Here is a 112,745-nt window from a genome sequence, read left to right on the forward strand (position 1 = left end):
TCGAGCAGCTCAAGGCCGACGGCAAGGTGACGCGCGGACGCATCGGCGTGCAGATTGGCCAGGTGTCCGAAGACGTGGCCAAGGCGCTTGGCCTGGAAAAGGCGCAGGGCGCGCTGGTCAGCATGGTCGAGCGTGACGGTCCAGCCGCCAAGGCAGGGGTTCAGTCGGGCGACGTCATTACGCATTTCGATGGCAAGCCGATCGCGCAGATGACCGATTTGCCCAGGATGGTGGGAAGCACCAGGCCCGGCACCAAGTCCGCGCTGGAAGTCTGGCGCAAGGGCAAGACAGTCAAGCTGGATGTCGTCGTAGGCGAAATGCCGAACGAAGCACCGGCGGCCGGCAGCGGAAGCCAGGCGCCTGAGGCCATGAAGACGGATGCCCTGGGCCTGCAGGTTGCCGACATCGATGCGGAAACGCGCAAGAATCAGCGTATTTCGGGCGGCGTACAGGTCATGGCGGTCGAGGAGCCCGCGGCGTCCGCTGGGCTGGCGCCGGGCGACATCATCCTGACGGTCAACAATGTCGATATCAAGGATGCGGCGCAGTTCGCCAAGGTGGTTTCCGGCCTGGACAAGTCCCGTGCGTCGGCGCTGCTTGTCATGCGCGGCGACCAGTCGCAGTGGGTGACGGTCGTTCCCAGAAAATAATGGCTGGAAACGGCTAAAATGGCGCCAGCCGCATAAAGGGGGCACCCCGGGTGCCCCCTTTTTTTCCCGCCATATGGTTTGGCCCGCACTGCGCGACAGGCAGTGTCTCTTGATACGTTTTATGGATCACATTCGCAATTTTTCCATCATTGCCCATATTGACCACGGCAAGTCCACGCTTGCCGACCGACTGATCCAACGGTGCGGGGGGCTCGCCGACCGCGAAATGTCGACGCAAGTGCTTGATTCCATGGATATCGAGCGTGAGCGCGGCATCACCATCAAGGCGCAGACGGCTGCGCTCAAGTATACGGCGCGCGATGGCAAGACCTATGCGCTGAATCTCATCGACACCCCGGGGCACGTCGACTTCTCCTACGAGGTCAGCCGCTCTCTCTCGGCCTGCGAAGGCGCGCTGCTCGTCGTCGACGCCACGCAGGGCGTCGAAGCCCAGACGGTGGCCAACTGCTATACGGCAATCGATCTCGGCGTGGAAGTCCTGCCCGTGCTGAACAAGATGGATCTGCCGTCGGCCGATCCCGAAGGCGCGCGACAGGAAGTCGAGGATGTCATCGGCATCGACGCGGGCGAGGCCGTCCTGGCCAGCGCCAAGACAGGCGTCGGCATTGAAGAAATACTGGAAATGGTGGTGGCCAAGGTGCCGCCGCCCAAGGGCGATCCGGAAGCGCCGCTGCAGGCGCTCATCATCGATTCCTGGTTCGACAACTACGTCGGCGTGGTGATGCTGGTGCGCATCGTCAACGGCACATTGCGCGCCAAGGACAAGATTCGCCTGATGGCGACCGGCGCCACGCATTTCAGCGAGCATATCGGCGTGTTCACGCCCAAGTCGGAGCCGCGCGACGTGCTGTCCGCGGGCGAGGTGGGCTTCATCATCGCCGGCATCAAGGAGTTGGCGAACGCCAAGGTAGGGGACACCGTCACCCTGGCGGGCAAGCCCGCCGAAAAGGCGTTGCCGGGATTCAAGGAGGTCAAGCCCCAGGTATTCGCCGGCCTTTACCCGGTGGAAAGCAGCGAATACGATCAGTTGCGCGATTCGCTGGAAAAACTGCGGCTGAACGATTCCTCGCTGATGTTCGAGCCCGAGGTGTCGCAGGCGCTTGGTTTCGGTTTCCGCTGCGGCTTTCTCGGACTGCTGCACATGGAAATCGTGCAGGAGCGCCTAGAGCGCGAGTTCGACATGGACATCATCACCACCGCGCCCTCGGTGGTCTACGAAGTCGAACTGCGAGACGGTACCGTGCTGCCCATCGAAAGCCCTTCGCGCATGCCGGAAGTGGCGCAGATCAATGAAATCCGAGAGCCTGTCGTCAACGTCACGCTGTTCATGCCCCAGGAATACGTCGGCGCCGTCATGTCGCTATGCGTGGCCAAGCGCGGCATCCAGCAGAACATGGCTTATCATGGCCGGCAGGTGCATCTCAGCTACGAGATGCCGCTGGCGGAAATCGTGCTGGACTTCTTCGACAAGCTCAAGTCGGTGTCGCGCGGCTATGCCTCGATGGACTATGAGTTCAAGGAATACCGCGCCGCCGATGTGGTGCGCGTCGATCTGCTGATCAACGGCGACAAGGTCGATGCCTTGTCCATGATCGTGCATCGCTCCAATGCCCGCTATCGCGGCCGCGAGGTCGTGACCAAGATGCGCGGCCTGATTCCCCGCCAGATGTTCGACATTGCCATCCAGGCCGCCATCGGCGCCGAAGTCATTGCGCGTGAAAACGTCAAGGCCCTGCGCAAGAACGTGCTGGCCAAGTGCTATGGCGGGGACATCTCGCGCAAGAAGAAGCTGCTGGAAAAGCAGAAGGCCGGCAAGAAGCGCATGAAGCAGGTCGGCAACGTCGAGATTCCTCAGGAGGCCTTCCTGGCGATCCTTCAGGTGGAAGACAAGTAACAATGTGCAGGCCCCAGGCCTGGCGCTCTAGCAAGGTGTATACATGAGTTGGGATTTTGCCCTCATCCTCTTGATTCTGTTCATCATTACCGGGATCGTCTGGTGCATGGACGTTCTGGTGTTCAGAAAACGCCGCAGGCTGGCGGGCGAGGCGGCAAGCGCGGCGATCGAGCCGTCGCTGGCGGGGCTGTCTCTGGAAGAGCGCACGCAGCGCCGCCAGCAGGCGTACGACGAGGCAGCCAAGGCGCCGTGGTGGGTCGAGTACTGTGCCAGCTTCTTTCCCGTCATCCTGTTCGTCTTCGCGCTGCGTTCGTTTCTGGTCGAGCCCTTCCGTATTCCGTCCGGCTCGATGCTGCCGACGCTGCAGAACGGCGACCTGATCCTGGTCAACAAGTACGAATACGGCATCCGCCTGCCGGTGATCGATCGCAAGATCATCCCGCTTGGCACGCCGGAACGCGGCGATGTCGTGGTCTTCCGCTATCCGGTGGAGCCGGGCATCGACTATATCAAGCGCATCGTGGGGCTTCCGGGTGACGAGATCGTCTATCGCAACAAGACGCTGTTCATCAATGGGCAGGAGGTGCGGCAGGTCCGCGACGGAGACTTCTTCGAGCCGGACAACAGCACCTACATCGGACGCTACAACGAGACGCTGGGCAAGGTGGATCACCAGATCCTGGTGAACAAGCGCGCCAGCCAGGGCCTGATGGCCATTGCCAACTATCCTTTCCGGGAGAATTGTCAGTATGCATCCAACGGGGTGCAGTGCAAGGTGCCTGAAGGCCACTATTTCGTGATGGGCGACAATCGGGACAACAGTCTTGACAGCCGGTTCTGGGGCTTCGTGCCCGATCGCAATATCGTTGGCCGTGCGTTCTTCATCTGGATGAACTTCAGCGAACCAGGACGTATCGGACGATTCCACTGATGACAGCACACGCATCCCTAGAACGCGCACTGGGCTATACCTTTCAATCGGCTGCGCTGCTGGAGCAGGCGCTGACGCATCGCAGCCACAGCGGGCGGCACAACGAGCGCCTGGAGTTCCTGGGCGATGCCGTGTTGAACTTCGTCGTGGCGGCGCTGCTGTTCAAGCGTTTTGCCCGCCTCGACGAGGGCGATCTTTCGCGCCTGCGCGCGAACCTGGTGAAGCAGGCCGCGCTGGCGGACATTGCGTCTCGCCTGACGTTGTCGAACTATCTGCGTCTTGGCGAGGGTGAGCTCAAGAGCGGCGGTTTCCGCAGGCCCTCCATCCTGGCGGATGCGCTGGAGGCGATTTTCGGCGCAATCTATCTGGATGGCGGCTTTGCCGCGGCGGAAGATGTCATCTCCCGGCTGTACGAGCCGGTGCTGCGCAATGTCGATCCACAGACGCTGGGCAAGGATCCCAAGACGCTGTTGCAGGAATTGCTGCAGGGGCGCAAACTGGGTTTGCCGGTATATAACGTGATTGCCACGCATGGTGCGGCCCACAATCAGACGTTCGAGGTCGAGTGTTTCATCGCCGAGCTGGACATCCGTGTCGGGGCAGGAGGCGCCAGCCGCCGTGCCGCCGAGCAGTCGGCTGCCATTCAGGCCATCGCCGCGGTGGAAAGCAAGGCGCCGCAAAAGGGCGGGCGCAAGTCCAAGGCGCGCAAGTCCGCGCAGTTGTCGTTGCCCGTGGCTGTGGCCCAGGAAAGCAAATGAATACAGAAAAACCATTCCGTTGCGGTTTCGTCGCCGTGGTCGGCAGGCCCAATGTCGGCAAGTCCACGCTGACCAATGCCCTGATCGGCGGAAAAATCTCCATTGTGTCGCGCAAGGCGCAAACCACGCGCCATCGGATCAATGGCGTGCTGACAAAGGACGATGCGCAATTCGTGTTCGTGGATACGCCCGGATTCCAGACGCGCCATGGCGGCGCCATGAACCGCATGATGAATCGCGTGGTGACGCAGACGCTGGCCGAGGTCGATGTCGTGGTGCACGTGGTCGAGGCGGGCAAGTGGTCGGCCGGCGACGAGCAGTTGCTGCCGCTGCTGCCCGGGAATCCGGCCAATACGATTCTGGTGGTCAACAAGGTCGACCTGCTGAAGAACAAGAACGATCTGTTCGCCTATGTGCAGAAGCGCATGGAGCAATACGCCTATGGGGCCGTGGTGCCGGTGAGCGCGGTCAAGGACACGCAGCTGGATGTGCTGCTGTCGGAAATCGCGGCCAGGCTGCCGGAAGGCGAGCCCATGTTCGAGCCGGACGCGCTGACGGACCGTCCCATGCGCTTCCTGGTGTCCGAGCTGCTGCGCGAGAAGATCTTCCGCCTGGTCGGCGACGAGCTGCCCTATGGCTGCACGGTGGTGATCGAGCAGTGGGAAGAGGACGACCGCATGGCGCGTATCGCCGCCTGCATCGTGATCGAGCGCGAGAGCCACAGGCCCATCCTGCTGGGCGCCAAGGGCGAGCATATGAAGCGCATCGCTTCCGAGGCCCGCCAGGACATCATGAAGCTCATGGACAAGCCTGTGCACCTGGAGGTGTACATCAAGGTGCGCAAGGGCTGGTCCGATAAAGCCAGCGCGTTGCGCGAACTGGGGTATGAGTAGTCTGCGTTCCGTGCGCATACAGGAGGCCGCGGGCTACCTGCTGCATGCCAGCAGCTGGCGCGAGACGTCTCTGGTCGTGCAGGCGTTCACGCGGGATCACGGGCATGTGGCCCTGGTGGCCAAGGGCGCGAAGCGCCCGCATTCGGAGCTGCGGCCGGCCTTGTCCGTCTTCCAGCCGCTCAGTCTGTCATGGAGCGGCAGGGCCGAGGTGAAGACGCTGACGCGCGCGGAGTGCGCGGGCATACGCGCCATGAACGGCAGGGCGCTGATGTCGGCCTGGTACATGAACGAACTGTTGCTGCGGCTGCTTCCGCGCGAAGACCCGCATCCTGTTCTCTACGACGCCTACGAGGCTGCCCTGGTGCAGTTGTCGCAGGGCGGCGGGGCGGCTGGTGCGCTGCGACGCTTCGAGTGGGTGCTGCTTCAGGAAACGGGTTACGGGACTGACGAAGCGCTGCCGGATTTCGAGGATGCGGGCCTGGAGCCGGAGTTGCGGAGGCAGTTGCGGATGCGGCTGGACGAGCTGCTGGGGCGGCCGCTGGCTACCCGCAAGGTGCTGATGGAGCTGCAGCGCTACTGAGTGACGCCGGCTTCGCGGGCGTAGTCCGGTTGCAAACGCGCCCTTGCCTCTAGCCGCAACGCTTGCCGGTCTATCTTGTTGGTGGCGGCCAGGGGCAAGGCCGGCATCAGCCATATGCGGCGCGGATGCTGATAGGCGGCCGCGTGCTCCAGGGAAAACGCCTTCAGTTCCGCTTCCACCACCGAAGCGCCGGGGCGCGGAACCACAAACGCGATGGGCTTGTATCCCTTGATATCGTCTTCGACAGGCACGACGCAGGCCTGCTGAACCGCTGGATGGCGTTCCAGCACTTTTTCCACCTCGCCCGGATAGATGTTTTCTCCGCCGCAGACGAACATGTCGTCGCAACGGCCCACAAAGGTATAGAAACCTTGTGCATCCCGGCGGAACACATCGCCCGTCACATAAAAGCCATCCGGGGTGAATGGAGATGCCAGGTCAGGGCGGTTATGGTAGCCGGACATCAGACCAGCCCGAGAATCCGCGAGCCTGTTGACCATACAGCCGCAGGCTGCCGGCATCGGGTTCCAGCAGTCCGGACAGAATGTTGAGCAGAGTGCTCTTGCCGCACCCGGACGTTCCCAGCAAGGCAAGGATTTCGCCTTGCGCGACAGTGAGGGATACATCGCGCAGCACTTCCAGGGAGCCGAAGTGCTTGCTGATACCTGTCAGGTCAATTGCCTGCGCTGCCGCCGTCATCCGAACCGTCCCGCAAGCAGTGGCAGAGGAGCACCTGTCTCGCTCAGGCTGGCATAAACTTTCTCCATCGTCATCGACTGAAAGGTTTCTATGTGGCGGCGGGCGATCAGTTCGGCTTTCTTGCTGTCCCCATCTTCGAAAGCGGCGATCATTGCGTTGTGGTCGTGCTTGATTTCCGGTTTGATCCCCTGTGCGTTGAACCCCAGGGCCACCAGGCGGCTCATTTCGTCAAGCAGCCCGGTCAATGTGTGCAACAGCCTTTCGTTGCCGGATGCCCTGGCAATTTCCAGATGAAACGCCTTATTGGCATCCATGAAGCGGTCTATCTGGTCCGGCAGCGGCGCCGGATGCCTGACCCGGCAGGCCGCTTCCAGTTCGCGCAGCCGGGCGATGCTCACCCGGCCGACCGTCAGACGGGCCGCCAGAGGCTCGAGTTGCACGCGCAACGTGAAAATTTCCTCGACATCCTTCACCATGACAGGAGCGATCTGGTAGCCTTTGCGAGGTCTGGAGACAACGAAATTCTCATGCCCGAGGCGGGTCAGGGCGATGAGGCAACTGCTTTTGCCGATGCCGTAGCCTGCCATCAGCTCAGGCTCAGTCACGATCACGCCCGGCAGCAGCCGGCATGCCAGAATATCGCGGCGTATGCGCTGATAGGCTTGTTCTCCCTGGTTCGGGCGGGAGGCATTCTCGGCGGGCAGCGACTCAGGATGCATAGGATGGCAGCATTGGGAAAACCTATGGGCGGCTCACAGAGGTTTTCTGCGAGGCTTAGATGTCCCATAAGTTAGGCCATGCGCATGCAAATGCGAACGAATTCTTTGCGCTAAGAATATGCGCAAAAAAAGATAAGCTGGGCTGCTCAGACGCCGGCCCAGGCATCTCCTTCCCGGCAGGAAGCGGGAGAGAATGGTCTTGGCGTATAGCCTGGGCGGCTCAGTTGATCGTGCGGGAAGCGCCGCCGTGCTGGGCCTGGGCCTGCAGGATCAGGCTCTCGAGGTGTTCGGAGGTTTCCAGCGCCAGCACGGGCGTGCCGCCGTTGTCTTCGTCGCCGGGATCGAGGCGCAGGTGGATGCTCTGGCCTTCGAACGCCTGCGGATTGGCCTGGATCTGGACGTATTGCTTCAGAAGGCGGTCGACCGCCTTCTGGGCTTCGTGCAGGCGAGTGGCCAGGCTGGATTCCGCGTGCAGCTTGAACTGTTCTTCGATGGCGCGGGCAAGATCCCAGCTGAAGAACAGCAGGGCGTTCTGTCCGTGGCATTCGGGGTGCAGAAAGCCCCATGGCTGGGGCGTTTGGCTAGGGATGGATTCGGTCAAGCGTCGCCTCTGGTCAGGGATCGATGGTGCTGTAGCTGATGGTGGAACCGCCATCATAGGAGTAGACGTCTATTTTAGCGGCATCGACTCTGTTTGGTGTTTCGATGTTCAATGTCTCGCCTTCGGCCGACACGCGGATTTTCTCCGAGCATGAGCCGAATTCCGGGGAGATCAGGTGGCTGCCGCGCCTCAGCAGCACCCAGCGATAGCTGAACGGGCACGCGTCGTTGCCCCGGTTGATGGAGACCAGGGCGGCCTGCGCGTCGGGCATCTGGAAGGCGTAGGTGATGTTCAGCAGCCCCCGGATTTCCGGCTGGGTGGGCCGACTGTCGATTTGCAGCGTGGACTCGTGCACATATTCGTTGAGGGCGATGTGCAGCGTGCCGTATTCGGAAGGCAGGATCAGGAGGGAAGGAACGGCCGGCCACGAGGCTTTTCCCGGCGCCTGCGCGACGGCGCAGGCGCACGCAAGCACGCCGGGGATGGCAAGCAGGTGTTTCTTCAGGCTGTGGCGGATGTAGCGCATGGTGCGGAAAGCCCGTTGTGTTCCAGGGAGACTGCTGGGGGGCTGGATAGGTTCCAGCCAAGCCTTTACCGTGATGCGAGAGCCAGGTAGACGAGCGCGCTCAGGGTCAGGACGACATAGACGCCGATGCCGATGGCCAGGCCTTTGACGAAGCCATGAAACCGCAGGGCACTCTTGCGCCGCGTTTCGTCGGGGGTTCGGGTGATCCACCACCATGTGGCGGCAGCCGCCAACAGACTGAGAAGAATGACTCCTGCTTTCATTTCAATATTTTAGCGTTTTTATCTGAGAAATAACATGTAGTTGGGGCCAAACGGATCCGCTGTTGCATTTTCTTTGCAGGAGTTTGCCTGTGTTACGCCATGGTTTTTTCGCGCGCGGCTTATGCGTTAAGCTGGTGGCTGCTGTCCCGCTCACGGAATCACAGAGGAGGGAGCATGGCTTCCAATCCGCAAATGGACAAAAACATGGCTCTGGCGCAAGAAGTTGCCTCTTTCTGGCGCGAGGCCGGCCCGCAACGCTGGTTTGCCAAGGACGAAGCGTTCGACCGGGAATTCTCGAACCGCTTTCTTCAGGCGCACTACGCGGCGGCGCGGCGAGAGTACGAAGACTGGCTGCAGCTTCCGGAAGGCGCGCTGGCCCTGATGGTGCTGCTCGATCAGTTTCCGCGCAACGCATTCCGCGGCACGGCGCATATGTTTGCAACCGATCCGCTGGCGCAGTATTACGCCAGGCAACTGCTGGAACAGGGCATGGATGCCAGGGTGGACGAGACGGTGCGCTTGTTCCTTTATCTGCCGTTCATGCACTCCGAGTCGCTGGAGGACCAGAAGCGCTGCGTGGAACTTTGTAATGCGCTTGGGCAGTCGCAGGACTATGCGCAGGAACATATGGAAATCATCGAGAAATTCGGCCGCTTCCCGCACCGCAACCCGATGCTGGGACGCGTGACGACCACGGATGAATGGGCGTTTCTCGACGCGGGAGGCTTTGCGGGTTGACGGATCTGGCTTCAAAAGCGCGGATGGATGCCGGTATCGAGTTCATCCGTGTCGTTGCTTGTTTCATGGTGGTGCTGTTGCATGTGGCGGCCTCGGGATTCAGCGAGTTCGGCGATGCCTGGTGGCCCAGCAACTTCCTCGATGCGTTCACGCGCGTCTGCGTGCCGCTGTTCCTGATGGTGACGGGGGCGTTGCTGCTGGGGCGGCGAGAGCCGCTGCGGCTGCTGCTGCGCGGGCGCGTGCTGCGCCTGCTGCCGCCCTTGCTGTTCTGGTCGCTGTTCTACGTGGGCTGGCGGGCCTGGCGCAGCGACGAGCCGTTTGTCCTGCCGCAGGCGCTGGCAAGCCTGCCGGCGCAGCCATCGTCCTACCATCTCTGGTATCTGTATGCGCTGGTCGGCATTACCTTGTTCCTGCCGTTCCTGCGCCTGCTGTGGCAGCATGCCGGCGAAACGGAGAAACGCTTCTACCTGGCGATGTGGCTGGCGGTGTCGGGCTTGCCGCTATGGCAGGACATGCTGGGCTGGGAAGCGGATCCGGTCATCGCCTATGAGCTGTCCAACTTCTTCGGCCTGGCGGGCTATCTGTTCCTGGGGGCGTGGCTGCAGGAAATGCGCTGTGGAATCGCCGGCGGGGGCCGGACGGGCAAGGCATATGCAGGCAGCCTGCTGCTGTTCGTGCTGGCAAGCGCCGCCACCATGCTGGCGACAGCATGGCTGTCGCAGTCGCGCGGTTCGCCGGATGTCCTGTTCTACGACTACCTCTCGCCATTCGTCATCGTCGCGGCAGCCGGCTCTTACCTGTTCCTTGCCTGGAGCGCGGACCGGCTGTTCATGCACGGCGCGAGGGAAGGCTTGCGCAAAGGCGTGCTGACGCTGTCCGCATTGACGCTTGGCATCTATTGCATCCATATCAGCTGGCTGGAATGGGTCATGGACCGTGTCGACTGGGACGCGCATGGCATGGCGGCGTGGTGGATGATGCCGGGTCTTGCCCTACTGCTGTTCACCCTGTCCGGCGTATCGATCGCCTTGCTGCGCAAGGTGCGCCCGCTGCGCTATGTGATGTAGCGTGGCCTTACAGCTCAGTGATCAGCATGTGCAGGCCGAGCAGCAGCAGGCTGCCCAGGAACAGGCGCCGGAACAGGGGAGGCGCTATTCTGACGCGCAGCCATTGCCCCAGCTGCATTCCCAGGATGGCGGGAACCAGCATCAGCAGGGACGCGCCCGCGGTAGCCATGGGATAGGCCTGGTTCAGGACGAGCCCGGCCGCCAGGAAAATGGTGGAAACCGTGAAGGAAAGGCCCATGGCCTGGATCAGTTCATCGCGGGACAGTCCAAGGGATTGCAGGTAGGGAACGGACGGCAGGACGAATACGCCTGTCGCGGCGGTGACAAGGCCCGTTGCGCCGCCCGCCGCCAGGCCGAACGAGGTTTCGCGCGCAGCGGGGACATGCCCCTGCCTGCCCATGAGCGTCCACACAGCATAAAGCGCCAGGATCGATCCCAGCGCCATGCGCGCCCACGAGCCCGCGGGGGCGCCGATCAGCCATGCGCCGGTCAGCGTGCCGGCGGCGGTGCTAAGCAGAAGCGGGGCAAGGCGGCGCAGCAGCGGCAGCGCCGTGCGCAGCGGCCCCGCCTGCCATAGGTTCGTCAAAAACGAAGGCAGGATTAGAAGCGCGGCCGCCTGCGCGGGCGTCATGGAAAGCGCAAGCAATGCCATGGCCACCGTGGGAAGGCCCATCCCTATCACTCCCTTCACCAGTCCAGCCAGCAGGAAGATGGCTGCCGGAACAGCCAGCAAATGCAGATTTTCCGGTAAGAGCAACGATAGGTCCGGCATGGCTGTCTTCCTGTTTCAGGGGTTGCGAATGATAGTCGAGATGTCTCGTCTGGCAGTATTCTGTCCGTGAATCATGCTTCCGGCCAGCTGGATCTGCCTTATTCTGGCTATGGATTTTCCTTAGTCATTCATGGTCGAATGAGAATGGCCGGGTTCGATATGTCCCGGCGCAGGCCGGGCGGGGCAGGCCGGCTTCGATGCTTACGGAATGGAGGAACCGCGATGGCGCCGTTCGATCTGGTGGATCTGAAGTTGTTCGTGCATGTCTGCGAAAGCGGCACCATCACTGCGGGGGCGCAGGCGATGCCCATGGCGCTGCCTTCGGCCAGCGAGCGCATACGCGCCATGGAAGCGCGCATGCGGCTGCAATTGCTGGAGCGTGACAGGCGGGGCGTCGCGCCGACTGCGGCCGGGCGCAGCCTGCTGCAGCATGCGCGCCAGATGCTGCGCCAGGTGGACAGTTTGCAGGACGAGCTGAATGCCTTCGGCGCCGGGCTCAAAGGACATGTGCGCCTGTTCTGCAATACCTCCGCCATGAGCGAGCATCTGCCAGACCGCATCGGCGCGTTTCTGCTTGATCATGCCGGCATTTCCGTGAGCCTGGAAGAGCGCCGCAGCGAGGATAGCGTGGCGGCTCTGCGCGACGGCATCGGCGATCTGGCCGTGATATCGGGCAGCGTCGATTGCGATGCCCTGCAGATGATCCGGTTCGTGCCGGATCCTCTCGTCCTGATCGTTCCGCAGGGACATGCGCTGGACGGCGGCGGGCGCCTTTCGCTTTCACTGGGCGACGCCGCCGCATATCCTTTCGTCGGCATGGAGGACGGCAGCGCATTGCAGGCCCATGTCGGGCAGTTTGCCGGCCGGCAGGGCAAGCGGCTGGACTACCGCATACGGCTAGGCAGCTTCGAGGCTGTCTGCCGGCTGGTGGGCAGGGGAGTCGGGATCGCCATCGTGCCACGGGTGGTGGCCGTGCGCCATGCCCGCCGCACCGGCATTCGCCATATTCCCCTTTCGGATGCCTGGGCGCGGCGGGAATTGCTGTTCTGCGCAAGGGACTTCGGGGAATTGCCCAGGCATGCGCAGTTGCTGCTGGCGCATTTGCGGCAGGGCTGAGCATCCGCAGCGGTATCCGCCGTGCCCGGGATGCCGTCGCCGAAGCCTGGTACGGCCTTAGCCCTGGCGGGCCTTGAACCTTGGATTCGATTTGCAGATCACATAGATTCTGCCGCGTCGCCTGACGACCCGGCAGTCCCGGTGGCGGTTCTTGGCATCCTTGAGCGAGGCCAGGACTTTCATGAGGGTTTCTCCTTGTGCTGGTGATGGCGCCCGCGTCATTCAGCCGCGACGGGCGCAGGTACAGGACGGGCGCGTCGTCTCGTGTCCAGGGCAGCATGCGATGCGAAGGCGCAGTATCATGCGAGTGTCTCGTTCTTCATTAAAATGATATGTTATATCATTTCTATAGCGGCTGCCTTCCCTCATGACGAAAATTCCCGTGACGCTGCTGACCGGTTTTCTCGGTAGCGGCAAGACGACCGTGCTCAATACGCTGGTGAAACAGCCCGCCATGTCGGGCGCGCTCGTCATCATCAATGAGTTCGGCGATGTCGGGCTGGACCATCTGCTGGTGGCGCACAGCAGGATCGAGGGCGTCGTCGAACTGAGCAGCGGCTGCCTGTGCTGCACGATACGCGGAGACCTGGCGCGCACGCTGAAGGACGCCGTGTGGCGCTTTTCCCGCAATGGACGGCGGCAGTTCGACCGGGTCATGATCGAAAGCACGGGGCTGGCCGATCCCGCGCCCATTCTGCAGACCTTGCTCGATGACCCAGCTCTGACGAAGCATTATTTCCTGGACGGCATCGTGACGACGGTGGACCTGGCCAATGGCTGGCAGACGCTGGACAGGCACCCGGAAGCGCTCAGGCAGTCCGCGGTCGCGGACGTCCTGCTGCTGACCAAGGCGGACATGGCGGGCGAGGAGAGCAGGCAGGCGCTGGCTGAGCGGCTGCGCAGGATCAATCCCGGCGCCCGGCAGATCGAAGCAAACCCGGGAAGTGTGCGGGCGCGGGATCTGATCGACCTGGGTGTCGCGCAGGCGAATGCCCGCGGTATCGACATACAGGCGTGGCTGCACACGCGGGCGTTTGCCGGAGCGGGCCACGCGCACGAACATGCGCATGCGCACGGCTGCGCCCACGACGAAGATATGCAGGCCTGCTGCGGTTCCGGGGAGCCGGGGCATGAGCACCGGGAGCATGGCCACAGCCATGCGAGCAATCACGACGATGGCATCCGTTCCTGCAGCTTCGTGCTGGACCAGCCGCTGGAGCCGGAAGCGTTCAGGGAGTGGCGCGAGATCCTCATGGCGTTCCTGGGAGACCGCATGCTGCGCCTCAAGGGCATCCTGAACATCCGCGGGGAGTCTCGCCCGCTGGTCATCCATGGCGTTCAGCACGTGTTCCATGAGCCAGTTCATCTCGATGCATGGCCGGGGGAGGATCGCAGTTCCCGCCTGGTGTTCATTGTCCAGGATCTGGATCGCAGCGTGCTGGAGCAGACCCTGGGAATCCTGAAACGCCGCAACGCAAGCGGCGCCAAAACATAGGCCTTCCACTGTCATGTCGTTCATGCCGCAATCGGATTTCCGGGAATCGCCGGTCAATGCCGTCGCCACAGAGCTGGTGGCGGTCCTGGTGTCCGTCACGGACGGGCAGCCGCGCGTACTGACGCGGGAAAACGCCGAGGCTCTGCCCGCCGGGCCTTTCGAGTCGGGGCACAGATCGCTGCAGGCGGGCCTGCGCGCCTGGGTCGAAGCGCAGACGCATCATCCCCTGGGCTATGTGGAGCAGCTCTATACGTTCGCCGACGGCGATCGGGCCAACCAGCAGGGACAGCATGTCATTTCGGTCAGCTATCTCGGATTGACGCGAGAGCTGCAAAGTCCGGAGATCGCCACGGTTGGCTGGCAGGACTGGTATCGCTATTTCCCATGGGAGGACTGGCGCGCAGGGACGCCGGAGATCGTCGATGCATTGATCCGGCCCGAGCTGTTGCGCTGGTGCGCCAAGGGCGATGCCGCGCTGCGGCGCCGGCGGCGCCAGCGCGTCGACTATACCTTCGGCACGGATGAGGGCGGCTGGAACGAGGATATGGTCCTGCAGCGCTACGAGCTGCTGTTCGAGGCCGGTCTTGCGCCAGAGGCCTTGCGCCGGATGGGAAAAGAGACGGAAGCAGTGCTGCCCGGCGCCGCCATGCGGCACGATCATCGCCGTATCCTGGCGACCGCCATGGCCAGGCTGCGCGCAAAGATACGCTACCGGCCCGTCGTATTTGAGCTGATGCCGCCCGCCTTCACTCTGCTGCAATTGCAGCAGGCCTTCGAGGCGGTTGCCGGCCGCCGGCTGCACAAGCAGAATTTCCGCCGCTTCATCGAGCAGCAGGAACTGGTGGAGGAAACCGGCGAGATGACGCATGGCGCAGCCGGCCGTCCCGCCAAGCTGTTCCAGTTCCGCGGCGACGTCATGCTGGAGCGCGCCATCGCGGGGAGCAAGCTGCCCCTGGCCCGATAGGTGGCGCCTGGGGCGGTGGGCCGGGTTTCCCGCGGTTTCCCAGGCGCAAGTCTTGATGTCGTTTTGTATGCGGATGCATAGCGGATACTGTTCCGGCGCCGCTCCGGCTGCCTCCTTGTCTCCCGCAGCGCAAGGGGATGCGGGCCGCATGGTCCCTCGTCACATCCTGAATGATCCGTGTCATGCCGACACACAGACATACATAGGGAAACTTGTCTCCTCCGGGGCGGGTCGTCATCATGGAGGTTCATTGACGTAAAGGAGTATGTCCATGCAGCCATCACTGAAAGCGTTCCTCTCGGCAGCAGCCGTCGCCTTTGGCCTTTCCACGACAGCCGTGTGGGCCCAGGCCGTTCCGACCGAGACCGCGCCCGCGCAGGCTCCCCAGGCCATACAGCCGAGCGAGGCGCAGATACAGCAGTACGTCAGCGCGGCGAGAAAGGTCGAAGCCGTCGTTCAGGATTACCAGCCGCGCCTGCAGGCGGCCCAGGACGAAGTCGCCCGCAAGGCCATCCTCCAGGAGGCGGATGAGAAAATGGTGACAGCAGTGCAGAGCGATGGCCTGACCGTCGATCAGTACAACGGCATCAGCATCGCGGTCCAGCAGGATCCCCAACTGCGTGAGCGCATCACTACGCTGTTCAACAATAGCAAGGGGCAGTGATTCCTGGCGCCAAGCCACTATAATTCCGGCATGAGCGACCACAACCCGACCTTGCTGGAACAGCGCATCACCGACCTGGAAGTCAAGCTTGCCTTCTCGGAGGATCTGCTTGATCAATTGAACCAGACAGTCTTCCGGCAGCAGCAGGCCATCGAGCGCCTGGCCCGCCTGGTGGCCGATCTGCGCGACCAGGCGGCTGCGCAAGGCGTTGCCCGTCCTGTGGGAGATCCGCGGGACGAACAGCCGCCGCATTACTGATAATTGCGCGGTTCATGCGACGAGGCCCTGCTGTGCAAAACAGCAGGGCCTCGTCTTTTCCAGGAGCGGGGGGTGTTCGTTCAGTTCACATACCAGATGGTCTTGGTCTGCTGGTACTGGTCGAATGCCTCCAGGCCGTTGTCCCTGCCGCCGAAGCCGGATTGCTTGTATCCGCCGAACGGCGTGGTGATGTCGCCTTCGGAAAATCCATTGACGGATACGGTTCCCGCGCGCAGGGCGCTGGAGACGCGCTGTGCGCGCTTCAGATTCTGCGTGTAGATGGATGCGGCCAAGCCGTAGACACTGTCGTTGGCCAGGCGGACGGCTTCCTGCTCGTCCTCGAACGTGGTGACGGCGAGCACGGGGCCGAAGACTTCGTTGCGGAACAGGCGCATGTCGGGCGTGACGCCGTCGAAAATGGTGGGCTCCACATACCAGCCGCTGCCCAGCTCGTCATGTATCTTGCCGCCATGCGCCAGGCGCGCGCCGGCCTCCAGAGTGTCGTCGATGAAACTCTTCACCTTGTCGAAATGCGCCTTTTCCACCATGGGACCGATGCTGGTGGCCGGATCGGTGGGCAGGCCGACTTTCCAGTCGGCCAGTCCGGCGCGCAACTGCTCCAGCAGCCGATCCTTGATGGAGGCATGGACGATGAGGCGCGAGCCGCAGCTGCAGTTCTCGCTCATGTTCCAGAAGGCGGCCGCCAGGATGTGCGGCGTGATGCCGTCCAGATCGGCGTCCTCGAAGACGACCTGCGGGCTCTTGCCGCCGCACTCGAGCACGATTTCCTTCAGGTTGCTTTCCGCCGAATAGCGCAGGAACAGGCGGCCCACTTCGGTGGATCCGGTGAACGATACGATGTCCACATCCATGTGCCGGCCCAGCGCTTCGCCGGCCTCTTCGCCCAGGCCCGTGACCAGGGTCAGCGCGCCTTCGGGAACACCCGCCTCATAGGCCAGCTGTGTCATGCGGTAGGCGCTGAGCGAAGTCAGCTCGGCCGGCTTGACGACGACGGCATTGCCGGCAGCCAGCGCGGGAGCGACTTTCCATGCGTACATCTGCGCGGGGAAGTTCCAGGGCAGCACGGCGCCGACCACGCCGATGGGTTCCTTGACGATCAGGCCGAGGGCGTCGCTTCCGGTGGGGGAGATTTTTCCGAACACTTTGTCGATCGCTTCCGCATACCAGCGGAACGTGTCGATGGTAGCGGGCATGTCGGTATTCAGGCATTCGGTGATGGGCTTGCCGGCGTCGATGCAGTCCAGCGCGGCCAGTTCCTCCGTGTGCGCTTCCAGCAGATCGGCCCAGCGCAGCAGGACGGCCTTGCGTTGCGCGGGCGACAGGCCGGACCATTCGCCCGACTCGAAGCTGGCGCGCGCGGCGCGAACCGCCTTGTCGACGTCTTCGGCGTTGCCCGCCTCGATCCAGCCGATAGGCGTGTCGTCGATCGGCGTGCGGTTTTCCAGGCGCCCGGCCTGGGACGGCCGATGCCCAGGGATGAGATGACCGGCGAAAAGCCTGGCTTCGCGGGCCTGTGCAAATACTTGATCGGTCGAAATAGGCATGATGTCTCTCTTCTGTAGGCCTGACGGCCGTTATTCCGGATGTGGGGCATCACCTGTCGCCGGCGGCGCGTCCTGTGTCAGGAGCTTGCCGCCTGGCCCTGTTTTTCCCGCAGATTCCTGAGCAGCTTGTCGCGCGTTGCGTCGATGTGATGGGTCAGCAGCCGGACGGCGGCTTCGATGTCCCCGGCGCGACAGAGCCGGCAGAGCTCCTGGTGTTCTTCGGAGGCCTGGCGGATGTCGTGGTCCAGGACCAGCTGGAGCCGGATGTAGCGGTCCACCTGGTTGTTGAGCTTCTGGATCATGCCGAGCCAAAGGTCTTTTCCCGCGGGCTGGTACAGGCTGAGGTGAAACTCCGTATTCAGAGCGCCCCATTGCTTGATGTCATTGTTTTCGTATGACTGCGTCAACTGTTCCGCAAGCGCCTCCGAGCGCGCCAGGCTGGCGCTGGTCATGTGCGGCATGGCATAGCGCAACAACTCGACCTCCAGCACGGTGCGCAGCCGGAAGACTTCGTCGATCTCATCGATGGAGCAGTCCGTGACCAGTGCGCTGCGCGAAACCTGCATGATGATCAGGCCTTCGGCCTCCAGATTGCGAAGCGCTTCGCGTATCGGCATGCGCGAGACGCCGAACGTCTCGGCAAGGACTTCCTGGCGCAGCAGACTGCCTTTTGGGTAGTCTCCATTCAGGATCCGTTCGCGGATGGCATCCGTGACAGCGGCGGCGATATTCTGGCGCCGGATGATGGAAGTCGGTTGTTTTTGCATTGCGTGAATCGCGGGGAAGAATGAAGTATTCGAACCCTGCAGTATAACAATTAGCAGTCCTATCAATAACTTACTTGCGATGGCTCAGGATGGGGGCGATGGCGCTCTTGAGTTCCGCCATCTGGTCGCCATCCAGCGGCATGACGGGCTTGCGGCAGTCGCCGACATTGCCGGTCAGAATGTTGGTTGCCGCCTTGACCGCCGGGTTGTAAGGGCTGCGCCAGAAAAAGAGATTGGCGGGCAGAATGCGGTTCCACACGGCCAGTGCCTGCGCCAGCTTGCCTTCCTGGACGAGGTTGTACATCTCCACAGCCTCTGGGGCGATGGCGTTGACCGCGCCCCAGAAGCAGCCGTTGCAGCCCGCCAGCAGGGCATGGAATGCGAAGGGATCCGAGCCGTTGAAAACGGTGGCGCCGCTGGCCAGCAGTTCCTGGACGCGGTTGAAATCGCCGCTGGTGTCCTTGATGTACTTGATGTTGTCGATGGCGGACAGGCGCTTGAAGAATTCGGGGGTTATATCGAAGCCCGAGTGCATGGGTACGTTGTAGACCATCATGGGCGTACTGACTTTTTCGGCGATGCGCTCGTAGTGGTAATACACGCCGTCCGGAACCGGACCTTCGAAGTAGGGCGGAAGAACCAGCAGCGCATCGGCGCCGATGCCTTCGGCATGCAGGGAAGCTTCGATGCTGTCCTCCGTGCGGATGGCGGACGTCTGGACGATCAGCTTTGCCCTGCCGTCGATGTGGGAAGCGGCCGTTTCGGCGATCCTGCGCTTTTCTTCGGTGGTCAGGAAAGCGAACTCGCCCGTGCCGCCGTTGACGGCGATGATGTGGACGCCGGCCCCGATCAGGCTGTCCAGGTGGGAACGGAATGCATCGTAGTCGACTGCGCCGTCGTCGCGCATGGGGGTGCATGATGCGGCGCAAATGCCTTTCAGAGTACTCATACAGCTATCCTTTTGAAGGTAATGGAATGATGGGTTGCCTCGGACTGCAAGCCGAGGCTCGCGCTTGAGCGCGTGATCAGTTGGCTGCGGCCCTTGCGGCTTCCAGATTCTTCTGGCCGTCGGGGATGTCTTTCAGCAGGGGGGCGTAGATCTTTTCGGTGGCGGCGCGGAATCCGGCCAGCTCGGGTTCCACGATTTCCACGCTGGCGGCCTGCATGGCTTCTATGCCTTCCTGGTAGTTTTTCTCATAGACTGCGATGGCATGCTTGACTGCAATGTCGGTTGCTTCGCGCAGGATGTCCTGGTGCTCCTTGGACAGCGAGTCGAAGCGGGATTTCGACATGATGATCACCGCGGGCATGTAGTGGATCTTGATCTTGTTGTAGAACTTGGTGACTTCGATGAATTTGTCCTGGATGATCTGGTCGGGAGACGCCTCGCCCGCATCGACGACGCCGGTCTGCAGCGCCATGAAGACCTCGGAATAGGCCATGGGCGTGGGTTGGGCGCCCAGCGATTCATAGGCGCGCACATAGCCGGGGGACTGGATGACGCGGACCTTCGTTCCTTTCATATCATCGACAGTGCTGACTTTCTTGGTGCCGTACAGGTTGCGCTCCAGAGTGGAAATCCATCCGAGGCCGACCAGGCCATAACGGTCCATATAGCCGAGCATGTGCTTGCCGAACGGGCTTTGCAGCGCCTGGTTGGCGTGCTGCAGGTCTTTGAACAGGTAGGGCAGCGAGAACAGGCCGTACTCTTTGATGGTGTTCTCCAGCGGCGGTTCGCCGGTGACGACCAGCGGCAGCGTGCCTGTGCGAGCGGACTGGATCATGCGGACTTCGCCGCCCAGTTGGCCCGAAGGGAAAATATTGATGGTCAGTGTGCCGTTCGATTTCTCCGCCGCGACTTCGGCCAGCTTGACGGCGGCGGCATGATAGTGGCTGTCCGTGGTGAGCACGTGGCCGAGATCCAGCGTGACTTTCTGCTGGGCGTGGGTGTGCAGCGAGGCAAAGGCCAGGGCGGATGCGAGTAGCAGGCGTTTCATGATGTCTCCTCGTTTATCGGGTTTTGCGGTCTATAGAAGCGCCAGGGAAATGGCGGGAACGTAGCTGACGATCATGAGGTTCATGATCAGGACAGCCAGGAAAATCAGCAGCGGACGGATCAGCTGTTCGAGCGACAGGCCGGAAATCTGGCAGGCGATGAAGAGATTCACGCCGACCGGAGGCGTCACCATGCCGATGGCGACGTTGAAAATGATCACCATGCCGAAATGGATGGGATCGATACCGTAGCTGGCGGCAATCGGCGCCAGCATCGGTCCCAGGATGACGATGCAGGCCAGCGCCTCCATGAACATGCCGATGACCAGAAGCAGCACGTTCGCCAGCAGCAGGAACATGAAGGCATTGGACGCGACGCTGCCGATCAGCGCGGACAGGTGCTGCGAGACGTTGTTGATCGCCAGCAGATAGGCGAACAGCGAGGCGAAACCTACGATCAGCATGATGGTGCCGGTCAGGATGGCGGTTTCGGCGAAGATGCGCCTAAGGTCGTGGATCCGGATTTCCTTGTAGACGAACATGCCGACGAGCAGGCCGTATACCACGGCGACCACGGAGGCCTCGGTGGCAGTGAAAATGCCGGAGTAAATGCCGCCCAGGATGATGACGGGCATCATCAGGGCAAAGCCGGAATGCAGGAGCGCTCGCCATACATTGACAATCCAGGCTTTTGGGGTGATGGGCGTGATGTCATCGAAGTTCTTGAGCTTGGCGACGATGGCGATGGTGACGATCAGCGAGACGCCCAGCATCAGGCCGGGGAATATGCCGGCAAGGAACATGCTGCCGACCGAAACGTTGGCGACCAGCGCATAGATGATCATCGGCAGAGAGGGCGGGATGATGGCGCCAAGTTCGCCGGCCACGGCGATGCCGGCCGCCGCGAAATTCCTCGGGTAGCCCTTCTTTTCCATGGCCGGGATCATGATGCCGCCCACGGCGGCCGTCGTTGCGGAGGAAGAGCCGGACATCGTGGAGAAGAACATGGATGTCAGGACCGAGGCCGATCCCAGGCCGCCGCGTATCCATCCGACGATGGCGTTGGCCAGGTCCATCAGGCGGCGGGAGATGCCGCCGTTCTGCATCAGGCTGCCCGCCAGTACGTAGAACGGAATGGCCATCAGGGGAAAGGCATCGAGCGCTTCGAACAGGTTCTGCGGAACGCTCAGCAGGCTGATGTCCTTCTGGACCAGCACCAGTCCGGCAGCGATGCCCAGTGCGGCGAATATGGGTATGCCGATGGCGAAGCAGAGGATCAGGCTTCCGAACAGTAGCAGCATGAGTTGTCTCCGGTAGGGATATTGGTCTTATTGGTGCGATTCCGCTTGTCGGGCGGGCTGGAGGGCGATGCGGATCAGGACGGACAGAAGATTCAGGAGCATGAGGGCGGTGCCGACGGGCATGGCCAGGTACAGCCAGCGCTTCGAAATGGTGAGGACGGGAGATGTCTCCACTGCGCCGAATTCCGACCAGACCCAGCCATACCAGGTCAGGACGGCCAGGAATGCGATGGTGCAGGACAGGGCCAGCAAACGCGTGTATCGGGCGGCATGGGCCGGGAGCGCATCGATCAGGGCGTTGACGGCGATCAGAAGGCCCTTGCTGGCGGCCACGGAGCCGCCCAGGAATATGCTCCAGATCATCAAGTAGCGCGCCGCCTCTTCCGTCCAGGGGGCCGAGACAATGATGCCCAGGGGAGGCAGCGCGAACCGGACGGCGACTTGCCAGAACACGATCGCGACCATGGCGGCCAGCATCAGGAAAAGCAGGGTATAGGTCAGTGAGTTGATGCGATCCAGACCGCGGGCGAGCAAGGAGGCCATGGCTTGTCTTTTAAAATTGGATCCAGGATCCAGGATTATGGATACGAGCAATATTAAGGATGTCGGATAGACGCGTCAATAAAGCTAGGGAAAACACCAACTGCCGGCGCAGGAATGGCGGCAGCCAGCGTAGAGGCAAGGCGGGGGAGGAATGGAAGCGCGGGGAAAGAGAGCGCATCCAGGCCGGGCCGGATGCGCAAGGCTTGCTATTTGTGGAACGCGCAGTGGGGTAGCGCTGGCGTGGCGCCGGGGCGGGCGGACATGAAGGCCGGCGCCGCCTGCTCAGTGACAGCGGAAATCCGGCCCTGGAAAAAGCGCGGTGTCTGGCGCTTGTGCGGGCTTCTTACGTGCCGATGTCGTCCGGCACGTAGACCCAGCCTTCCATCAGCACGCGGGCGCTGCGGCTCATGCTGGCGCTGGCGATGGTCCATCCCTCTTCCTTCCTGACGGCGCGCGCGCCGACGCGCAGCGTACCCGACGGATGGCCGAAGCGGATATCGTCACGCTCGCCGCCTCCGGCCGCCAGGTTGACCAACGTTCCGGGAATGGCTGCGGCAGAGGCGATGGCCACGGCCGCGGTGCCCATCATGGCGTGATGCAGCTTGCCCATGGACAGGGCGCGCACCAGCAGGTCGATGTCGCCGGCGGCGACCGCCTTTCCGCTGGAGGCGGTGTAGCCGGAAGGAGGGGCGACGAATGCCACTTTCGGGGTGTGCTGGCGCGCAGCAGCCTCATCGATGTTTCCGATCAGGCCCATGCGCACGGCGCCCATGGCGCGGATCTGCTCGAACAAGGCAAGCGCGCGCGCATCTCCGTTGATGTCGTCCTGCCGTTCCGTCCCTAGGTATCCCAGTGCGGCCGCCTCGACGAAGACGGTGGGAATGCCCGCGTTGATGAGCGTGGCCTTCAGGCGGCCGATGCCGGGTACGTCCAGTTCGTCCACGACATTGCCGGTGGGGAACATGGCGCCGCCGCCGTCGCCGTCATCCGCCGCGGGATCCATGAATTCCAGCCGGATCTCGGCCGCGGGGAACGTGACGCCGTCCAGTTCGAAGTCCCCGGTTTCCTGCACGGCGCCATTGCACATGGGAACATGTGCGATGATGGTCTTGCCGATGTTGGCCTGCCAGATGCGGACGACGGCGGTGCCGTTTTCTGGAAGGCGCGACGCGTCCACCAGCCCGCTGCGGATGGCGAACGGCCCTACGGCGGCAGAGAGATTGCCGCAGTTGCCGCTCCAGTCCACGAACGGCCGGTCGATGGAGACCTGGCCGAACAGGTAATCGACGTCGTGGCCCTCGCGGGTGCTGGGACTGAGAATGACGGTCTTGCTGGTGCTGGAGGTCGCGCCCCCCATGCCGTCGATCTGCTTGCCGTAGGGATCCGGGCTGCCGATGACGCGCAGCAGCAGGGCATCGCGCGCGGGGCCTGGTTTGCGTGCTGCTTCAGGCAGATCCTGCAGGCGGAAGAAGACCCCTTTGCTGGTGCCGCCGCGCATATAGGTGGCGGGGATGAAGATCTGTGCGGGATGAGTCATGATGTTTGCCAATGCGGCTCTGTATGAGAATTATGTATTCGCCGAAGCTTCGAGGAAGTCCTGTGCGAAACGCTGCAGTACGCCGCCGGCTTCATAGATGGATACCTCTTCAGCCGTGTCCAGCCGGCATGTGACGGGAACCTCCACATGTTCGCCGTTGCGGCGGTGGATGACCAACGTCAGCGTGGCGCGCGGCGTGCGTTCGCCGATGACGTCATAGGTCTCGGTGCCGTCGATGGCCAGCGTCTTGCGGTTCGTGCCGGGCCTGAATTCCAGCGGCAGCACGCCCATGCCGATCAGGTTGGTGCGGTGGATGCGCTCGAAGCCTTCCGCCGCAATGGCTTCGACGCCGGCCAGGCGCACGCCTTTGGCGGCCCAGTCGCGCGACGAGCCCTGGCCGTAGTCGGCCCCGGCGATGATGATGAGCGGCTGGCCGCGTTGCATATAGGTTTCTATCGCTTCCCACATGCGCGTGACCTTGCCTTCGGGCTCGATGCGGGCCAGCGATCCCTGCTTGACCTTGCCGTCCTCCATCACCATTTCGTTCAGCAGCTTGGGGTTGGCGAAGGTGGCGCGCTGCGCGGTCAGGTGGTCGCCGCGGTGCGTGGCATAGGAGTTGAAGTCTTCCTCAGGCAGGCCCATCTTCGCCAGGTATTCTCCGGCGGCGCTGTCGGGCAGGATGGCGTTGGACGGCGACAGATGGTCAGTGGTGATGTTGTCGCCCAGCACGGCCAGCGGACGCATGCCGCGCAGCGTGCGTTCGCCCGCCAGGGCGCCCTCCCAGTACGGAGGACGGCGGATATAGGTGCTTTGAGGCCGCCAGGCATACAGCGGGCTGTCGGACGAGACCCGTCCCTGGCGCGTGGCGAACATGGGCTCGTAGACTTTGCGGAACTGCTCGGGCTTGACGCAGCGCTGGATGATGGCGTCGATTTCCTCGTCGGCGGGCCAGATGTCCTTGAGCGTTACGGGCCTGCCCTGGGCGTCGTATCCCAGCGGATCCTTTTCGATGTCGAAGCGTATGGTGCCGGCGATGGCATAGGCCACGACCAGCGGCGGTGAAGCCAGGAATGCCTGCTTGGCATAGGGGTGGATGCGCCCGTCGAAGTTCCGGTTGCCCGACAGGACTGCGGTCGCGTACAGGTCGCGCTCGACGATTTCCCGCTGGATGGCGGGATCGAGCGCACCGCTCATGCCGTTGCAGGTCGTACAGGCGAAGCCCACGATGCCGAAGCCCAGGGCTTCCAGCTCGGGCAGCAGCCCCGCCTCTTCGAGGTACAGCTGCACGGCCCTGGAGCCGGGGGCCAGCGAGGTCTTGACCCAGGGCTTGCGCGCCAGGCCGAGCGCATTGGCGTTGCGTGCCAGCAGGCCGGCGGCGATGACGTTGCGCGGGTTGCTGGTGTTGGTGCAGCTCGTGATGGCGGCGATGATGACGGCGCCGTCGGGCATCAGGCCGGGAATGCTTTCCACTGTGCCGGCGATATTGCGCGCCTGCAGCTCCGAGGTGGGAACGCGGCGGTGCGGATTGGAAGGACCGGCGATGTTGCGCACTACGGAAGACAGGTCGAATTGCAGCGCGCGTTCGTAGCGCGCCGTCTTCAGGTCGTCGGCCCACAGGCCCGCCTGCCTGGCGTAGGTTTCCACCAGTTGGACCTGCGCTTCGTCGCGCCCTGTGAGCCGCAGGTAATCGATAGTCTGCCGGTCGATGTGGAACATGGCGGCTGTGGCGCCGTATTCCGGAGTCATGTTGGAAATAGTGGCGCGGTCGCCCAGCGTCAGGTGGGGGACGCCGTCGCCGAAGAATTCCAGCCAGGCGGACACCACTTTTTGCTGGCGCAGGAATTCGGTCAGCGCCAGCACCAGGTCGGTGGCGGTGATGCCCGGCCGCAGCTTGCCGGTGAGCTCCACGCCGACGATGTCCGGCAGGCGCATCCACGAAGCGCGGCCCAGCATGACGCTTTCTGCCTCCAGGCCGCCGACGCCGATGGCGATGACGCCCAGCGCATCCACATGCGGCGTGTGGCTGTCCGTGCCGACCAGCGTATCGGGAAAGGCCACGCCGCCGATTGCATGGATGACGGGGGACATGCGTTCCAGGTTGATCTGGTGCATGATGCCGTTGCCGGGGCCGATGACGTCGACATTCTTGAAGGCGGCCTTGGTCCAGTCGATGAAGTGGAAGCGGTCATCGTTGCGCCTGTCTTCGATAGCGCGGTTTTTCTCGAAGGCGCCGGGTTCGAAGCCGGCGTGCTCGACGGCTAGGGAGTGGTCCACGATCAGTTGCGTGGGAACGACGGGATTGACCTGCGAGGGGTCGCCGCCTTTCCCGGCAATGGCGTCGCGCAGTCCGGCCAGGTCGACCAGCGCGGTCTGGCCGAGGATGTCGTGACAGACCACGCGGGCGGGGTACCAGGGAAAGTCCAGGTCCTGGCGGCGCTCGATCAGCTGTTTCAGCGCATCCGTCAATAGCCCGGGATCGCAGCGGCGCACCAGGTTTTCGGCCAGCACGCGCGAGATGTAGGGCAGGGTGTCGTATGCGCCTGGCGCGATGTCATCGACGGCGGCGCGCGCATCGAAATAGTCCAGTTCGGTGCCGGGCAGGCGGGTGCGGTAGGCGGTATTCATGGCAATCGCTTCAAGGGAAAAAGGCGCGGCCATGATGCGCCCGCGCCTTTTTGGTTAACGCTGCTCCAGCGGAACGAACGGCCTGTCTTCCGGGCCGGTGTAGTTGGCGGTCGGACGGATGATCTTGTTGTCGATGCGCTGCTCGATGATGTGCGCGGCCCATCCGGCCGTGCGCGCGATGACGAACAGCGGGGTGAACATGGCGGTGGGCACGCCCATCATGTGGTAGGAGACCGCCGAGAACCAGTCCAGGTTCGGGAACATGTTCTTGGCGTCCTTCATGACGGTTTCCAGCCGCTCGGCGATGTCGTACATGCGGGTATTGCCGGCGTCGACGGAGAGCTGCCGCGCGACTTCCTTGATGACCTGGTTGCGCGGATCGGAAATGGTGTAGACAGGGTGTCCGAAGCCGATAACGACTTCCTTGTTCCCGACGCGGCGGCGGATGTCGGCCTCGGCCTCGTCCGGCGTTTCGTAGCGGTTCTGGACTTCGAAGGCGAACTCGTTGGCGCCGCCGTGCTTGGGACCGCGCAGCGCGCCAATGGCGCCGGTGATGGCGGAATAGATGTCGGAACCCGTGCCGGCGATGACGCGGCCGGTGAACGTGGAAGCATTGAATTCGTGCTCGGCATACAGGTTCAGCGAGATGTGCATGGCGCGCACCCATTCGTCGCTGGGCTTCCTGCCATGCAGCAGATGCAGGAAGTGCCCGCCGATGCTGTCGTCGTCGGTCTGAACATCGATCATGCGGCCGTTGTGGCTGTAGTGATACCAGTACAGCAGCGCGGAGCCCAGGCTCGCCATCAGCCGGTCGGCGATGTCGCGTGCGCCGGGCAGGTTATGGTCGTCCTTCTCGGGCAGCACGCAGCCCAGGACTGAAACCGCCGTGCGCATGACGTCCATGGGATGGCTGGAGGCTGGCAGGGATTCCAGCACAGCCTGCAGTTGCAGCGGCAGGCCGCGCAATGCATGCAGCTTTTGCCGGTAGGCGGTCAGCTCGGCCTGGTTGGGCAGCTTGCCATGCACCAGCAGGTGCGCCACTTCTTCGAATTCGCAGGCGTCGGCCAGATCCAGGATATCGTAGCCGCGGTAGTGCAGGTCGTTGCCGCTGCGGCCGACCGAGCACAGCGCGGTATTGCCTGCCACCACGCCGGAGAGTGCGACGGATTTCTTGGGCTTGAAGCCCTGTGCGGTTTCCTGGGCTGCTTGGTCTGTCATGTCTGCGCTCTCCTTTGACGTTGTTTCAGGTGTGGGTGGCGGTACTGCCTGCTATTTTGCTTTTCCCTGTTCGAACAATGCGTTCAGATGCTGTTCATAGGCGTGATAGCCGATGCGGTCGTACAGCTCTTCGCGAGTCTGCATGAGATCGATCACGTTGCGCTGGTGGCCGTCGCGACGGATGGCCTGGTAGACGGTTTCCGCCGCCTTGTTCATGGCGCGGAAGGCCGACAGGGGATAGAGCACCATGCCCACGCCTGCGCCGGCCAGCTCTTCGACGGAAAACAGCGGCGTCGCGCCGAATTCGGTGATGTTGGCCAGAACGGGCACCGGCAGCTCGCGGGTAAAGCGCGCGTAGGTGTCCAGGTCGTAGGAAGCCTCGGCGAAGATCGCATCAGCGCCGGCCTCGACGCAGAGGCGGGCGCGCTCGAGCGCGGCATCGACGCCTTCGACGGCGATGGCGTCCGTGCGCGCGATGATGAAGAAATCATCGTCCGTGCGGGCGTCGACCGCGGCCTTGACGCGGTCGGCCATTTCGGTGGCGGAGACGATCTCCTTGCCAGGCCTGTGGCCGCAGCGCTTGGCGCCCACCTGGTCTTCGATGTGGCAGGCGGCGGCGCCGAACTTGATCAGGCTCTTGACGGTGCGGCCGATATTGAAGGCGGAGGGGCCGAACCCGGTATCGATATCGACCACCAGGGGAACGTCGCATACATCGGTGATGCGGCGGATGTCCGTCAGGACATCGTCCAGCGTGTTGATGCCGAGGTCGGGCAGGCCCAGGGAACCGGCCGCGACGCCGCCGCCGGACAGATAGATGGCCCTGTAGCCGGCGCGCTTGGCGAGCAGTGCATGATTGGCGTTGATTGCGCCAATGATCTGCAGGGGCTGCTCTTCGCGCAGCGCCTGGCGGAAAGCCTGTCCGGCGGAAGCAGGTCGCGTCATGTGTTCTTTCTCCGTTGCTTGTTTACTGCATTACTTCAGCAGGTCTTTCACGCCGTCGCGCTCTTCGAGCAGCTCGTTCAGCGTGAAGTCCATGCGCTCGCGCGAGAAGGCGTCGATTTCGAGGCCCTCGATGCGGGTGTATTCGCCATTGGCGGTGGTGACGGGCACGCCGTAGATGATGCCTTCAGGGATGCCGTAGGAGCCGTCGGAGGGAACGCCCATCGTGACCCATTTGCCGTTCGAACCCAGGACCCAGTCGCGCACGTGATCGATGGCCGCGTTGGCAGCGGAAGCCGCCGAGGACAGGCCGCGCGCGTCGATGATCGCGGCGCCGCGCTTGCCCACCGTGGGGATGAACGTGTCGCGGTTCCAGGCGTCGTCGTTGATCTTGGCCGCGAGGCTCTCGCCATTGACCGTGGCGAAGCGGATGTCGGGGTACATGGTGGGGGAGTGGTTGCCCCAGACGATCAGCTTCTCGATGTCGCCGACGGCCACGCCGGCCTTGGCGGCCAGTTGCGACAGGGCGCGATTGTGATCCAGGCGCAGCATGGCGGTGAAGTTCTTGGCGGGCAGGTCGGGAGCCGACTTCATGGCGATGTAGGCGTTGGTGTTGGCGGGGTTGCCCACGACCAGGACCTTGACGTTGCGGCTGGCCACGTCGTTCAGCGCCTTGCCCTGTTCGGTGAAGATCTTGGCGTTGACCTGCAGGAGATCCTTGCGCTCCATGCCGGGGCCGCGGGGGCGGGCGCCGACGAGCAAGGCGACGTCCGCGTCCTTGAAGGCTTCGCGCGGGTCGCTGTGAGCGGTCACGCCTGCCAGCAGCGGGAAGGCGCAATCATCCAGTTCCATGATGACGCCCTGCAGGGCTTTCTGCGCTTTTTCGTCGGGGATCTCCAGCAGTTGCAGGATGACGGGCTGGTCTTTTCCGAGCATTTCGCCGGAAGCGATGCGGAACAGCAAGGCATAACCAATCTGGCCGGCAGCACCGGTAACGGCGACGCGCAGGGCTGGTTTGGACATGAGGTATCTCCGATAAATGGATTGGATTGGGACGGAAGCGTCCCGGAAAGTTTAAACCTTTGCGGCAGACATGAGCCAGAGAAGTTAGAGTAAAAGCTGCCGTACGTCAACTGTCTTATATTTTATATAAGACACAAGATATTAGACAGAAGATCCGAAGCATGCGAGAATTGGAGATACCCCACAGATACCGATCTCCGGATACCCGGCAGGGCATTGCCGCGGGCGGCACGACGCCGCGCGCAGGCATGCGAGCGCCGAAAATTCTTATGTCAGAATCATCTTTGCTTGACCGGCAGGAGTTGCCCCGCGCCCAGGGAGGCGCGGCGTTCAGCCCGCTGTATCAGCAGATCAAGGCCCTGCTGCTCCAAAGCCTGGATCGCGGCGAATGGAAGCCGGGCGAAGCCATTCCCAGCGAACACGAGCTGGCCGCCCGCTACCAGGTCAGCCAGGGCACGGTGCGCAAGGCGATCGACGAGCTTGCCGCCGACAATCTGCTGCTGCGCCGCCAGGGCAAGGGGACATTCGTCGCCACGCACCAGGAAGCCAAGGTGCGCTTCCGTTTCCTACGCCTGATGCCCGACGATGGCAAGCAGCGCCTTTCCGGCAGCCGCATCCTCGATTGCCGCCGCGGCAAGGCTTCGGCCGAAATCGCCGCACTGCTCGATCTCAAGGCGGGAGAAGGCGTGGTCATGCTGCGCCGCCTGCTGTCCTTCGATGGCTCCCCCACCATTCTCGACGACATCTGGCTGCCGGGCGCGCTTTTCCAGGGGTTGACGGTCGAGCTGCTGGGCAGGAACCGCGGCCCCCTCTATGGCTTGTTCGAAGCCGAGTTCGGCATCAGCATGGTGCGCGCAGAAGAAAAAATCCGCGCCGTGCGCGCGGGCCAGGAAGAGGCGGCCTTGCTGAACGTCTCCATCTCCGACCCCCTGCTGGAAGTCGAGCGGGTGTCCTACACTTACGGAGACCGGCCGGTCGAGGTGCGCAGGGGGCTGTGCCTGACGGAGCACTTCCATTACCGGAATAGCTTGAATTGAAAGAGGTTTTTTGCCCGATTTGATGCTGGACCCGTAAATGGGCGAAAATACCGGGTGTTTTTTGCATATTAATTTTGTTACAAACCGAGGCCATCATGTCCGATCCCGCCATCAAGCAGCGACCGCAGTTTCGCAATATCAGCGTGCCGCAACTGATGAACTATCGCTTGCCGCTGTCAGCGAAGTCGTCGATTCTGCATCGCGTCAGCGGCGCGCTGCTGTTCCTGAGTCTTCCCTTGGTCCTGCTGCCCCTGTTCGAGCTCAGCGTGACTTCGCCGGAAACCTTTGCGTCCATTCAGGCGTGGGCCTCGCATCCTGTCTGTAAGCTCGTCCTGCTCGCGCTGATCTGGGGCTATCTGCATCACTTCTGTGCCGGCATCCGTTACCTGACCATCGATCTGCACATCGGGGTCGACAAGGAATCCGCCCGCAAGAGCGCGGGCATCGTTTTCGGGGTCAGCCTGGCGCTGACGGTGATCTTTGGTCTGAAACTGTTCGGGGTCTGGTAATGGCAAATCAACAAGAACGTCTGGGTACGAAGCGCCTGGTGGTCGGCGCGCATTACGGTACCCTCGATTTCATCGCGCAGCGCGTCACGGCGGTCATCATGGCCGTCTATACGGTGGTGCTGCTGCTCGGCTTCCTGTTCAGCTCCGAACTGAACTACGAGAGCTGGAAGGCGCTGTTCACTTTCCGCCTGGGAGCGCTTCCCTTGGGGCAATTGCTGGCCACGCTGGCATTCTTCTCGTTGGCCTGGCATGCCTGGATCGGCGTGCGCGACATCTGGATGGACTATGTCCGCAAGGCCGGCCTGCGCCTGTTCCTGCAAGTGCTCACCCTGTTGTGGCTGACGGCGTCCGTCGTCTACTTCGCAAAAATTCTCTGGAGTCTCTAAGCCGTGGTCGCTGCTACTAAATCTCTGCCCCGCCGCCAGTTCGATGTGGTGGTAGTGGGCGCCGGCGGAGCCGGCATGCGTTGTTCCCTGCAACTGGCGCAGGCCGGCCTGTCGGTCGCCGTGCTGTCCAAGGTATTCCCCACGCGCTCCCATACGGTGGCCGCGCAGGGCGGCGTCAGCGCGTCGCTGGGCAACATGAGCGAAGACAACTGGTACTGGCACATGTACGATACCGTCAAGGGTTCGGACTGGCTGGGCGACCAGGACGCCATCGAATTCATGTGCCGCGAAGCGCCTCACGCCGTCTATGAACTCGAGCACTTCGGCATGCCGTTCGACCGCAACGCCGACGGAACCATCTACCAGCGCCCGTTCGGCGGCCATACCGCCAACTTCGGCGAGAAGCCCGTCCAGCGCGCCTGTGCCGCGGCCGACCGTACCGGCCATGCCATGCTGCACACGCTGTACCAGCGCAACGTCGCCGCCCGCACGCAGTTCTTCGTCGAGTGGATGGCTCTCGACCTGCTGCGCAACGAGCAGGGTGACGTCCTGGGCGTGACCGCCCTGGAAATGGAAACCGGCGACATCTACGTGCTGGAAGCCAAGCAGACCGTGCTGGCCACCGGCGGCGCCGGCCGTATCTGGGCGGCTTCGACCAACGCCTTCATCAATACCGGCGATGGCCTGGGCATGGCCGCGCGCGCGGGCATTCCGCTGCAGGACATGGAGTTCTGGCAGTTCCACCCCACAGGCGTTGCCGGAGCCGGCGTGCTCATCACCGAAGGCGTGCGCGGCGAGGGCGGCATCCTGCTGAACAAGGACGGCGAACGCTTCATGGAGCGTTACGCTCCCACGCTGAAGGATCTGGCGCCGCGCGACTTCGTCTCGCGCTCGATGGACCAGGAAATCAAGGAAGGCCGTGGCTGTGGCGACGGCAGCTACGTCGTGCTCAAGCTCGACCACCTGGGCGCCGAAACCATCCAGAAGCGCCTGCCCTCCATCCGCGAAATCGCCATCAAGTTCGCCAACGTCGATCCCATCAAGGATCCGATCCCTGTGGTGCCGACCATTCACTATCAGATGGGCGGCATCCCTACCAACATTTATGGCCAGGTGATCAGCACGATCGGCGGCGAGTCCAATATCGTCAACGGCCTGTACGCGATCGGCGAATGCGCTGCGACCTCCGTGCACGGCGCGAACCGCCTGGGCACGAACTCGCTGCTCGACCTCATTGTCTTCGGTCGTTCGGCGGGCAATTTCATCGTCAACCAGCACCCCGAGCGCCAGCACGCGCACCAGCCCATCCCGCAGTCCAGCATCGATTACTCGCTCGACCGCGTCAACAAGCTGGAAACGCGCACCTCGGGCGAAAAGACGCAGGACGTCGGCAATGCCATCCGCATGGCCATGCAGCACCATTGCGGCGTGTTCCGTACGATCGACCTGCTGAAGAAAGGGGTCGACGCCATCGAAGGCCTGGCGCCGCAAGTGGAGAACATCTACTTCAAGGACAAGTCCAAGGTCTTCAACACGGCGCGCGTCGAGGCGCTGGAGCTGACCAACATGATCGAAGTGGCGCGCGCCACGATCACGTCGGCGGCCAACCGCACGGAAAGCCGCGGGGCGCATGCGCTCAACGACCATCCGGAACGCGACGACGAAAACTGGCTGCGCCATACGCTGTGGTTCTCCGAGGGCAGTCGCCTGGAGTACAAGCCCGTACAGATGAAACCTCTGACGGTCGAAAGCTTCCCGCCCAAGGCGCGGACTTTCTAAGGCACAACCATCCGCGCATGCACAGGACTACCAGACAGGTATAGAAATGAGTCAAAAACGTATCGTCAAGTTTGAAATCTACCGCTACGATCCCGACAAGGACGAGCGCCCCTACATGCAGAAGCTCGAAGTCGAGCTGCAGCCGACCGACAAGATGCTGCTGGACGCCATCGTTCGCATCAAGAACGATGTCGATGACAGCCTGGCGATCCGCCGCTCGTGCCGCGAAGGCGTGTGCGGTTCCGACGCCATGAACGTCAATGGCAAGAACCGCCTGGCCTGCACGACCAACCTGCTCGAGCTGAAGGAGCCCATCGTCCTGCGTCCGCTGCCCGGCCTGCCGGTCGTGCGCGACCTGATCGTCGACATGACGCACTTCTTCAATCAGTATCATTCGATCAAGCCGTTCCTGATCAACGATACGCCGCCGCCCGAGAAGGAGCGCCTGCAATCGCCCGAGGCGCGTGAGCAGCTCGATGGCCTGTACGAGTGCATTCTGTGCGCCTGCTGCTCGACCTCGTGCCCGTCATTCTGGTGGAATCCCGACAAGTTCGTCGGTCCGGCAGGCTTGCTGCAGGCATACCGCTTCATCGCCGATACGCGCGACCAGGCAACGGGCGAGCGCCTGGACAACCTGGAAGATCCCTACCGCCTGTTCCGCTGCCATACCATCATGAACTGTACCGACGTCTGTCCGAAGGGCTTGAACCCATCGAACGCCATCGGCAAGATCAAGGAACTATTGGTTCGCCGTACCATCTGAGAGGGAAGGCATCATGGTAACGCTCTCGGAACTGGACCGTGCGCGCCTGCGCTGGCGCGCACGCCGCGGTCTGCTGGAAAACGACTTGATCATCACACGGTTCCTGGATCGCTATGAGCTTGAACTGACGGATGCCGATGTATCAGCGCTGTCTCGGTTGTTCGAGATGGGAGACAACGACTTGCTCGACGTATTGCTGGCGCGGGTCGAAGTCTCCGGTGACTATGACACACCGGAGATTCGCCGGCTGGTCAGCCTGATGCAAGAGCAGTAATCACTAAGGAAGAATGGAATGCAACTATCAGACAAAAAGGCCAAGCTATCTGTTTCCGATGGCGGCCCCGAGATCGAATTTCCCATCTACAAGGGAAGTGTTGGTCCTGATGTCATTGACATCCGCAAGCTGTACGGCGGCACGGGCATGTTCACGTATGACCCCGGCTTCCTTTCGACCGCGTCGTGCGAGTCGAGCATTACCTATATCGACGGCGACAAGGGCGAGTTGCTGTATCGTGGCTATCCCATCGAGCAACTGGCGGTCAAGTGCGACTTCCTGGACGTCTGCTACCTGATTCTCAACGGCGACCTGCCTGATGCCGCGCAGAAGCTGGACTTTGACCAGCAGGTGACGCGCCATACGATGGTCAACGAGCAACTGCATTTCTTCCTGCGCGGCTTCCGCCGCGACGCGCACCCGATGGCGGTCCTGACAGGCCTGGTCGGCGCGCTGTCCGCGTTCTATCACGATTCGACCGACATCTCCAATCCCTATCATCGCCATGTGTCGGCCATTCGACTGATCGCCAAGATGCCGACCCTGGTGGCGATGGCGTACAAGTACTCGCAGGGCCAGCCGTTCATCTACCCGCAGAACAATCTGTCTTACACAGGTAATTTCGTGCGCATGATGTTCGCCACACCGTGCGAGGAGTACAAGCTCAACCCGGTTGTCGAGAAGGCGCTGGATCGCATCTTCATCCTGCATGCGGATCACGAGCAGAATGCATCGACTTCCACGGTGCGCCTGTGCGGTTCTTCGGGTACCAACCCGTTCGCGGCCATTGCGGCGGGCGTCGCTTGTCTGTGGGGGCCTGCGCACGGCGGAGCCAACGAAGCTTGCCTGCAGATGCTGGAAGAACTCCAGGCCAACGGCGGCGTCGCCAAGGTTGGCGAGTTCATGGAGCAGGTCAAGGACAAGAACTCGGGCGTGCGCCTGATGGGCTTCGGCCACCGCGTCTACAAGAACTACGATCCGCGCGCGAAGCTGATGCAGGAAACCTGCAAGGAAGTCCTGTCTTCCCTCGGCCTGGAAAACGATCCGCTGTTCAAGCTGGCCATGGAACTCGAGCGCATTGCACTGGAAGACCCGTATTTCGTCGAGCGCAAGCTGTACCCGAACGTCGACTTCTATTCCGGTATCGTCCAACGCGCCATCGGCATTCCGACCTCGCTGTTCACGGCCATCTTCGCGCTGGCCCGCACGGTGGGCTGGATCGCGCAATGGAACGAAATGCTTTCCGATCCCGACTACAAGATCGGCCGTCCGCGCCAGCTGTACAGCGGTTCGGTATCGCGCGACGTCAAGAGGTAAAACGACGGGAATCCCGCGCGTTCTGTCTGGATGCGCGGCCCGGCGCCTGTAACGAAAAACGCCAGACTGGATTTCATCCGTCTGGCGTTTTGCTTTGCTGCGCGAGGCGACGCTCGCGCTGGTCTTATGCGAACAAGTGGAAAACTTACAACTGGCTGGCGGAGAAGGTGTCGCAGTCGCGCATGCTGCCGCTGTCGAAGCCGCGCTGGAACCAGCGCATGCGTTGCGCGGCGCTGCCGTGCGTGAACGAGTCGGGGACGATCCTGCCTTGGTGCTGGCGCTGGAGCGTGTCGTCGCCGACGGCGCTGGCGGCATTCAGGGCGTGTTCCAGGTCGCCGGGCTCCAGGATCTGGCGCGCGGAGTCGGCATGGCGGGCCCAGATGCCGGCATAGCAGTCGGCCTGCAGTTCCAGGCGCACGGACGCCTGGTTCGCGCGGGTCTGCGATCCCGAGCGGCGGGCTTCGTCGACTTTCTGCATGCTGCCGGTCATCAGCTGGACGTGGTGTCCCACTTCGTGGGCGATGACGTAGGCGCGGGCGAACTCGCCCGGCGCATTCATCTTGTTTTCCATGTCGTCGAAGAACGACAGGTCGATATAGACTTTCTGGTCGGCAGGGCAGTAGAACGGCCCCATGGCGGACTGCCCGGTGCCGCAGGCGGTGGGCGTCGCGCCGCGAAACAGCACCAGGCTGGGTTCCCGGTAGCTGCCGTTGGTCTGCGTACGGAAGATTTCCTGCCAGACATCCTCGGTTTCCCCCAGCACCTTGGCGACGAATTGCGCCTGCCTGTCGTTTGCGGGGATGGGCTGAGACGTCGGGGCCGATGTCGGGGTTCCGTCGGCGAACTGCAGCACGACGCTGGGATCGACGCCGAAGTACATGGCGACCAGGGCGAGGACGATGGTGCCGATGCCGATGCTGCCTTTGCCCATGCGGGGGCCCGAGGCGCGGCGGTCTTCGACGTTACGGCTGGTTCTGGATCTGTCCCAACGCATGATGGTTCCGGGTAAGAGGGCTGACTCGGTGGCAACTTTAACGCTTCCGGAGCCGCTTTGCACGGGACTTTGCGGAGTTTCACATATTGCCAAGCCTCGCATGCCGGCATAACGAAGGCTTGCATCCGCCGCAATGAGCGCATGAAAAGTTGCCCTCAGGCGACAAAAATGCCCTTCGGAGCAGAGAATCGCCGTGTACAGGGTTTACCCGTCTTTGCGGTGCAGCATCCTGTGATAGAATCAAGCACATGAAATACACGACATCCTTTTTCTTTTATTTTTATGCATTTCCGATGCCGCTGGCGAAGGGAAGGGAAGCTCGTACGCAGTAAAACCTGAAAAAATTCCTGAAAAAGCCGCCAGCGAAACCGCCAGGCGGCTTTTTTTATCGGTACGCATTTTCAGATCATCAGACGTTTCATTCTTAATTGCAGCACCCAACCGAAACTGGAGTCTTATCGTGTCGCACAATACCGACGATCTACGCATCCGTGAAATCAAGGAGCTTTCTCCGCCCGCTCATATCATGCGCGAATTTCCCTGCACGCCGGAGATCTCGGGTACGGTCTATGCGACAAGGCGCGCCATCCATGACGTGCTGCATGGCAAGGACGACAGGCTGGTGGTGGTGATCGGACCCTGCTCCATCCACAATACCGAGGCTGCGCTGGACTACGCCCGCAGGCTGGTGCGCGAGCGCGAGCGCTTCAGCGGCGAGCTGGAGATCGTCATGCGCGTCTACTTCGAGAAGCCTCGCACCACGGTGGGCTGGAAGGGGCTGATCAACGATCCCATGCTCGATGGCAGCTTCAACATCAACCAGGGCCTGCGCATCGCCCGCGAACTGCTCATCGAAATCAACGCGCTGGGCCTGCCTGCCGGCTGCGAGTTCCTGGACATGATCACACCGCAGTACATCGCCGATCTGGTGTCCTGGGGCGCCATCGGCGCGCGTACCACCGAAAGCCAGGTCCACCGCGAACTGTCTTCGGGCCTGTCGTGCCCTGTCGGGTTCAAGAACGGTACCGACGGCAACGTCAAGATCGCGGTCGACGCCATCAAGGCCGCGTCCCAGCCCCACCACTTCTTGTCGGTCACCAAGGGCGGCCATTCCGCCATCGTGTCCACGCTGGGCAATGACGACTGCCACATCATCCTGCGCGGCGGCAAGCAACCCAACTACGATGCGGGAAGCGTCGAGCAGGCTTGCCAGGCCGTCGTCAAGGCGGGGCTGCGGCCGCGCGTCATGATCGACGCCAGCCATGCCAACAGCAACAAGGACTACTCGCGCCAGCCTATCGTTCTGGAGGACGTGTCGACGCAGGTGGCTTCCGGCGATGATCGCATTTGCGGCGTCATGATCGAAAGCCATCTGGTGGGCGGGCGCCAGGACCTGGATCCGGGCAAGCCCTTGACCTACGGCCAGAGCATTACCGACGGCTGCATCGATTGGGATACGTCGGTGCGCGTGCTGGAGCGGCTGGCCGAGGCCGTCAGGCAGCGCAGGCAGGCAAGCAGGCAACCCGCGGTTGCCTGAACCCGGCCGCTTGTGTCCCTGGGCGGATGGAAGCGGCCATCTGTAAAGGCTGCTGAGCGCACAGGGCTTTTCCTCCATCCAGCCCAGGCTTCGTTAAAATGGGCCGCGCGTCTTCGAAGACGCGCGGCCCATGCTGTTTTCCGGCATTCCTGCCGACCGTCTTACAGGAAACAACAATGAATACTTCTGTGATGCCGACACAGCGCCGTCCGCTGTCCGATGAGTTTCTGCAGGCCTTGCGCGACCATTTCGGTGAGCGCTTTTCGACTGCGCAGGCGGTTTGTGAGCATCACGGCAAGGACGAGTCGCCGTATGCGCCGATGCTGCCCGATGGCGTCGTGTTCGCGCAAAGCACAGAGGACGTGGCCTGGTTGGCGAAACTCTGCAACGAGCAGCGCGTGCCGCTGGTTCCCTATGGCGTAGGCTCGTCCCTGGAAGGCAATATCCTTGCCGCGCACGGAGGGATCAGCCTCGATCTGTCGGGTATGAACCGTATTCTTGCCGTGCATGCCGAAGACTTCACAGTGACGGTGCAGGCAGGCGTGACGCGCAAGCAGCTGAACCAGGAAATCCGCGATACGGGCCTTTTCTTCCCGATCGATCCCGGCGCGGACGCCAGCCTCGGCGGCATGGCGGCGACGCGCGCCTCGGGCACGAATGCCGTGCGCTACGGCACCATGCGCGAGAACGTCATGTCCCTGACCGTGGTCACAGCCGATGGCCGCATCGTGAATACGGCCAGCCGCGCGCGCAAGTCGTCCGCCGGCTATGACCTGACCCGCATTTTCGTAGGCAGCGAGGGCACGCTGGGCATCATCACCGAAGTGACGGTCCGGCTGTATCCGCAGCCCGAGGCCATTTCCGCAGCCATCTGCAATTTCGATACTCTGCGGGATGCGGTGCAGAGCGTCATCGAGATCATCCAGATGGGCGTGCCCGTCGCCAGGGTGGAGTTCATGGATGCGGCGGCGGTACGTGCAACCAACAGTTACAGCAGGCTGTCGCTGAAGGAGTCGCCATTGCTGCTGTTCGAATTCCACGGCAGTCCGACGGGCGTGCAGGAACAGGCGCAAATCGTGCAGGAGATCACCAGGGACAACAACGGGCAGGATTTCCAGTGGGCGGATACGCCGGAAGAGCGCAACCGCCTGTGGACGGCGCGGCACAATGCCTACTTCGCGGCATTGCAGCTGAGGCCCGGAGCGCGCGCCAGCACGACCGATGTCTGCGTTCCCATCTCGAAGCTGGCGGAGTGCGTGGCGCAGACCGCGCAGGAGATGGACCAGGCAAGCTTTCCATATATCATTGTCGGCCACGTCGGAGACGGCAATTTCCATGTACTGATGTTGCTGGATCCTGACGATGAAGCGCAGTGGCGGGAGTCCGAGCGCCTGAACCATAGCTTGGTACGCAGGGCGATCGCCATGCAGGGCACATGCACCGGCGAGCATGGCGTCGGATTGCACAAGATGGCGTTCATGCGCGAAGAGCATGGCGAAGACGCCCTGGCGCTCATGCGCAGCCTGAAGGCGGCATTCGATCCGCGCAACATCCTGAATCCGGGCAAAGTGCTGCCCGAGCCGCTGCAGGATTGATGCGTCGCAGGCCAGACAGTATTAATCCCTATTGAGGACAGTGTTCGCACTCGGGAACAATGTCACACTGAAAACGGTGTTGATCGCGGGGCGGAAACCCACGTGATTGCATGCTCCGGACGGCATGCGCAATGCCGTCCATGCAGGACAAACAATAGGGAGCAGACAGTATTGGAACGCGTGCGTATGGCTGATGAGTTCGAGGCGCCTGGCCTGCCCGGACTGATCCAGAGATTGCGGGAGTCGTTGCCGGCGCATTGCATCCTGACCAGGCAGGAAGACACCAAGCCGTATGAGTGCGACGGTCTTTCCCTGTATCGCGAATTGCCGCCGGTGGTGGTACTTCCCGAAACAGAGGCGCATGTGATCGCCGTGATGCAGGCCTGTTGCGCTTTCGGCGTGCCGATCGTGGCGCGCGGCGCGGGCACGGGCCTGTCCGGCGGAGCGACGCCGCACAGGCAGGGCGTGCTGCTCGGGCTCGCCAAATTCAACCGCATCAAGTCCATCGATCCCGATGCCGCGACGGCCGTCGTCGAGCCCGGCGTGCGCAATCTGGCCATTTCCGAGGCCGTGGCGCCGTACGGCATGTATTACGCGCCGGATCCATCCAGCCAGATCGCCTGCAGCATCGGCGGGAACGTGGCGGAAAATTCCGGCGGCGTGCATTGCCTGAAGTACGGCCTGACGATACACAACATTCTGCGCGTGCGCGTGGTCACCATCGACGGCGATGTAATAGAGCTGGGCTCCGACGCTCCCGATAGCCCGGGGCTGGATCTGCTGTCGGTCTTCATCGGCTCCGAGGGCATGCTGGGCGTCGTCACGGAGATCACGGTCAAGCTGATCCCAAAGCCCATATGCGCACAGGTCGTCATGGCAAGCTTCGACTCGGTGGAGACCGCGGGCCAGGCGGTGGCGAACATCATCGCCGCGGGCATCATCCCCGCTGGGCTCGAAATGATGGACCAGCGCGCGATCCAGATGGTCGAGCCCTTTTCCAAGGCGGGCTACGACACCGGAGCGCACGCCATCCTGCTGTGCGAGTCCGACGGTACGCAGGAAGAAGTGGAAGAGGAGATCGGCCGCATGCGGGCCGTCTTCGAGCAGGCGGGCGCCACCAGGCTGCAGGTATCGTCCTCGGAAGAAGAGCGTCTGCGTTTCTGGGCGGGCCGCAAGAACGCCTTTCCCGCCGCGGGCCGGGTCTCGCCGGACTACTACTGCATGGACGGCACGATACCGCGCCGGCACCTGGGACGGGTGCTGCGCGCCATCGAAGAGATGGAGGTCACCTATGGCCTGCGCTGCGCGAACGTATTCCATGCGGGCGACGGCAACCTGCATCCGCTCATCCTGTTCGATGCCAACGACCCCGGCGAGGTCGAGCGCGCTGAAAATTTCGGCGCGGCGATCCTGGAGCTGTGCGTCGAGGTCGGCGGCACGGTGACGGGCGAGCATGGCGTGGGGCTGGAAAAAATCAACCAGATGTGCGTGCAGTTTTCCCGCGAGGAACTGGATGCCTTCTCCGCAGTGAAGCGGGCGTTCGATCCGTATGGTCTGCTCAATCCGGAAAAACTGATCCCCACGCTGGCTAGGTGCGCCGAATACGGCAAGATGCACGTGCATGGCGGGAATTTGCGTTTCCCCGAACTGCCGCGTTTTTGAGAGTCATCAATTATGGAATTCGTCCTGTCGGAGCTGGCGGAGCATGTCATGGCGGCGCGCGCTGCGCACAAGCCCATGCGCATACGCGGCGGCGGCACCAAGGATTTCTACGGGGAAATCGGTACCGGGGTCGGCCCCAATGGCAGCGCGGTGCTGGATGTGACCGCCTATCGCGGCATCATCAGTTATGAGCCGTCGGAGCTGGTCATCACCGCCAGGGCGGGCACGCCGCTGCACGAGATCGAGGATGCCTTGAGGCAGCAGGGCCAGATGCTGGCCTTCGAGCCGCCGAGGTTCGGGCAGGAGTCGACGATAGGCGGGTGCGTGGCCAGTGGATTGTCGGGCCCCAGGCGCATGGCGGCGGGCAGTCTGGGGGATTTCGTGTTGGGCGTGCGCCTGCTCGATTCCGCGGGCAATCTTCTGCGCTTCGGCGGAGAGGTGATGAAGAACGTGGCGGGCTACGATGTCTCGCGCCTGCTGGCCGGATCCATGGGCATCCTGGGCGTGCTGGCGGAGGTGTCCATCAAGGTGGCGCCTTTGCCGTTCTGCGAGCGCACGCTGCGGCTCTCCTGCCGCCAGGAAGAAGCGCTGGCCTGGATGAGCCAATGGCGCAGCCAGCCTTTGCCGATCTCGGCCAGCGCCTGGTCCGGAGATGACGGCGGGCAACTGCACATCCGGCTTTCCGGCAGCGATGCCGCCGTGCGCAGCGCCCAGGGAAAAACAGGAGGCGAGCCGCTGGACCAGGAGCAGGCCGCGCAATGGTGGGACGATCTGCGCGACCAGCGCCATGCTTTCTTCCGGCAACGCCCGTTGTGGCGGCTGGCCGTGCCGCCGAAGTCGCCCGCGCTGGGTCTCGGGCCGACGCTGGTGGAATGGAATGGCGGACTGCGCTGGATCGCCGGCGAAACCGAAGAGGTGAGCGAAGAGGGCGCGCGCCGCATACGCGATGTGGTCGCGTCGGCCGGCGGGTATGCCACTTTGTACCGCTACGACAGGAAGCCGGCCGGCGTGCCGGTGTTCCAGACGCCGGATGCCGGCATCATGGCGATCAATCGTCGCCTGAAAAACGAATTCGATCCGATGGGCATCTTCAATTCCCATCGTCTTTACGCGGAGTTCTGAGCAAGCGCCATGCAAACCAATCTCGCACCATGGGCACGGGAGTCGCGTGAAGGCCAGGAAGCCGATGCCATTCTCCGTCGTTGCGTTCATTGCGGCTTCTGCCTTGCCACCTGTCCCACCTATCAGGTGCTGGGCGACGAGCGGGACAGTCCCCGGGGCCGCATCTACCTGATCAAGCAGGTGCTCGAAGGACAGCAGCCCACGCAGGCGACGCAGCTTCATCTCGACCGGTGCCTGACTTGCCGCAATTGCGAAACGACCTGTCCCTCGGGCGTGCAGTACGGCGATCTGGTGGATATCGGCCGCGGATTGCTGGAAAAGCAGGTGCGCCGTCCCTTGAAACAGCGCTTCGTGCGCGGACTGCTGCGGCGCGCGTTGATATCCCCGCTGTTCGGTTCCGCGTTGCGCATGGGGCGCATGGTGCGCCCGCTGCTGCCGGCGGTGCTGCGCGGCAAGATTCCAGATGCCAGGCCGGCGGGCGCCTTGCCCTCGGGTACGGAGCGGCATGCGCGCCAGGTCCTGCTGCTGGCCGGCTGCGTGCAGCCGGCCATGATGCCTTCCATCGATGCGGCAACCATCCGTGTGCTGGACGCGCTGGGCATATGCACGCGCTTCGCTGCCGGGGCCACATGCTGCGGCGCCATCAATTTCCACCTGGATGCGCAGGAAGAGGCGCTGGCGCAGATGCGGGCCAATATCGATGCATGGCTGCCGCTGCTGGAGAATGGCGAGGTCGAGGCCATCGTCATGAACGCCTCGGGCTGCGGGGCGATGGTCAGGGAATATGCACATCACCTCAGGGCGGATGCGGAGTACGCGGACAAGGCGGCGAGGCTGGTGGGTTACGTCAAGGATGTCGCGGAACTTGTCTCTCCGCTGGCTGCGCAGCTCAGGCCCCTGATCGAGGCCGGCCTGCCGGAAAAGACGGCGTTTCATCCTCCTTGCACGCTGCAGCACTGGCAGGGCCTGCGGGGCGTCAGCGAGCGGATGCTGGCTGATCTCGGGTTCCGCCTGGCGCCATTCACGGAGTCGCACCTGTGCTGTGGATCGGCGGGCACGTATTCGGTCCTGCAGCCGGAGATTTCCCGCAACCTGCGGGACCGCAAGCTGGGCAATATCGGAGCGGCGCAACCTGACTGCATCGTTTCGTCCAATATCGGCTGCATCGGGCATTTGCAGGGCGGGACGCAAACGCCGGTGCGGCATTGGGTCGAGGTGGTCGACGACGCCATACAGGCAGGCAAGCACAGCTGAAACGTTTACTGTCGGTACTGTAGAACGGCTAAAATGCCGCCATGAGTACTGCAAGCAAATCCAAGGGACGTGTCGTCGTCGGCATGTCGGGCGGGGTGGATTCCTCGGTCACGGCATGGCTGTTGAAACAGCAGGGCTATGACGTCGTCGGCCTGTTCATGAAGAACTGGGAGGATGACGACGATTCCGAATACTGCTCGTCGCGCCAGGACTGGCTGGATGCCGCCAGCGTGGCGGATCTGGTCGGAGTCGACATCGAGGCCGTCAATTTCGCGGCGGAGTACAAGGACCGCGTGTTTTCGGAATTCCTGCGGGAATACGAGGCCGGGCGCACGCCCAATCCCGACGTGCTTTGCAATGCGGAGATCAAGTTCAAGGCCTTCCTGGACCATGCGATGGCGCTTGGCGCGGAGCGCATCGCTACCGGGCATTACGCCCGCGTCCGCCAGGATCCGGCGACGGCCCGCTACCAGCTGCTCAAGGCGCTGGATCACACCAAGGACCAGAGCTACTTCCTGCACAGACTGAACCAGGACCAGCTGTCGCGCACCTTGTTTCCGCTGGGAGAGCTGCCCAAGACCAAGGTGCGCGAGCTGGCGCGGGAACTGCAGCTGCCCAATGCCGCCAAGAAGGATTCCACCGGCATCTGTTTCATCGGCGAACGGCCGTTCCGCGAGTTCCTCAACCGCTATCTGCCGACGCGCCCGGGCCCGATCAAGACGGACGACGGCAGGGTGGTGGGGCGGCACCAGGGGCTGGCGTTCTATACGCTGGGCCAGCGCAAGGGGCTGGGCATAGGCGGAATCAAGGGCAGGCAGCAGGAGGACGGCACGGCGGATGCCTGGTACGTGGCGCGCAAGGATCTCGAAACCAATACGCTGCTGATCGTGCAGGGGCATGACCATCCATGGCTGCAGCAATCGCGCCTGTCGGCGCAGGACGTCAGCTGGGTCGCCGGCGAAGCGCCTTTGCCTGGGCGCTATGCGGCCAAGACACGCTACAGGCAGGCGGATGCGCCGTGCCTGCTGGGCGCGGAGGGCGCTGGCGGGTTTTTCCTGGATTTCGATACGCCGCAGTGGGCGGTGACACCAGGCCAGTCCGCCGTCGTGTACGACGGCGATATCTGCCTGGGCGGCGGGATTATTGTGTCTTAGTCTGTTGGAACGACGGGCGGGAGGCCAGTTTTTCTTCCAGGCGCTTGAGGTTGGGATGCGCCGCGCGCCAGTCCAGGTCGGAGAAGCGCAGGTCGAGGTAGCCCAGGGCGCAGCCGACGGCGATGTCGGCCAGGCTGAAGTTGACGCCCATGCAGAAGGCGTTGTCGCCCAGGCCCCGGTTCATGAAATCCAGGGCGGCATGGATCTTGCCGTATTGGCGGTCCACCATGGCCTGGCTGCGCAGTTCGGGCGCCCGGCGGTTGTTTTCCAGGTGGATGATGAGAGCCGCATCGAGCAGGCCGTCGGCGATGGCTTCCCAGCACTTGACCGCCGCCCGGTCGCGGCCGGGCTGGGGCAGCAGGCGCCCGACGGGCGACAGCGTATCAAGGTATTCGACGATGACGCGCGAATCGAACAGGCTGCCGCTGTCGTCCATGATCAGACAGGGCACTTTGCCCAGCGGGTTGAATTCCTGGATCTTCGTATCACTTGCCCACACGTCTTCCAATTGGAAGTCGTATTCCAGCTTTTTTTCGGCCATGACAATACGTACTTTGCGCACGTAAGGACTGGTGCTCGAGCCAAGGAGTTTCATGTCAGCAAAAGTGAGTTGAGTCCAATGCATTATAGGTAAATGCATGCGGGTGCCAGTCGTGTTGTTGCTGTAATCCTACGCTCATGCATTTGTCTTGACTAAACTTGATGCTTGCTGGGCGTTATGTGTAACGGGTGTAACGGAGGCTTGCTTCCCTGGCCGCCAGGGCAGGGTCGGAGCGGGGGCTGCAATGGTAGAATCCGGGCAATCCTTTTCAATCGTTTTGCCAGTACTGTGAGCTCTAATGCATATCGCCGATCAGCTTAGTTCCCTCAATGCCTTGTCCCCCCTCGACGGCCGTTACGCCTCCAAGGCTCAGGCCTTGCGCGGAACGCTGTCCGAAGCCGCATTCATGGCCCATCGCGTCGAAGTGGAGGTGGCGTGGCTGATCGGGCTGTCGGATGCCGGCCTGCCAGAGCTGTCTTCCTTCACCGGGGAGGCGCGGGCCCTGCTGCGCGGACTGGTCGAGAATTTCAGCGAAGATGACGCCGCGCGCATCAAGGCCATCGAGCGCACGACCAATCATGACGTGAAGGCGGTGGAGTACTGGCTGAAGGAAAAAGTGGCGGATCATGCCGAGCTGTCCCGCGCGGCGGAGTTCATCCATTTCGCCTGCACTTCGGAAGACATCAACAATACCTCGCACGCGCTGATGCTGACGCGTGCCAGCAGCCAGGTGCTGGTGCCGCAACTCGAGGCGCTGCATGCACGCCTGGCGGCGCTTGCGCATCGGCACGCAGGCCAGCCCATGCTGTCGCGCACGCACGGCCAGCCCGCCAGCCCGACCACGCTGGGCAAGGAGTTCGCCAACGTGGCGGTGCGCCTGAAGCGCGCCATCGAGGACATCCGCCAGGTGCGGCCACTGGCCAAGCTCAATGGCGCAACGGGTAACTACAACGCCCATCTTTCCGCCTATCCCGAAATCGACTGGCCTTCGTTCAGCGCCCGCGTGCTTGGCGAACTCGGCCTGACGCAGAATACGCATACGATCCAGATCGAGCCGCACGACTGGATGGCTGTCCTGTTCGACGCCGTGGCGCGCGCCAATACCATCCTGCTGGACCTGGACCGCGACGTCTGGGGCTATATTTCGCTGGGCTATTTCAAGCAGCGCCTGAAGGAAGGCGAGGTCGGCTCCTCCACCATGCCTCACAAGGTCAACCCCATCGACTTCGAGAACTCGGAAGGCAACCTGGGCCTGGCCAATGCCTTGCTATCGCATTTGTCGCAGAAGCTGCCGGTATCGCGCTGGCAGCGCGACCTGACCGATTCAACGGTATTGCGCAACCTGGGCGTGGCGTTCGGGTACTGCGTCGTGGCATGGGATGCCTGCGCGCGCGGACTGGACAAGCTTGAACTCAATGCCGCCGCCATCGATGCCGATATCGATGCCTGCTGGGAGGTGCTGGCCGAGCCAGTCCAGACGGTGATGCGCCGCTATGGCCTGCCCCAGCCCTACGAGCAGCTCAAGGCTCTGACGCGGGGCAAGGGCATCCAGGAGGAAACGCTGCGCGAGTTCATTCGCGGGCTGGAGCTCCCCGAAGAGCCCAAGGCCCGCCTGCTGGCGATGACGCCGCGCAGCTATATCGGGCTGGCGGCCGAGCTGGCGGCGCAGGTCTGAACGGCTTTTCCCGCGCGGATATATGCATCCTGATCCCGCCTGCAAGGCGGGATCAGTGCTATGGGGAATGACAATGTGCGCCAGGCGGCCTCGGTGCGGGAGCGCCGCCATGGCGCAAAAAAGAAAAGAGCAACCGGCAAGGGTTGCTCTTTGCATTGGTTTTTCGGGAAAGCTGGTGGGTCGTGAGTGGCTCGAACACTCGACCTACGGATTAAGAGTCCGCTGCTCTACCAACTGAGCTAACGACCCGTTTCACCGAAAGAACGAAATTATAGATGCAAATTTATTGTTTTGTCCAGTCTCCGCATGCGGAAAAATGATCCCGGAAGAAAATGGCAGCCGGAAGCCGGGGAATCGTGCGGGTTTTGTACGCTGCGGAGATAAAAAAATCGTTATAGTGCTGGGCTGACATACCGATTTAGAGTCGCCATGCGTTGGATCTTTCCTACCATTCTGTTGCTGGCCCTGGCCTACCTGCTGAACACCTTCCTGATCTCGCTTGCCTGGGGCGCGGTGCTTGCCGTGGTCACATGGCCGCTCATCGTCAAATTGCAGAAAAAGGGCCTGTCGCGCGGCCTGTCCATCACGACCGTGCTGTTCGGGCTGATCATAGGCTTCGGCGTGCCGGCCTTGGTCATCGTCACTTCGCTGACCAAGGAGCTGCGGGTCATTTCCATCTACCTCCAGCACATCAACCGCACGGGGCTGGCTGCTCCGGAAATCCTTTATTCGCTGCCGTACATGCAGGGGCATATCCTGGACTGGTGGAACGAGCACCTGGCCGCGCCGGGCTCCATCCTCAGGCTGATCGGGCAGATGCCGGGCGCCACGTTCGGCCTGATTTCGGGACGCCTGAGCAGCATTGGGGCCATGGTGCTGGCCAATGCCTTCTATGTGTTCCTGGCGCTGCTGACCATGGTGATCCTGCAGTTGAACGCCAATGTCGTCGTGCGCCACCTGGACAGCGCGGGCCAGCACCTGGCCCCCAAGACCTACGATGTCGTGCGCCGGCTGCTGCCGCTGTCGGTGAGGGGGACCGCGCTCGGCCTGTGCAGCGTGGCGGCGCTGGAGGGCGTCGTCCTGGGCGTGGCCTATGCCATCGCGGGGGCTCCGATGCCTATCCTGCTGGGCGTGCTGACAGGCTATCTGGCGCTGATTCCCGGAGGAGCGCCGTTCTCCTTCATCGCTGTCAGCGTGCTGCTGCTGACCATGGGCAAGACGACGGCGGCTATCGGCCTGCTGATATGGGGTTCCTTCGAGTTGTTCATGGTGGACAAGTTCGTCCGGCCCAAGATCATCGGCAATTCCGTGCGCCTGCCGTTTCTGGCCGTGCTGTTCGGCCTGCTGGGCGGGGTGACTTCCATGGGGGTGATCGGCCTGTTCGTCGGCCCGTTCCTTGTGGCGATGCTGTTCGAGTACCTGAGGGAACTGGATTCCGCGCGCTCGGATGTGCTGGTACCCAATCCGGAAAGAATCCAGAGTTGAAGCCCGGTATCTGCAATATATATCCGGGCGTGTTACAGGTTTGCCAAGAGGGGCTTGCCCCTGTCCCCAGGCAGAATCGGAAGAAAAATGCCGATTTGTGTGTTTGAAGTTGACTTACGTCAATTTCAATAAGGGGCATCCTGTGGTTCAATCATCCTGTGGCTTGGTGGTGTCAGTGCAGTCTGGCTTCTGGGCCCCAATTGTTCATCACGGAGATCACTATGTCTGGTAAATATATTGCTGCTGCTGTCCTTTCGTTCGCTTTCCTGCCCGCAGCCTACGCCGCGTGCGATGTCACCGTAGAAAGCAATGACGCAATGCAGTTCAATACCAAGGAAATCGTCGTCGACAAAAGCTGCAAGGAATTCACCGTCAACCTGAAGCACGTCGGCAAGCTACCCAAGGCCTCCATGGGCCATAACTGGGTCCTGACGAAAGATTCCGATTTCCAGGGCGCAGCCAACGAAGGCGTCGCAGCAGGCGCGGCCAACGATTACGTCAAGCCCAACGACGCTCGCGTAATTGCCCACACGAAGCTGATCGGCGGCGGCGAAGCAGACTCCGTCACCTTCGATGTCTCCAAGCTCGAGGCTGGCCAAGGCTACACGTTCTTCTGCTCCTTCCCCGGCCACTGGGCCATCATGAAGGGCAGCCTGAAGCTGGGCAGCTAATCTTCCAGGGTTGTGCTTTCGGCATGACGGGATCCTTTCCCGTCGGCCGTCGAGTCGGGCGCCGCGCATGCGGCGCTTTTGTTTTTGCGCTGGCAATCGAGCGGGGCAAGGCTGGCGTGCACGCGCATGGCTTGGGTGCCGTCCCACCAGAATACCGCGGCAATGCCCGAGGCGCGGGCAATGACCAGTGCCTGCGCGGCGTCGCTTTCCAGGAAGTGGGTATAGCGGTTCCGCAGCAGCACGTCCGCCTTGTGCAAGGCGGTTTGGGCGGTCGTGTGCCGCGAGGGATCGCGCATGAACAGAGGCCCCTGAAAGCCGTGCCGTTCCAGCCACTCCACGGTTCGGCCCCTGTCGGACTCCGGGCGGCCGGTGATGATGGGCAGGCTGCGCAGCCCGGGCAGTGGAGGCAGCGCCCCGGCGGGCGCCAGTGTGTCGCGCAATGCCAGTGTTGCCTCCAGGTCCTGCGCGTAGGCGTGCTCGGGGATGTCCGGCAGCAGGATGCCGTCGAGATCGATGGCCCATGCGGCATAGGCGCGCTGCGGCTGCGAGGGCAGGTTCCCGGTTGCGGCAAAGGTGTCTGTGATGGTTTCCCTTTCCCAGGGAAACCAGGCGCGCGCGCCATCGGGAATGTGTCGGCCATAGTCCGGCGCCACCCTGGATTCGCCGTCGAAGGCCAGGACGAATGTCTTCACGTCCATCTTCCGCTGTTGCAGGAAATCCAGGCAATCCGCCAGAGTGTGGCCCCTGCCTGCGATGTCCTCCACCAGAAGCAGTCGCTGGCCTGCGGAAGGCTGTTCATGCGTCAGCCATCGGACCTCGCGCGTGTCGCGGCGGTAGGACAGGGCCAGCAGAGGGAGACTGAGCTCGCTTGCGATGAGCGTCGCGGGAATCAGGCCTCCGCGGGCGATGGCGACTATGGCATCGAACGACAGGCTTTCCCACTCGTGAAGGCGGCTGGCGATACTGGCCTCGATGGCTGTATAGTCGAAAGGAAAGGCAATGGGTGGCATGTCTGGCGAGTGCGCGGAGCGAGGATTTGTTCGTTATTGTAGGGCGAGAGGCTTTTGCCGCTTTTTTCGCAACGCGCGAAAATATTTTTTTATTTTGGCTTGCTGTCCGAAGAAAAAGCATGCTATAGTTTCGTTCTTTCAGCGCCCGTAGCTCAGCTGGATAGAGTACTTGGCTACGAACCAAGGGGTCAGGAGTTCGAATCTCTTCGGGCGCGCCAGTTTAAGTAAAAAGGGATCTTCTTCGGAAGGTCCCTTTTTATTTGTGCCGATCCGGCATGCTTTCAGGTCCGCCTTTTTCAGGCGCGGCTCTTGCCGCAGGCCAAATTCAACTGAATTTCAGCAGCCCCGGATGGTCCGCGTTCTCGAATATCCGGCGGACGCGGTCCTGCCATGCGTTGGCGAAAGCGGCCTGCTGCTCCGGCGATGCGTTGGCCTCCATGGCTGCGAACAGTTGCGGCATGATGCCGGGCGGCGCCGGCACCACAGAGGCATCGAAGCTGACCGTGATCGCCGCCCCCGTATCCAGGCGCTCGAAGCGGATGTCGCCATCGATGGGCTGTTCGAAACTCAGCAGCCGGCGCCGGTCGAACCGGCCGCGCAAGCCCTTGAAGCCCGTATCGACGGTGGCGCCCGTGAGGAAGCCCACCACGCTGGCGATCACGCCCGTCACTCCTTCGAGGGCGCTGTTCCGGAAGGCGGCCGAAATGGCGCCGCGCGTAGGGATCTCATCGCCGTGAAGCCGCCTGAGCGCTTGCGTGGTCATGAGCCATGCCCCCGCCACCGTCGGACAGGAATGGCCGGTCACCTTGACCGTCTCAGCATAGGAATACTCTATCAAGCCGTCATCGGCCGCGCCTAGCAGTCGCGCAAGCGGATCGCGCAGCGTGATGGTGGGGATTTCGTCGAAAAAACGGGGGTGAGCCATGATGTGTCCTTGTCGCGGGCGAACCGTGGAGTATCTTGCATCCACTCATCCACTGTATCGCGGCGGGCGCAGGACGTCCCGATAGGCCCGGCCTGCATCATGGTTTTAGGCGTTCGTGCCGGGGAAGGTGTCTTCGAACTGCTGGACGTCTCCCGTGAGCGAACTATCGTAGCCGGCCAGTTGCCCGATATAGCTGCGATATTCCCTGCTTTGCATGATCTGCAGCAGGGCCTGCATCGAAGGGTTGTCCAGGTTCCTGCGATCCAGCGCGAAGAAATAGCGCTCCTTGACCAGGGGAATGAAGTCGAGCCCGAAGCGGCGCGCCGCGGTCTCCACGCCGATGCCTACGTCCGCCATGCCGCTGGCGATATGCGCGGCAATCGCCATATGCGTGAATTCGTTGGTGTCGTATCCCTGGACCTGGTGCTCGCCTATGCCCTGTTCCGCGAGCATCAGGCCTGTGAGGCGGCGCGTGCTGGAACCGATCTGGCGATTGACGAAGCGCACATCGTTGCGGGCCAGGTCCGCGATGCCCCGGATCTTCTTGGGGTTGCCCGCCTCGACGAACAGGCCGGCGTTGCGCACGGCCAGGTGGATCAGGCAGTGCTGCTTCGGACGTATCCAGTCCAGGTAGTGGGCGAGTATGTCCGGCTCGAACCGGCCCAGGGGGATCTGGAACCCGGCCAGGTCGCACTCGTGGCGTTCCAGGGATGCCAGCGCTTCGCTAGCCGTGCGGTAGCGCAGTTCCATGCCCGGGCTTCTGCCTTCCATGTGCTGCATCAGGGCCTCGACGGCGAAGCCGTGGCTGGCGTGCAGTCGCAAAGGCTGGTCATTCCGGGGCAGCAGTCGCTCCAGCTCTTCCTGCAGTTCCGATGCCAGGCTTTCCAGCGTGGGCATGAGCCGGGCCTCGATCCTGCGGTTGGCCCAGAGCAGGCGTGAGGCGAAGGGTGTCAGCGCAGTGCCCTGGCGCCGCCGGGTCAGCAGCAAGGGAACGCCGAAGAGCGCCTCGAAGCGCCGCAGCGTGCCCCAGGCATGGCGATAGGACAGATTGCAGGCCTTGCATGCGCCCGTGATATTGCCGGTGGCATCGATGGCGGCAAGCAGGGACAGCACCTCGGACAGGGAAATGGCACTCGTCTTTTGCTGCAGCAGCCATTCCGGCTGCAGTCCGATGCGAAAAGATTTATATGTCATTTTTTTCCTATTGAGTGGCTTGATGAACGCTGATAAATTGTAAATAAGGCGATCAAATCGCTTTATATATGAAATAGTAAGCATAAATAAAGCCTGCCGGATATTCAAGGCAGAGGACGGATTGCCGGCCCTGGCTGTATCGGCGCAGGGACGGCATCCGCGCCGGCGTGTCGTGCATGGCGGAAGACGGTTGCGAAGGAGAAAACATGAGCAGGAAAGCCAGCGTGGATCTGGCATCGACAGGCGGCGCGCGCGGCGGCAGTCTGTCGCTGGAAGAGGCGGCGCGCTTCGGCGATACCGCGATCGCTGTCGCTGCGAAGGCGATTGCAGCGCACAGGAATCGTCCCGGGGCCTTGCTGCCCATTCTGCACGATATCCAGGACGCGCTGGGTTATGTGCCCGAGGATTGCGTGGGCCTGATCGCGGAAAACCTGCAGCGTTCGCGCGCCGAAGTGCACGGCGTGCTGACCTTTTATCCTCACTTCCGCCGGGCGCCCGCTGCCGGCGCCGTGGTCGGCGTTTGCAGGGCGGAGGCCTGTCAGGCGCGCGGGGCCAACGAGCTGATCCGCCATGCGCAGGCGCGGCTTGGCTGCGGTTTCCATGAGGCCGGCGCCGATGGCGAAGCCACGCTGGAGCCGGTCTACTGCCTGGGATTGTGCGCGCAAGGGCCGGCGATCGAAGTCAATGGCGAGCGTCACGTCCATGTCACGCCTGAACGTTTCGATGCCATTCTGGAGCGTGCGCGCTACGGCGGCAGGGAGGCGTGATGGCGGCTACGATTTTCGTGCCCTGTGATTCGGCGGCATTGGCCGCCGGCGCGGACCGGGTGGCCGCCGCCGTCGAGCAGGAGGCGGCCAGGCGCGGGCAGGACGTGCGGGTCGTGCGCAACGGTTCGCGCGGCATGCTGTGGCTGGAGCCTCTTGTCGAAGTGCGGACGCAGGCCGGCCGCATCGCCTACGGGCCGGTGCAGCCCGGCGATGTGCCGGGGCTGTTCGATGCCGGCTGGCTCGATGGCGGCGGGCATGCGCTTTGCCACGGTCCGACCGACGAGATTCCCTATTTGCGCGAGCAGGAACGCCTGACGTTCGCCAGGGTAGGCATTACGGATCCCTTGTCGCTGGCGGACTACGAGGCCCACGGCGGCTGGCGCGGCCTGCGCAATGCGCTGGACATGGCGCCGGAGGCCGTAGTGCAGGCGGTGATGAATTCGGGGCTGCGCGGGCGCGGCGGCGCAGCCTTTCCCACCGGCATCAAGTGGAAGACGGTGCTGAGCACCCCCGCATCGCAGAAATACATCGTCTGCAACGCGGACGAGGGCGACTCGGGCACTTTCTCGGACCGCATGCTGATGGAAGGCGATCCCTTCGCCCTGATCGAAGGCATGGCGATAGCCGGGCTTGCGGTCGAGGCCACGCAGGGCTTCATTTATGTGCGGTCCGAGTACCCGCATGCCATCGCCGCGCTGAATGCGGCCATCGACATTGCGCGGCGGAACAACTGGCTGGGAGACGATATCCAGGGCAGCGGCAAGGCTTTCCATCTCGAAGTCCGCAAGGGAGCGGGAGCCTATATCTGCGGCGAGGAAACTTCCCTGCTGGAAAGCCTGGAGGGCAAGCGCGGCGTCGTCCGCGCCAAGCCGCCGCTGCCTGCGATTCAGGGGCTGTTCGGCCAGCCCACGGTCGTGAACAACGTGATTTCACTGGCAACGGTTCCGGCCATCCTGGCCAATGGAGCGGCATGGTATCGCGACTACGGCATGGGCCGGTCGCAGGGCACGCTGCCGTTCCAACTGGCCGGCAATGTCAGGCATGGCGGCCTGGTGGAAAAGGCATTCGGCGTGACGCTGAATACGCTGCTGCATGATTTCGGCGGCGGCAGCGCGTCGGGCCGGCCGTTCCGCGCGGCCCAGGTGGGAGGGCCGCTGGGCGCCTACCTGCCGGTATCGCAATGGGACACGCCCATCGATTATGAAGCGTATGCCGCCATTTCGGCCATGGTGGGGCATGGCGGCGTAGTGGCGTTCGACGATACGGTCGACATGGCGCAGATGGCGCGCTATGCCATGGAGTTCTGCGCCATCGAATCGTGCGGCAAATGCACGCCTTGCCGCATCGGTTCGACGCGAGGAGTCGAGGTGATCGAGCGCATCGTCCGATCCGACGGCGAAGCGCGCGAACGGCAGCTTGCCTTGCTGAATGACCTGTGCGACACCATGCTGGGCGGTTCGCTGTGCGCGCTGGGCGGCATGACGCCATTTCCCGTGCAGTCCGCCATCCGGCACTTCCCCGAGGATTTCGGCCTCGATCCGGCTATGTCCGCCTGTGCGGACTGAGACAAGGAGACTTCCCATGCTGGAAACCGTACTGATGCGCGAGCGCGACCTGGGCACGCCGGCGCGAGAGTCCGCGCAAACGGTCGTCCTGACGATAGACGGCTTCGAGGTGACCGTGCCGGAAGGCACGTCCGTCATGCGCGCGGCCGCGGAATATGGCATCAACATCCCCCGGCTGTGCGCGACGGACAGCCTGGAGGCATTCGGCTCCTGTCGCCTGTGCCTGGTGCAGATCGAAGGCAGGCGCGGCTATCCGGCCTCGTGCACCACGCTGGTCGAGGACGGCATGGTCGTGCATACGGAAACGCCGAAGCTGCGCGACCTGCGCCGCAATGTGATGGAGCTGTATATCTCCGATCATCCGCTCGATTGCCTGACCTGTCCGGCCAACGGCGATTGCGAACTGCAGGATATGGCCGGCGTCGTGGGCCTGCGCAATGTCCGCTACGGGCAGGACGGCGCCAATCACCTGGATGCCGCCAAGGACGAGAGCAACCCGTATTTCACCTACGATGCTTCCAAGTGCATCGTCTGCAACCGCTGCGTGCGCGCCTGCGAGGAAACCCAGGGCACGTTCGCGCTGACGATTTCAGGACGGGGGTTCGATTCCCGCGTATCCGCGGGCCAGGACCAGCCGTTCCTGGAGAGCGAATGCGTGTCCTGCGGCGCCTGCGTGCAGGCCTGTCCGACGGCGACGCTGCGGGAAAAAAGCGTCATCGACCTGGGCCAGCCCGAGCATGCCATCCTCACCACGTGCGCGTATTGCGGTGTGGGCTGCGGGTTCCGGGCGGAAATGAAAGGTCAGACGGTGGTGCGCATGGTGCCCTGGAAGGATGGCAAGGCCAACCGCGGGCATTCCTGCGTCAAGGGCCGTTTCGCCTGGGGCTATGCCACGCACAAGGAGCGCGTGCTCAAGCCCATGATCCGCAACCGCATCGACGAGCCGTGGCGCGAGGTGTCGTGGGACGAGGCGCTGAATCATGCCGCCTCCGAATTCCGGCGTATCCAGCAGGCGCATGGCCGCGACTCCATCGGCGCCCTGACCTCGTCGCGCTGCACCAACGAGGAAACCTGGCTGGTGCAGAAACTGGTGCGCGCGGCCTTCGGAACGAACAATGTCGATACCTGCGCGCGCGTCTGCCATTCGCCCACAGGCTATGGGCTGAAGCAGACGTTGGGCGAATCCGCCGGTACGCAGACCTTCGATTCGGTCATGAAGACGGACGTGGCCATCGTGATGGGGGCGAATCCCAGCAGCGCCCATCCGGTGTTCGCTTCGCGCCTGAAGAAGCGGCTGCGCCAGGGGGCGAAGCTGATCGTCATCGATCCGCGCCGCATCGAGCTGGTCAGCTCGCCGCACATCAAGGCCGACTATCATCTCCAGGTTCGTCCCGGAACCAATACGGCGCTGCTGACGAGCATGGCGCACGTCATCGTGACGGAAGGCCTGGTGGCTGAAGACTATGTGCGCGAGCGCTGTGAAACCGAGGCATTCGAACAGTGGCGCGCGTTCGTGTCCCGGCCCGAGAATTCTCCCGAAGCCATGGAAGAGGCCACGGGCGTGCCGGCGGACCAGGTACGAGGCGCCGCGCGTCTCTACGCCATGGGCGGCAACGGTTCCATCTACTACGGCCTGGGCGTGACAGAGCACAGCCAGGGATCCACGACGGTCATGGCCATCGCCAACCTGGCCATGGCCACCGGCAATATCGGCCGGGAGGGCGTGGGCGTGAATCCGTTGCGCGGACAGAACAATGTGCAGGGTTCGTGCGACATGGGATCCTTCCCGCACGAGCTGCCGGGTTATCGCCATGTATCCGATGACGGGGTGCGGAGCCAGTTCGAGGCGGATTGGGGCGTCGTGCTGCAGCCGGAGCCGGGCCTGCGCATTACCAACATGCTGGACGCCGCCCTGGAAGGCAGTTTCAAGGGGCTGTACTGCCAGGGCGAGGATATCGTCCAGTCTGATCCGAACACGCAGCATGTGGCCGCCGCGCTGGCCGCCATGGAATGCATCGTGGTCCAGGACCTGTTCCTGAACGAGACCGCGAAATACGCCCACGTCTTCCTGCCGGGATCCTCCTTCATGGAAAAGGACGGTACCTTCACCAATGCCGAGCGCCGCATTTCGCGCGTGCGCAAGGTCATGGAGCCGCTCAACGGCAAGGCGGACTGGGAGATCACCGCCGCCTTGTCCAATGCGTTGGGCTATCCCATGGACTATGCTCATCCCAGTGAGATCATGGACGAGATCGCGCGGCTGACCCCGACCTTCGCTGGCGTCAGCTACGATAAGCTGGAAAGACTGGGCAGCCTGCAGTGGCCGTGCAACGACGATGCGCCGGAAGGCACGCCCACCATGCACATCGATGCCTTCGTCCGGGGGAAGGGCAGGTTCATGCTGACGCAGTATGTTCCGTCCGACGAGCGCAGCACGCGGAAACTCCCATTGCTGCTCACCACGGGCCGCATCCTGTCGCAATACAACGTCGGGGCGCAGACGCGCCGCACGCCCAATGTCAGCTGGCACAGCGAGGACTTGCTGGAAATCCATCCGCAGGATGCCGAGGACCGCGGCGTGGACAGCGGCGACTGGGTCGGCATCCGCAGCCGCTCGGGGGAAACGGTGCTGCGCGCCATCGTCACCGACCGCGTGCCGCCCGGGGTGGTCTACACTACATTCCATTTCCCCGAGTCGGGGGCGAATGTCGTGACGACGGACAGTTCCGACTGGGCGACCAATTGCCCGGAATACAAGGTGACGGCGGTGCAGGTCATGCGGGTCTCGCAGCCTTCCGACTGGCAACGCAACTGGTCGCGGTTCAATGATATTCAGGAAATGCTTCTGAAAGCGCGAGAGACCGGCGGCCAGACCGTCGCCGGCAAATAGAGCAGGAGAGCGGAACATATGGACGATACGGTGGATGCATCAGGGCGAAGCGGCGGGGATCGCGGCTTTTCCCCCTTGTCTTCGGCATTCGACGGCTTGCCGGACGATGCCGCGCCGGCGCGTGTCCGGACAGACGTGCGCCGCACCGTGCTGCGGGTCAATGAAGACATGGCGGAACCCGCCGGGGAGCAAACGGACCGGCTGGCGGCGGAGGTTCCCGTCGCGCTGGAGTTCAATGGCATCAGCTATGCGGTCATGCTGGCGACGCCGTCGGACCTGGAGGATTTCGCCACGGGCTTCGCGCTGACCGAGGGCATCATCAGCCGCGCGTCCCAGATCTACGGCATGGAGGTCGGCGAGTCGTGCGACGGCAAGGGGATCGTGATCAGCATCGAAATTTCCAGCGCCAGCGAACACGCCCTGAAGATGCGCCGCCGCTCCTTGAGCGGGCGGACAGGCTGCGGGCTGTGCGGCGTGGAAGCCCTGCCTGACGCTGTGCGTCCCATCGCTGCGGTCGAGGCCGATGTACGCGTGCGCGTGTCGCGCCTGTTCGAGGCGCTGCAAGCCATGCGCGGACGGCAGTCGCTGTTCCAGGCGACGGGCGCCACGCACGCAGCCGGCTGGGCGGATGAGGAAGGCCGCGTGCATTGCGTGCGCGAGGATGTCGGCCGCCACAATGCGCTGGACAAGCTGATCGGCGCCATGCATCGACAGCAGGAATGCGACCCGTCATCCGGATTCGCGCTGGTGTCCAGCCGCGCCAGCTTCGAAATGGTGCAGAAGACGGCGGCGGCTGGCATCGGAATGCTGGCGTCGGTCTCCGCGCCGACCTCGCTGGCCGCCGATCTGGCGGCGCGCCTGAACGTGGCGCTGGCCGGTTTCGTGCGCGAGCGCCAATGCGTGCTGTATGCGCATGCGCACCGATTTGCCGTGCGCGAGGCCATGGTCCCGGAGGAAGGCGCGAAATGAGCGGTCACGGGAACCTGGTGCGCATGGCCAACCGGATCGGGCAGTTTTTCGAGGCTTATCCGGACGAGCAGGAAGCGCTGGAGGGTATCGCGAATCATATCGAGAAGTTCTGGGAGCCGCGCATGCGCAGGCAATTGCTGGACTTTCTCGACGCGCATCCGGATGGACGGAGTCCCGGGGAGGAATCCCTGCGTCCTCTCGTGTTCAAGGCTGTCAGTCAGCATCGGGTGCGATTGAGCCCCGGCAATTGAAGCCTGCCGCCGACGTGGCGCCATGGGGCTTGTGCCCGGCGCTGGCGGGCTCGGGGCCAGGCAGCCCTAGTCCGGGCGGACGGTTCGCGAAGCGATTTCGGGCACGAAGCGGTAGAGCAGATTGGGCTCACTGGCCAGGTAGATCGTGCCGTCCGCGCCCAGCGCAAGGCCTTCGGCCTGCGGCATGAGAGGATCTCCGGAGCGGGCCCCGATGCGTTGCGTGCTCACGGGTATGCCCTGGGAGTCGAATTCGAGCAAGGTCTGCGACTGCTCGCTGAGCACCAGCAGATGGCCCTTTTCGGTGTCGAACTCCACGGAAGACAGGTCCCTGGCGAATTGTGCGCTATCCAGCCAGCGGCTCAGGTCGTGCACCACGGCATGTTCCGTGCTGCAGTCCGCGGATGCCGAAGGGCATAGATTGTCGATACGGAACAGGGCGCGCGGCGACTGTTCTTTGACCGCATACAACTGATCCCGGACGGAGTCGTATCCCAGTCCTTCCAGGCCGGAGTTGTCATCCTCGGGCGGGATCAGGCGCAGCGATGGCGCACCCTGCAGGTCGATGGGGCCGGGCTGATCGGGCAGGCGCAGCAGGAGAATGTCGCCCTGTTTCTCGCTGCTTACCGCGACGCGCCCCTGTCCCAGGTAGGCGATGCCTTCGGCATCGGAAATTCCGTGCAGCGGATAGCTATGGCTATAGCCGCCATCCAGGGACAGCGCCACGATTGCGGCCGGACGGTTGATGACTCCGAGCAGCAGGTTCCGGTCATCGGCCAGGCTAAGCCCGGACAGATTGCTCTCGATTTCGGGGATGGCGCGCACGGATGCCAGCCGGTAGCCGGGCAGCCAGCGGGCGTGGCTCCGCCAGGCGGATTGGTTCCACAAGGCCTTGTCCGCGTGATTGCCCGCCAGCATGCTGATCAGGCTGTCATGCCAATGCAGATTGCGAATGGCATGATAGGCGCCGAAGGCAAGCGCTCCTGTCAGGGGAAGTGCGATGAGCAGGTGCCGGAAGATGCGGGCGGATCGTTGGGCGATGCGTGAGCGGGTCAAGGTTTCGGGCCTGCTGGTGAAGCGAAGCGGCTTGCGGAAAGCTTCATTCTATAGGAGCTCCGAGTTTTTGCGAAACTGGAACTTTATTGTAAATGTTTCTATTTGTCATTGATTTCATGAGGGATTTTTTCTTTTTGCAAATGTAAATACGGGCTGCAAGGGTGTTCGAGCACCGCCATGGCCGGTATGATTTTTCTTTTTTGCGAACGATGGACATTCGCGTTCATCTTCGGGGAGATCAATGACGAAGTTCTTGTTCAGCATGGCGGCGCTGCTGCTGTCCGTGGCGGCGCAGGCCGATACGGTCTGGATGGTCAACGGCGACCGGCTGACTGGCAAGGTCACGCTGCTGGACGGCGGCAAGCTGCTGCTGGAGACCGATTACGGCGGAACTATCGCCCTGCAGTGGGACAAGGTGCGGGAGCTGGAGACAGATGAACCCATGCAGTTCCGCATGCCGGACCTGCCCGTCGACTACCAGGCCAGGCTGGAGACTTCCGGAGAGGCGGGGAAAGTGATCCTGGCGGGCAGTGACCAGCGGCGTGAAATGGCGCTGACGGAACTGGACAGCATCGTTCGTCCGCATCCGTTCCTGGGCGACTGGAGCTTCGGCGGCACGGTCGATCTGGCCGGCGACTGGCGATTGAATTCCCACCGCAGCCAGGATTTTTCCGTGGCTGGCAACTTCCAGGGCCGGCACGGCCTGTGGAGGCACAGCCTGCGCTGGGATTATCTCAGGAAAAAACAGGATTCCGATCTGAAATCCCATCGCTACAACGGCGCTTATACGCTGGATCGCTTCGTTTCCCGGCGCATGTTCTGGCAGGGGCGCGCGCAGTACGACCGCGATTTCCTGGAGGATCTCTCGCGTCGTTCGCTGCTGGGCTTCGGCCCGGGCTACCAGTTCTGGGACGACGAACTTGGCGCCTTTTCCGTATCGGGCCTCCTGGCCAAGGTGCGGTTCGGCTACCGTACGGCGGACGATGCCAATTTCTACGCGCTGGGCATGGGCTGGGACTATATGCGCTATTTCGGCGGCAAGCAGTTCCAGCTATTCACGCATGGCGAGTTCTATCGTCCCATCGGCAATGATGCCGACTACAACCTGAAGGCGGAGGTGGGCCTGCGCTACCTGGTGACCAACTGGGCCTCGCTGTACGCCAAGGCCACGCGCAGCCAGGTGGCGGGCGCCCTGGAAAATGTGGCGGAAACGCGATTTTCCGTAGGCCTTGGCGTAACCTGGTAGCCAAGCGCGCAATGCGTGCAAAAATCCTTGACTTGTCTTCTAAATCGCCCTACGATTCGCGAGCTAGATTCTCAAGTTCGTACAAAGTTTGTACTTCAGTACCGTTCCAACAGTACCGTAGCTCTGATTTTTACACCTTGACAATCTTCTATCTGGGCAAAGTGCCCGTCTTTTTTAGGGATTGCAGACATGCAGACAGAAACCGGTATTGTTAAATGGTTCAACAACGAAAAGGGCTTCGGCTTCATCAAGCCTGAGTCGGGCGGCAAGGACCTGTTCGTCCACCACACCGACATCATGGGTTCGGGCTTCAAGTCGCTGGAAGAAAACCAGCGCGTTTCCTACGTTGCCGCCGAAGGCCAGAAGGGCCCGCAAGCCAAGTCGGTCCAGGCCATCTGATCGACTGCTACACGTAGCTGAAATCAAAAACCCGCCGAGTCAAACCGGCGGGTTTTTTCATATGCACGGGGCTTGTTTCATGCAAGCAGACGCTCCAGACAAGGAGCGCCTGCTTGCATTACGGCTTGCGGTTAGTTGAACTCGCGGTGATAGGTCTGCAGGCGCTCGACTTCCTGCCGGGAGCCGAGGATGACGCCCACGCGTCCATGCAGGCCCTGGGGCTGGATGTCCAGTATGCGGTTTGCGCCATCGATGGCGGCGCCGCCGGCCTGCTCCACGATGAGGCTCATGGGATTGGCCTCGTACATCAGGCGCAGCTTGCCGGCCTTGCCCGAGGAGCGCTGGTCCCTGGGATACATGAAAATGCCGCCGCGCGTCAGGATGCGGTGCACGTCGGCCACCATCGAGGCGATCCAGCGCATGTTGTAGTTCTTGCCCAGCGGGCCTTCCTGGCCGGCCAGGCATTCGTCGATGTAGCGCTTCACCGGCGTCTCCCAGTGGCGCATATTCGACATATTGATGGCGAACTCCTGGGTCTGCTCGGGGATGCGCATCTGCTCGCTGGTCAGGATCCATTCGCCCAGGTCGCGGTCCAGCGTGAAGCCGACGACGCCGCGGCCGAACGTAAGCACCAGCAGCGTTTGCGGGCCATAGACGGCATAGCCCGCAGCTGCCTGCTTCGACCCGGGCTGGAGGAAATCGCTTTCCTGGATATCGGCGTTTTTCCCGATGGATTCCGGAGCCCGCAGCACCGAGAAGATCGTGCCGATGGAAACGTTGACGTCGATGTTGGAGGAGCCGTCCAGGGGATCGAACAGCAGCAGGTACCGCCCAAGCGGCGCTGAAGCCGGCATTGGGTGGAAGGTTTCCATTTCTTCGGATGCCATGCCCGCCAGATAGCCGCCCCAGGCGTTTTCCTGCAGCAGGATGTCGTTGGACATGACATCCAGTTTTTTCTGGACTTCTCCCTGCACGTTTTCGGTGCCCTGGCTGCCCAGCACGCCGCCGAGCGCTCCCTTGCCCACGGCATGGCCGATGCGCTTGCAGGCGCTGGCCACCACTTCGACCAGTTGGCGCAGGTCGGCGTCGATGGCGCCGTGGTCGCGCTGCTGCTCCAGCAGGAATTGTGTCAGTGTGATTTGTGTCATGTTTCGGGTTTCCAGGCTACTGGGCCGACAGGGCCTTGTTGACGATTTCGGAAAGATTGGACGACAGGGCGGGCTGCGACTGGATATGCCGCCACGCCTGCTGCAGGCTGTCGCGAAGTACGGGCGTGAAACGCTGCCAGTTCTCGAAGACGCGCGCCAGGCGGGACGAGATTTCCGGATTCAGGGCGTCCAGCGCCAATACCTGCTCGGCCCAGAACGAGTGGCCCTCGCGCGAATGGACGTTGCGCAGGTTGTTGGTGCAGAACTGGAAAATCAGCGAGCGTGCGCGATTGGGGTTGCGCAGCGAAAAATCGGGATGCGTCATCAGTTGGCGGACATCCGCCAGCGAGGTGGCCGCGGAGGCGGCCTGGACGGCGAACCAGCGGTCGATGACGAGCGGATTGTGCCGCCATTGCGTGTAGAAATGCTGCAGGCGTTCGCTGCGAGCCTCGGGCGTGCCGTACTGCACCAGGGCGCCCAGGGCGGCCATACGGTCCGTCATGTTGCGCGCGGCGTCGTAGTGCTCCAGCGTCAGCTCCTGTCCCCCCTGGCCGCCGGCGGCCATCAGGTATAGCAGCGCGAGATTGCGCATGGAGCGCTTGCCGGAGGAGGCCGCGTCCGGAGCATAGGGGCCGTCGATCCTGTTGTCCTCGTAGGCTGTCATCCAGAAGGGAGCCAGCGCGTCTCCCAGCTTGCCGATCAGACGGCGGCGCGCTTCGACGACTGCCAGCGGATCGAGCGGGCTGGTCTTCTCCAGCAGCTCGCGCTCCGCGGGAAGGGACAGGATGCGACTGCGGTAGGCGGCGGTCAGCGAGCCGTCCTGCAGCAGGGCTTCCCAGGTGTCGATCAGCAATTGCTCGTCCGGGCTGCCGCTTTCCGGTCGGCTGATGCTGTCCAGCAGCACCCTGGTCGCCAGCGACTGCGCGGCCTCCCAGCGGGCGAATGCGTCCGTGTCGTGACGGGCGAGCAAGGCGAGTTCCTGCGGCGTGCGCTCGTACTCGACGATGACGGGGGCGGAAAAGCCGCGCAGCAGTGAGGGCACGGGCTGCTCGGCGATGTTTTCGAACGTCCAGGTCTGGCTTTTTTCGCGCAGCTCGAGCAGCGCCGTGGCCTGTTTTACACCCTTGTGCGTCAGTGAAAGTTCCTTGCCCTCGCCGTCGAGCAGGCCCAGCGCGAAAGGAATGTGCAGCGGCAGTTTCTCGACAGGAGGGTTCTGCCGCGTTTCGATGCCGACAGGAGGATTGCGCTGTTCCAGGGTGACGCGCAGGGTCTGGGCGGCGGCGTCATGAGCCAGCGTGACCTTGACGCGCGGTGTGCCGGCCTGGCTGTACCAGCGGCGGAACTGTTCCAGCGTGCTGCCGGGGTTCTGGCGCACATAGACCGATTCCATGGCGCTGAGGAAATCGTCGCAGGTGACGGCCTGGCCGTCGTGGCGGCGGAAGTATTCGTCCATGCCTGCGCGGAACCCTTCTTCGCCCAGCAGGGTGTGCTGCATGCGGATGATTTCCGCGCCTTTCTCGTAGATGGTGGCGGTGTAGAAATTGCTGATGGACTGGTAGCTTTCCGGCCGGATGGGGTGAGCCATCGGGCCCGCATCCTCGGGGAACTGCGCGATGCGCAGCGCCGTGACATCGTCGATGCGCTTGACCGCCCTGGCGCTTTGCGCCTCGGCTTCGGGCAGGCCGTGCGTCATCATGTCGGCGGAAAACTCCTGGTCGCGGAAGACGGTCAGGCCTTCCTTCAGCGAGAGCTGGAACCAGTCGCGGCAGGTGACGCGGTTGCCGGTCCAGTTGTGGAAGTATTCATGCCCGATCACGGCTTCGATGGCATGGTAGCTCGCGTCCGTGGCGGATTCCGGATCGGCCAGCACATAGGCGGAATTGAATACGTTCAGGCCCTTGTTCTCCATGGCGCCCATATTGAAGTCGCGGGCGGCCACGATCATGAAGCGGTCGAGGTCCAGTTCCAGGCCGAAGCGGGTTTCGTCCCAGCGCACCGAGCGCACCAGCGAGTCCAGCGCCCATTCGGTCTGGTGCTCGGAACCGTGGTCGCTGTAGACCTGCAGCAGCGCGTCGCGCCCGCTGCGGGTCTGGATCGTCTGTTCGCGGCAGGCGAAGTCGCCTGCGACCAGGGCGAACAGATAGCAGGGCTTGGGATGGGGGTCTTCCCATACCGCCTCGTGCCGGCCGTCCGGCAGGTCGCGCGATTCCAGCAGGTTGCCGTTCGACAGCAGCAGGGGATAGCGTTGCTTGTCCGCGCGTAGCGTAACCCGGTAGCGGGACATGACGTCGGGGCGGTCCGGAAACCAGGTGATGCGGCGAAAGCCTTCAGCCTCGCATTGCGTGAACAGGCTGTTGCCGGAGACATACAGCCCCATCAATTGCGTGTTGTCTGCGGGCCGGCACAGGCTGGTGATTTCCAGCGTGAAGGCGGGCAGGGTCCCGGGCGCCAGGGTCAGGGTGTTTTCCGTCAGCGTGTATTCGTCGGGAGACAGCGTCCGGCCATCGAGGGCGACCTGCTCCAGAGTGAGGTCTTCGCCGTTCAGGACGAGCGCCTGGCCGGAAGCATCAGCGCTTTCCACGCTCAGGCGCGTGTGCACGCGCGTGGCATCCGCCTGCAGGTCGAACTGCAGATCCGCGTGGGTGATGCGATAGGGGTAGGGACGGTAGTCGTGACGGGAAATGGATTGTACGGAATCGGTGCGCATGAGTCTGGCCTGCAAACATTCGACAAGCGGCTATTGTAGTGCCTGGCGAATCCCGGCGGTCTGCATGCCATGCGGCGTAGCGCGGGCCGCAGGCGCTGGGCGGAAGCGTCTGTTACATATCGGCGGTTTCAGCGAGTATCAAGAATGACACGCAATACGAATTACATGAGAAACTTCCTCCGGCGGCGACTGTCGAAATCTTTGTCGCCATGAAGCGGCCGATCGCCCGGGCAGTGTCCGGCGGCATGCCATTCTTCCTATATCGGCGCACTCGGAGAAAATGATGCAGAAGGATCATCTGTTTGTCAGCGCTCGAATGATGAGCCTGAAATTGCTGGCGCTTGCCGCTATGGCGGTGCTGTTGGCCGGCTGCGCATCGACGCTTTCCGCCCGGGTCACCAGCTTCCAGCAATGGCCCGGCAACGTCGAGGGGCAGACTTACCGGCTGGTGCCGGGGCCCTCGCAGGATGCATCGGGCCTGGAGTATCAGGCGTTCGCCGATATGCTGCGCGCGTCCATCGGCCCGACGGGTCTGGTGGAGGCCGCCGCGGGGCGGTCGGCGCGTTTCGACGTGAGCTTCCATTATGAAAATCCGGTGACCCAGACCTGGGTCGAGCGCTATGACGATCGCTTCTATCCCGGCTTCTCTCCCTTCTGGGGATACTACGGCGGCTATTACGGCTGGGGAGGCGGCATGTTCTATTCCCCGCCCGTCGTCTCCGTGCCGGTCGATGCCTACAAAAACCAGTTGACCGTCACGATTACCGATAATCAGCAGAATGGGCGGCAGGTATACCGCTCCAGCGCTGTGAACGAAAGCCTCAACGATAATCTGGCGGGCATCATGCCTTATCTCGCCCAGGCGGTGTTCGATGGATTCCCCGGCAATAACGGGCAGGTGCGCACCGTTCGATATCAACTGGACTGAATAAAGGCGCCCAGGGAATGGCGGCCGATAATGAAAATGGCCCGGAAATTTTCCGGGCCATGTTTCAGGAAGGTCGGGCGCGTCGCCGGTCAGGCGATCAGGAATTGCTCGCGCTTTTTGCCCTGGGCTTCGGCTTCGGAGATCCAGCGCGGCGCCTTGCCGCGGCCAGTCCAGGTGTCGCCTGTTTCGGGGTTGCGGTACTTGGCCGGAATGACGCGCTTGGCCGCTTTCCTGGGGGCAGCCTTTCCGGCGCCGCCCGTACTGGCTCTGGGTGAGGTTTTCTTGCTGTAGGCCGCAGAAATCTCCGCAGGTGTGATACTGTATTCTTTCATGGTGCGGATGATTTGCGCGATGACCGGATTGCGCTGCTTTTGCTGCAGCGCTTCGGCCTGTTTTTTCAAGCGGGCGATTTCCCGCTCGATGCGCTGTTGTTGCGCAGCATAGTTTTTTGGCTCATTCCCTTGTGTCCTGAATAGAAATCAATGACCCTGTCACGGCCGATTGTGATCGATATGCCGATGCTGTTGCATGGGCGGAAATATTCTAACTGAATCGGATATCGAAAATCGGTTCGTGCTCGTTTTTATCCAGGTGTTTTATATCGGAATGCCAATAAAACAGGGCGAATGTATTTTTGTATTTTTGATGGAAATCAAATCAAGTCAGCCTCAATAAAATAAAGCCGACTTTGTCTGATTGAATGCCGGCGTGGCATCGCGCCCCTGGTTTTCGGAATAATGGAATCATGCAAACCAAACCTGTTTCAACAAACGAAGTAAATCAGAATGGCGGCAATCCATACAAAGTCGCTGCCATTCAGATGGTTTCTTCCACCCGCCCCGAGGATAATCTTGCCCGGGCTGGAAAACTGATTGCCGAAGCCGCCGCCGCAGGCGCCCGGCTGATTGCGCTGCCCGAGTATTTCTGCCTCATGGGCAGCCACGACCACGACAAGGTCGGCATACGGGAGCCGCATGGCGGCGGCGTGATCCAGGATTTCCTGCGCGATCAGGCGAAGCGGCACGGCATATGGCTCGTGGGCGGAACCCTGCCTCTTGAAAGCGGAGAGCAGGACCGCATCTACAACACTTCCCTGGTCTTCGATCCGGAAGGCAGGGAAGTGGCGCGGTACGACAAAATCCACCTGTTCGGCTTTTCGCGCGGCGACGAATCGTATGATGAGTCCGTCAGCATTCGTCCTGGGGATATCGCGCCGAGGACGTTCGACTCGGATATGGGCAAGGTCGGCCTGGCCATCTGCTACGACCTGCGCTTTCCCGAGCTGTTCAGGGCGTTCGGCGACGTGTCGCTGATCGTGCTGCCCGCCGCATTCACCTATACGACGGGTTCGGCGCATTGGGAGCTGCTGCTGCGCGCCAGGGCGGTCGAGAACCAATGCTATGTGCTGGCGTCCGCGCAGGGCGGCAGGCACGAGAACGGCAGGCGCACCTGGGGGCATTCCATGCTCATCGACCCCTGGGGCAATGTCGTCGACCGCGTGGAAGAGGGCGAGGGCTTCGCCATCGGTACAATAGACAAGGCGCGATTGTCCGCCACCCGCGAATCGCTGCCCGCGCTGAAGCACAGACGGCTTTGACGGCCGCGGCATTGTCCGCGATGAGCATCGCCCGCGGCATGTCCGGCTGGCGCTTCCGAGCAGCATCCGGGCTGCGAGGCGCAGCGCGGGCCTTTTTTCCGTTTCTTGAGTTTGCGATCCGAATGAAACCTGTTGATCCTGCTGTCCAATCCCTGGCAATCGCCAAGAACGTTCTCCTGGACCCCTGGGGGCTGGATGAGGGCGATCTGGCGCGCGCGCTGGGCGAGATATTCACGCACAAGGTCGATTACGCCGACCTGTATTTCCAGTACACGCGCAGCGAAGGCTGGAGCCTCGAAGAGGGGATCGTCAAGACCGGCAACTTCTCCATCGAGCAGGGCGTGGGCGTGCGCGCCGTCAGCGGTGAGAAGACCGCGTTCGCTTACTCGGACACCTTGTCCGCCGAAGCCCTGCTGTCCTCGGCCAGGGCCGTGCGCACCATCGGCAGGCAGGGGGCGGGCAGGCAGAAGATCATTGCCGCGCAGCCCGAGCCGCGCAGTCTTTATCCCGCCATTGATCCCGTGAACAGCCTGCCGTCGCCCGAAAAAGTGGCCTTGCTCGGCCGGCTGGAAGCCATGGCGCGCGCCGCGGATCCGCATGTCATCCAGGTCATGGCCGGACTGGGCGCGGAGTATGACGTGATCATGGTGGCGGGCAGCGATGGCCGCCTCGTGGCCGATGTCCGTCCCCTGGTGCGCCTGTCGCTGACAGTGATCGCCGAGCGCGATGGCCGCCGCGAAATGGGCCATGCGGGCGGCGGCGGACGTACCGGCCTGGCCTATTTCACCGACGACATCCTGCGCGAATATGTGCGCAAGGCCGTGCACGAGGCCATGGTCAATCTCGAGGCCAGGCCGGCGCCCGCGGGTGAAATGACGGTCGTGCTGGGTTCCGGATGGCCGGGCATCCTGCTGCACGAGGCGGTGGGTCACGGTCTCGAGGGCGATTTCAACCGCAAGGAATCCAGCGTGTTTTCCGGGCGCATCGGCCAGCGCGTGGCGTCGAAAGGCGTGACGGTCGTGGACGACGGCACGCTGGCGGATCGCCGCGGCTCGCTGAACGTCGACGACGAAGGCAACACCACGCAGCGCACAGTGCTGATCGAGGACGGCATCCTGAAGGGCTACATGCAGGACATGACCAATGCCAGGCTGATGAAGGCATCGGTGACAGGCAATGGACGCAGGGAGTCCTACGCGCACCTGCCCATGCCGCGCATGACCAATACCTACATGCTGGCAGGGCGGACACCGCCGGAGGAAATCATCGCTTCGGTCAAGAAGGGGCTGTATGCTGTCAATTTCGGCGGGGGACAGGTGGATATCACCAGCGGCAAGTTCGTTTTCTCCGCCTCGGAAGCCTACATGATCGAAAACGGCAAGGTGACCTACCCGGTCAAGGGGGCGACGCTCATCGGCAACGGACCGGATGCGCTGACCCGCGTGCCGCTGATTGGCAATGACCTGCAGCTGGATTCGGGCGTGGGCACTTGCGGCAAGGAAGGGCAGAGCGTTCCGGTAGGCGTCGGCATGCCGACCATCCGCATCGACGGCATCACGGTGGGCGGCACCGCCTGAGGGGCCCCGGCCGCCTTGAACGGAAGGCCGGTGCATCCCGAATGCAACAGATTTTGCCTGCGGCGGCATGAAGCTGCTATAATTTTCTGTTTCTTGCCCGACTCACGGGGGATTTTCCGTGGGCGGGCTGACCCTTTCCCGGCTCGTGCAGGACGCGATACGGGGAAGATATCCACAAGGAGTGTTGTTTATGCGTCACTACGAAGTAGTGTTCATCGTGCATCCCGATCAAAGCGAGCAAGTGCCCGCCATGATCGAGCGTTACCAGGCCGTCGTCACCGGCCAGGGCGGTTCCATCCACCGTCTGGAAGACTGGGGCCGTCGCCAACTGGCATACCCCATTCAGAAGCTTGTCAAGGCTCACTACGTCTGCATGAACATCGAGTGCGGCCAGGCTGAACTGGACGAGCTCGAGCATGCTTTCCGCTACAACGATGCCATTCTGCGTCACCTGGTCATCAAGACCAAGAAGGCCCAGACGTCGCCTTCCGTGATGATGAAGTCCGTCGAGCGCGAAGAAGCCCGCAAGGCTGTTGCCGAAGCAGCTCCCGCCGAAGCCGAAACGTCGGACAGCGCCGAGTAAGGCGTGCTTCGAAGCGGCGTGAACCAGGTCGGCATCACGGCTGTCGTGCTCGAGGTAAAACCTCTGCGCTACACGCCCGCAGGCCTTCCCGCAGTGGAAATGCTGCTGGAACACGAGTCGGAAGTCATTGAGGCGGGGCAAGCGCGCCGCGTGCAACTGACCATCCCGGCAATCGCTCTCGGAGACATCGCTCTGCTGCTGGCGGACACCCCGCTGGGCGCCGGTCTTGCAATCCAGGGTTTCATCGCCCAGGCCCGCAAAGGCTCCAGCAAGGTGGTTCTGCACATTCAGCAAGCGAACCGAAGTTTCCCCGGCGCAGCTACGGCTGTCGTCTGACAAGACATATATTCCAGTGCGCGGGCTTCAATCATTACGCGCGATGCACTGATCAACTTTACCCGTCCTCCCCGCAGGGGCGGACTTCGAAAGAGGCACATCATGGCTTTTATCAAACGTGGCAAGGATAACAAGCGCAAGTTCGCGCAACAGAACCCCCTGTTCAAGCGCCGCAAGTTCTGCCGCTTCACGGCGGCCAACGTCGAAGAAATCGACTACAAGGATCTGGACACGCTGCGCGATTTCATCCAGGAAAACGGCAAGATCATCCCCGCACGCCTGACCGGCACCAAGGCGCACTACCAGCGCCAGCTGGACACCGCCGTCAAGCGCGCGCGCTTCCTGGCCCTGCTGCCCTACACCGACAACCACAAATAATCGGAGCCCATTGTTATGCAAGTCATTCTGCTTGAAAAAGTCTCCAACCTGGGCAACCTGGGCGAGGTGGTTCGTGTCCGTGATGGCTACGCCCGCAACTTCCTGATTCCCCAGAAGATCGCCCGTCGCGCAACCGACGCCGCCCTGAAGGAATTCGAAGCGCGCCGCGCCGAGCTGGAAAAGGCGCAAGCCGAGAAGCTGGCCGCAGCCCAGTCCGTCGGCGAGAAGCTGGCAGGCCAGACCGTCACCATCCTGCAGAAGGCCGGTGTCGACGGCCGCCTGTTCGGCTCCGTCACAACCCAGGACATCGCCGCCGCGCTGGCCACCCAGGGCTTCGAAGGCATCGCCAAGTCGCAGGTTCGACTGAGCGACGGCGCCATCAAGGCTGTCGGCGAGTTCCCTGCGCAGGTCGTCCTGCACGCGGACGTCGTTTCCGACATCACCATCGTGGTGCAGGGCGAGATCGCCTAAGCAGGCACGAAGCGTTTTTTTGCCGTAGTATTTATCAATTTCGGCAATTTGGCGCATACAGCTACGGCAGGCTTGCCGCAGCTTCAAAAAGCCGGCGCAAGCCGGCTTTTTTATTCGAGATCATTCAGAGTCAGGGGGCGGTTTTGCAAGAGCTGAAGACAGGTACCGATCCGCAACTGGATTACCTTCGCGTGCCGCCGCATTCGGTAGAGGCCGAGCAGTCCGTGCTGGGCGGTCTGCTGCTGGACAACGCAGCCTGGGACAGGGTCAGCGACATCCTCGGGGAGGAAGACTTCTACCGGTTCGACCACCGCATCATCTGGCAGCACATCGCGCGCCTGATCGGTCTGTCGCGCCCGGCCGACGTTGTGACGGTGAACGAATCCCTGGTCAGCTCCGGAAAGGCGGATGACGTCGGCGGCCTTGCCTATCTGAATGCGCTTGCGCACAACACGCCGTCGGCCGCCAATATCCGCCGCTATGCGGAAATCGTGCGTGAGCGCTCCACGCTGCGCAAGCTGGTTTCCATCGCCGACGAAATCTCCGCGGGCGCGTTCAATCCGCAAGGCAAGGAAGCGCGGCAGTTGCTGGACGAGGCGGAGTCCAAGGTGTTCCAGATCGCGCAGGAAGGCGCCAAGGGCAATGGCGGCTTCCAGGATATCCAGCCGCTGCTGGCCCAGGTGGTGGAGCGCATCGACGAGCTGTATCACCGCGAGGGCGATTCCGATATCACCGGCGTGCCGACGGGATTTTCCGACCTGGACCGCATGACTTCGGGCCTGCAGGCCGGAGACCTTGTGATCGTGGCGGGGCGCCCCTCCATGGGCAAGACCTCGTTCTCCATGAATATAGGCGAGCATGTCGCCATCGAGCAGGGCCTGCCGGTCGCCGTATTCTCCATGGAAATGGGCGCCGTGCAACTGGCCATGCGCATGGTGGGTTCGGTCGGCATGCTGGACCAGCACCGCATGCGTACCGGCAAGCTGACGGCGGACGACTGGCCCAAGCTCACCCATGCGGTCCAGCAGGTGCAGGAAGCGCAGATCTACATCGACGAGACGCCGGCGCTCAGCCCCATGGAAGTCCGCGCGCGCGCGCGCCGCCTGGCGCGGCAATGCGGGCAGCTCGGGCTGATCATCATCGACTACCTGCAGCTGATGTCCGGAAGCGGCGGTGGCAACGAGAACCGCGCAACGGAAATCTCGGAAATCAGCCGTTCGCTGAAGGGTTTGGCGAAGGAACTCAATTGCCCGCTGATCGCCCTGTCGCAGCTGAACCGGAGCCTGGAGCAGCGCCCCAACAAGCGGCCCGTGATGAGCGACCTGCGCGAATCCGGGGCCATCGAACAGGACGCCGACCTGATCCTGTTCATCTACCGCGACGAAGTCTACAACCCCGACTCCCCGGACAAGGGAACGGCGGAAATCATCATCGGCAAGCAGCGTAACGGCCCGATCGGCACTGTGCGACTGACGTTCCAAGGGGCGAGCACGCGCTTCCTGAACTTTACGTCGGGGATGTAGCGCCAAATCGGCGCTCAGGCAGGAATAAGCGTCAGATGCCCGACGGGCGCATGCGTGGCGTGAACCCGGATTTCAATGTCGTAGCCCAGCCGGTTCAGGCAGTCCATCAGCTTGCGCTCGGAAAAGTTGGAAAACCCGCCGCGCAGCAGCGCGGGCCGTGATCGACGATGGGTGCATGCACAGTGAATAATTTATGGGACATGCGGCAATCGCTTCCATGATGTAGTGGAATGGGGAATGCAATGACTCTACAGAAATATGGCTGCGCGCATCAGATCGGAAACTACGCATGGATGATCACGCCGCGTCAGAAATTGCGCCGCAGCATCAGGCTGATTTCGGTCTGTTGAAAGTCGTAGGCCCAGTCGATATTGCTGCGGTTGATGTTGCGCCGCAGGCGCAGTTCCGGCGTCATGCCGGCGATCTTCAGGCCTTCCATGCCCGCCGTCAGGATATAGACCTGCTGCCGATCCAGCCGCCGTTCCCCGAGAAAGCCGTCGTGGGCGTCGCTGCGCGTGATGCGGAACACGCCCATGGCATTCACATAAAGTCCGGCCTTGCCGGGGAAGGCATGATAGACGCCGGCGCGGAAGGAAACGTCCTTGCTGCTGGCCTGGGATACAGCGTATTTCTTGCGGTACAGGTCCACGCCGCCATAGATGGAGGTATTGGCCCGCGGCATGTAGTTGGCCGACAGACCCCACTGATACTGCGTGAAATCGCCGCTGGTGCGCTGGCCCCAGTCGGTATGGTGATGGCGCTTGGCGTCCAGCACGCTGCCTATCTGCCACTTGCTACCGATGGCGCGGCGCCATTCCAGTTGCATTCCCTTGGCCAGGAAGTGGGAGTGGCTGTCGCGGGTGTAATGCTCGATGTACGGCATCACGCTGATGTTGTTGCGGGCGTCGAGGTAGTTGTAGCCCAGGTACAGGATGGCGGTGTTGTTGCTGTAGTTGCGGATTGGTGTGTTTGGGGCCTCGTTTTTGCGCCGGTACAGGCTGCCGTAGGCGACCGGGCGCATCAGCAGGTTGTGGTTGCCCTTCACGTTGAAGCGACGCTGCATGGACAATTCGTAGTTGATGAGGTTGGAGCTGATGGGGTCGTCCAGTTTGCGGTTGTAGCAGATGGGAAAAAAATCGAGGCAGAAAAGCTGGCTGCCGCCAGCCGCCTGGTTGATATTGCTGTTGTAGCCCACGCCGAACGCCAGGCTGCCATGCCAGCGGCTGCGCATATCCAGCGCCTGCAGGTATTGCTGCGACATGGCGCGTGCCTGCTGGGGCATGTCTTTGCGGGCCATGGCCTGCGAAAATCCATCGCGCGCGGCGCGATCCTGATTGTCCTCGAATTGCAGGCGCGCCAGTTCCAGATAGATGCGTCCGTCCTGTAGTGCGGCTTCGTGGGCGGACTGCATGTGTTGCAGTGCCAGTGGATAGTCGCCGCGATGTCGAGCCAGCAGACCTTCCGCCATGGCGATCAGAGCAGGGCGGTGATCGCGCATCAGGCGGTAGCGACTGATGAATTCTTCCAGCCTGTCCCATTGTCCGGTGTCGATGGCGATTTGGATGGCGGGCTCCAGTTGATCCGGCTGCGTATGGACCTCGAGCACCTTGCCTTGGTGCACCAGAAAGCCGGGCGGAGCGATCAGCTCGCCTTCGGGCGTGGCGGTCCGGCGCTCGGCGGCGCGGCGCGATTGCTCCAGCAGGAAACGGGTGTCATCGTCATCGGCGTGCGCATTGAAGACAACGGCAAGGCCGGCCAGAAGCACGGCCAGCCTGTTGACGAAATGACGAGGCATGGTAAATCCTAGGGGCGGTGGCAATGAAACCTACTAAAATATGAAGACAGACGAGTCAGCCTATGGCACGAAGCGTCTGTGAAGCCGTGCCGGGATGCATGCTCATACACATGCCCGGCACGGCAGAGGTCAATACCCTTTCGCTGGCGGCAACCAGTGAAAGGGTTTTTTAGACCTTAGGGCAGCGGGTTGATGCTGCCGCCCGTCTGATGGCCACCGAAGGCGATATCATCCGCGGCGCCGCTGCCTCCCGTATAGATGCCGGCCAATGCCGTCGCGCCGTTGTAGAAGCGGCCTTGTGTGTTCGCGCCAGTGAAGGTGCCGTTACTATCAATGGCGGCGCTGAGGCCGACGGAGTTGCCGCTGTTTGCAATCGTGCCAGAGATCGCATTGGCCTGGCCTGCATTGGCATAGTTGGCGGTCAGCGTGCCGCTGTAGAGGTCGGGTGCGGACGGCAGGTTGCCGCTGCTGTTTCCGACGTTTTGGATACCTGTGACGGAATAGGTCACGGATACCAGTTGCGGGGTGCTGATCACAGCATTGTCACCCGCGTACCAAACCGTGCGGCTGGCGCTGCCCATGTTCAGGTCGGTGCTGGGGGTGGGGAACCCCGTGGGTGAACTTTGCTCGGACCATTCGCCAAAATAAACACCCTGTTCAGCAGGCAGTGCGACTCCCGCGGCATTCTTGACCTGGCCAATGACCAGGCCGCCGAAAACGGGCATGGGCGCCCCTGGCTGCCTCACCTGGCGCAGGCTGTAGACATTGGCATCGGTGCCGCTGGGCGTATACGCCCAAACCTGGGCAATGATTTGCCCGTCCCCGGGGTGTCGGGCCCAGCGGTTTCCGTTGGCATCGACGAGGAAGGGATTGGTAGCCTGCTGGATGGGCGCGCCCAGAATGTCCACCGTGGCTGACATTGCGCCGCCCGGACGCTGCATGCTGATGCCCGCATTGCCCGTGTTGGTCGGATCCAGCGGAGAGAGCGTGGATGCGCCGGGGGCGACGTTGCCAGGAACTGACGATCCTCCTTGAACATTGGGGCCGGCGGCGAAGGCTGTGGAAGAGGCTGCAAGCGCCATGATGGCGATAGCGATCGAGGTTTGCTTCATTTCTGTTCTCCAGAAAAGTTGAACAACGAAACGCTGGTTTTTTTATGAAAAGCCAGCAAACAACCTAGAATCTGATGCCGACATCGGCCATGATGGTGCGGCCGGGGCCGGGCAATGGCGACTTGGAAAGCGGGTCGAGGTAGTAGCGATCCGTCAGGTTCTCCACGGTGACGCGCATGCTGACGTTGCGGTTGAATCGATATTCGGCATAGAGATCGATCAGCTTGACCGGGTCCCAGTAATAGGGGCGTATGGTGCCGTCATAGGCTTCCAGAACGCCGCCTTGCAGCAGGCGATCCAGCTTCTTGTTTTCCGCGCCGCTGTGATAGCGCAGCCGGGTGCCGATGTCCAGCGCGTTGTTCAACAGCCTTACGCCAAGATCCACGTTGATGGAATATTTTGGCTGCAGGCTGACAAAGGACAGATTGCGCGGAAAGCCGCCGTCCATGCATTCAGGCATCCGGTTGTAGTATGGGCTGAGCGTGACGGCATAATCCTTGTCGCAGGTTTCCTGCTTGAGCCGGTAAGTCACGTCCAGGCCGGCATGGAAACGGCCCGTGTCGAGGCGGCTCTGGAACTCAATGCCGCTCATGACTTTGCGATCGAACTGGATCGCCCTGGCCTGCACGTTTCTGTCGATGAAGTTTCGTATGGTGTTGTGGTAGTAGCTGACCTTGACGTCGGCCACTTGCAAGGGCTCGAACAGATGGCTGAGGTCCTGGACGTAGCCTATTTCCCATGCCTGGTTGCGCTCGGGGCGGATGCCGCTGGCGCTGCCCTCGCTCAGCCCGCGGTCGCCGCTGGCGGTCTCGTACAGGCTGGGAAAGCGGACCATGCTGGCATAGCGGCTGTAGACCCTGGCGTGGTCCGTCAACTGGTACGATGCGACGAGTTGCGATGACCATGCGTGATGGCGCCGTTTGACGGGACGCTGCCATACGTCTGCGGCGGGTTCTTTAACGAAATTCGCCTCTGGGTTGAGGCCCGAGGTAGGAATATATTTTTCGTATCCGTCAACGGTTTCACTTAAGTCGTATGTGCCGTTGTAGAAGGGGTTTTGCGTCCTGTCTGCCTTGGAGGAGTCGATCAGGGGTACGTGAGTATGTTGGATTACATACTGAGGTGCACTTGGGTCAAATTGGTATTGTCTAGGCTGGCTCCAGGACCCAATAGAGCTCTCGATATTATTTTCCTTGGCATAGTCAATCCACGCGTTCCTATCGTTTTGATAAAGCGCCAGCTCTTCCTCTGTGGCGATACGATAGGTACTCAATCGCTGATACGCCGCGTTTCCCTGCGATTTCCAATGCGGGTGCTGGTTGCGGCGCTTTTCATCCAGTTCATCATCGAACCCCCAATAGGACCCGTATCTCACTCCGGCGCTGAGCTGCAGGCGGTCCGTGGCCTGCCAGTCCAGATTGACACCAAGGCCATATTCCTGTCTGCGTCCGGAGACCGGCCCCAGGAAACGGTTGAAGCCGGCCGAATCCGTGACATGCGTTTCCACAGGGATGTGGTCGCGCTGACGTTCGTACTGGAAGTCGCCTGCCGCAGTCAGGGCCAGGTTGTCGCTGAGCTGAAAGCGGTTGCTCAGATCGAACCCGGTGCGGGTGGACTTCGTTTGCTGCAGCGTGCCGATGAATATCTTGCCTTCTACATTGGGATCCTTGGCAGGGGGGGAGTCGCACATCATGTTGTAGTAGTAGCAAAGGAAACTCCACTGATCGTATGCCCGGTCGATATCATTGCCATTCACCTGATAAGTTACGTCTCCGTTCTGGTAGCGGTCACTGCGGCTTTCGGTGCGCCATACGGAAGCCTCAAGATCGATCAACTGCGAATGCTCCGGCTTCCATTGCCAGGCCAGGCGATAGGTGTCCTGATCGACAAGCGTATTGGGGAAGGGGTAGCTCAGCCTTGACCTTTGATCCACGACACCCTGCTCCTGTCCGGTCTCCACGCCCCACAAGGTCCAGTCCGCCATGTTCGGCGGCAGTTCCGCGAAATCGAGCTTGCTGCGGCTGAAGCTCAGGTTGATTGTGTGGTTGTTGGGCAAATACCAGTTGTTCTTGAGCAGCACGCTTTCCATGCGCGAGCTGGTATATGGCACTTCCATGCCCGGCCCGAAAACCTTTGCCACGGCGCCGTACAGATTGGCGATGCTGGTATGGGCGATCTTGTTGTCGCCGGTCAGGTCGTTCGCGCCGCGTTCCATGTATTTGTCGGCGCCTTTCGTCCCGGCAAAATAATTGCCGCGGCTGTTGTAGCTGTAGGCAGCCAGCACGTCGAAAAACTCGTGCTTGTAGCCTGCCGCGATGAAGGCCTTGCGGTCGTCGAAATTGAAGCGTTCGACTTCGCTGCGCTCGCGTAGCCGTGCCATGGGTTCGTTGAAACTGAGCCCTGGGTTTTGGTAAAGGATGGATGTCTGGGCGCCAGGGATGTCCCGGTAATCCATGCCGACCAGACTGTGCGGGTCGGTCATGTTGGACTTGACCGAATTGCTGGCGGTGCCCAGCTTCAGTTCAATGCCCCAATTTTTGTCGCCCTGGATGATGTCGCCGGCATTGATGGTCTCGATATTGACCGAGCCGCCGATGCCGTTTTTCAGGCCGCGCGTCATCGACGGGCCTTTTTCCACCATGATGCTGCGAAACAGGTTGGGATCGACATAGTTGCGGTTGTTGATGCCCTGCATAGTCATCCAGACATCGATCGACTGCGAAGTACCGTCCACCGTGATGGGGATGCGGCCATTGCCCTGCAGACCGCGGATATTGGGGAACAGAGCGGCCCCATTGCGGTTGTCGCCGTTGTAGACCCCGTCCATGCCGGCGAACACGTCGCCGACCGATATGCCACGATAGCGTTCCAGATACTGGCGGTCTACATACAGGTTGGAAATGTCTTTTTCGTATACGTTGTCATGTCCGATCTCGTCGTCCGTGCGCCCCCTGACTGTGACTGCCGACAGCGTTGTTGCCGTCGTCGCCGCCCGCGTCAGCGTCACATTTCTGCCGTCCAGCCGATACTGCACCGGCGTGCCCTGCAGCAGACGCTGCAGCGCCTGTTCCGGCGTCATGTTTCCCGATACCGCTGGCGCTTGCAGGCCGAACACCGTCTCGGGCGTGTAGAAGAACTGCAGCGAGGTCTGCCTGCCCAACTGGATCAGCGCGTCGTCCAGCGACTGGGCGGGCAGGGTGATCTGCGTGGCGGCTTCCTGGGCGCGGACCTCGCCCGGCATGCCGGCGGCCAGCGCGGACAGGACGGCCAGTGCCGTCAGTGAAATATGTAGCGCCGAGCGGCAGGTCTGGTGCCTGGTGGCGGCGCGGTGTGAAGAACGTTGCGTCACGGTACGGGGTTCCTTCGTGTCAGTGTTGATCGATGATTGGCCTGTCCGCCTGAAAACACAGGCCGGGCTCAGGTCCTCTTTCTTGTCCCTTCATTAGTAATGACGCCTGAGACGCCCTATCTCCTGAATGCATATGAAAAAGAAAATAGTTTTTATTTAGTTTTTTGGAGAAAAGAGGGCTGGAGAAAGGCAGCGTCAGGCCAAAGCAATCGCAGCACGGCTTGGCGTGAACGGAAATGTGCCTAGGACAAGCCTGTCCCATGAGACAAAATCGCCTAATTTTCAGAGTTTTTCGTGTCTGGTAGATTGCCTGCTGTTGTCACACAGACAGGAATTGAAAGCATGCCGGATCGGAAGAGGTCGCCTACAGTGGCAGGCCAGTCGTTCCCCGGGCTGCGGCTGACCAATGATCTGGTATTCAAAGCCCTGTTCAGTCGCCAGCTGCATCTGTTGTCGGACTTGATCAATGCCGTGCTGCAGTTACAGAGCCCGATCACGGTCGTCAAAGTCCTGAATCCGGAAATTCTTCCGCACCACGTCAGCGGCAAGCGGGTTGTAATGGACATTCTGGTGCGCGACGCCATAGATGCCCTGTTCATCATCGAGATGCAGGTACGTCGCGAAGATCCCTGGCCGGAGCGCAACGTGTATTACCTGGCGCGCGGCCTGTCGGAGCAGTTGCAGGCGGGCCAGGACTACGAGAGCCTGACGCCGGTGATTGGAATCAGCCTGCTGGCGCACGATCTGTTCTCGGATCATCCCGGGCAGGCGCTCTGGCTGCTGGCGCTGCGCGATGAACAGACCCCGGCGGTATGCTTCAAGGAAGCGTTGCAACTGCATATAATGGAGTTGCCGAAGGCCGAGCGTCTCGGCGGCTTGCCGCCATCGCTGTCGGCGTGGATCACTTGCCTGTTGCATAACCTGGACGAGGTTGCCATGAGTCAGATCACGCATTCACCTGTGAAAGAAGCCTTGCATCATCTGCAGGACATGTCCGCCGATGAGGAGTTGCACTGGGCGGCGTTGCAGCACGATATTGCTACGCTGGACAAACGGACCGCGCTGAATCGCGCAATGCGCAAGGGAGAGCGGCAAGGATTGGAGCAGGGGTTGGAGCAGGGCCGTGAGGCTGCGGCCACGACGCTGCAAAAATTGCTGCAACGCAAATTCGGCCCCATCCCCTCTTGGGCGCGAGACCGTATCATCGCCGCAGACCTCGCTTCCGTGCAGCAATGGACGCTGGGCATCCTGGACGCTGTCTCGCTGGAGGATATGTTCCGCCAGGACTAGATGGCATTGTTTGCCCAGGGGGACGGCGCAGGGCGGCTTGCGCTCGTGCCGTGCCGACGCACGGCAATCGGGATCTATGTTGTGCGCCAACTGGCAGATGTCAGCGCGCCGTTATATCGGCCGTTCCGTCGCCGTGTTGACGCACACTCACCGGCACGATTCTGGGCAGGGCGGCCAGGAAGGCCTGGAGATCGTCGGTGCGGAACACGCCCGACAGGCGCAACTGCCCGGCCTTGGCGTCGGCCACGGCAAGCGGTTTGTCCGTATAGCGGTTGATTTCATCGAGCGCTTCCGCCAGCGTGATGCCGCGGAATACGATCCTGTCTTCCAGCCAGGCGGCGGTGTGTTCCGCCCCGGTGGGCTGAACCAGCAGTTCTCCGCCGGCCGAAATGCGCGCCAGGCCTCCGGGACGCAGTTTCGTGGTCTTGCGGTTCCACCAGGGGCCGGTCGTGACTTCGACGCTGCCTTCGAGCACGCCGACGGAAAACACGCCCGAATGGCTGCGCACATTGAAGCGCGTGCCCGTGACCTTCACGCTGCCGGCGTCGGTGTCGACGATGAAAGGCGTACCCTGCGCGCCATTGACCTGGAACAGGGTTTCGCCCTGCGTCAGTTCCACGGTGCGGCGGTCGTCGTAGAAGCGCGCGGTGACGCTGGTGGCGGTATTGAGTGTCAGCATGGAGCCGTCGGGCAGAATCGCCTGTTGCCGTTCTCCATGGGCGGTAGTGAATTGCGCCTGATAGGCGGGCGTTTCGCGCCAGCCCATGGGGTCGGCCGCTATACAGAAGACGACCACGCTACAGGCGGCCAGCCCCAGCCCGAAACCCAGAGCCCGCCTGTGGGGGCGGACGGCCTTGCGCGGCGGCTGCGCCGTGGCTTCGCCCAGCTTGCGGACTTCGCCTGCCGGCAGAGCGGCCGCAATGGTCCATACCCGCAGCACCCGGCGCCAGGCTTCGGCATTGCGCGGATCGGACCGCCAGCGTTCGAAGCCGGCCCGCTCGGCCTCGGTGACATCCGCCGACCGCAGGCGCTCGTACCAGCAGGCTGCCTGGTCGCGCCGGTCGGTCAGTGTGTTGGGATCGATGGGGGCTGTCATGTCATTGGGCTGTCATGGAATTGAAAAGTGTGCCTTTACTAAATAAGACGCATGGCGGGGCTCATCTCCTGAACGGGAAGTCCAGATGATCCTGCAGTCTGTCTTGCAGATGACGCGTCGTGCGCATCATGTAGCGCTCCACCATATTGCGCGAGACTCCCATGCGTTTGCCGATTTCACCGTTGGACAAGCCCTCGGTCTGGCGCAGCGCGAAGGCGATGCGGCATGATTCGGGAAGTTCTTCCAGCGCGGCAAGCGTGAGCCGGATCAGCTCCCGGGCATGGCAGATGGCATCGGCTCCGGGCGACAGCGGGTGCTGGGCCTCCGCCAGGTCTTCCAGGCTTTGCGTTTCGCGCCTGACCTCGGCTCGATGGATGCTGATGGCGCGATTGCTGGCTGCGCGCTGGAAATACCGGTCCGGATCGCGGATGGCGCCGTCGCCGGCCTCCAGCATCGCCAGCGCCGCATCCTGCAGGGCGTCTTCCGTATCCTGAGGTATGCGCGAGCGCTTCGTCCACGCGCCGATCAGCTTGCTGTACTGCGCAAGCCAGCTTTTGCCGGACAGGGAGCGAAACACCATGGCGATCAGTGCATAAAAACGAAACGGCATATGCGCTTCGTTCAGGCGATGAGAAACATGGCGGAAGAACGTGTCTGCCATGTGTGGTAATGATAAGCATTTTTATACATGAACACACAAACAGTTCTTGACGATTGTCAATTTTGCCCGCGTGGTAACGAATTTGTTTCCGAGGCAGGCGCGACGCTCATGGCCAGCGCCAGGTCGAATGCGGCGCGCAGCGAGGAAGGATCGGCAATTCCCTGGCCCGCGATGTCGAACGCCGTGCCATGGTCCACGCTGGTGCGGATGAAGGGCAGGCCGATGGTGACGTTCACGCCATGGTCCACGCCCAGGTACTTGACCGGGATCAGCCCCTGGTCGTGGTACTGGGCGACGACGATGTCGAATTCGCCGCGCCGCGCCCGCATGAATATAGTGTCGCCCGGCCAGGGGCCCGAGACATCCATGCCTTCTGCGCGCGCCTGGGCGATGGCCGGAGCGATGACGTCTATGTCCTCGCGTCCGAACTTGCCGTCTTCTCCGGCATGAGGATTCAGCCCGGCCACGGCGATGCGCGGGTTCTGGATGCCCGCCTGCAGGCAGGCCAGGTGCGCCAGCCGGATGGTGCGAAGCTCGCTTTCGCGGGTGATCAGGGAACTGACGCTCGCCAGGGCCACATGGATCGTGACCAGGATGACGCGCAGCTCATCGTTGGCCAGCATCATGGCGTAATCGGAGGTGCCGGTGCGCTCGGCCAGGATTTCCGTATGGCCTGGAAAGTCGATGCCGCCGGCCTGCATGGCGGCCTTGTTCAGCGGGGCGGTGACAATGCCGCGCAGGAGTCCGGCCTGCGCATCGTCGATGGCGTGGCACAAATAGTCGTAGGCAGCCCTGCCCGCCGCGGCATCCAGCCTGCCGGGCTGCAGGCCCGAGGGCAGGGGCGCGCGGCGGGACAGCACCGCCACATGAACTGTATTGCCATCGTCCTTGCGTTCGTCCTTTGCCCGGACGGCGGCTTGCATGTCGGAGTAGCCATGAAAGATCACCCGTCCGGAAGATCCGAACTGCCTGGCTGCGGACCGCAGGATGCCGATGTCGCCATAGACGACGGCCGGATGGGGCAGGCCGGCGGCCAGCATGCGCACGATGATTTCCGGGCCGATGCCAGCGGCGTCGCCCATGGTGACGCCGAGCGGACGCCCGGCAAAGGCCTGGGCATGTTGCGCACCGCCGTCTGCGATTGTCGCCGCATCCGGCGTACGCCTGCCGGCCGATGCACCAGCAGACTCCGGCGGGGCTGTGCTGCCCGATGGATCTCTGGGGTTCACAGCGCCTCGCTGGCGTAGTCGGCCAGGCGCGAGCGTTCGCCTCGCTGCAGGGTGATGTGGCCCGCATGCGGCCAGCCCTTGAAGCGGTCGACGACGTAGGTCAGGCCCGAGCTGCCTTCCGTCAGATAGGGCGTGTCGATCTGCGCGATATTGCCCAGGCAGACGATCTTGGTGCCGGGGCCGGCGCGCGTCACCAGCGTCTTCATTTGCTTGGGAGTCAGGTTCTGCGCTTCGTCGATGATCAGGAACTTGTTCAGGAAGGTGCGGCCGCGCATGAAGTTCATGGACTTGATCTTGATGCGCGAGCGGATCAGGTCCATGGTGGCGTTGCGCGACCAGTCCTGCTGCCCGTTGTTGCCCTGGCCCGAGCCGTTGTCGGCGGCGGAGCCCAGGTGCAGCACTTCCAGGTTGTCCTCCAGCGCTCCCATCCAGGGAGCCATCTTTTCTTCCTCGGTGCCGGGCAGGAAGCCGATGTCGTCGCCCACAGGCACGGTGGCGCGGGTGATGATGATTTCGTTGTAGCGCTTGGTTTCCAGCGTCTGGTTCAGCGCGCTGGCCAGGGCCAGCAGGGTCTTGCCGGTGCCTGCCTGGCCGAGCAGGGAGACGAAATCGATCTCCGGATTCATCAGCAGGTTCAGGGCGAAGTTCTGCTCGCGATTGCGCGCCGTGATGCCCCAGACGCTGTTCTTGCCGTGGCTGTAGTCGCGCAGCGTGGCCAGCACGGCGCTTTTGCCGGTGACTTCGCGCACCTGGGCGTACAGCGGCATGTCGCCTTCGAAATAGACGAACTCATTGACGATGAACTGGGAACACAGCGGCCCCTTGATGCGGTAGTACGTGGTGCCGCTCTGCTGCCACGACTCGATGTCCTTGCCGTGGCGGTTCCAGAAGTTTTCCGGCAGCGGGAACACGCCGTCGTACAGCAGGTCCGAATCGTCGAGGACGTGGTCGTTGTAATAGTCTTCCGCGTTCAGGCCCAGCGCGCGCGCCTTCAGGCGCATGTTGATGTCCTTGGAGACCAGGGTCACGTCCCGCTTGGGGTGCAGCTGCTGCAGGGCGTGCACGACGTGCAGGATGATGTTGTCGGCCTTGCCGGAAGGCAGCTCGACGGGCAGGGCGGCATCCATGGCCGAAGTCTGCAGGCTCAGGTCGCCGAGCGCCTCGACATTGCCCAGGCCGTCCAGCCTGACGCCGTGGCGCACGTCGCTGGCGCTGCCGATCAGGCCGTCGAGGTGGCGGCTGACCTGGCGCGCGTTGCGGGCCACTTCCGACATGCCTTTCTTCTGGTGGTCCAGCTCTTCCAGCACGATCATCGGAAGAAAGATGTCGTGCTCCTTGAACTGGAACAGCGAGTTCGAGTCGTGCAGCAGCACATTGGTGTCCAGCACGAACAGGCGCCGTTTCTCCTTGGCCAGGCGCGGCGTCTTGCTGCGCGGCTGGCGCGACGGGGCGGGGGCCGCCGCCGCTTGCCGGCCTGCTTCCTGCGCCGGCGGCATTTCGATCACTGCGGCCTTGCCCTCGGTTTTGCGGGGCTGCGCATGTTTTGCCGGGGAAGTGGCAGGCCGGGTTTCGGCCTTGGCTGCCGGGAGGGGTGTTGCGGGAGGCGTCTTTACGGAGGATTCCGGGGACAGCAGGCTACCCATTCGGGTCGGCAGCGTTGGCAGCGGCATAAGGTATTGGCTCCTGGACTGGGTCGTGTGGAAAAGAGCGATCGGTCAGGGGATCTGGCGCACGGCTTCCAGGACTTGCTCGACGTGTCCGGGCACGCGCAGTCCGCGCCATTCGCGGACCAGCACGCCTTTCTCGTCGAGCAGGAATGTGCTGCGTTCGATCCCCCTTACCTGTTTACCGTACATGTTTTTCATCTTGATGACTCCGAACTGCTGGCACAGGCTTTCGTCGGTGTCGGAAATCAGGGCAAAGGGCAGTTCCTGCTTGGCGGCGAAGTTTTCGTGGGAGCGCAGCGAATCGCGCGAAATGCCGATGACGACGGCATTTTCCGCCAGGAAGTCCCCGTGCGCATCGCGGAAGTCCTGAGATTCGGTGGTACAGCCGGGGGTGCTGTCCTTGGGATAGAAATACAGCACGACCTTGCGGCCGGCCAGATCGGACAGGCGGATGTCGCCCTTGGTGCTGGCCGCGGTGAAATCCTGTACCTGGGTTCCGGGTTGTACTTGGCTCATGCGTTCTCCTTGCAGGGCAGCAGAGCGGCCACGACGCGCCGTCCTTCCGCCATCAGAATGTTGTAGGTGCGGGCCGCGGCCTGCGTGCTCATGGCTTCGATGCCGGTTCCTGCCGCCAGCAAAGGCTGGGTCAGGCGATGCGGAAGGAAGCGCTGTTCGAGGCCTGTGCCGATCAACACGACTTCGGGGGCGTCCGCCGCACGGACCAGGGCGGTATTCCCCTCCAGGAAGGCCATGGGGTCGCTGCTTGCCTTGCGCAGGCCGGCAAGCTCGCGCAGCAGCTCGGCGGTGAAGTCCGAGACGTCCTGCACGTCCAGCTGGTGGATCTCGCCTTCCGGCGCGAAATGCACGGCGTGCCGGTAGCGCACCTCGTTGATTTCAATATAGTCGCTGCCGTAGGCGGTGACGGTGTTCAGCGCTGGGTTGGCTTCGTTCTGAAGATGCACAAAAATTCTCCAATCATGAAGAAGATGATAGCGCAATACGCACTGGCGGCGCAGGGGACGCCTGCTCCGTGGATACTCCCGGGCCGCGGGGCGCCGCCGCTTGCGTTTCGCATCATGTGCGGATGCACAATATGACCTCGAATGCATTACACTAATCGATTCTTTTCCTCTGGCTGCGTCGCCGCCCATTTCACCCGATTCTCAAGAGAACATCATGACGAGCTTCCCACGCATCGAGCGTTTGCCGCCCTACGTATTCAATATCACCGCCGAGCTGAAGATGGCGGCGCGTCGGCGTGGCGAAGACATTATCGATATGTCGATGGGAAATCCGGACGGCCCGACGCCCCGCCACATCGTGGACAAGCTCATCGAGGCGGTCAATCGGCCGGATACGCACGGCTATTCCGTTTCCAAGGGCATTCCGCGCTTGCGCAAGGCTATTTCGGGCTGGTATGAGCGCCGCTATGGCGTGCAGATCGATCCCGATTCCGAGGCTATCGTCACTATCGGCTCGAAAGAGGGCCTGGCCCACTTGATGCTGGCCGTGCTGGACCGCGGCGATACGGTGCTGGTGCCCAATCCCAGCTATCCCATCCATATCTACGGCGCCGTCATCGCCGGAGCGAACATACGTTCTGTGCCCATCACCCCGGGGCTGGATTTCTTCGAGGAGCTGGAGCGCGCGGTGCGCGAAACCATTCCCAAGCCCAAGATGATGATCCTGGGCTTTCCCAGCAACCCCACGGCGCAGTGCGTGGACCTGTCGTTCTTCGAGCGCGTGGTGGCCCTGGCGAAAGAACACAACATCCTGGTCGTGCACGATCTGGCCTATGCCGACATCACGTTCGACGGCTACGTGGCTCCTTCCATCATGCAGGTCGAGGGCGCGCGCGATGTCGCGGTCGAGTTCTTCACCATGAGCAAGAGCTACAACATGGCCGGATGGCGCGTGGGCTTCATGGTGGGCAACAAGGAATTGGTAAATGCGCTGGCCCGCATCAAGAGCTATCACGACTATGGCACGTTCACTCCCATCCAGGTGGCTTCCATCGCCGCGCTGGAGGGTCCGCAGGACGAGGTGGCGCAGGTGGTCGAGCAGTACCGCAGCCGTCGCGACGTGTTGGTCAAGGGGCTGCACGAGGCAGGCTGGATGGTCGAGGTGCCGAAGGCGTCCATGTACATATGGGCGCGCATTCCCGAGCCCTATCGCGAGATGGGATCGCTGGAATTCGCCAAGCGCCTGCTGTCCGACGCCAAGGTCGCGGTTTCGCCGGGTGTCGGCTTCGGCGAGTATGGCGACGAATACGTCAGGTTCGCGCTCATCGAGAACGAGCAGCGCACTCGCCAGGCCGTGCGGGGCATCAAGGACATGTTCCGCAAGGATGGGCTGGTCAAATGAGTGTAGTCAAGGTTGGTTTGCTGGGACTGGGCGTCGTCGGCGGCGGCGTCTGGAAGGTGCTGCAGAGCAATGACAGCGAGATTGCGCGCCGCGCCGGTCGCCGCATCGAAGTGACCGCGGTCGCCGTGCGCGACGTGGACAAGGCCCGCCGGCTGGTGGGCGACCGCGCCCGCATCGTGCAGGACGGCATGGAGGTCGTGCGCGATCCCGACATCGACATCGTGGTCGAGCTGGTGGGGGGCGATACGCTGGCCCGCCAGTGGGTGCTGGAAGCCATCGAGCAGGGCAAGCACGTGGTCACGGCCAACAAGGCGCTGCTGGCCAAGCACGGCAACGAGATTTTCGCGGCCGCGCACCGCAAGGGCGTGATGGTGACGTACGAGGCGGCCGTCGCCGGCGGCATCCCCATCATCAAGGCGATCCGCGAAGGCCTGACCGCCAACCGCATCCAGTGGCTGGCCGGCATCATCAACGGCACGACCAATTTCATCCTGTCGGAAATGCGCACGCGCTCGCTGACGTTCGACGCCGCGCTGGCGGACGCGCAGCGCCTGGGCTATGCCGAGGCGGACCCCACGTTCGACATCGAGGGCGTGGACGCGGCGCACAAGCTGACGCTGCTGGCTTCTCTGGCGTTCGGCATCCCGGTGCAGTTCGACAAGGCGCACATCGAAGGCATTTCCCGCCTGGCGCAGGAAGACATCGGGCATGCGGAACGCCTGGGCTATCGCATCAAGCTGCTGGGCATCACCAAGCGCGGCGCCGACGGCATCGAACTGCGCGTGCATCCGACGCTGGTGCCATCCCAATGCCTGCTGGCCAATGTGGAAGGCGCGATGAACGCCGTGCTGGTCAATGGCGACGTGGTCGGCCCGACGCTCTACTACGGACAGGGGGCGGGCGAGCTGCCGACGGCTTCCGCCGTGGTGGCCGATCTGGTCGATGTGACGCGCCTGGCCGCGGCCGAACCGGAACACCGGGTGCCTTACCTTGCGTTCCAGCAGGATGCCATGGTCGACATTCCCATCCTGCCGATCAAGGACGTGCATTCCTCGTTCTATGTCCGCCTGCGTGTCGAGGACCGTCCCGGCGTGCTGGCCGACCTGTCCCGCATCCTGGCCGATTGCGACATCTCCATCGGTTCCATGTTTCAGGAGCCTTATGGCGTGGACCAGGCCGACATCATCTTCCTGTCGCATGACGCTAGCGAAGGCGCGGTGGACCGCGCCATGGACATCATACGCACACTGCCTTTCGTGAAATCCGACCTGACCCGGCTGCGGGTGGAAAATCTGCCATGAAGTACGTCTCGACCCGTGGAGGCATGGAGCCTCAGTCATTTTCCGACATCCTGCTGGAAGGCCTGGCGACCGACGGCGGCCTGGCCATTCCGCAGCAAGTGCCGCAGGTATCGGCGCAGATGCTGGAGTCGTGGCGCCCGCTGTCCTATCCCGAGCTTGCCGCGCAGGTCCTGGGACTGTTCGTCGACGATATTCCGGCCGAGGATCTGGCGCGACTGACGCAGGCGGCCTATGCGCCAGGCGTGTTCGCCAGCGAGGACGTCGTGCCGGTCAAGCCGCTGAAGGGTAGTTTGTCGCTGCTGGGGCTGTCGGAAGGGCCGACGCTGGCGTTCAAGGACATGGCCATGCAGTTCCTGGGCCAGGTCTTCGAATACGTGCTGCAGCGGCGCGGCACCACGCTCAATGTCGTGGGCGCGACGTCCGGCGATACGGGCTCGGCGGCCGAATATGCGCTGAAGGGCAAGAAGGGCGTGTCGGTGTTCATGCTTTCGCCGCACGGCCGCATGAGCGCATTCCAGCGGGCGCAGATGTATTCGCTGCAGGATGCGAACATCTTCAATGTCGCCGTGGAAGGCGTGTTCGACGACTGCCAGGACATCGTCAAGGCGTTGGCCGGCGACCTGGCGTTCAAGGAACAGTACCGCCTGGGCGCCGTGAACTCGATCAACTGGGCGCGTATTTCCGCTCAGATCGTGTACTACTTCTGGGGTTGGCTGCGCGCGACCACGGGGCCTGGGCAGCAGGTGTCGTTCGCCGTGCCGTCAGGCAATTTCGGCAACATCCTGTCGGGCCACATGGCGCGCAAGATGGGGCTGCCGATTCGTCGCCTGGTGCTGGCCACCAACGAGAACAATGTGCTGGAAGAGTTCTTCCGCACGGGCATTTACCGCCCGCGCAGCGCGGCCGATACGCATGCGACATCCAGCCCGTCGATGGACATTTCCCGCGCGTCGAACTTCGAGCGCTTCGTGTTCGACCTGGTGGGCCAGGATGCGTCCGAAGTTCGACGCCTTTGGGACGAGCTGGGCGGGAAGGGATATTTCGACCTCAGCAGCCACCAGCCCGAGTTCGAGTCGAAGTACGGCTTCGTGGCCGGCGCCAGCTCCCATGCGGACCGCCTGGCGACGATCCGCCGCGTGCATCAAGAGACCGGCGTACTGATCGATCCGCATACCGCGGATGGCGTGAAGGTGGCCGAGGCTTATCTGGAAGACGGCATTCCGATGCTGGCGCTGGAAACCGCGCTGCCCGCGAAGTTCGGGGAAACCATCCTCGAAGCCACCGGCAAGCTCGCGCCCGTGCCCGCGCATCTGGCGGGGCTGGACAGCCTGCCGCAGCGCGTGGACGTGCTGCCGAACGATGCGGAGCGAGTGCGCCAGTACGTCAGGGAGAGGGCGCAGGTCTGATCGGTCTGCTTCCGATGCATAGAGGGGCCTGCAGTGGCGTGGTTGCCGCTGCAGGCCCCTCCTTCATTACAATTGATGGGTCTTCAGCCAGTCCTTCAGGGCCGAATCGATGCGCGCCTGCCAGCCCGGGCCGGTCGCGCGGAAGTTCTCCACCACATGTGTCGACAGGCGGATGGTAATGCGTTCCTTCGTCGGGTCTTTTTGCGGGCCACGCCGGCGCATGCCGAGTTTTTCCTGGAGTTCGGCGGGCAGCACTTCGTGGGCGGGGCGAAATTTTTTGAGCTCTTCGTCGGTGAGTTCACGAACCTCGCCGTCCTCATCGATCATAGGTTTGTCAGCGACTTTCATAGGCTTTGATTTCCCGTTGATTGGCCTTGCGAAGACTTATGATACGCAGACCCGTCCTGGTCGGAGTGAACACCATTACATGCAGTCGCGGCCCTATATAGCCAACACCGATGTATCGGACTTCTCCGTACTCTTTGCGAGTATCCGGATAGATTAGCGCGGAATCGAAGTCGAAATAGGCAGCCATATTGAATGGCAGCTTGCGTTTGGCGGCATTCCTGCTGTTCTTGATTGGATCGTAAGTAATGTCCATGAGTCAAATTGTGCATACAAGTTTACTTCAGATGAAGTGTTGCATGCGAATATTAATTTGCCTCTGCTTGTCTCTGGCCATCCGTATGGACAGGATTGTCCCTTCCAGCCCCTGATGGGGCGGGCATTGTGCCGCCTCTACCTCTGCGAGGAAACAATGTCTTCCGCAGCCCGCCTGCCGCTGATGACCGCGCCTTCCAGCACGCCGGGATAGCCGGTATCCGTCCAGTCTCCCGCGCACCAGATGCGCGGCCAGGGTGTGCTGTTGCCGGGGCGCAGCAGCCCCGGCGTCGCGGCGAAGGTGGCGCGTTTTTCCACAATGAGATCGGCGCTTTGGACCGCCGGCATGGGGCCGGTGTCGCGTGTCTGTTCCCTGACCTGTTCCGTCATGGCGCGCACCAATTCGTCCTTGTCCTGGCCGGCCAGTAGGCCGGCATTGCTGATGACGATGGACAGCATGGTGTTGTCGTCGCCGCCCGGGATGAAGCGGCTGCGCTCGAACAGCCACTGCCCGTAATGGCCGCGACTGGCGTCTTCCGACAGCATCAGCATGGGAAAGGGCAGCCGCCAGGGCGCATCAAGCTGCAGGGTCAATGTGGCGATCGGCAGGAATTCGAATGCCTGCAACTGAGCCAGGTAACCGGCTGCCGCGTCCGATGCTCCAGTGGCGCTCTTCGGCGCTTGAAGGGAAGACAGCAGTCTTGCCGCCGCGGGCGCGTTGGCTGCGACGACGGCGGCATCGAACGGGCGTCCGTCCACAAGCACGCCATCCTCCTGCGCTTCCAGTTGCCGGATGGTCTGTCCGGTGTGCCGTGCGATGCCGGCGGGAATATGGTCCGGCCATAGATCGGATAGATCGGTGCGCGGGATCAACAGGTCGCTGGCCCAGGCCTGGGCGCCGGTGCTGTCGCGCAGGACATGGGCGAACAGTTGGGCGCAGGCCTGGTCCACGGGTGTATTCAGTGCGGCGATGCACAGAGGGTGCCAGACCTTGCCGATCAGCGTTTCCGATTGCCGGTTTTCCCGCAGCCATTGCAGGACTGTCATGCCGACGGGCGTCTGCCAGCGCTGTTGCCGCAGCCGCCAATGCAGGGATGCCATCCGCCATTTGTCCCGCCACGGTAGCCCGCGCGCCGCCAGGATGGCCCATGCCAGATGGGCGGGGGCGGGTAGAGGCGCGGCTTTCAGGCGGAACCTCCCATCGGCCGACTGCAGGGTCAGGCGGCAGCGCTGGAACTGCTGTTCCGGCGGCAGCCCGAGGCGGTGCAGCAGCGCCAGGGTTTCCGTATAAGCGCCCAGCAGCAGGTGCTGGCCGTTGTCGATGGAGGAGCGCAGCGAAGGAGAAAGCACACGCCTGGCCCTGCCGCCCAGGGTATGTGCGCTTTCGAATACCGTGACCTGCAGTCCCGCTTCGTGCAGGCGGATGGCGGCGGACAGGCCGGCCCAGCCTGCGCCTATGATGGCGACATGCGGTTTTTTTTGCAGAGTCATCGAGTTCGGGCAGCGCGCCGGATGATGCCGCGGCCGCCTCCGACCCAGGTGGTCCAGGCGAGCCACAGCTTGCGGATGGGCGTCAGGGAAATGCGCTGGTCCAGCACGTGCCAGTCGTCACGCTCGATTTCATCGAGCAGGGCATGGTAGATGGCTGCCATCATCAGGCCGGGGCGCTGGGCCCTGCGATCAGCCTCCGGCAGCGCCTGCACGGCTTCGCGATAGTACTGGCGGGCCCGCTGCGCCTGGAAGCGCATCAGCTCTGCGAAGGCAGGGCTGTGGACGCGGTTCAGGATGTCGGATGCATCGACGCCGAAGCGCTGCAGGTCCTCGGCCGGCAGGTAGATGCGGTTGCGCCGGGCATCGTCGCCGACGTCCCGGATGATGTTGGTCAGCTGGAACGCCAGGCCCAGCCTGTCGGCATAGACCAGAGTCTGAGGATCCGTATAGCCGAAGATGCCGGCCGACAGCTCGCCGACCACGCCGGCGGCGTGCCAGCAATATTTGCGCAGGCTGTCCCAGTCCGGATAGCGGATCTGGTCCAGGTCCATTTCCATGCCTTCGATGACGGCATACAGCTGTTCCGGGCGGATCCGGCAAGTTTCCAGGTGGGGGGCCAGGGCGAGCGTGACGGGATGGTCCGCCCTTCCTTCGAACATTTGCTCGATCTGCGTGCGCCACCAGGCCAGCTTCATGCGGGCGACGGACACTTCGCTGCATTCGTCGACGACATCGTCCACCTCGCGACAGAAAGCGTACAGCGCCGTGATCGCCCGACGCCTGTCGGGCGGCAGGAACAGAAATGCGTAATAGAAGCTGGAGCCGCTGCGGGCGGCTTTTTCCTGGCAATAAGTGTCGGGATTCATGAATGACGCACGGGGGAGAATCGGTGGAGTGACTGGCGGCCGGACAGTCCGCGCCAGAGCAGCAGCAGGCGGTCCGCAGTACCTAGCGTGGGGCGCCGGGCGAACATATCGTAACCGACCTGGTCCAGGCGTTCCAGGATGCGCAGTCCACCATGCACGACCAGGCGCAGTTCCAGGCCGATGCGCCCGGGCAGCCGCCAGGCCAGAGGGGCTCCGGAGACCAGCAGCGCGCGCGCCTGCGCTACCCGTTCGCGCATCATGGCCCGCCAGGCATCGGTTTCTTGCGAAGGAACCGGCAGTCCCTGGACCCGCCTGTGGATATGGATGTCGTCGAGATGGTGCGCCCGCAGCGCGGACTGGGGAATGTACACCCTGTCCTTGCGCCAGTCGATGGCGATGTCCTGCCAGAAATTGGCCAGTTGCAGCCCGGTGCAGATGGCGTCGGCGTCGCGGCCGTTGTCTTTATCCAGCTTGCCGTACAGCGCCAGCATCAGGCGTCCGACCGGATTGGCCGATCTGCGGCAATAGTCGAGCAGGGCGGCGTCGGTATCGTAGCGGCTGGTCCCGACATCCTGGGAAAAGGCCGACAGCAGATCCAGGAACGGATCGCACGAGAGACCGAATGCGCGGATGACCTCGGCCAGCGGCAGGAATATCGCGGCCAGCTCATGATCCGGCGCGACGGGCGCGCGGCCGTCGCGGATGCGCAGCAGCGCCTGCCGGTACTCATCGAGCCGGGCCAGGCGGACGTCGGCGGACGCATCGCCTTCATCGGCGATATCGTCGGCTGTCCTGGCGAAGCGATAGATATGCCGCACCGGTTCGCGCAGGCGCGCCGGCAGCAGCAGGGATGCCACGGGAAAGTTTTCGTAGTGATCGATTGTCATCTGTGCCCGCCGGAGGTGAAATCGAAACAGAAGTGCAAGGCTTGCACTTGTCCGTCCGGCTATCGGCATCATAGCCCGTTCCGCCTGGGGAGCAGGCACGTCGCCCGCTCGGCGCCGTTATTCAAACAAAACGGAAGATTTGCAAAACTGCGCAAAAAGGTTGCGTTTTGTCGCAAAATGTTGATCCAAAGTTGACCAGCGTAATGCCGTCTGGTTTAGACTGCGCCTCACAGGCTCCTCGCCTTTGGCTTTATTTGGAAGGAAATCCCGTGAAGAACAAGTGCGTGCTGGTAACAGGGGCAACCAGGGGAATCGGCTGGGCCATCAGCCGGCGGCTGGCCGATCTGGGCTGCCACGTAGTGGGATTGGCCAGGAATGTGCAGGACATCGATTTCCCGGGCTATCTGTATGCGTGCGATCTCGGCAATGCGGGAGAGACGGAGGATGTCCTGCGCGTCATCCGCGAGAAATACCCGGTCGACGGCATCGTCAACAACGTAGCGTCAGTGCATCCGGCGCAGCTGGGAGAGATCGACCTTGCTTCGCTCTATGAGGTCATGGACATGAACGTGCGCGTCGCCGTGCAGGTGGCGCAGGCATTCGTGCCCTCCATGAAGGCCCGCAAGGAAGGGCGCATCGTCAATATCAGCAGCCGGGCGGCGCAGGGCGCGATAGGGCGCACCAGCTATTCGGCCGCCAAGAGCGCGCTGATCGGGCTGACGCGCACCTGGGCGCTGGAGCTGGCGCCTTACGGCATTACCGTGAATGCGGTGGCGCCGGGCCCGGTCGAGACGGAGTTGTACCGTGCTTCGTTTCCGGTGGGCAGCGACGAAGAGAAGCGCTCGCTGGCTTCCATTCCCATGGGGCGCGTTGCGCAGGCGGACGAAGTCGCCGCCGCCGTCACGTTCTTTCTGGGAGAGGATGCCGGGTACATCACGGGCCAGGTATTGGGCGTCGACGGCGGCGGCAGCCTGCCGGGACGCTGATGTCCTGCGCGCCTGTCGGCCTGCGGTTACACTCGCCTGATGGCAAAACAGAAAATCCGTTACGTATGCAATGAGTGCGGCGGCGACACGCCCAAATGGGAGGGCAAGTGTCCGCATTGCGGCGCATGGAATACCCTGCAGGAAATGCGGGAACCCGCCTCGGCTCCCGGGGGGCACCGGTTCGCTCCGCTGGCCGGCGCCAGCGCGCCCGTCAGGCGCTTGTCGGACATCGAGGCCCGCGAGCTTCCCAGGCAGCCCTCGGGCATTCCCGAGTTCGATCGCGTGCTGGGCGGCGGGCTGGTGCCCGGCGCCGTCGTGCTCATCGGCGGCGATCCCGGCATAGGCAAGTCCACGCTGCTGCTGCAGGCCATGGTGTCGCTGTCCTCGGCGCACAAGGTGCTGTACGTGACGGGCGAGGAGTCCGCCGAGCAGGTGGCGCTGCGCGCGCATCGACTGGAGCTGGCGACGGCCGGCGTGGACCTGCTGGCGGAAATCCATCTTGAGACGATTACCGCGACCCTGATGGCCGAGCGGCCCGTCGTCGCCGTCATCGACTCCATCCAGACACTGTATTCCGATGAGTCCACGGCCGCGCCCGGCTCCGTCTCCCAGGTGCGGGAATGCGCGGCGCAACTGACCCGACTGGCGAAGCAGACGGGCATCACCATCATCCTGATCGGCCACGTCACCAAGGACGGCGCCCTGGCGGGCCCCCGCGTGCTGGAGCACATGGTCGACACCGTGCTGTATTTCGAAGGGGATACCCATTCGGCGCACCGGCTGGTGCGGGCCATCAAGAACCGTTTCGGTGCGGTGAACGAGCTGGGCGTGTTTGCCATGACGGATCGCGGCCTGCGGGGCGTGAACAATCCTTCGGCGCTGTTCCTGTCGCAGCATGCGCAGGATGTGCCGGGTTCCTGCGTGATGGCGACTCAGGAGGGTACGAGGCCGCTGCTGGTCGAGATCCAGGCCCTGGTCGATACGGCGCACGTGCCGAATCCGCGCCGCCTGTCGGTCGGCCTGGAAGGCACCCGCCTGGCCATGCTGCTGGCCGTACTGCATCGCCACGCGGGTATCGTCACCTTCGATCAGGATGTCTTTGTCAATGCCGTGGGGGGAGTCAAGATCACCGAGCCCGCGGCGGACCTGGCCGTATTGCTGGCCATCCTCTCGTCCCTGCGCGGCAAGCCGCTGCCCGCCGGGCTGGTCGTATTCGGGGAGGTCGGGCTGGCGGGAGAGATCCGGCCAGCGCCGCGCGGGCAGGAGCGTCTGAAGGAGGCCGCCAAGCTGGGCTTCGGCATTGCCCTGGTCCCCAAGGCGAATGCGCCCAGGCAACCCATCGAAGGACTGGAAATCTGGGCGGTGGACCGCATCGAGGCCGCCATCGCCCGTCTGAAACAGGTTTAGTGTTGCTAGGCCTTCGTGTCGTCAATTCCTAATCACAGGCAGGACATATGCATTCGAAGACCAGGGGAAGTGCGCTGATGCCGGGGTTGCGCGCCTTGCGCCGCGACTGGCGCTCGGGCGAGTTGCGGCTGCTGGCCGTCGCACTGCTGGTGGCGGTGGCGGCCGTCTGCAGCGTCGGCTTTCTGACGGATCGCGTGGATCGCGCGCTGGTGCAGGATTCCGCCCAGATGATGGGAGGCGACCTGATGCTGCAGGCGGACTCGCCCATCCCCGAGGCCTTCGTGCGCGAGGCCGAAAGCCGGGGGCTGGAAACGGCGCAGACGCTGCAGTTTCCGAGCATGGTCGAAAATGCCAATGGCGCTCAGCTGGCGTCGCTCAAGGCCGTTTCCGGCAACTATCCCTTGCGTGGCGCGCTGCGCATCAGCGAGCGGCAAGGGCAAGCCGGAGAGGCGGTCTCCCATGGCCCTGCGGCGGGAGAAGTCTGGATCGACCCGCAATTGCCGGCCATGCTGGGCCTGGCACTGGGAGAAACGCTGGCTGTCGGCGACCTGGGCCTGACTGCAAGCCGGATCATCGCCTACGAGCCGGATCGCGGCATGCAGTTCGTGAATGTGGCGCCCAGGGTCATGCTCAATATGGCGGACATCCCGGGTTCGGGCCTGGTCGTGGAGGGCAGCCGCATCCGCTATCACCTGCTGGCGGCGGGCGAGCAGGATGCCGTGCGCGGCTACCAGCAGTGGCTGGAGGACAATCTGCAGCGCGGGCAGCAGATCAGCACGCTGGAGTCCAGCCGCCCCGAGCTGCAACGCGCCCTGGAGCGCGCGCGCACCTTTCTTGCGCTGGTGACGCTGCTGACCGTCATGGTGGCGGCTATTGCGATCGCGCTGGCCGCGCGCAGGTTCGGGCAGAGACACCGCGCCGGCATGGCCGTCATGCGCTGCCTGGGCGCCGCGCAGCGGCAGCTTCGTTCCATCCTGTGGGTGGAGTTCCTGGCGCTGGGCCTGCTCGCGTCCGCCGCGGGCGCGCTGCTGGGGTATGCGGCGCACCTGGGCCTGGTGCAGGCGGCGGGCGCCCTGATCGCCACGGACCTGCCACTGCCATCGTCCATGCCGGTCGTGCACGGCATGGTGGCGGGCCTCCTGATGCTGCTGGGCTTCGCCATTCCTCCGCTGTCGGGCCTGCACAGGGTTCCGCCCGCCAGGGTGCTGCGGCTGGAGGCCGATGGCCCGCGCCGGGGGATGGCGGCCTACGCCGTCGGCCTGCCGGCGTTTTTCCTGCTGGTCTGGTGGATATCGGGCGATGCCAGACTCAGCCTGGTCGTTTCGGCCGGGTTCCTGGCCGCCTTGCTGGTGTTCGCCCTGGCCGGCTACGGCATGGTGAGGCTGGTGGGCGCGGCGCGGCATGGCGTGCGCGGCGCGCCGGCCCTGCGTTTCGCGCTGGCGGGCATGGCCAGGCGGCGCGGCCTGACCGTGACGCAGCTCTGCTCCCTGTCGCTGGGCCTGATGGTGTTGCTGCTGCTGGCCATGGTGCGCACCGACCTGCTGGACGGATGGCGCAGGACGCTGCCGCCGGATGCGCCCAATACCTTCCTCATCAATATCCAGCCGGACCAGCGCGAGGGCGTCGCGGCGCAATTACGGCAGGCCGGCGTCGCATCCGCGGAGCTGCTGCCGATGATCCGGGGGCGGCTCGTGGCGATCAACCAGAAGCCCGTGCGCGTGGAGGACTATACGGACGAGCGCGCCAGGCGCATGGTCGACCGCGAGTTCAACCTGTCCTATATGACGGACATGCCGGAAAGCAACCGTATCGTCGCGGGACGGTGGCTGGATCTGTCGGCGCACGAGATTTCCCTGGAGAAGGGGCTGGCGGATACGCTGGACATCGCCCTGGGCGATCGGCTGTCGTTCGATGTGGCGGGGCAGGTGAACGAAGTGACGGTCACCAGCCTGCGCGAGGTCAAATGGGATTCGTTCGACGTCAATTTCTTCGCGGTGCTCAGTCCTGCCGCGCTGCGGGACGCTCCCGGCTCCTTCATCACTTCATTTCACCTGCCGCAGGCGCAGTCCATGCTGTCGCATACGCTGGTGCGGGAGTATCCCAATCTGACGGTATTCGACGTGGGCGTGATCCTGCAGCAGATACAGCGCGTGCTGGACCGCGCTGCGGGCGCGGTGCAGGGCCTGTTCCTGTTCACGCTGCTGGCCGGCGCGCTGGTGCTGGGTGCGGCCATGTATGCGACGCGGGATGAGCGCATCCACGAGGCCGCCATTTTGCGCGCCATTGGCGCGAGCGCGGCGCAGCTGCAGTCCGCGCTGCGGCTGGAGCTGCTGCTGATGGGCGTTCTGGCGGGACTGCTGGGCGCCGCCGGCGCGGTGGGCCTGTCATGGGTGTTGGCGGAGACGGCCTTCGATTTTCCCATGACTTTCACGTGGTGGCCGTGGCTGGCCGGCGTGCTGCTGGGCGTCGCGACCTTCGTCAGCGGCGGCCTGCTGGCCTTGCGCGGGGTGCTGGCTGCGCCTCCGCTGATGTCCCTCAGGGGGCTGGCATGAAGGAGGAAGACATGGATATCGCCGAGCCGGCCGCGGCTGGCAGTGCCGCTGTCGAGCTGAAGCGCCATGCGTTCGATGGCGGCGCCATGCTGTACGATGCCGCCCGCATCCGGACCCCGGATCCCGCCTTGTTCGACGCCGGGGAGCGGCAGCCGGTCTCCAGCGGCGGGCGGAATGCCGCCTGGTACGCATCGGGCGAATTCGGCCAGGCGGTCTTGCGCCATTACCGCAGGGGCGGCCTGGTCGCCAGACTGGTCAAGCGCTCCTATGCCTGGAGCGGCGAAGAAAACACGCGGGCGTTCGCCGAGCTGCGCCTGCTGGAGTGGCTGCATGCGCGCGGCCTGGCCGTGCCCAGGCCGCTGGCCGCCGCCTATTGGCGGCGCGGCCTGTTCTACAGGGCGGCCATCCTGGTGGAACGTATCCCGGGCATCAGCACGCTGGCCGAGCGCCTGGCGCAGGACGTGGATGCCTCCATGATTGCGCGTGCCATCCATGCCATGCACGACGCCGGTGTCTGGCATGCCGACCTGAATGCGCACAATATCCTGCTGGACGGCGAAAAAGCCTGGCTGATCGATTTCGACCGCGGGCGTCGCCACGGCGGGCCGCTGAAGTCCCGGTTGCGCGTTGCGAACCTGCAACGCCTGCGCCGCTCCATGGTCAAGCTGGCGCAGCAGCGTGGCGAGGCCTGCTGGCAGCGGATTCATGCGGCTTATCTCGATTACGGTGCGGAAAACTGACGCATTTGGCGGCAAATCGTTTTATCATCACGCCTTTCGGGTTTTGGCGCCGGGCCGCCCCCGGCCAGAAAGCCGGCAGCAAGCCAAAGGCACAGCATGGGGGCGCTTCCGGGGTTTCCGGGTTTCCGGATCGTTTATTTCAGGGGACTTGCTATGGAACTGGGCATGGTTCGACGGTTGGCGCTGGGCGCCGTCCTTGCGGCGTCCGTCACGCCGCTGCTGGCGCAGCAGGGCGTCGTCAACGTCTACAACTGGGCCGAATACACGGCGCCCGACACGATCTCGGGCTTCGAGAAGGCGACGGGCATCAAGGCGCGCTACGACGTCTACGACAGCAATGATACGCTGCAGGCCAAGCTGCTGACGGGCAAGTCCGGCTATGACGTGGTCGTGCCGTCCACGCACTACGCGGCGCGCCAGCTGGAAGGCGGCCTGTTCCAGAAGCTGGACCGCAGCAAGATCCCGAACTGGGCCAACCTGGACCCGGAAATCATGGCGCTGCTCGAACCGGTCGATCCCGGCAACCAGTATCTGATTCCCTGGGGCTACGGCACCAACGGCCTGGGCTTCAATGTCACCAAGGCGCGCGAAATCCTGGGCCAGGACGCGCCGCTGAACCGCTGGGAACTGCTGTTCGATCCGGCCAACGCCGAGAAATTCCGCGCCTGCGGCATTTCCGTGCTGGACGAGGCCGCGCAGGTGTTCCCGGCCGCATTGCATTACCTGGGCAAGGATCCCAACAGCAGCGAGCCCGAGGACTACAAGCAGGCGCTGGCGCTGCTCAAGACCATCCGTCCGTTCATCCGCCAATTCAGCTCGTCTGGCTATATCGACGAACTGGCGGCCGGCGACCTGTGCCTGGTGTACGGATTTTCCGGCGATGTCATGATTTCGGCACACCGCGCGCGCGAGGCCCGCAAGTCCTACGAAATCGATTACTTCATCCCGGAGGGCGGCGCGCCCGCCTGGTTCGATACGATGGCCATTCCCAAGGACGCGGCCAACGTCGATGCGGCGCATGCCTTCATCAACTATATCGAGACGCCGGAAGTGCACGCGGCCATCACCAACACCATGTTCTATCCCAACGCCAACAAAGAGGCGCGCAAGCACGTGGTCAGCGAAGTGGCGAACAACCCCATGATCTATCCGCCCAGCGAGGTGTCCCGCACGCTGTTCGTCATCAAACCCCAGCCCCTGCCCATCCAGCGCCTGCAGACGCGCATGTGGGCCGAGCTGAAGTCCGGACGCTGACGCATCATGTATGAAAATCGACCGGCTTCGCCGTCCTGGTCCGGTGACGCCGATGAGTTCGTGCGCATCGAGGACGTCGTCAAGATCTACGATGATACGGTTGCGGTCCAGTCGGTGAACCTGTCGGTTCGCCGGCAGGAAGTCTTCGCGCTGCTGGGCAGCTCGGGCAGCGGCAAGTCCACCTTGCTTCGCATGCTGGCCGGCTTCGAGGAAGTGACCTCCGGACGCATCTACCTGGACAACGAGGACATCACGAACCTGCCGCCGTACCGCCGGCCGGTGAACATGATGTTCCAGTCCTACGCTCTGTTTCCGCACATGAATGTGGAAGCCAACGTGGCGTTCGGATTGAAGCAGGAGGGCGTGCCGCGCAACGAAATCAACGAGCGCGTGTTCGAAGCCCTGGACCTGGTACAGATGGCAGGCTTCGCCCGGCGCAAGCCGCACCAGTTGTCCGGCGGCCAGCAGCAGCGCGTCGCCCTGGCCCGCAGCCTGGTCAAGCGCCCCAAGCTGCTGCTGCTCGACGAGCCCATGTCGGCGCTGGACAAGCAGATCCGCCAGAAGACGCAATTCGAGCTGGTGCGCATCCTGGAGCAGGTGGGCGTGACCTGCATCATGGTCACGCACGACCAGGAAGAGGCCATGACGATGGCGTCGCGCCTGGCCGTCATGACCGAAGGGCAGATCATCCAGTGCGGAACGCCGCACGATGTCTATACCTTTCCCAATTCCCGCTTCGTGGCGGGCTTCATCGGCTCGACCAATCTGTTCACCGGCACCATCACGGTCGACGAGGCGGACCACGTGGCGATCGAAAGCCCGGAACTGACGCGTCCTCTGTACGTGGACCACGGCATCAGCGAGCCGCTGGGCATGGAGGTGTTCATCTCCATCCGTCCCGAGCATTTCCGCGTGCTGCGCGAGCAGCCCGACACGGAGTACAACTGGGGGCACGGCATGGTCAGCCATGTGGCCTGGATGGGCAGCTATGCCCGCTACCAGATCCGGCTCGATGCAGGCAAGGTCATCGAAGCGCATGTGCCCAGCCTCATCCTCGCTCAGGCCGATGCGCCGGGCGTCGACGAGGAGGTATACGTTTCCTGGTCCAACGACAGTGCGACGGTACTGACGACATGAAGATGCTCTCCTGGCGGCAGTGGATTCCCTCGGCACGCACGCTGGCCATCGTGCCGCCGTTCGTGTGGCTGGCGCTGTTCCTGCTGGTGCCTTTCCTGCTGGTGCTCAAGATCAGCTTCGCCGATCTGCAGTTCGGCGTTCCGCCCTACACGCCGCTGGCGGAACTGAAGGACGAGACGCTGTCGATCGCGCTGAACCTGCGCGGCTATGCCTTGCTGTTTTCCGACAGCCTGTACATCGCCACTTACCTGAATTCGGTCAAGATGGCGGCGGTCACCACGCTGTGCTGTATCCTGATCGGCTATCCGCTGGCGTACTATATTGCGCGCTCGAAGCCGTCTATCCGGCCGTTGCTGCTGCTGGGCGTCATCCTGCCGTTCTGGACGTCGCTGCTGCTGCGCGTCTATGCCTGGGTGGGCATCCTGCGCAACGACGGCCTGCTCAACAAGCTGCTGTCTTCGCTGGGGCTGATCAGCGCGCCGCTGGAAATCTATCGCACCGACCTCGCCGTGTACATTGGCCTGGTCTACGCCTATCTGCCGTTCTTCGTCCTGCCGCTGTACGCCACCCTGGTCAAGCTCGACCTGCGCTTGCTGGAAGCCGCCTACGACCTCGGGGCGAAGCCGTGGCGGGCCTTCGCGCAGGTGGTGTTGCCGCTGTCCATGCCGGGCGTGATCGCGGGCAGCCTGCTGGTGTTCATTCCGGCCGTGGGCGAATACGTGATCCCCGAAATGCTGGGCGGCGCCGACACCCTGATGATGGGACGCGTGATGTGGACGGAATTCTTCAACAATGCGGATTGGCCGATGGCGGCCGCCGTTACCTGCGTCATGGTGATGCTGCTGCTGGTGCCGCTGGCGCTGTTCCAGTACAACCAGGTGAAGCAGTTCGAGTCCCGGAAGCGGAGGCGCAATGATACGGCCTAACCGCGTGCTGCGCGCCGTCGTGCTGACGGTCGCCTATTCGTTCCTGTATGTGCCCATCGCCTGCCTGATGGCGTTCTCGTTCAACGACTCGTCGATGATGACGTCCTGGACCGGGTTTTCGCTGCGCTGGTACCACGAACTGTTCGAGGACCAGGCGCTGCTCAGCGCCGCGGCCCTGTCGCTGAAGATCGCCGCGCTGACGGCGACGGCGGCGGTGACCATCGGCACCTGGGCCGGCTATGTGCTGGCGCGCATGGGGCGCTTTCGCGGCTTCGCCCTCTATATCGGCATGGTCAGCGCGCCCCTGGTCATACCCGAAGTCGTGCTGGGCATTTCGCTGCTGCTGATGTTCGTGGAGTTCGGCAAGCTGTTCGGCTGGCCGGACGGCAACGGCGTGTTCACCATCTGGGTGGGGCACGTCACGCTGTGCATGGCGTACGTGGCCATCGTCATCCAGTCGCGCATCCGCGATCTCGACCGCTCCCTGGAAGAGGCCGCGCTTGATCTCGGCGCCTCGCCGCTGAAGGTGTTTTTCCTGATCACGCTGCCGCTGATCGCGCCGGCCATGCTGGCCGCCTGGCTGCTGGCGTTCACACTGTCGCTGGACGATGTGGTGATCGCTTCCTTCCTGTCGGGTCCGGGCTACACTACCTTGCCCCTGGAGGTTTTCTCCAGGGTGCGGCTGGGGTTGAAGCCCGAGATCAATGCATTGGCCACGCTGTTCATGCTGGCGGTCGGCATCTGCGTCATCGTCGCCAACCGCATGCAATGGCGGGCAAAGGAGAATTCATGAGCCTTACCCTTTACGGATTGAGCAAGTGCAGCACCTGCGTCAAGGCGCGCCAATGGCTGGACGCGCATGGCGTGCCGCATACGTTCGTCGATTACCGCGACAACCCGGTTGCGCCGGCAAAACTTTCCGCGTGGGCCGAGTCCCTGGGAGGCTGGGAGAAGCTGGTGAATCGCGCCTCCATGACATGGCGCAACCTGCCGGCCGAGCGCAAGTCGCCGGAAACCGCCGAACAGTGGCTGGCGCTCATCGCCGAATTCCCTGCGCTGGTGCGTCGTCCCGTCGCCGACAGCGGGGATGCGGTCGGCGTCGGCTTCTCCGAAAAGGCGTACACTGCGCGTTTTTCCTGAGCTGATGAAGGCATTGCCATGTTCACACAGCAGCAACTGAAAGAGCACGTCGCGCAGGCCGCGGTCGAGCATATTCTTCCTCTTCTGGCCGCGGACAGCGTTCTGGGCGTGGGTACGGGATCCACCGTGGATCTTTTCATCGATGCCCTGGCGCCTCATCGCGAGCGCTTCCGCGCCGCCTGCTCCAGTTCCGAGCGCAGCACGCAGCGCTTGCAACAGCACGGCTTCCAGGTGCTGGACCTGAACACCGTCGAAACCATGCCGGTCTATGTGGACGGCGCCGATGAAATCGACGGGCGCCTGAATATGCTCAAGGGCGGCGGCGGCGCGCTGACGCGGGAAAAAATCGTGGCTTCGGTGGCGGAGCGTTTCGTCTGCATCGCCGACGAAAGCAAGCTGGTGGACGTGCTGGGCAAGTTTCCCCTGCCGGTCGAGGTTATCCCCATGGCGGCGGCAAGCGTATCCCGCCGCCTCGCCGCCCTTGGAGGAAAGCCGGCGCGCCGCGAGGGCTTCGTGACGGACAACGGAGGATGGATCCTGGACGTGTCGGGCCTTGCGATCACGGCGCCGGCGGAATTGGAGTCCACCATCAACGACATCCCGGGCGTGGTGACCTGCGGCCTGTTTGCCCTGTCCGGGGCGGATGCGGCGCTGCTTTCCACGCAGCAGGGCATACGCACGCTGGCCCGCCAGGCCTGATGCTTCGCGCACGGCCGTCATAATCCTGTCATCAAGCTGTCGTAAGCTGCCGTACTGAACCGTTCTGGAGCGGCATTCGCCGTTTCCATGATGGGCTGCTTGCGTGAAGGCGGCTGTACTTATAGTATTGGAACAGTCGCATTCATGCGTGATTTCAATCGTTGATCCAGGGATGGCCTAGGCGGATATGTCCGAGCACACCAACAAACAGTTTCACACAGATCTCGAAGCCACACGTTCGCTGTTCCTGCAGATGGGCGGCCTGGTGGAGTCCATGATCCAGGACAGCATGGAAGTCCTGGCAACGGGCGACGTATCCCTGGTCGACAACGTGCGCGAGCGCGAAAAGGAAGTCAATCAGCTGGAAGTCGAGATCGATGAGCGCATCGGCCTGCTGATCGCGCGCAACCAGCCCACGGCGGGAGACCTGCGTTTCCTGCTGTCGGTTTCCAAGATGCTGACCGATATGGAGCGCTGCGGCGACGAGGCCGACAAGATCGCCAAGGTGGCCCGCCGCCTGTACGAGGCCGACTCGGGCTACTCTCCCGTGGTCGAGCTGCGTCACATGACTGGCTACGTCACGGGCATGCTGCGCGACGCGCTCGATGCCTTTGCCCGCGAAGACCCCCTGCATGCCGCCAAGGTGGTGCGCGACGACAAGGAAGTCGACAAGGAATGGAAGGGCGCTCTGCGCCACATCATCACTTACATGATCGAGGATCCGCGCACGATCTCCCGCTCCATCGACCTGATCTTCATCGCGCGTTCCATCGAGCGCATCGGCGATCATGCCAAGAACATGGCGGAGCGCGTCATCTACATGGTGCGCGGAGACGACGTGCGCCATACCGGCGTGAAGAACACCGAACGCACGGCGCGCGGCGAGGCGCAGGTCGAGTCCAAGGAAGACGACTGACACTTCCTGGCTTTAGACGGGAGTGGCTCCCTTGAAGGGATGCCACGCGAAAAAGCCGATCCCCGCAGGGAAATACCACGGGGATCGGCTTTTTGCCGCTTCAGTCCGAGGGAGGGACGTAGCCTTGCGCCTCGATGTCGGCATCGTCGAACAGGAATTGTTCCATCTGTTCGGCCAGATATTTCCTGGCGCGGGCGTCGGCCAGGTTGAGGCGGTTTTCATTGACGAGGCGGGTCTGGATGTCCACCCATTGCGCCCAGGCCTGTTTTGAAATGCTGCGCCAGATGCGCGTGCCCAGTTCACCCGGATAGGGAGGGTAGTCCAGGCCTTCGGCCTCGGTTTTCAGCTTTGCGCATTGAATCATGCGTGCCATTGCGTTTTCTCCTGTATTGATTGGTTTGCCGGGACAATGCATGGATTGTACCGGCGAGACGGGCTGCCCGCATCGAGCGGGCAGGCGTCTTCAGGGGTATTCGGGGAGGGCGGGCCATCGGGAAAGGCATGGCCCGCGCGCATGCCTACAGCTTCTTGATGAACACCAGACTGTTGCGCGAGCGGTTGTAGATGGTCTGGCGTTCCTTGGGCAGGTCGGAAATGCCGCCCTGGACGAAGCCGCGCTTGATGAACCAGTGGGAAGTGCGCGTTGTCAGCACGAACAGGCGTTTGGCGCCCATGGCGCGTGCGCGCGATTCGGTATGCCGCAGCAGCAGCTCGCCTTCGCCGGAGCCCTGCCATTCGGGATGCACGATCAGGCAGGCCATTTCGGCCATTTTTTCTTCCGGGTAGGGGTTCAGCTGCACGCAACCGTAGATGACGCCGTCGTGCTCCAGCACGGTGAAACGCTCGAACTCGCGTTCGACGACAGCGCGGCCGCGGGGAACGAGCGTGCCGTCGGCTTCCAGCGGATCGATCAGTTGAACGATGGCGCCGACATCATCGATGGTGGCGGGGCGCAAATCGTCCAGCGTGTCTTCGACCACCATGGTGCCGACGCCATCGTGCGTGAAGATTTCGAGCAGCACGCTGCCGTCCTGGGTGTAGGACACCAGATGCGCGCGGGCCACGCCGCGCTTGACGGCCTTGGAGGCGTGCTCGAGGAACGATGCCGTGTCTTCGTCCAGCGAGGCGCTGGCCAGCAGGGCGTCGGCGTCTTCGCGGGCCAGCTCGGTATCGACGGAGCCGTCCGCATCGTGGATGGTGTGATCCCGGGTGAGGAAAATCAGCTTTTCCGCGCGCAGGGCAACCGCCATGTGCGTGGCCAGGTCTTCCATCGCCAGGTTGAATGCTTCGCCAGTGGGAGAGAAACCGAGCGGCGAAAGCAGTACGATGGAGCTTTGGTTCAGGATGCTCTTGATGGCATCCAGATCCATCTTGCGCACGGCGCCGGTATGCTGGTAGTCGACGCCATCGATGACGCCGACCGGACGCGCGGTGACGAAATTCCCGGAAATGACGCGCACCTGAGCGTGCGACATGGGCGTATTCGGCAGCCCCTGGCTGAAGGCGGCCTCGATATCCAGACGGATTTCGCCGGCGGCTTCCTTGGCGCATTCCAGGGCTTCCGGGCTGGTGGGCTCGATGCCGCGCCCGAACTGCATGTCGTAGCCCTTGAGCTTCAATTGCTCGTTGACCTGCGGACGGGAACCGTGGACCAGCACCAGCTTCACGCCCAGCGCGGTCAGCAGGGAGAGATCCTGGATCAGCGCGTTCAGCGCGCCATCGCTGACCAGTTCGCCGCCGAATGCCACGACGAAGGTCTTGCCGCGGAACGCGTGCACGTAGGGAGCCACCTCGCGGAACCAGCGCACGAACTGTGCGGGCGCGAATTCTGGGGCATCCTGTGCGGAAAAGGTATCGGGTTCGCTGGCGGTCATTTCTGCGGGTGCAAGGGCGCACGATATGGATTGGCTAACTCAAAATTATAATCAGGGCTGTCAGGTCAAGAAGAGTTTTCATGCAAGAGTCTGTGAAACTGTCGGTAAAGCAACACATGCCAACGCAGCAAGAGGCGCCCGAGCCCAGGCCGCTGCCCGATATCCGCTATCCGGAAGAATTGCCGGTCAGCGCGCGCCGCGCCGATATCGCGGCCGCCATCCGGGACCACCAGGTCGTCATTGTGTCGGGCGAAACCGGGTCCGGCAAGACCACGCAGCTGCCCAAGATCTGCCTGGAGCTGGGGCGCGGCAGCGGCAAAATGATCGGCCATACCCAGCCGCGCCGGCTGGCGGCCACTTCCGTCGCGCGCCGGATCGCCGAAGAGCTGCAATCGGAACTGGGCGACTGGGTGGGCTACCAGATACGCTTCAACGACAAGACGGGCGAGCGCACGGCCATCAAGCTCATGACCGACGGCATCCTGCTGGCGGAGTCGCAGCGCGACCCGCTGCTGCGCCGCTACGACACCATCATCATCGACGAAGCGCACGAGCGCAGCCTGAACATCGACTTCCTGCTGGGATTCCTGCACCAGTTGCTGCCTCGGCGCAAGGACCTGAAGCTGATCATCACGTCGGCCACCATCGATGCCAAGCGCTTCGCCGAGCATTTCTCCGTGCGAGGCAAGCCCGCGCCAGTCATCGAGGTATCGGGGCGCTCCTGGCCGGTGGAGATCGTCTACCGGCCGGTGCTGCGCGATCAGGAGACGCAGAATGGCGGACAGCCGGCGCAAGCGCAGCGGGCGGACGAGGAAAGGGACCTGATCGACGCCGTGGTCGACGGCGTGGGCGAGTGCATACGCCATGGCGGCGGCGATATCCTGGTGTTTCTTCCCGGCGAACGCGAGATCCGCGAAGCGGCGGACGCCATCCGCAAGCAGCGGCCCGCCGGATTGCAGGTACTGCCGTTGTTCGCTCGCCTTTCGCAAGCGGAGCAGGACAGCATCTTTCGTCCCCAGGGCAATACGCGGCGGGTGGTGCTGGCGACCAACGTTGCCGAAACTTCGCTGACGGTGCCGGGCATCCGCTTCGTGATCGACAGCGGCCTGGCCAGGGTCAAGCGCTATTCGTGGCGCAACAAGGTGGAGCAGCTGCGCATCGAGCCCGTCAGCCAGGCATCGGCCAACCAGCGCTCGGGGCGCTGCGGCCGTATCGGCCCAGGATACTGCATCCGCCTTTACGACGAGACGGACTTCAAGAACCGTCCCGCCTTCACCGATCCGGAAATCCTGCGCTCGTCGCTGGCGTCCGTCATTCTTCGCATGAAGGCGCTGAAGCTGCGCGACATAGAATCGTTTCCGTTCGTGGACGCGCCGTCGGGCCGCGCCGTCGCCGACGGCTATCACCTGCTGCAGGAGCTGGGGGCGCTGGACGAGGGCAACACGCTCACCCCGGTCGGCAAGACGCTGGCGCGCCTGCCGGTCGATCCGCGCCTGGCGCGCATGATCCTGGCCGCACACGAAGGGCAATGCCTGGACGAGGTGCTGGTCATTGCGTCGGCGCTGTCGGTGCAGGATCCGCGCGAACGCCCGCTGGCCGAGCGCGATGCCGCCGAGAACGCCCAGGCGCGTTTCCGCGATCCCAAGTCGGAGTTCATCGCCTATCTCAATCTGTGGCGCTGGTGCACGCAGGCCTATAAAGAACGGGAGTCGCAGCGCAAGTTCGCCGAGCAGTTGCGCAAGGCCTACGTATCGCCGCTGCGCTTTCGCGAGTGGCGCGATGTGCATGAGCAATTGCTGTCCATGGCCAGGGAGCACAGCTGGAAGCCCAACGCCACGCCGGCCACGTTCGAGCAGATCCACAGCGCGCTGCTGGCCGGCCTGCTGGGCAACGTGGGGGTGAAGACCGAAGAGAGCAGCCAGTATCAGGGGGCGCGGGACATCAAGTTCCACATCCATCCCGGTTCCACGCTGGCGCGCAAGGCCGGACGCTGGGTCATGGCGGCGGAACTTGTGGACACCTCGCGTCTCTACGCCCGCACCGTGGCCACGATCGACCCGGTATGGGTGGAGCGCGTCGGAGCGCATCTGCTGAAGCGCTCCTGGTCGGATCCGCGCTGGGAAAAGAAGGCGGGCCAGGTCGTTGCGAACGAACGCGCCACGCTGTACGGCCTTCCGGTCTATACCGGCAGGCGGGTGCACTACGGGCCGATCGATCCCGCGATGTCCCGCGAGCTGTTCATCCGCCAGGCCCTGGTGGAGGGCCAGATCGAAGGCAGCTTTCCTTTCCTGGACCACAACCGCAAGCTGGTGCTGTCGATCGAGCGCCTCGAGCACCAGTCGCGCCGCCCCGACATCCTGGTGGACGACAGCCTGATCCATGCCTTCTACGACGAAAAGATCCCGCAGGATATCTACCAGACGGCGACGTTGCGGGCCTGGCTGCAGCGCCTGGACAAGACGCAGGCCAAGGCATTGCTGCTGACGCGCGATGCGCTGATGCGCCATGAGGCCGACGGCATCACGACCGAGGTGTTCCCCCGCCGCTTGCAATGGCAGGGCGTGGACATGGCGCTGGACTACCATTTCGAGCCCGGCTCGGTGCGCGACGGCGTCACCCTGTCGGTGCCGTTGTTCGCGCTGAACCAGATCGATCCGGTGCGCTGCGAATGGCTGGTGCCCGGCATGCTGAAGGAGAAGGTGCAGTGGCTGCTGAAGTCGCTGCCGCAGAAGCTGCGGCGCCATTGCGTGCCGCTGCCGGACTACGCGGCGGGGTTCTACGAGCGCTGGTTCGAGCGCGCCGCGGATCCCGGCATGGGCCTGCTGGACGCCATCGCCAAGGATATGTGGGAGCAGGTCAAGGTGCGCCCCGAGCGCACGGATTTCAAGCTGGAAACGCTTCCGGCCCACCTGTTCATGAACTTCAAGGTGATCGACGAGCATGGGCGCATGCTGTCGGGCGGGCGCAATCTCGACCAGCTCAAGGCCGAGCATGGCCGCCAGGCACAGGCGTCGTTCCAGCAGTTGGCGGGCAAGGACGCCCAGGTGGCGCAGGCGCTGGCGCACGAATCGCTGACGGGATGGACATTCGGCGAGCTGCCGGAAATCATGGAGATCCAGCGCAAGGGCAGGACGGTCATCGGCTATCCCGCCCTAGTGGATGCGGGAGCGCATTGCCAGGTCGACGTCTACGACGACCCCGAACAGGCCCGGCGTCATCATCGCGGCGGCTTGCGGCGGCTTTTCCGTCTGGCGCTGCGCGAACAGGTGAAATTCCTGGAAAAAAACCTGCCCGACCTGACCAGGATGGGCATGCTCTACATGAGCCTGGGCACGCAGGAGGAACTGCGCGACCAGATCGTCGATGCGGCGCTGGAGCAGGCCTGCATGCAGGAGCCATGGCCGTCGGACCAGGCGGGTTTCGAGAGCCGCTGCGCGGAAGGAAAGTCCAGGCTGGGCCTGCTTGCGCAGGAAATCGCCCGCCTGGCCATGCAGATCCTGACGGAGTGGCAGGCGGTGCAGAAAAAGCTGCCGCAAGCCAGGCCGCATGCCGACAATTACGCCGACATCCAGCGTCAGTTGACCGGACTGATGGGCAAGTGGTTCGTGCGTGATACGCCGTATGCGCAGCTCAAGCACTTCCCGCGCTACCTGAAGGCGGTGCAGGGACGCATCGACCGCCTGCGCACCGATCCCGGGAGGGATGCGAAGCTGATGGCGGAGTTCGGTCCGCTGCAGGCGCAGTACCAGCGCGCCCTGTCGGCGCGCAAGGGCGTGCCCGATGCCGGCCTGGAGGGATTCCGCTGGATGATGGAAGAGCTGCGCGTATCGCTGTATGCGCAGGAGCTGCGCACGCCCATGCCGGTTTCGGTCAAACGGCTGCAGAAGGCCTGGGATGCGATGCAGCGCTAGCGGCTGCGCTTTGTCGGCTGAGTTGCCATAAGGATTCGGCCACTGGCGTCATTTCGGCGTGCTGGCGATAAAGACGGATCTCTATGGAAACCTGCCAGCCGGCGTCGCCGGCACGCAGCAGTTTTCCTGATGCAAGCTCATCGGCGATGAGTGACTCGGGCAGCCATGCGATACCCCGGCCTTCCAGTGCCATTGTCTTGAGCATGACGGCGTAGTGCGCCGTGAAGACTGCGGTAAAGCCCGCGCTTGCCGTGGCCGTAGTGCGAAGCCGCAGCTGGTCGCGCAGGCACGTGCGCAGGATGCGTCCCAGGCCCGACTCCTCGCCGTACATCAGGATCGGCGCTTCCATGTCGGCGGAAAGCCGGTAGAGCGGTTTGGACGATGCCTCGGAAGCGGGGATGGATACTGGAACCAGTACATCCCGTCCCAATGTCAGCACCGGGTAGTGAAACTCGTCCAGCCTGCCGGGCGCGTTGGCGTGGCCGTGGCATAGCACAAATTGCACCCGGCGCTGGAGCATCAGGTCTTCGCAGGCCTGCAGGCTGTCCGACATGGTCTGTACCGGTCCCAGGCGCAATTGGGATTCCATGCCTGAAAGCCAGCGGGGAAAAACCGTCAGAGACAGGGCATTGGTTGCCGCAATCCGCAGGCTGATGGCGGCCAGGTCATGCACTGCCCGGGTCTTGATGCGCGCCGCCTGCAGGTCGGCCAGCAGGGCTTTGACCAGAGGGTGAAAGCGTTCTCCGGCCATCGTCAGCGCGGCGGGATGAGCCGTGCGGTCGAACAGTTCGACACCGACCCATTCCTCCAAAGAACGGATATGGCGGCTGAATGCGGGCTGAGCGATGGCGCGTGCCTGCGCGGCGCGTGAAAAGTTTCCGTGTTCGGCCAGGGCGAGAAAGTCTTCCAGCCATTCCAGGTCGAGCGGGCGGTTTTCTGGTCCCATGTGAGGCCTGTTTCGGGTAGCGACGGATTCCGGGGTTCACATCGCGAATAGATGTATGCATTTCCAGTATTGGACTGCCGCGGTTGTGCGGCGACATCATAGCGCCATCACAGTACAGCAATAAATACAGGAGAACCAGTAATGCCTTCCATCGGGAACTATCGCGGTATCATCCCGGCCATTGCCTGCCCGTTCACCCCGGATCACAGAATCGACGAGCCCGCGCTGCGCAAGCTGGCATCATGGCTTGCCGGCCACGACGGCGTGGTGGCGGTGATGACCAACGGACATACGGGAGAGGTATTCGCCTTGACGCCGGCCGAGCGCGCGGAGGTGACGCGTATCGTTGCGGATGAGCTGAAAGGGCGCTTGCCAGTCATCTCTTCCATCGTGTGCGAGGGCCTGGCCGAGGCTGCTGCGCATGCGGGTGCAGCCAGGAAGGCGGGGGCGGCCGCCCTGGACGTCATGCCGCCGCATCACTGGCTGCGATTCGGCTTTACCCCGGAGCATGCGCTTCAGTATTTCGACGCGATCCACCAGGCGGCTCCCGAGCTGGATCTTGTCTGCCACGTCTATCCCGCATGGACGCGGGCGTCATACTCCTGCACGCTGCTGGCCGAACTCGCCAGACTGCCTTACGTCCAGGCGTTCAAGGTGGGACAGCGGGACATGAACAAATATGCAAGAGACATCCAGGCGATCCGCGAGGCCGATGCGGGCAAGGCTGTCCTGACGTGCCACGACGA

At 63.0% G+C, this 112,745-nt stretch carries 106 protein-coding genes, 2 tRNA genes and 2 pseudogenes (2 of these 110 cut by a window edge); 62 read left to right on the plus strand and 48 right to left on the minus strand.

The genetic code is table 11. The features are described from left to right. The 6 genes from EV686_RS10290 to recO all read left to right on the plus strand — a co-directional run. Positions 1-650: the final stretch of a DegQ family serine endoprotease gene (locus EV686_RS10290; RefSeq protein WP_132476638.1), read on the plus strand. The gene continues 838 nt to the left of window position 1, outside the view; only the last 650 of its 1,488 coding nucleotides appear in the window; its start codon lies beyond the left edge, outside the window; the stop codon is at positions 648-650. 121 nt (positions 651-771) lie between these two features. Continuing rightward, on the plus strand, positions 772-2,565 hold the full coding sequence (gene lepA / locus EV686_RS10295; RefSeq protein ID WP_132476641.1) for a translation elongation factor 4: 1,794 nt from the start codon (positions 772-774) through the stop codon (positions 2,563-2,565). A 43-nt stretch (positions 2,566-2,608) separates the two neighbouring features. Then, a complete protein-coding gene (lepB, locus tag EV686_RS10300) occupies positions 2,609-3,496 on the plus strand; it encodes a signal peptidase I (RefSeq protein WP_132476644.1) in 888 nt (295 codons plus the stop codon). Next, entirely contained in the window at positions 3,496-4,254 is a 759-nt protein-coding gene (gene rnc / locus EV686_RS10305; RefSeq protein ID WP_132476647.1) for a ribonuclease III, read from the plus strand. Before lepB ends, rnc begins: the two co-directional genes overlap by 1 nt. Beyond that, positions 4,251-5,147, plus strand: a complete 897-nt coding sequence (gene era / locus EV686_RS10310; protein ID WP_132476650.1) for a GTPase Era — start codon at positions 4,251-4,253, stop codon at positions 5,145-5,147. The genes rnc and era overlap by 4 nt, the downstream gene beginning before the upstream one ends. Then, positions 5,140-5,727 carry a DNA repair protein RecO gene (gene recO / locus EV686_RS10315; RefSeq protein ID WP_132476653.1) on the plus strand — a complete coding sequence of 196 codons (588 nt, stop codon included), beginning with the start codon at positions 5,140-5,142 and terminating at the stop codon, positions 5,725-5,727. The genes era and recO overlap by 8 nt, the downstream gene beginning before the upstream one ends. Here the strand turns inward: recO and EV686_RS10320 are convergent. From EV686_RS10320 to EV686_RS10345, 6 genes and pseudogenes are all read right to left on the minus strand, one after another. Then, positions 5,721-6,191 (minus strand): annotated as a pseudogene (locus tag EV686_RS10320) (class I adenylate-forming enzyme family protein); the annotation flags it as partial. The gene recO and the pseudogene EV686_RS10320 overlap by 7 nt on opposite strands. Next, positions 6,175-6,426, minus strand: a complete 252-nt coding sequence (locus EV686_RS18980) for an ATP-binding cassette domain-containing protein (RefSeq protein WP_132476659.1) — start codon at positions 6,424-6,426, stop codon at positions 6,175-6,177. The gene EV686_RS18980 and the pseudogene EV686_RS10320, both read right to left, overlap by 17 nt. Next, positions 6,423-7,145 carry a GntR family transcriptional regulator gene (locus EV686_RS10330; protein WP_132476662.1) on the minus strand — a complete coding sequence of 241 codons (723 nt, stop codon included), beginning with the start codon at positions 7,143-7,145 and terminating at the stop codon, positions 6,423-6,425. Before EV686_RS10330 ends, EV686_RS18980 begins: the two co-directional genes overlap by 4 nt. A 220-nt stretch (positions 7,146-7,365) precedes the next feature. After that, entirely contained in the window at positions 7,366-7,746 is a 381-nt protein-coding gene (locus tag EV686_RS10335; RefSeq protein ID WP_243650839.1) for a hypothetical protein, read from the minus strand. A 13-nt stretch (positions 7,747-7,759) separates the two neighbouring features. Then, positions 7,760-8,272, minus strand: a complete 513-nt coding sequence (locus tag EV686_RS10340; protein WP_243650840.1) for a hypothetical protein — start codon at positions 8,270-8,272, stop codon at positions 7,760-7,762. A 65-nt stretch (positions 8,273-8,337) separates the two neighbouring features. Beyond that, on the minus strand, positions 8,338-8,535 hold the full coding sequence (locus EV686_RS10345) for a hypothetical protein (RefSeq protein ID WP_132476665.1): 198 nt from the start codon (positions 8,533-8,535) through the stop codon (positions 8,338-8,340). A gap of 174 nt (positions 8,536-8,709) precedes the next feature. On the opposite strand from EV686_RS10345, the gene EV686_RS10350 reads away from it, so the two are divergent. Both EV686_RS10350 and EV686_RS10355 read left to right on the plus strand, forming a co-directional pair. Continuing rightward, positions 8,710-9,273, plus strand: coding sequence for a DUF924 family protein (locus EV686_RS10350; protein WP_243650841.1), 564 nt, complete (start codon positions 8,710-8,712; stop codon positions 9,271-9,273). A gap of 23 nt (positions 9,274-9,296) precedes the next feature. Continuing rightward, the gene (locus EV686_RS10355; RefSeq protein WP_165972572.1) at positions 9,297-10,340 is read left to right on the plus strand and encodes an acyltransferase; all 1,044 of its coding nucleotides are present in this window, start codon (positions 9,297-9,299) and stop codon (positions 10,338-10,340) included. Positions 10,341-10,347: 7 nt separating this feature from the next. On the opposite strand, the gene EV686_RS10360 is transcribed toward EV686_RS10355, so the two are convergent. Then, a complete protein-coding gene (locus EV686_RS10360) occupies positions 10,348-11,112 on the minus strand; it encodes a sulfite exporter TauE/SafE family protein (RefSeq protein WP_132476671.1) in 765 nt (254 codons plus the stop codon). Positions 11,113-11,334: 222 nt separating this feature from the next. Between EV686_RS10360 and EV686_RS10365 the strand changes: the two genes are divergently transcribed. After that, on the plus strand, positions 11,335-12,228 hold the full coding sequence (locus tag EV686_RS10365; protein WP_132476674.1) for a LysR family transcriptional regulator: 894 nt from the start codon (positions 11,335-11,337) through the stop codon (positions 12,226-12,228). Positions 12,229-12,285: 57 nt separating this feature from the next. On the opposite strand, the gene ykgO is transcribed toward EV686_RS10365, so the two are convergent. Further along, positions 12,286-12,411: a type B 50S ribosomal protein L36 gene (gene ykgO, locus EV686_RS10370; RefSeq protein WP_132476677.1), complete on the minus strand. Its 126-nt coding sequence runs from the start codon at positions 12,409-12,411 to the stop codon at positions 12,286-12,288. Positions 12,412-12,595: 184 nt separating this feature from the next. Between ykgO and EV686_RS10375 the strand changes: the two genes are divergently transcribed. From EV686_RS10375 to EV686_RS10390, 4 genes are all read left to right on the plus strand, one after another. Continuing rightward, a complete protein-coding gene (locus EV686_RS10375) occupies positions 12,596-13,723 on the plus strand; it encodes a CobW family GTP-binding protein (protein WP_132476680.1) in 1,128 nt (375 codons plus the stop codon). A 13-nt stretch (positions 13,724-13,736) separates the two neighbouring features. Further along, positions 13,737-14,687 carry an NUDIX hydrolase gene (locus tag EV686_RS10380; protein ID WP_165972573.1) on the plus strand — a complete coding sequence of 317 codons (951 nt, stop codon included), beginning with the start codon at positions 13,737-13,739 and terminating at the stop codon, positions 14,685-14,687. A gap of 271 nt (positions 14,688-14,958) precedes the next feature. After that, positions 14,959-15,351 carry a DUF4168 domain-containing protein gene (locus EV686_RS10385; protein ID WP_132476683.1) on the plus strand — a complete coding sequence of 131 codons (393 nt, stop codon included), beginning with the start codon at positions 14,959-14,961 and terminating at the stop codon, positions 15,349-15,351. A 30-nt stretch (positions 15,352-15,381) separates the two neighbouring features. After that, positions 15,382-15,609 (plus strand): SlyX family protein, encoded by a 228-nt coding sequence (locus tag EV686_RS10390; RefSeq protein WP_132476686.1) that lies wholly within the window; start codon positions 15,382-15,384, stop codon positions 15,607-15,609. Between the two features lie 80 nt (positions 15,610-15,689). Here the strand turns inward: EV686_RS10390 and EV686_RS10395 are convergent, their stop codons facing one another. The 11 genes from EV686_RS10395 to EV686_RS10445 all read right to left on the minus strand — a co-directional run bounded on the left by EV686_RS10395 (position 15,690) and on the right by EV686_RS10445 (position 29,125). After that, entirely contained in the window at positions 15,690-17,174 is a 1,485-nt protein-coding gene (locus tag EV686_RS10395) for an aldehyde dehydrogenase (RefSeq protein ID WP_132476689.1), read from the minus strand. Between the two features lie 77 nt (positions 17,175-17,251). Beyond that, positions 17,252-17,941, minus strand: coding sequence for a GntR family transcriptional regulator (locus EV686_RS10400; RefSeq protein WP_132476692.1), 690 nt, complete (start codon positions 17,939-17,941; stop codon positions 17,252-17,254). 70 nt (positions 17,942-18,011) lie between these two features. After that, positions 18,012-18,890: a dihydrodipicolinate synthase family protein gene (locus EV686_RS10405; protein WP_132476695.1), complete on the minus strand. Its 879-nt coding sequence runs from the start codon at positions 18,888-18,890 to the stop codon at positions 18,012-18,014. A gap of 76 nt (positions 18,891-18,966) precedes the next feature. Then, positions 18,967-19,938: a TRAP transporter substrate-binding protein gene (locus tag EV686_RS10410; protein WP_132476698.1), complete on the minus strand. Its 972-nt coding sequence runs from the start codon at positions 19,936-19,938 to the stop codon at positions 18,967-18,969. Between the two features lie 30 nt (positions 19,939-19,968). Beyond that, positions 19,969-21,237 (minus strand): TRAP transporter large permease, encoded by a 1,269-nt coding sequence (locus EV686_RS10415; protein WP_132476701.1) that lies wholly within the window; start codon positions 21,235-21,237, stop codon positions 19,969-19,971. Positions 21,238-21,264: 27 nt separating this feature from the next. Further along, entirely contained in the window at positions 21,265-21,780 is a 516-nt protein-coding gene (locus EV686_RS10420; protein WP_132476704.1) for a TRAP transporter small permease, read from the minus strand. A gap of 343 nt (positions 21,781-22,123) precedes the next feature. Further along, on the minus strand, positions 22,124-23,317 hold the full coding sequence (gene prpF, locus EV686_RS10425; protein ID WP_132476707.1) for a 2-methylaconitate cis-trans isomerase PrpF: 1,194 nt from the start codon (positions 23,315-23,317) through the stop codon (positions 22,124-22,126). A gap of 30 nt (positions 23,318-23,347) precedes the next feature. Continuing rightward, a complete protein-coding gene (gene acnD / locus EV686_RS10430) occupies positions 23,348-25,942 on the minus strand; it encodes a Fe/S-dependent 2-methylisocitrate dehydratase AcnD (RefSeq protein WP_132476710.1) in 2,595 nt (864 codons plus the stop codon). A 54-nt stretch (positions 25,943-25,996) separates the two neighbouring features. Then, on the minus strand, positions 25,997-27,160 hold the full coding sequence (prpC, locus tag EV686_RS10435; RefSeq protein ID WP_132476713.1) for a bifunctional 2-methylcitrate synthase/citrate synthase: 1,164 nt from the start codon (positions 27,158-27,160) through the stop codon (positions 25,997-25,999). A 51-nt stretch (positions 27,161-27,211) separates the two neighbouring features. Further along, positions 27,212-28,105 (minus strand): methylisocitrate lyase, encoded by an 894-nt coding sequence (prpB, locus tag EV686_RS10440; protein WP_132476716.1) that lies wholly within the window; start codon positions 28,103-28,105, stop codon positions 27,212-27,214. Positions 28,106-28,135: 30 nt separating this feature from the next. Further along, complete coding sequence (locus EV686_RS10445) at positions 28,136-29,125, minus strand: malate dehydrogenase (protein ID WP_132476719.1); 990 nt, start codon at positions 29,123-29,125, stop codon at positions 28,136-28,138. Between the two features lie 269 nt (positions 29,126-29,394). Between EV686_RS10445 and EV686_RS10450 the strand changes: the two genes are divergently transcribed. The 7 genes from EV686_RS10450 to gltA all read left to right on the plus strand — a co-directional run bounded on the left by EV686_RS10450 (position 29,395) and on the right by gltA (position 35,190). Beyond that, positions 29,395-30,162, plus strand: coding sequence for a GntR family transcriptional regulator (locus EV686_RS10450; protein ID WP_132476722.1), 768 nt, complete (start codon positions 29,395-29,397; stop codon positions 30,160-30,162). A 95-nt stretch (positions 30,163-30,257) separates the two neighbouring features. Then, positions 30,258-30,671, plus strand: a complete 414-nt coding sequence (sdhC, locus tag EV686_RS10455) for a succinate dehydrogenase, cytochrome b556 subunit (RefSeq protein ID WP_132476725.1) — start codon at positions 30,258-30,260, stop codon at positions 30,669-30,671. After that, complete coding sequence (sdhD, locus tag EV686_RS10460) at positions 30,671-31,057, plus strand: succinate dehydrogenase, hydrophobic membrane anchor protein (protein WP_132476728.1); 387 nt, start codon at positions 30,671-30,673, stop codon at positions 31,055-31,057. Before sdhC ends, sdhD begins: the two co-directional genes overlap by 1 nt. A 3-nt stretch (positions 31,058-31,060) precedes the next feature. Beyond that, entirely contained in the window at positions 31,061-32,836 is a 1,776-nt protein-coding gene (sdhA, locus tag EV686_RS10465; protein WP_132476731.1) for a succinate dehydrogenase flavoprotein subunit, read from the plus strand. A 46-nt stretch (positions 32,837-32,882) separates the two neighbouring features. Then, the gene (locus tag EV686_RS10470) at positions 32,883-33,599 is read left to right on the plus strand and encodes a succinate dehydrogenase iron-sulfur subunit (protein WP_132476734.1); all 717 of its coding nucleotides are present in this window, start codon (positions 32,883-32,885) and stop codon (positions 33,597-33,599) included. Between the two features lie 13 nt (positions 33,600-33,612). Next, positions 33,613-33,873 (plus strand): FAD assembly factor SdhE, encoded by a 261-nt coding sequence (locus EV686_RS10475; RefSeq protein ID WP_132476737.1) that lies wholly within the window; start codon positions 33,613-33,615, stop codon positions 33,871-33,873. Positions 33,874-33,891: 18 nt separating this feature from the next. Then, the gene (gltA, locus tag EV686_RS10480) at positions 33,892-35,190 is read left to right on the plus strand and encodes a citrate synthase (RefSeq protein ID WP_132476740.1); all 1,299 of its coding nucleotides are present in this window, start codon (positions 33,892-33,894) and stop codon (positions 35,188-35,190) included. Positions 35,191-35,335: 145 nt separating this feature from the next. On the opposite strand, the gene ypfJ is transcribed toward gltA, so the two are convergent. Then, a complete protein-coding gene (ypfJ, locus tag EV686_RS10485; protein ID WP_132476743.1) occupies positions 35,336-36,184 on the minus strand; it encodes a KPN_02809 family neutral zinc metallopeptidase in 849 nt (282 codons plus the stop codon). 240 nt (positions 36,185-36,424) lie between these two features. After that, a complete protein-coding gene (locus EV686_RS18590; RefSeq protein ID WP_165972574.1) occupies positions 36,425-36,583 on the minus strand; it encodes a hypothetical protein in 159 nt (52 codons plus the stop codon). A 61-nt stretch (positions 36,584-36,644) separates the two neighbouring features. On the opposite strand from EV686_RS18590, the gene aroG reads away from it, so the two are divergent. From aroG to mnmA, 6 genes are all read left to right on the plus strand, one after another. Then, a complete protein-coding gene (aroG, locus tag EV686_RS10490; RefSeq protein ID WP_132476746.1) occupies positions 36,645-37,721 on the plus strand; it encodes a 3-deoxy-7-phosphoheptulonate synthase AroG in 1,077 nt (358 codons plus the stop codon). 176 nt (positions 37,722-37,897) lie between these two features. Beyond that, positions 37,898-39,316 (plus strand): FAD-binding oxidoreductase, encoded by a 1,419-nt coding sequence (locus tag EV686_RS10495; protein ID WP_132476749.1) that lies wholly within the window; start codon positions 37,898-37,900, stop codon positions 39,314-39,316. Between the two features lie 186 nt (positions 39,317-39,502). After that, the gene (locus EV686_RS10500) at positions 39,503-40,978 is read left to right on the plus strand and encodes an FAD-linked oxidase C-terminal domain-containing protein (RefSeq protein WP_132476944.1); all 1,476 of its coding nucleotides are present in this window, start codon (positions 39,503-39,505) and stop codon (positions 40,976-40,978) included. A 12-nt stretch (positions 40,979-40,990) separates the two neighbouring features. Continuing rightward, positions 40,991-42,100: a glycolate oxidase subunit GlcE gene (glcE, locus tag EV686_RS10505; RefSeq protein WP_132476752.1), complete on the plus strand. Its 1,110-nt coding sequence runs from the start codon at positions 40,991-40,993 to the stop codon at positions 42,098-42,100. Positions 42,101-42,109: 9 nt separating this feature from the next. Next, a complete protein-coding gene (gene glcF / locus EV686_RS10510) occupies positions 42,110-43,354 on the plus strand; it encodes a glycolate oxidase subunit GlcF (protein WP_132476755.1) in 1,245 nt (414 codons plus the stop codon). A gap of 41 nt (positions 43,355-43,395) precedes the next feature. Next, positions 43,396-44,508 (plus strand): tRNA 2-thiouridine(34) synthase MnmA, encoded by a 1,113-nt coding sequence (gene mnmA / locus EV686_RS10515; protein WP_132476758.1) that lies wholly within the window; start codon positions 43,396-43,398, stop codon positions 44,506-44,508. Here mnmA and EV686_RS10520 read toward each other — a convergent pair. Continuing rightward, on the minus strand, positions 44,495-45,103 hold the full coding sequence (locus EV686_RS10520) for a glutathione S-transferase family protein (protein ID WP_132476761.1): 609 nt from the start codon (positions 45,101-45,103) through the stop codon (positions 44,495-44,497). The genes mnmA and EV686_RS10520 overlap by 14 nt on opposite strands. A 244-nt stretch (positions 45,104-45,347) precedes the next feature. Between EV686_RS10520 and purB the strand changes: the two genes are divergently transcribed. Further along, positions 45,348-46,724, plus strand: a complete 1,377-nt coding sequence (gene purB, locus EV686_RS10525) for an adenylosuccinate lyase (protein ID WP_132476764.1) — start codon at positions 45,348-45,350, stop codon at positions 46,722-46,724. A 173-nt stretch (positions 46,725-46,897) separates the two neighbouring features. Here purB and EV686_RS10530 read toward each other — a convergent pair. Further along, positions 46,898-46,973, minus strand: a tRNA-Lys gene (locus tag EV686_RS10530). Between the two features lie 180 nt (positions 46,974-47,153). On the opposite strand from EV686_RS10530, the gene EV686_RS10535 reads away from it, so the two are divergent. Beyond that, a complete protein-coding gene (locus EV686_RS10535; protein ID WP_132476766.1) occupies positions 47,154-48,209 on the plus strand; it encodes an AI-2E family transporter in 1,056 nt (351 codons plus the stop codon). Between the two features lie 221 nt (positions 48,210-48,430). Next, positions 48,431-48,880 carry an azurin gene (azu, locus tag EV686_RS10540; protein WP_132476768.1) on the plus strand — a complete coding sequence of 150 codons (450 nt, stop codon included), beginning with the start codon at positions 48,431-48,433 and terminating at the stop codon, positions 48,878-48,880. Here the strand turns inward: azu and EV686_RS10545 are convergent. Further along, positions 48,877-49,890, minus strand: a complete 1,014-nt coding sequence (locus EV686_RS10545) for a phosphoribosyltransferase family protein (protein WP_132476770.1) — start codon at positions 49,888-49,890, stop codon at positions 48,877-48,879. The two genes, azu and EV686_RS10545, sit on opposite strands and share 4 nt — an antisense overlap. Positions 49,891-50,031: 141 nt before the next feature. Here EV686_RS10545 and EV686_RS10550 point away from each other — a divergent pair. Beyond that, positions 50,032-50,108, plus strand: a tRNA-Arg gene (locus EV686_RS10550). Positions 50,109-50,215: 107 nt separating this feature from the next. Here EV686_RS10550 and EV686_RS10555 read toward each other — a convergent pair. Both EV686_RS10555 and EV686_RS10560 read right to left on the minus strand, forming a co-directional pair. After that, on the minus strand, positions 50,216-50,815 hold the full coding sequence (locus EV686_RS10555) for a hypothetical protein (RefSeq protein ID WP_132476773.1): 600 nt from the start codon (positions 50,813-50,815) through the stop codon (positions 50,216-50,218). A 105-nt stretch (positions 50,816-50,920) separates the two neighbouring features. Continuing rightward, positions 50,921-52,009: a substrate-binding domain-containing protein gene (locus EV686_RS10560; protein WP_132476776.1), complete on the minus strand. Its 1,089-nt coding sequence runs from the start codon at positions 52,007-52,009 to the stop codon at positions 50,921-50,923. Positions 52,010-52,215: 206 nt separating this feature from the next. On the opposite strand from EV686_RS10560, the gene EV686_RS10565 reads away from it, so the two are divergent. The 5 genes from EV686_RS10565 to EV686_RS10585 all read left to right on the plus strand — a co-directional run bounded on the left by EV686_RS10565 (position 52,216) and on the right by EV686_RS10585 (position 58,451). Then, positions 52,216-52,776: a formate dehydrogenase subunit gamma gene (locus EV686_RS10565; protein ID WP_132476779.1), complete on the plus strand. Its 561-nt coding sequence runs from the start codon at positions 52,216-52,218 to the stop codon at positions 52,774-52,776. Continuing rightward, positions 52,776-54,341, plus strand: a complete 1,566-nt coding sequence (locus EV686_RS10570; protein ID WP_132476782.1) for a formate dehydrogenase beta subunit — start codon at positions 52,776-52,778, stop codon at positions 54,339-54,341. Before EV686_RS10565 ends, EV686_RS10570 begins: the two co-directional genes overlap by 1 nt. A gap of 16 nt (positions 54,342-54,357) precedes the next feature. Next, positions 54,358-57,231, plus strand: coding sequence for a formate dehydrogenase subunit alpha (gene fdhF, locus EV686_RS10575; RefSeq protein WP_132476785.1), 2,874 nt, complete (start codon positions 54,358-54,360; stop codon positions 57,229-57,231). A 168-nt stretch (positions 57,232-57,399) separates the two neighbouring features. Then, positions 57,400-58,200 (plus strand): formate dehydrogenase accessory sulfurtransferase FdhD, encoded by an 801-nt coding sequence (gene fdhD / locus EV686_RS10580; protein ID WP_132476946.1) that lies wholly within the window; start codon positions 57,400-57,402, stop codon positions 58,198-58,200. Next, positions 58,197-58,451 (plus strand): formate dehydrogenase subunit delta, encoded by a 255-nt coding sequence (locus EV686_RS10585; protein WP_132476787.1) that lies wholly within the window; start codon positions 58,197-58,199, stop codon positions 58,449-58,451. The genes fdhD and EV686_RS10585 overlap by 4 nt, the downstream gene beginning before the upstream one ends. 66 nt (positions 58,452-58,517) lie before the next feature. On the opposite strand, the gene EV686_RS10590 is transcribed toward EV686_RS10585, so the two are convergent. After that, positions 58,518-59,504, minus strand: coding sequence for an SdiA-regulated domain-containing protein (locus EV686_RS10590; protein ID WP_132476789.1), 987 nt, complete (start codon positions 59,502-59,504; stop codon positions 58,518-58,520). A 241-nt stretch (positions 59,505-59,745) separates the two neighbouring features. Here EV686_RS10590 and EV686_RS10595 point away from each other — a divergent pair, with 241 nt between their 5' ends. Beyond that, positions 59,746-60,750 carry a DUF481 domain-containing protein gene (locus EV686_RS10595; protein WP_132476791.1) on the plus strand — a complete coding sequence of 335 codons (1,005 nt, stop codon included), beginning with the start codon at positions 59,746-59,748 and terminating at the stop codon, positions 60,748-60,750. Between the two features lie 189 nt (positions 60,751-60,939). Further along, positions 60,940-61,149 (plus strand): cold-shock protein, encoded by a 210-nt coding sequence (locus EV686_RS10600; protein WP_132476793.1) that lies wholly within the window; start codon positions 60,940-60,942, stop codon positions 61,147-61,149. 131 nt (positions 61,150-61,280) lie between these two features. On the opposite strand, the gene EV686_RS10605 is transcribed toward EV686_RS10600, so the two are convergent. Together EV686_RS10605 and pepN are read right to left on the minus strand one after the other, a co-directional pair. Next, positions 61,281-62,297: a class 1 fructose-bisphosphatase gene (locus tag EV686_RS10605; RefSeq protein ID WP_132476795.1), complete on the minus strand. Its 1,017-nt coding sequence runs from the start codon at positions 62,295-62,297 to the stop codon at positions 61,281-61,283. A 16-nt stretch (positions 62,298-62,313) separates the two neighbouring features. Further along, a complete protein-coding gene (gene pepN / locus EV686_RS10610) occupies positions 62,314-65,004 on the minus strand; it encodes an aminopeptidase N (RefSeq protein ID WP_132476797.1) in 2,691 nt (896 codons plus the stop codon). Between the two features lie 280 nt (positions 65,005-65,284). On the opposite strand from pepN, the gene EV686_RS10615 reads away from it, so the two are divergent. Continuing rightward, the gene (locus tag EV686_RS10615) at positions 65,285-65,932 is read left to right on the plus strand and encodes a DUF4136 domain-containing protein (protein WP_243650842.1); all 648 of its coding nucleotides are present in this window, start codon (positions 65,285-65,287) and stop codon (positions 65,930-65,932) included. An 89-nt stretch (positions 65,933-66,021) separates the two neighbouring features. Here EV686_RS10615 and EV686_RS10620 read toward each other — a convergent pair whose 3' ends face one another. Next, complete coding sequence (locus EV686_RS10620; protein WP_243650843.1) at positions 66,022-66,333, minus strand: H-NS histone family protein; 312 nt, start codon at positions 66,331-66,333, stop codon at positions 66,022-66,024. Positions 66,334-66,677: 344 nt separating this feature from the next. Here EV686_RS10620 and EV686_RS10625 point away from each other — a divergent pair, with 344 nt between their 5' ends. The 7 genes from EV686_RS10625 to EV686_RS10655 all read left to right on the plus strand — a co-directional run bounded on the left by EV686_RS10625 (position 66,678) and on the right by EV686_RS10655 (position 72,397). Then, positions 66,678-67,529, plus strand: a complete 852-nt coding sequence (locus EV686_RS10625; RefSeq protein WP_132476801.1) for a carbon-nitrogen hydrolase family protein — start codon at positions 66,678-66,680, stop codon at positions 67,527-67,529. A gap of 122 nt (positions 67,530-67,651) precedes the next feature. Next, complete coding sequence (tldD, locus tag EV686_RS10630; RefSeq protein WP_132476803.1) at positions 67,652-69,106, plus strand: metalloprotease TldD; 1,455 nt, start codon at positions 67,652-67,654, stop codon at positions 69,104-69,106. Between the two features lie 190 nt (positions 69,107-69,296). After that, complete coding sequence (gene rpsF, locus EV686_RS10635) at positions 69,297-69,689, plus strand: 30S ribosomal protein S6 (protein ID WP_132476805.1); 393 nt, start codon at positions 69,297-69,299, stop codon at positions 69,687-69,689. 18 nt (positions 69,690-69,707) lie between these two features. Continuing rightward, a complete protein-coding gene (gene priB / locus EV686_RS10640; protein ID WP_132476950.1) occupies positions 69,708-70,025 on the plus strand; it encodes a primosomal replication protein N in 318 nt (105 codons plus the stop codon). Between the two features lie 102 nt (positions 70,026-70,127). Next, the gene (gene rpsR / locus EV686_RS10645; protein ID WP_132476807.1) at positions 70,128-70,403 is read left to right on the plus strand and encodes a 30S ribosomal protein S18; all 276 of its coding nucleotides are present in this window, start codon (positions 70,128-70,130) and stop codon (positions 70,401-70,403) included. Positions 70,404-70,418: 15 nt separating this feature from the next. Further along, positions 70,419-70,874, plus strand: a complete 456-nt coding sequence (rplI, locus tag EV686_RS10650) for a 50S ribosomal protein L9 (protein ID WP_132476809.1) — start codon at positions 70,419-70,421, stop codon at positions 70,872-70,874. Between the two features lie 152 nt (positions 70,875-71,026). Further along, the gene (locus tag EV686_RS10655; RefSeq protein ID WP_132476952.1) at positions 71,027-72,397 is read left to right on the plus strand and encodes a replicative DNA helicase; all 1,371 of its coding nucleotides are present in this window, start codon (positions 71,027-71,029) and stop codon (positions 72,395-72,397) included. Between the two features lie 14 nt (positions 72,398-72,411). On the opposite strand, the pseudogene EV686_RS10660 reads toward EV686_RS10655, so the two are convergent. From EV686_RS10660 to EV686_RS10675, 4 genes and pseudogenes are all read right to left on the minus strand, one after another. Further along, positions 72,412-72,546: pseudogene (locus EV686_RS10660) on the minus strand (XRE family transcriptional regulator); the annotation flags it as partial. A 158-nt stretch (positions 72,547-72,704) separates the two neighbouring features. Continuing rightward, positions 72,705-74,192, minus strand: a complete 1,488-nt coding sequence (locus tag EV686_RS10665; RefSeq protein WP_132476811.1) for a surface lipoprotein assembly modifier — start codon at positions 74,190-74,192, stop codon at positions 72,705-72,707. A 176-nt stretch (positions 74,193-74,368) separates the two neighbouring features. Continuing rightward, the gene (locus tag EV686_RS10670; protein ID WP_132476813.1) at positions 74,369-75,304 is read right to left on the minus strand and encodes a HupA family protein; all 936 of its coding nucleotides are present in this window, start codon (positions 75,302-75,304) and stop codon (positions 74,369-74,371) included. A gap of 64 nt (positions 75,305-75,368) precedes the next feature. Further along, positions 75,369-78,653 carry a TonB-dependent receptor gene (locus EV686_RS10675; RefSeq protein ID WP_132476815.1) on the minus strand — a complete coding sequence of 1,095 codons (3,285 nt, stop codon included), beginning with the start codon at positions 78,651-78,653 and terminating at the stop codon, positions 75,369-75,371. 342 nt (positions 78,654-78,995) lie between these two features. On the opposite strand from EV686_RS10675, the gene EV686_RS10680 reads away from it, so the two are divergent. Beyond that, complete coding sequence (locus EV686_RS10680; protein WP_132476817.1) at positions 78,996-79,943, plus strand: Rpn family recombination-promoting nuclease/putative transposase; 948 nt, start codon at positions 78,996-78,998, stop codon at positions 79,941-79,943. Positions 79,944-80,043: 100 nt separating this feature from the next. Here the strand turns inward: EV686_RS10680 and EV686_RS10685 are convergent, their stop codons facing one another. The 6 genes from EV686_RS10685 to EV686_RS10710 form a co-directional block, all read right to left on the minus strand. Further along, positions 80,044-81,039: a FecR family protein gene (locus EV686_RS10685; protein WP_132476819.1), complete on the minus strand. Its 996-nt coding sequence runs from the start codon at positions 81,037-81,039 to the stop codon at positions 80,044-80,046. 61 nt (positions 81,040-81,100) lie between these two features. Continuing rightward, entirely contained in the window at positions 81,101-81,700 is a 600-nt protein-coding gene (locus tag EV686_RS10690) for an RNA polymerase sigma factor (RefSeq protein WP_132476821.1), read from the minus strand. Between the two features lie 56 nt (positions 81,701-81,756). Continuing rightward, positions 81,757-82,782, minus strand: coding sequence for a 4-hydroxythreonine-4-phosphate dehydrogenase PdxA (gene pdxA, locus EV686_RS10695; protein WP_132476956.1), 1,026 nt, complete (start codon positions 82,780-82,782; stop codon positions 81,757-81,759). 143 nt (positions 82,783-82,925) lie between these two features. After that, complete coding sequence (locus EV686_RS10700; RefSeq protein WP_132476823.1) at positions 82,926-84,599, minus strand: PhoH family protein; 1,674 nt, start codon at positions 84,597-84,599, stop codon at positions 82,926-82,928. Between the two features lie 45 nt (positions 84,600-84,644). Further along, positions 84,645-85,112 (minus strand): peroxiredoxin, encoded by a 468-nt coding sequence (locus EV686_RS10705; protein WP_132476825.1) that lies wholly within the window; start codon positions 85,110-85,112, stop codon positions 84,645-84,647. After that, on the minus strand, positions 85,109-85,558 hold the full coding sequence (locus EV686_RS10710) for an Mth938-like domain-containing protein (RefSeq protein WP_243650845.1): 450 nt from the start codon (positions 85,556-85,558) through the stop codon (positions 85,109-85,111). Before EV686_RS10710 ends, EV686_RS10705 begins: the two co-directional genes overlap by 4 nt. 214 nt (positions 85,559-85,772) lie before the next feature. On the opposite strand from EV686_RS10710, the gene alaC reads away from it, so the two are divergent. From alaC to thrC, 3 genes are read left to right on the plus strand one after another with little or no spacing between them, the layout of a single operon-like run. Beyond that, the gene (gene alaC / locus EV686_RS10715) at positions 85,773-86,960 is read left to right on the plus strand and encodes an alanine transaminase (protein ID WP_132476829.1); all 1,188 of its coding nucleotides are present in this window, start codon (positions 85,773-85,775) and stop codon (positions 86,958-86,960) included. Further along, a complete protein-coding gene (locus tag EV686_RS10720; protein WP_132476831.1) occupies positions 86,957-88,261 on the plus strand; it encodes a homoserine dehydrogenase in 1,305 nt (434 codons plus the stop codon). Before alaC ends, EV686_RS10720 begins: the two co-directional genes overlap by 4 nt. Further along, positions 88,258-89,667 (plus strand): threonine synthase, encoded by a 1,410-nt coding sequence (gene thrC, locus EV686_RS10725; RefSeq protein WP_132476833.1) that lies wholly within the window; start codon positions 88,258-88,260, stop codon positions 89,665-89,667. The genes EV686_RS10720 and thrC overlap by 4 nt, the downstream gene beginning before the upstream one ends. Positions 89,668-89,733: 66 nt before the next feature. Here the strand turns inward: thrC and EV686_RS10730 are convergent, their stop codons facing one another. From EV686_RS10730 to hpnC, 5 genes are all read right to left on the minus strand, one after another. Continuing rightward, positions 89,734-90,015, minus strand: a complete 282-nt coding sequence (locus EV686_RS10730) for a BrnA antitoxin family protein (protein WP_243650846.1) — start codon at positions 90,013-90,015, stop codon at positions 89,734-89,736. After that, positions 90,002-90,268: a BrnT family toxin gene (locus EV686_RS10735; RefSeq protein ID WP_132476835.1), complete on the minus strand. Its 267-nt coding sequence runs from the start codon at positions 90,266-90,268 to the stop codon at positions 90,002-90,004. The genes EV686_RS10730 and EV686_RS10735 overlap by 14 nt, the downstream gene beginning before the upstream one ends. Positions 90,269-90,405: 137 nt before the next feature. Then, the gene (gene hpnE, locus EV686_RS10740; protein ID WP_132476837.1) at positions 90,406-91,758 is read right to left on the minus strand and encodes a hydroxysqualene dehydroxylase HpnE; all 1,353 of its coding nucleotides are present in this window, start codon (positions 91,756-91,758) and stop codon (positions 90,406-90,408) included. Beyond that, positions 91,755-92,624 carry a presqualene diphosphate synthase HpnD gene (gene hpnD, locus EV686_RS10745; RefSeq protein ID WP_132476839.1) on the minus strand — a complete coding sequence of 290 codons (870 nt, stop codon included), beginning with the start codon at positions 92,622-92,624 and terminating at the stop codon, positions 91,755-91,757. Before hpnD ends, hpnE begins: the two co-directional genes overlap by 4 nt. Beyond that, complete coding sequence (hpnC, locus tag EV686_RS10750) at positions 92,621-93,511, minus strand: squalene synthase HpnC (RefSeq protein ID WP_132476841.1); 891 nt, start codon at positions 93,509-93,511, stop codon at positions 92,621-92,623. Before hpnC ends, hpnD begins: the two co-directional genes overlap by 4 nt. A gap of 269 nt (positions 93,512-93,780) precedes the next feature. Here hpnC and EV686_RS10755 point away from each other — a divergent pair, with 269 nt between their 5' ends. The 11 genes from EV686_RS10755 to phoU all read left to right on the plus strand — a co-directional run bounded on the left by EV686_RS10755 (position 93,781) and on the right by phoU (position 105,268). Beyond that, on the plus strand, positions 93,781-94,497 hold the full coding sequence (locus tag EV686_RS10755) for an SDR family oxidoreductase (protein WP_132476843.1): 717 nt from the start codon (positions 93,781-93,783) through the stop codon (positions 94,495-94,497). A 39-nt stretch (positions 94,498-94,536) separates the two neighbouring features. Then, positions 94,537-95,904 (plus strand): DNA repair protein RadA, encoded by a 1,368-nt coding sequence (gene radA, locus EV686_RS10760; protein ID WP_132476845.1) that lies wholly within the window; start codon positions 94,537-94,539, stop codon positions 95,902-95,904. Between the two features lie 47 nt (positions 95,905-95,951). Next, entirely contained in the window at positions 95,952-98,456 is a 2,505-nt protein-coding gene (locus tag EV686_RS10765; RefSeq protein WP_132476847.1) for an ABC transporter permease, read from the plus strand. Continuing rightward, positions 98,453-99,196: a 3-deoxy-D-manno-octulosonic acid kinase gene (locus tag EV686_RS10770; protein WP_279389465.1), complete on the plus strand. Its 744-nt coding sequence runs from the start codon at positions 98,453-98,455 to the stop codon at positions 99,194-99,196. The genes EV686_RS10765 and EV686_RS10770 overlap by 4 nt, the downstream gene beginning before the upstream one ends. A gap of 153 nt (positions 99,197-99,349) precedes the next feature. Continuing rightward, on the plus strand, positions 99,350-100,450 hold the full coding sequence (locus EV686_RS10775; protein ID WP_132476849.1) for a polyamine ABC transporter substrate-binding protein: 1,101 nt from the start codon (positions 99,350-99,352) through the stop codon (positions 100,448-100,450). Between the two features lie 6 nt (positions 100,451-100,456). Then, on the plus strand, positions 100,457-101,587 hold the full coding sequence (locus EV686_RS10780; RefSeq protein WP_132476851.1) for an ABC transporter ATP-binding protein: 1,131 nt from the start codon (positions 100,457-100,459) through the stop codon (positions 101,585-101,587). After that, positions 101,584-102,513: an ABC transporter permease subunit gene (locus tag EV686_RS10785; RefSeq protein ID WP_132476853.1), complete on the plus strand. Its 930-nt coding sequence runs from the start codon at positions 101,584-101,586 to the stop codon at positions 102,511-102,513. Before EV686_RS10780 ends, EV686_RS10785 begins: the two co-directional genes overlap by 4 nt. Next, positions 102,500-103,306: an ABC transporter permease subunit gene (locus EV686_RS10790; protein WP_132476855.1), complete on the plus strand. Its 807-nt coding sequence runs from the start codon at positions 102,500-102,502 to the stop codon at positions 103,304-103,306. Before EV686_RS10785 ends, EV686_RS10790 begins: the two co-directional genes overlap by 14 nt. Continuing rightward, complete coding sequence (locus tag EV686_RS10795) at positions 103,303-103,653, plus strand: Spx/MgsR family RNA polymerase-binding regulatory protein (RefSeq protein ID WP_132476857.1); 351 nt, start codon at positions 103,303-103,305, stop codon at positions 103,651-103,653. Before EV686_RS10790 ends, EV686_RS10795 begins: the two co-directional genes overlap by 4 nt. 18 nt (positions 103,654-103,671) lie before the next feature. After that, positions 103,672-104,352 (plus strand): ribose-5-phosphate isomerase RpiA, encoded by a 681-nt coding sequence (gene rpiA / locus EV686_RS10800; protein ID WP_132476859.1) that lies wholly within the window; start codon positions 103,672-103,674, stop codon positions 104,350-104,352. A gap of 187 nt (positions 104,353-104,539) precedes the next feature. Next, a complete protein-coding gene (gene phoU, locus EV686_RS10805) occupies positions 104,540-105,268 on the plus strand; it encodes a phosphate signaling complex protein PhoU (protein WP_132476861.1) in 729 nt (242 codons plus the stop codon). 100 nt (positions 105,269-105,368) lie between these two features. Here phoU and EV686_RS10810 read toward each other — a convergent pair whose 3' ends face one another. Continuing rightward, complete coding sequence (locus tag EV686_RS10810; protein WP_132476863.1) at positions 105,369-105,641, minus strand: oxidative damage protection protein; 273 nt, start codon at positions 105,639-105,641, stop codon at positions 105,369-105,371. A gap of 145 nt (positions 105,642-105,786) precedes the next feature. Beyond that, complete coding sequence (argA, locus tag EV686_RS10815; RefSeq protein ID WP_132476865.1) at positions 105,787-107,142, minus strand: amino-acid N-acetyltransferase; 1,356 nt, start codon at positions 107,140-107,142, stop codon at positions 105,787-105,789. 116 nt (positions 107,143-107,258) lie between these two features. On the opposite strand from argA, the gene hrpA reads away from it, so the two are divergent. Further along, entirely contained in the window at positions 107,259-111,053 is a 3,795-nt protein-coding gene (gene hrpA, locus EV686_RS10820) for an ATP-dependent RNA helicase HrpA (protein WP_243650847.1), read from the plus strand. On the opposite strand, the gene EV686_RS10825 is transcribed toward hrpA, so the two are convergent. Beyond that, the gene (locus EV686_RS10825) at positions 111,013-111,999 is read right to left on the minus strand and encodes a LysR family transcriptional regulator (RefSeq protein WP_132476869.1); all 987 of its coding nucleotides are present in this window, start codon (positions 111,997-111,999) and stop codon (positions 111,013-111,015) included. The genes hrpA and EV686_RS10825 overlap by 41 nt on opposite strands. 141 nt (positions 112,000-112,140) lie before the next feature. On the opposite strand from EV686_RS10825, the gene EV686_RS10830 reads away from it, so the two are divergent. Beyond that, a protein-coding gene (locus tag EV686_RS10830; RefSeq protein WP_132476871.1) for a dihydrodipicolinate synthase family protein crosses the window boundary here: on the plus strand, positions 112,141-112,745 show its 5' portion. It continues 334 nt past the right edge of the window; 605 of the gene's 939 nt are visible here — the first part of the coding sequence; it begins with the start codon at positions 112,141-112,143; its stop codon lies beyond the right edge, outside the window.

This window comes from Paracandidimonas soli (assembly GCF_004342005.1).
Lineage (GTDB): Bacteria > Pseudomonadota > Gammaproteobacteria > Burkholderiales > Burkholderiaceae_B > Paracandidimonas > Paracandidimonas soli.

What these genes read in the sequence shown, in the direction of transcription:
- prpC (WP_132476713.1), bottom strand. Translation starts at nt 27,160, where the DNA reads ATGACAGACCAAGCAGCCCAGGAAACCGCACAGGGCTTCAAGCCCAAG.
- EV686_RS10360 (WP_132476671.1), bottom strand. Translation starts at nt 11,112, where the DNA reads ATGCCGGACCTATCGTTGCTCTTACCGGAAAATCTGCATTTGCTGGCT.
- EV686_RS10450 (WP_132476722.1), top strand. Translation starts at nt 29,395, where the DNA reads ATGTCAGAATCATCTTTGCTTGACCGGCAGGAGTTGCCCCGCGCCCAG.
- rpiA (WP_132476859.1), top strand. Translation starts at nt 103,672, where the DNA reads ATGTTCACACAGCAGCAACTGAAAGAGCACGTCGCGCAGGCCGCGGTC.
- EV686_RS10520 (WP_132476761.1), bottom strand. Translation starts at nt 45,103, where the DNA reads ATGAAACTCCTTGGCTCGAGCACCAGTCCTTACGTGCGCAAAGTACGT.
- EV686_RS10495 (WP_132476749.1), top strand. Translation starts at nt 37,898, where the DNA reads ATGAATACTTCTGTGATGCCGACACAGCGCCGTCCGCTGTCCGATGAG.
- EV686_RS10415 (WP_132476701.1), bottom strand. Translation starts at nt 21,237, where the DNA reads ATGCTGCTACTGTTCGGAAGCCTGATCCTCTGCTTCGCCATCGGCATA.
- hpnE (WP_132476837.1), bottom strand. Translation starts at nt 91,758, where the DNA reads ATGACTCTGCAAAAAAAACCGCATGTCGCCATCATAGGCGCAGGCTGG.
- ypfJ (WP_132476743.1), bottom strand. Translation starts at nt 36,184, where the DNA reads ATGCGTTGGGACAGATCCAGAACCAGCCGTAACGTCGAAGACCGCCGC.
- prpF (WP_132476707.1), bottom strand. Translation starts at nt 23,317, where the DNA reads ATGACTCATCCCGCACAGATCTTCATCCCCGCCACCTATATGCGCGGC.
- EV686_RS10690 (WP_132476821.1), bottom strand. Translation starts at nt 81,700, where the DNA reads ATGGCAGACACGTTCTTCCGCCATGTTTCTCATCGCCTGAACGAAGCG.
- EV686_RS10785 (WP_132476853.1), top strand. Translation starts at nt 101,584, where the DNA reads ATGAAGATGCTCTCCTGGCGGCAGTGGATTCCCTCGGCACGCACGCTG.
- rplI (WP_132476809.1), top strand. Translation starts at nt 70,419, where the DNA reads ATGCAAGTCATTCTGCTTGAAAAAGTCTCCAACCTGGGCAACCTGGGC.
- EV686_RS10400 (WP_132476692.1), bottom strand. Translation starts at nt 17,941, where the DNA reads ATGCAAAAACAACCGACTTCCATCATCCGGCGCCAGAATATCGCCGCC.
- rnc (WP_132476647.1), top strand. Translation starts at nt 3,496, where the DNA reads ATGACAGCACACGCATCCCTAGAACGCGCACTGGGCTATACCTTTCAA.
- recO (WP_132476653.1), top strand. Translation starts at nt 5,140, where the DNA reads ATGAGTAGTCTGCGTTCCGTGCGCATACAGGAGGCCGCGGGCTACCTG.
- alaC (WP_132476829.1), top strand. Translation starts at nt 85,773, where the DNA reads ATGACGAGCTTCCCACGCATCGAGCGTTTGCCGCCCTACGTATTCAAT.
- EV686_RS10340 (WP_243650840.1), bottom strand. Translation starts at nt 8,272, where the DNA reads ATGCGCTACATCCGCCACAGCCTGAAGAAACACCTGCTTGCCATCCCC.
- EV686_RS10625 (WP_132476801.1), top strand. Translation starts at nt 66,678, where the DNA reads ATGCAAACCAAACCTGTTTCAACAAACGAAGTAAATCAGAATGGCGGC.
- EV686_RS10595 (WP_132476791.1), top strand. Translation starts at nt 59,746, where the DNA reads ATGACGAAGTTCTTGTTCAGCATGGCGGCGCTGCTGCTGTCCGTGGCG.
- thrC (WP_132476833.1), top strand. Translation starts at nt 88,258, where the DNA reads ATGAAGTACGTCTCGACCCGTGGAGGCATGGAGCCTCAGTCATTTTCC.
- EV686_RS10475 (WP_132476737.1), top strand. Translation starts at nt 33,613, where the DNA reads ATGGTAACGCTCTCGGAACTGGACCGTGCGCGCCTGCGCTGGCGCGCA.
- EV686_RS10470 (WP_132476734.1), top strand. Translation starts at nt 32,883, where the DNA reads ATGAGTCAAAAACGTATCGTCAAGTTTGAAATCTACCGCTACGATCCC.
- hrpA (WP_243650847.1), top strand. Translation starts at nt 107,259, where the DNA reads ATGCCAACGCAGCAAGAGGCGCCCGAGCCCAGGCCGCTGCCCGATATC.
- acnD (WP_132476710.1), bottom strand. Translation starts at nt 25,942, where the DNA reads ATGAATACCGCCTACCGCACCCGCCTGCCCGGCACCGAACTGGACTAT.
- fdhF (WP_132476785.1), top strand. Translation starts at nt 54,358, where the DNA reads ATGCTGGAAACCGTACTGATGCGCGAGCGCGACCTGGGCACGCCGGCG.
- EV686_RS10765 (WP_132476847.1), top strand. Translation starts at nt 95,952, where the DNA reads ATGCATTCGAAGACCAGGGGAAGTGCGCTGATGCCGGGGTTGCGCGCC.
- ykgO (WP_132476677.1), bottom strand. Translation starts at nt 12,411, where the DNA reads ATGAAAGTCCTGGCCTCGCTCAAGGATGCCAAGAACCGCCACCGGGAC.
- EV686_RS10500 (WP_132476944.1), top strand. Translation starts at nt 39,503, where the DNA reads ATGGCTGATGAGTTCGAGGCGCCTGGCCTGCCCGGACTGATCCAGAGA.
- EV686_RS10825 (WP_132476869.1), bottom strand. Translation starts at nt 111,999, where the DNA reads ATGGGACCAGAAAACCGCCCGCTCGACCTGGAATGGCTGGAAGACTTT.
- tldD (WP_132476803.1), top strand. Translation starts at nt 67,652, where the DNA reads ATGAAACCTGTTGATCCTGCTGTCCAATCCCTGGCAATCGCCAAGAAC.
- era (WP_132476650.1), top strand. Translation starts at nt 4,251, where the DNA reads ATGAATACAGAAAAACCATTCCGTTGCGGTTTCGTCGCCGTGGTCGGC.
- sdhC (WP_132476725.1), top strand. Translation starts at nt 30,258, where the DNA reads ATGTCCGATCCCGCCATCAAGCAGCGACCGCAGTTTCGCAATATCAGC.
- EV686_RS10735 (WP_132476835.1), bottom strand. Translation starts at nt 90,268, where the DNA reads ATGGACATTACTTACGATCCAATCAAGAACAGCAGGAATGCCGCCAAA.
- EV686_RS10705 (WP_132476825.1), bottom strand. Translation starts at nt 85,112, where the DNA reads ATGAGCCAAGTACAACCCGGAACCCAGGTACAGGATTTCACCGCGGCC.
- EV686_RS10390 (WP_132476686.1), top strand. Translation starts at nt 15,382, where the DNA reads ATGAGCGACCACAACCCGACCTTGCTGGAACAGCGCATCACCGACCTG.
- EV686_RS18980 (WP_132476659.1), bottom strand. Translation starts at nt 6,426, where the DNA reads ATGACGGCGGCAGCGCAGGCAATTGACCTGACAGGTATCAGCAAGCAC.
- glcF (WP_132476755.1), top strand. Translation starts at nt 42,110, where the DNA reads ATGCAAACCAATCTCGCACCATGGGCACGGGAGTCGCGTGAAGGCCAG.
- EV686_RS10405 (WP_132476695.1), bottom strand. Translation starts at nt 18,890, where the DNA reads ATGAGTACTCTGAAAGGCATTTGCGCCGCATCATGCACCCCCATGCGC.
- EV686_RS10345 (WP_132476665.1), bottom strand. Translation starts at nt 8,535, where the DNA reads ATGAAAGCAGGAGTCATTCTTCTCAGTCTGTTGGCGGCTGCCGCCACA.
- EV686_RS10560 (WP_132476776.1), bottom strand. Translation starts at nt 52,009, where the DNA reads ATGACATATAAATCTTTTCGCATCGGACTGCAGCCGGAATGGCTGCTG.
- lepA (WP_132476641.1), top strand. Translation starts at nt 772, where the DNA reads ATGGATCACATTCGCAATTTTTCCATCATTGCCCATATTGACCACGGC.
- hpnC (WP_132476841.1), bottom strand. Translation starts at nt 93,511, where the DNA reads ATGACAATCGATCACTACGAAAACTTTCCCGTGGCATCCCTGCTGCTG.
- radA (WP_132476845.1), top strand. Translation starts at nt 94,537, where the DNA reads ATGGCAAAACAGAAAATCCGTTACGTATGCAATGAGTGCGGCGGCGAC.
- EV686_RS10445 (WP_132476719.1), bottom strand. Translation starts at nt 29,125, where the DNA reads ATGTCCAAACCAGCCCTGCGCGTCGCCGTTACCGGTGCTGCCGGCCAG.
- EV686_RS10700 (WP_132476823.1), bottom strand. Translation starts at nt 84,599, where the DNA reads ATGCCGCTGCCAACGCTGCCGACCCGAATGGGTAGCCTGCTGTCCCCG.
- EV686_RS10535 (WP_132476766.1), top strand. Translation starts at nt 47,154, where the DNA reads ATGCGTTGGATCTTTCCTACCATTCTGTTGCTGGCCCTGGCCTACCTG.
- EV686_RS10605 (WP_132476795.1), bottom strand. Translation starts at nt 62,297, where the DNA reads ATGACACAAATCACACTGACACAATTCCTGCTGGAGCAGCAGCGCGAC.
- EV686_RS10565 (WP_132476779.1), top strand. Translation starts at nt 52,216, where the DNA reads ATGAGCAGGAAAGCCAGCGTGGATCTGGCATCGACAGGCGGCGCGCGC.
- EV686_RS10770 (WP_279389465.1), top strand. Translation starts at nt 98,453, where the DNA reads ATGAAGGAGGAAGACATGGATATCGCCGAGCCGGCCGCGGCTGGCAGT.
- EV686_RS10680 (WP_132476817.1), top strand. Translation starts at nt 78,996, where the DNA reads ATGCCGGATCGGAAGAGGTCGCCTACAGTGGCAGGCCAGTCGTTCCCC.
- mnmA (WP_132476758.1), top strand. Translation starts at nt 43,396, where the DNA reads ATGAGTACTGCAAGCAAATCCAAGGGACGTGTCGTCGTCGGCATGTCG.
- EV686_RS10395 (WP_132476689.1), bottom strand. Translation starts at nt 17,174, where the DNA reads ATGCCTATTTCGACCGATCAAGTATTTGCACAGGCCCGCGAAGCCAGG.
- EV686_RS10355 (WP_165972572.1), top strand. Translation starts at nt 9,297, where the DNA reads ATGGATGCCGGTATCGAGTTCATCCGTGTCGTTGCTTGTTTCATGGTG.
- EV686_RS10615 (WP_243650842.1), top strand. Translation starts at nt 65,285, where the DNA reads ATGATGCAGAAGGATCATCTGTTTGTCAGCGCTCGAATGATGAGCCTG.
- EV686_RS10730 (WP_243650846.1), bottom strand. Translation starts at nt 90,015, where the DNA reads ATGAAAGTCGCTGACAAACCTATGATCGATGAGGACGGCGAGGTTCGT.
- purB (WP_132476764.1), top strand. Translation starts at nt 45,348, where the DNA reads ATGCATATCGCCGATCAGCTTAGTTCCCTCAATGCCTTGTCCCCCCTC.
- argA (WP_132476865.1), bottom strand. Translation starts at nt 107,142, where the DNA reads ATGACCGCCAGCGAACCCGATACCTTTTCCGCACAGGATGCCCCAGAA.
- EV686_RS10420 (WP_132476704.1), bottom strand. Translation starts at nt 21,780, where the DNA reads ATGGCCTCCTTGCTCGCCCGCGGTCTGGATCGCATCAACTCACTGACC.
- EV686_RS10600 (WP_132476793.1), top strand. Translation starts at nt 60,940, where the DNA reads ATGCAGACAGAAACCGGTATTGTTAAATGGTTCAACAACGAAAAGGGC.
- prpB (WP_132476716.1), bottom strand. Translation starts at nt 28,105, where the DNA reads ATGACGCGACCTGCTTCCGCCGGACAGGCTTTCCGCCAGGCGCTGCGC.
- pdxA (WP_132476956.1), bottom strand. Translation starts at nt 82,782, where the DNA reads ATGGGCGACGCCGCTGGCATCGGCCCGGAAATCATCGTGCGCATGCTG.
- EV686_RS10585 (WP_132476787.1), top strand. Translation starts at nt 58,197, where the DNA reads ATGAGCGGTCACGGGAACCTGGTGCGCATGGCCAACCGGATCGGGCAG.
- lepB (WP_132476644.1), top strand. Translation starts at nt 2,609, where the DNA reads ATGAGTTGGGATTTTGCCCTCATCCTCTTGATTCTGTTCATCATTACC.
- gltA (WP_132476740.1), top strand. Translation starts at nt 33,892, where the DNA reads ATGCAACTATCAGACAAAAAGGCCAAGCTATCTGTTTCCGATGGCGGC.
- EV686_RS10375 (WP_132476680.1), top strand. Translation starts at nt 12,596, where the DNA reads ATGACGAAAATTCCCGTGACGCTGCTGACCGGTTTTCTCGGTAGCGGC.
- EV686_RS10410 (WP_132476698.1), bottom strand. Translation starts at nt 19,938, where the DNA reads ATGAAACGCCTGCTACTCGCATCCGCCCTGGCCTTTGCCTCGCTGCAC.
- EV686_RS10670 (WP_132476813.1), bottom strand. Translation starts at nt 75,304, where the DNA reads ATGAAGCAAACCTCGATCGCTATCGCCATCATGGCGCTTGCAGCCTCT.
- sdhD (WP_132476728.1), top strand. Translation starts at nt 30,671, where the DNA reads ATGGCAAATCAACAAGAACGTCTGGGTACGAAGCGCCTGGTGGTCGGC.
- azu (WP_132476768.1), top strand. Translation starts at nt 48,431, where the DNA reads ATGTCTGGTAAATATATTGCTGCTGCTGTCCTTTCGTTCGCTTTCCTG.
- EV686_RS10810 (WP_132476863.1), bottom strand. Translation starts at nt 105,641, where the DNA reads ATGGCACGCATGATTCAATGCGCAAAGCTGAAAACCGAGGCCGAAGGC.
- hpnD (WP_132476839.1), bottom strand. Translation starts at nt 92,624, where the DNA reads ATGAATCCCGACACTTATTGCCAGGAAAAAGCCGCCCGCAGCGGCTCC.
- EV686_RS18590 (WP_165972574.1), bottom strand. Translation starts at nt 36,583, where the DNA reads ATGCGTACCGATAAAAAAAGCCGCCTGGCGGTTTCGCTGGCGGCTTTT.
- rpsF (WP_132476805.1), top strand. Translation starts at nt 69,297, where the DNA reads ATGCGTCACTACGAAGTAGTGTTCATCGTGCATCCCGATCAAAGCGAG.
- EV686_RS10790 (WP_132476855.1), top strand. Translation starts at nt 102,500, where the DNA reads ATGATACGGCCTAACCGCGTGCTGCGCGCCGTCGTGCTGACGGTCGCC.
- EV686_RS10330 (WP_132476662.1), bottom strand. Translation starts at nt 7,145, where the DNA reads ATGCATCCTGAGTCGCTGCCCGCCGAGAATGCCTCCCGCCCGAACCAG.
- pepN (WP_132476797.1), bottom strand. Translation starts at nt 65,004, where the DNA reads ATGCGCACCGATTCCGTACAATCCATTTCCCGTCACGACTACCGTCCC.
- fdhD (WP_132476946.1), top strand. Translation starts at nt 57,400, where the DNA reads ATGGCGGAACCCGCCGGGGAGCAAACGGACCGGCTGGCGGCGGAGGTT.
- EV686_RS10570 (WP_132476782.1), top strand. Translation starts at nt 52,776, where the DNA reads ATGGCGGCTACGATTTTCGTGCCCTGTGATTCGGCGGCATTGGCCGCC.
- EV686_RS10380 (WP_165972573.1), top strand. Translation starts at nt 13,737, where the DNA reads ATGTCGTTCATGCCGCAATCGGATTTCCGGGAATCGCCGGTCAATGCC.
- EV686_RS10350 (WP_243650841.1), top strand. Translation starts at nt 8,710, where the DNA reads ATGGCTTCCAATCCGCAAATGGACAAAAACATGGCTCTGGCGCAAGAA.
- EV686_RS10545 (WP_132476770.1), bottom strand. Translation starts at nt 49,890, where the DNA reads ATGCCACCCATTGCCTTTCCTTTCGACTATACAGCCATCGAGGCCAGT.
- EV686_RS10365 (WP_132476674.1), top strand. Translation starts at nt 11,335, where the DNA reads ATGGCGCCGTTCGATCTGGTGGATCTGAAGTTGTTCGTGCATGTCTGC.
- EV686_RS10555 (WP_132476773.1), bottom strand. Translation starts at nt 50,815, where the DNA reads ATGGCTCACCCCCGTTTTTTCGACGAAATCCCCACCATCACGCTGCGC.
- EV686_RS10385 (WP_132476683.1), top strand. Translation starts at nt 14,959, where the DNA reads ATGCAGCCATCACTGAAAGCGTTCCTCTCGGCAGCAGCCGTCGCCTTT.
- phoU (WP_132476861.1), top strand. Translation starts at nt 104,540, where the DNA reads ATGTCCGAGCACACCAACAAACAGTTTCACACAGATCTCGAAGCCACA.
- EV686_RS10775 (WP_132476849.1), top strand. Translation starts at nt 99,350, where the DNA reads ATGGAACTGGGCATGGTTCGACGGTTGGCGCTGGGCGCCGTCCTTGCG.
- EV686_RS10795 (WP_132476857.1), top strand. Translation starts at nt 103,303, where the DNA reads ATGAGCCTTACCCTTTACGGATTGAGCAAGTGCAGCACCTGCGTCAAG.
- EV686_RS10665 (WP_132476811.1), bottom strand. Translation starts at nt 74,192, where the DNA reads ATGCCTCGTCATTTCGTCAACAGGCTGGCCGTGCTTCTGGCCGGCCTT.
- EV686_RS10720 (WP_132476831.1), top strand. Translation starts at nt 86,957, where the DNA reads ATGAGTGTAGTCAAGGTTGGTTTGCTGGGACTGGGCGTCGTCGGCGGC.
- EV686_RS10780 (WP_132476851.1), top strand. Translation starts at nt 100,457, where the DNA reads ATGTATGAAAATCGACCGGCTTCGCCGTCCTGGTCCGGTGACGCCGAT.
- EV686_RS10685 (WP_132476819.1), bottom strand. Translation starts at nt 81,039, where the DNA reads ATGACAGCCCCCATCGATCCCAACACACTGACCGACCGGCGCGACCAG.
- rpsR (WP_132476807.1), top strand. Translation starts at nt 70,128, where the DNA reads ATGGCTTTTATCAAACGTGGCAAGGATAACAAGCGCAAGTTCGCGCAA.
- glcE (WP_132476752.1), top strand. Translation starts at nt 40,991, where the DNA reads ATGGAATTCGTCCTGTCGGAGCTGGCGGAGCATGTCATGGCGGCGCGC.